This is a genomic window from Prevotella herbatica (genome assembly GCF_017347605.1).
GTDB classification, from domain to species: domain Bacteria; phylum Bacteroidota; class Bacteroidia; order Bacteroidales; family Bacteroidaceae; genus Prevotella; species Prevotella herbatica.
The window spans coordinates 576,714-692,056 of sequence record NZ_AP024484.1; the positions used below are offsets into that span (position 1 = coordinate 576,714).

General features: G+C 37.6%; 75 protein-coding genes, 1 other RNA gene and 1 riboswitch (2 of these 77 cut by a window edge). Of the genes, 39 read left to right on the forward strand and 37 right to left on the reverse strand.

Annotated features, from left to right (window positions below; all coding sequences use genetic code 11):
• From prwr041_RS02265 to prwr041_RS02285, 5 genes are all read left to right on the forward strand, one after another.
• Window positions 1–2,110, forward strand: partial view of a TonB-dependent receptor gene (locus prwr041_RS02265; protein ID WP_207154710.1) — the 3' portion only. The gene continues 161 nt to the left of window position 1, outside the view; only the last 2,110 of its 2,271 coding nucleotides appear in the window; its start codon lies off the left edge, out of view; its stop codon occupies window positions 2,108–2,110.
• Window positions 2,111–2,189: 79 nt separating this feature from the next.
• Window positions 2,190–3,596, forward strand: a complete 1,407-nt coding sequence (locus prwr041_RS02270) for a sulfatase-like hydrolase/transferase (RefSeq protein WP_207154711.1) — start codon at window positions 2,190–2,192, stop codon at window positions 3,594–3,596.
• Window positions 3,597–3,635: 39 nt separating this feature from the next.
• Window positions 3,636–5,123 carry a sulfatase gene (locus prwr041_RS02275; RefSeq protein ID WP_207154712.1) on the forward strand — a complete coding sequence of 496 codons (1,488 nt, stop codon included), beginning with the start codon at window positions 3,636–3,638 and terminating at the stop codon, window positions 5,121–5,123.
• A gap of 7 nt (window positions 5,124–5,130) precedes the next feature.
• Entirely contained in the window at window positions 5,131–6,876 is a 1,746-nt protein-coding gene (locus prwr041_RS02280; protein WP_207154713.1) for a sulfatase family protein, read from the forward strand.
• A gap of 124 nt (window positions 6,877–7,000) precedes the next feature.
• Window positions 7,001–8,233, forward strand: a complete 1,233-nt coding sequence (locus tag prwr041_RS02285; RefSeq protein WP_207154714.1) for an anaerobic sulfatase-maturation protein — start codon at window positions 7,001–7,003, stop codon at window positions 8,231–8,233.
• Here prwr041_RS02285 and prwr041_RS02290 read toward each other — a convergent pair.
• On the reverse strand, window positions 8,221–9,894 hold the full coding sequence (locus tag prwr041_RS02290; protein WP_207154715.1) for a DUF6377 domain-containing protein: 1,674 nt from the start codon (window positions 9,892–9,894) through the stop codon (window positions 8,221–8,223). The genes prwr041_RS02285 and prwr041_RS02290 overlap by 13 nt on opposite strands.
• A gap of 615 nt (window positions 9,895–10,509) precedes the next feature.
• Between prwr041_RS02290 and hcp the strand changes: the two genes are divergently transcribed.
• The 3 genes from hcp (at window position 10,510) to prwr041_RS02305 (ending at window position 15,215) form a co-directional block, all read left to right on the forward strand.
• Entirely contained in the window at window positions 10,510–12,153 is a 1,644-nt protein-coding gene (hcp, locus tag prwr041_RS02295) for a hydroxylamine reductase (protein WP_207154716.1), read from the forward strand.
• A gap of 494 nt (window positions 12,154–12,647) precedes the next feature.
• Window positions 12,648–13,118, forward strand: coding sequence for a nucleoside deaminase (locus prwr041_RS02300; protein ID WP_207154717.1), 471 nt, complete (start codon window positions 12,648–12,650; stop codon window positions 13,116–13,118).
• A 120-nt stretch (window positions 13,119–13,238) separates the two neighbouring features.
• Window positions 13,239–15,215 (forward strand): alpha-amylase family glycosyl hydrolase, encoded by a 1,977-nt coding sequence (locus prwr041_RS02305; protein ID WP_207154718.1) that lies wholly within the window; start codon window positions 13,239–13,241, stop codon window positions 15,213–15,215.
• A 456-nt stretch (window positions 15,216–15,671) separates the two neighbouring features.
• Here the strand turns inward: prwr041_RS02305 and prwr041_RS02310 are convergent, their stop codons facing one another.
• From prwr041_RS02310 to prwr041_RS02350, 9 genes are all read right to left on the reverse strand, one after another.
• Window positions 15,672–17,399 carry an acyl-CoA dehydrogenase family protein gene (locus tag prwr041_RS02310; RefSeq protein ID WP_207154719.1) on the reverse strand — a complete coding sequence of 576 codons (1,728 nt, stop codon included), beginning with the start codon at window positions 17,397–17,399 and terminating at the stop codon, window positions 15,672–15,674.
• 4 nt (window positions 17,400–17,403) lie between these two features.
• On the reverse strand, window positions 17,404–18,426 hold the full coding sequence (locus tag prwr041_RS02315; RefSeq protein WP_207154720.1) for an electron transfer flavoprotein subunit alpha/FixB family protein: 1,023 nt from the start codon (window positions 18,424–18,426) through the stop codon (window positions 17,404–17,406).
• A gap of 13 nt (window positions 18,427–18,439) precedes the next feature.
• A complete protein-coding gene (locus tag prwr041_RS02320; protein WP_207154721.1) occupies window positions 18,440–19,309 on the reverse strand; it encodes an electron transfer flavoprotein subunit beta/FixA family protein in 870 nt (289 codons plus the stop codon).
• A 302-nt stretch (window positions 19,310–19,611) separates the two neighbouring features.
• Window positions 19,612–20,601: an arabinan endo-1,5-alpha-L-arabinosidase gene (locus prwr041_RS02325; RefSeq protein ID WP_237072289.1), complete on the reverse strand. Its 990-nt coding sequence runs from the start codon at window positions 20,599–20,601 to the stop codon at window positions 19,612–19,614.
• Between the two features lie 37 nt (window positions 20,602–20,638).
• Complete coding sequence (locus tag prwr041_RS02330; protein ID WP_207154722.1) at window positions 20,639–22,261, reverse strand: arabinan endo-1,5-alpha-L-arabinosidase; 1,623 nt, start codon at window positions 22,259–22,261, stop codon at window positions 20,639–20,641.
• A gap of 9 nt (window positions 22,262–22,270) precedes the next feature.
• The gene (locus tag prwr041_RS02335; protein ID WP_207154723.1) at window positions 22,271–24,085 is read right to left on the reverse strand and encodes a bacterial Ig-like domain-containing protein; all 1,815 of its coding nucleotides are present in this window, start codon (window positions 24,083–24,085) and stop codon (window positions 22,271–22,273) included.
• Between the two features lie 32 nt (window positions 24,086–24,117).
• On the reverse strand, window positions 24,118–25,869 hold the full coding sequence (locus prwr041_RS02340) for a RagB/SusD family nutrient uptake outer membrane protein (RefSeq protein ID WP_207154724.1): 1,752 nt from the start codon (window positions 25,867–25,869) through the stop codon (window positions 24,118–24,120).
• Between the two features lie 19 nt (window positions 25,870–25,888).
• Window positions 25,889–29,095: a SusC/RagA family TonB-linked outer membrane protein gene (locus tag prwr041_RS02345; protein WP_207154725.1), complete on the reverse strand. Its 3,207-nt coding sequence runs from the start codon at window positions 29,093–29,095 to the stop codon at window positions 25,889–25,891.
• A 405-nt stretch (window positions 29,096–29,500) separates the two neighbouring features.
• Window positions 29,501–29,662 carry a hypothetical protein gene (locus prwr041_RS02350; RefSeq protein WP_207154726.1) on the reverse strand — a complete coding sequence of 54 codons (162 nt, stop codon included), beginning with the start codon at window positions 29,660–29,662 and terminating at the stop codon, window positions 29,501–29,503.
• Window positions 29,663–30,784: 1,122 nt separating this feature from the next.
• On the opposite strand from prwr041_RS02350, the gene gpmA reads away from it, so the two are divergent.
• On the forward strand, window positions 30,785–31,531 hold the full coding sequence (gpmA, locus tag prwr041_RS02355) for a 2,3-diphosphoglycerate-dependent phosphoglycerate mutase (RefSeq protein WP_207154727.1): 747 nt from the start codon (window positions 30,785–30,787) through the stop codon (window positions 31,529–31,531).
• A gap of 78 nt (window positions 31,532–31,609) precedes the next feature.
• Window positions 31,610–32,497, forward strand: a complete 888-nt coding sequence (locus tag prwr041_RS02360) for a fructose bisphosphate aldolase (RefSeq protein ID WP_207154728.1) — start codon at window positions 31,610–31,612, stop codon at window positions 32,495–32,497.
• Between the two features lie 256 nt (window positions 32,498–32,753).
• Here prwr041_RS02360 and prwr041_RS02365 read toward each other — a convergent pair whose 3' ends face one another.
• The 8 genes from prwr041_RS02365 to prwr041_RS02400 form a co-directional block, all read right to left on the reverse strand.
• Window positions 32,754–35,714 (reverse strand): two-component regulator propeller domain-containing protein, encoded by a 2,961-nt coding sequence (locus prwr041_RS02365; RefSeq protein ID WP_207154729.1) that lies wholly within the window; start codon window positions 35,712–35,714, stop codon window positions 32,754–32,756.
• An 81-nt stretch (window positions 35,715–35,795) separates the two neighbouring features.
• Window positions 35,796–39,734 carry a hybrid sensor histidine kinase/response regulator transcription factor gene (locus prwr041_RS02370; RefSeq protein WP_207154730.1) on the reverse strand — a complete coding sequence of 1,313 codons (3,939 nt, stop codon included), beginning with the start codon at window positions 39,732–39,734 and terminating at the stop codon, window positions 35,796–35,798.
• 52 nt (window positions 39,735–39,786) lie between these two features.
• Window positions 39,787–41,001 (reverse strand): DUF6055 domain-containing protein, encoded by a 1,215-nt coding sequence (locus prwr041_RS02375; protein WP_207154731.1) that lies wholly within the window; start codon window positions 40,999–41,001, stop codon window positions 39,787–39,789.
• A 2-nt stretch (window positions 41,002–41,003) separates the two neighbouring features.
• A complete protein-coding gene (locus prwr041_RS02380) occupies window positions 41,004–43,334 on the reverse strand; it encodes a DUF6055 domain-containing protein (protein WP_207154732.1) in 2,331 nt (776 codons plus the stop codon).
• 11 nt (window positions 43,335–43,345) lie between these two features.
• Window positions 43,346–44,335 carry a DUF4859 domain-containing protein gene (locus prwr041_RS02385; RefSeq protein ID WP_207154733.1) on the reverse strand — a complete coding sequence of 330 codons (990 nt, stop codon included), beginning with the start codon at window positions 44,333–44,335 and terminating at the stop codon, window positions 43,346–43,348.
• A 40-nt stretch (window positions 44,336–44,375) separates the two neighbouring features.
• Complete coding sequence (locus prwr041_RS02390) at window positions 44,376–46,037, reverse strand: RagB/SusD family nutrient uptake outer membrane protein (protein WP_207154734.1); 1,662 nt, start codon at window positions 46,035–46,037, stop codon at window positions 44,376–44,378.
• An 18-nt stretch (window positions 46,038–46,055) separates the two neighbouring features.
• The gene (locus prwr041_RS02395) at window positions 46,056–49,076 is read right to left on the reverse strand and encodes a SusC/RagA family TonB-linked outer membrane protein (protein WP_207154735.1); all 3,021 of its coding nucleotides are present in this window, start codon (window positions 49,074–49,076) and stop codon (window positions 46,056–46,058) included.
• Window positions 49,077–49,109: 33 nt separating this feature from the next.
• On the reverse strand, window positions 49,110–51,551 hold the full coding sequence (locus prwr041_RS02400) for a glycoside hydrolase family 127 protein (protein WP_207154736.1): 2,442 nt from the start codon (window positions 51,549–51,551) through the stop codon (window positions 49,110–49,112).
• Window positions 51,552–51,757: 206 nt separating this feature from the next.
• Between prwr041_RS02400 and prwr041_RS02405 the strand changes: the two genes are divergently transcribed.
• Window positions 51,758–53,737 (forward strand): glycoside hydrolase family 97 protein, encoded by a 1,980-nt coding sequence (locus tag prwr041_RS02405; protein ID WP_207154737.1) that lies wholly within the window; start codon window positions 51,758–51,760, stop codon window positions 53,735–53,737.
• Window positions 53,738–53,761: 24 nt separating this feature from the next.
• The gene (locus prwr041_RS02410; RefSeq protein WP_207154738.1) at window positions 53,762–56,230 is read left to right on the forward strand and encodes a glycoside hydrolase family 127 protein; all 2,469 of its coding nucleotides are present in this window, start codon (window positions 53,762–53,764) and stop codon (window positions 56,228–56,230) included.
• Between the two features lie 130 nt (window positions 56,231–56,360).
• Here prwr041_RS02410 and prwr041_RS02415 read toward each other — a convergent pair whose 3' ends face one another.
• Both prwr041_RS02415 and prwr041_RS02420 read right to left on the reverse strand, forming a co-directional pair.
• Entirely contained in the window at window positions 56,361–57,548 is a 1,188-nt protein-coding gene (locus prwr041_RS02415) for an ATP-binding protein (RefSeq protein ID WP_207154739.1), read from the reverse strand.
• A gap of 479 nt (window positions 57,549–58,027) precedes the next feature.
• Window positions 58,028–58,825 carry a Cof-type HAD-IIB family hydrolase gene (locus prwr041_RS02420; protein ID WP_207154740.1) on the reverse strand — a complete coding sequence of 266 codons (798 nt, stop codon included), beginning with the start codon at window positions 58,823–58,825 and terminating at the stop codon, window positions 58,028–58,030.
• 598 nt (window positions 58,826–59,423) lie between these two features.
• Here prwr041_RS02420 and prwr041_RS02425 point away from each other — a divergent pair.
• The 4 genes from prwr041_RS02425 to prwr041_RS02440 all read left to right on the forward strand — a co-directional run bounded on the left by prwr041_RS02425 (window position 59,424) and on the right by prwr041_RS02440 (window position 67,005).
• On the forward strand, window positions 59,424–62,423 hold the full coding sequence (locus prwr041_RS02425; RefSeq protein ID WP_207154741.1) for a SusC/RagA family TonB-linked outer membrane protein: 3,000 nt from the start codon (window positions 59,424–59,426) through the stop codon (window positions 62,421–62,423).
• 33 nt (window positions 62,424–62,456) lie between these two features.
• The gene (locus prwr041_RS02430) at window positions 62,457–63,971 is read left to right on the forward strand and encodes a SusD/RagB family nutrient-binding outer membrane lipoprotein (protein ID WP_207154742.1); all 1,515 of its coding nucleotides are present in this window, start codon (window positions 62,457–62,459) and stop codon (window positions 63,969–63,971) included.
• Window positions 63,972–65,357: 1,386 nt separating this feature from the next.
• The gene (locus prwr041_RS02435; protein WP_207154743.1) at window positions 65,358–65,969 is read left to right on the forward strand and encodes a DUF6088 family protein; all 612 of its coding nucleotides are present in this window, start codon (window positions 65,358–65,360) and stop codon (window positions 65,967–65,969) included.
• Window positions 65,950–67,005, forward strand: coding sequence for a nucleotidyl transferase AbiEii/AbiGii toxin family protein (locus prwr041_RS02440; RefSeq protein WP_207154744.1), 1,056 nt, complete (start codon window positions 65,950–65,952; stop codon window positions 67,003–67,005). Before prwr041_RS02435 ends, prwr041_RS02440 begins: the two co-directional genes overlap by 20 nt.
• A 183-nt stretch (window positions 67,006–67,188) precedes the next feature.
• Here prwr041_RS02440 and prwr041_RS02445 read toward each other — a convergent pair whose 3' ends face one another.
• Window positions 67,189–67,755: a hypothetical protein gene (locus prwr041_RS02445; protein WP_207154745.1), complete on the reverse strand. Its 567-nt coding sequence runs from the start codon at window positions 67,753–67,755 to the stop codon at window positions 67,189–67,191.
• Window positions 67,756–68,146: 391 nt separating this feature from the next.
• Window positions 68,147–69,775: a beta-N-acetylhexosaminidase gene (locus prwr041_RS02450; RefSeq protein WP_207154746.1), complete on the reverse strand. Its 1,629-nt coding sequence runs from the start codon at window positions 69,773–69,775 to the stop codon at window positions 68,147–68,149.
• A 260-nt stretch (window positions 69,776–70,035) separates the two neighbouring features.
• Here prwr041_RS02450 and prwr041_RS02455 point away from each other — a divergent pair, with 260 nt between their 5' ends.
• Both prwr041_RS02455 and prwr041_RS02460 read left to right on the forward strand, forming a co-directional pair.
• Entirely contained in the window at window positions 70,036–71,151 is a 1,116-nt protein-coding gene (locus prwr041_RS02455) for a cation diffusion facilitator family transporter (RefSeq protein WP_207154747.1), read from the forward strand.
• Between the two features lie 30 nt (window positions 71,152–71,181).
• Window positions 71,182–72,849, forward strand: a complete 1,668-nt coding sequence (locus prwr041_RS02460; RefSeq protein WP_207154748.1) for a formate--tetrahydrofolate ligase — start codon at window positions 71,182–71,184, stop codon at window positions 72,847–72,849.
• Between the two features lie 63 nt (window positions 72,850–72,912).
• Here prwr041_RS02460 and serB read toward each other — a convergent pair whose 3' ends face one another.
• From serB to prwr041_RS02495, 7 genes are all read right to left on the reverse strand, one after another.
• Window positions 72,913–74,142 (reverse strand): phosphoserine phosphatase SerB, encoded by a 1,230-nt coding sequence (gene serB / locus prwr041_RS02465; RefSeq protein WP_154650095.1) that lies wholly within the window; start codon window positions 74,140–74,142, stop codon window positions 72,913–72,915.
• 56 nt (window positions 74,143–74,198) lie between these two features.
• Window positions 74,199–75,299: a tRNA 2-thiouridine(34) synthase MnmA gene (gene mnmA, locus prwr041_RS02470; RefSeq protein ID WP_207154749.1), complete on the reverse strand. Its 1,101-nt coding sequence runs from the start codon at window positions 75,297–75,299 to the stop codon at window positions 74,199–74,201.
• A gap of 20 nt (window positions 75,300–75,319) precedes the next feature.
• Window positions 75,320–76,216, reverse strand: a complete 897-nt coding sequence (locus tag prwr041_RS02475; protein WP_207154750.1) for a YitT family protein — start codon at window positions 76,214–76,216, stop codon at window positions 75,320–75,322.
• Window positions 76,217–76,322: 106 nt separating this feature from the next.
• Entirely contained in the window at window positions 76,323–78,029 is a 1,707-nt protein-coding gene (locus tag prwr041_RS02480) for a RagB/SusD family nutrient uptake outer membrane protein (protein WP_207154751.1), read from the reverse strand.
• Window positions 78,030–78,059: 30 nt separating this feature from the next.
• On the reverse strand, window positions 78,060–81,449 hold the full coding sequence (locus tag prwr041_RS02485; protein ID WP_207154752.1) for a SusC/RagA family TonB-linked outer membrane protein: 3,390 nt from the start codon (window positions 81,447–81,449) through the stop codon (window positions 78,060–78,062).
• Window positions 81,450–81,576: 127 nt separating this feature from the next.
• Complete coding sequence (locus prwr041_RS02490) at window positions 81,577–82,386, reverse strand: MBL fold metallo-hydrolase (protein ID WP_207154753.1); 810 nt, start codon at window positions 82,384–82,386, stop codon at window positions 81,577–81,579.
• Window positions 82,387–82,407: 21 nt separating this feature from the next.
• Window positions 82,408–82,557 (reverse strand): hypothetical protein, encoded by a 150-nt coding sequence (locus prwr041_RS02495; RefSeq protein ID WP_018462994.1) that lies wholly within the window; start codon window positions 82,555–82,557, stop codon window positions 82,408–82,410.
• 70 nt (window positions 82,558–82,627) lie between these two features.
• Here prwr041_RS02495 and prwr041_RS02500 point away from each other — a divergent pair, with 70 nt between their 5' ends.
• Complete coding sequence (locus tag prwr041_RS02500) at window positions 82,628–83,497, forward strand: aldose 1-epimerase family protein (protein ID WP_207154754.1); 870 nt, start codon at window positions 82,628–82,630, stop codon at window positions 83,495–83,497.
• Between the two features lie 77 nt (window positions 83,498–83,574).
• On the opposite strand, the gene rsgA is transcribed toward prwr041_RS02500, so the two are convergent.
• From rsgA to rsmA, 4 genes are read right to left on the reverse strand one after another with little or no spacing between them, the layout of a single operon-like run.
• The gene (gene rsgA, locus prwr041_RS02505; RefSeq protein WP_207154755.1) at window positions 83,575–84,507 is read right to left on the reverse strand and encodes a ribosome small subunit-dependent GTPase A; all 933 of its coding nucleotides are present in this window, start codon (window positions 84,505–84,507) and stop codon (window positions 83,575–83,577) included.
• Window positions 84,508–84,516: 9 nt separating this feature from the next.
• Window positions 84,517–85,077, reverse strand: coding sequence for a ribosome recycling factor (gene frr / locus prwr041_RS02510; protein ID WP_207154756.1), 561 nt, complete (start codon window positions 85,075–85,077; stop codon window positions 84,517–84,519).
• Window positions 85,078–85,126: 49 nt separating this feature from the next.
• Window positions 85,127–85,603, reverse strand: a complete 477-nt coding sequence (locus tag prwr041_RS02515; RefSeq protein WP_207154757.1) for a GAF domain-containing protein — start codon at window positions 85,601–85,603, stop codon at window positions 85,127–85,129.
• 4 nt (window positions 85,604–85,607) lie between these two features.
• Complete coding sequence (gene rsmA / locus prwr041_RS02520; protein WP_207154758.1) at window positions 85,608–86,402, reverse strand: 16S rRNA (adenine(1518)-N(6)/adenine(1519)-N(6))-dimethyltransferase RsmA; 795 nt, start codon at window positions 86,400–86,402, stop codon at window positions 85,608–85,610.
• Between the two features lie 1,022 nt (window positions 86,403–87,424).
• Between rsmA and prwr041_RS02525 the strand changes: the two genes are divergently transcribed.
• From prwr041_RS02525 to prwr041_RS02540, 4 genes are all read left to right on the forward strand, one after another.
• Window positions 87,425–87,913, forward strand: coding sequence for an RNA polymerase sigma-70 factor (locus prwr041_RS02525; protein WP_207154759.1), 489 nt, complete (start codon window positions 87,425–87,427; stop codon window positions 87,911–87,913).
• Window positions 87,914–87,996: 83 nt separating this feature from the next.
• A complete protein-coding gene (locus tag prwr041_RS02530) occupies window positions 87,997–90,651 on the forward strand; it encodes a TonB-dependent receptor (RefSeq protein ID WP_207154760.1) in 2,655 nt (884 codons plus the stop codon).
• A 5-nt stretch (window positions 90,652–90,656) separates the two neighbouring features.
• The gene (locus prwr041_RS02535) at window positions 90,657–91,712 is read left to right on the forward strand and encodes a DUF4249 domain-containing protein (protein WP_207154761.1); all 1,056 of its coding nucleotides are present in this window, start codon (window positions 90,657–90,659) and stop codon (window positions 91,710–91,712) included.
• Window positions 91,713–91,724: 12 nt separating this feature from the next.
• Window positions 91,725–92,525: a FecR family protein gene (locus prwr041_RS02540; protein WP_207154762.1), complete on the forward strand. Its 801-nt coding sequence runs from the start codon at window positions 91,725–91,727 to the stop codon at window positions 92,523–92,525.
• Between the two features lie 326 nt (window positions 92,526–92,851).
• On the opposite strand, the gene prwr041_RS02545 is transcribed toward prwr041_RS02540, so the two are convergent.
• On the reverse strand, window positions 92,852–94,201 hold the full coding sequence (locus tag prwr041_RS02545) for an MATE family efflux transporter (RefSeq protein ID WP_207154763.1): 1,350 nt from the start codon (window positions 94,199–94,201) through the stop codon (window positions 92,852–92,854).
• Window positions 94,202–94,214: 13 nt separating this feature from the next.
• A riboswitch (purine riboswitch) is annotated at window positions 94,215–94,311 on the reverse strand.
• Between the two features lie 318 nt (window positions 94,312–94,629).
• Here prwr041_RS02545 and prwr041_RS02550 point away from each other — a divergent pair.
• The 3 genes from prwr041_RS02550 to prwr041_RS02560 all read left to right on the forward strand — a co-directional run bounded on the left by prwr041_RS02550 (window position 94,630) and on the right by prwr041_RS02560 (window position 97,691).
• Window positions 94,630–95,634: a lysylphosphatidylglycerol synthase transmembrane domain-containing protein gene (locus prwr041_RS02550; protein ID WP_207155557.1), complete on the forward strand. Its 1,005-nt coding sequence runs from the start codon at window positions 94,630–94,632 to the stop codon at window positions 95,632–95,634.
• Between the two features lie 23 nt (window positions 95,635–95,657).
• A complete protein-coding gene (locus tag prwr041_RS02555; RefSeq protein ID WP_207154764.1) occupies window positions 95,658–97,118 on the forward strand; it encodes an aminoacyl-histidine dipeptidase in 1,461 nt (486 codons plus the stop codon).
• A gap of 303 nt (window positions 97,119–97,421) precedes the next feature.
• Window positions 97,422–97,691, forward strand: a complete 270-nt coding sequence (locus tag prwr041_RS02560; protein WP_207154765.1) for a hypothetical protein — start codon at window positions 97,422–97,424, stop codon at window positions 97,689–97,691.
• A gap of 323 nt (window positions 97,692–98,014) precedes the next feature.
• Here the strand turns inward: prwr041_RS02560 and ssrA are convergent.
• Window positions 98,015–98,412, reverse strand: a transfer-messenger RNA (tmRNA) gene (gene ssrA, locus prwr041_RS02565).
• 291 nt (window positions 98,413–98,703) lie between these two features.
• Here ssrA and prwr041_RS02570 point away from each other — a divergent pair.
• The 12 genes from prwr041_RS02570 (at window position 98,704) to prwr041_RS02625 (ending at window position 113,701) form a co-directional block, all read left to right on the forward strand.
• Complete coding sequence (locus prwr041_RS02570; RefSeq protein WP_207154766.1) at window positions 98,704–100,722, forward strand: glycoside hydrolase family 127 protein; 2,019 nt, start codon at window positions 98,704–98,706, stop codon at window positions 100,720–100,722.
• Between the two features lie 194 nt (window positions 100,723–100,916).
• Complete coding sequence (locus prwr041_RS02575; protein WP_207154767.1) at window positions 100,917–102,272, forward strand: alanine/glycine:cation symporter family protein; 1,356 nt, start codon at window positions 100,917–100,919, stop codon at window positions 102,270–102,272.
• A 1,210-nt stretch (window positions 102,273–103,482) separates the two neighbouring features.
• Window positions 103,483–104,244, forward strand: coding sequence for a polysaccharide biosynthesis/export family protein (locus prwr041_RS02580; RefSeq protein ID WP_207154768.1), 762 nt, complete (start codon window positions 103,483–103,485; stop codon window positions 104,242–104,244).
• 8 nt (window positions 104,245–104,252) lie between these two features.
• Window positions 104,253–105,827, forward strand: a complete 1,575-nt coding sequence (locus prwr041_RS02585) for a GumC family protein (protein ID WP_207154769.1) — start codon at window positions 104,253–104,255, stop codon at window positions 105,825–105,827.
• Between the two features lie 30 nt (window positions 105,828–105,857).
• Window positions 105,858–107,015 carry an EpsG family protein gene (locus tag prwr041_RS02590; RefSeq protein WP_207154770.1) on the forward strand — a complete coding sequence of 386 codons (1,158 nt, stop codon included), beginning with the start codon at window positions 105,858–105,860 and terminating at the stop codon, window positions 107,013–107,015.
• A gap of 1 nt (window position 107,016) precedes the next feature.
• A complete protein-coding gene (locus prwr041_RS02595) occupies window positions 107,017–107,793 on the forward strand; it encodes a family 6 glucosyltransferase (RefSeq protein WP_207154771.1) in 777 nt (258 codons plus the stop codon).
• Window positions 107,794–109,095 carry a lipopolysaccharide biosynthesis protein gene (locus prwr041_RS02600; protein ID WP_207154772.1) on the forward strand — a complete coding sequence of 434 codons (1,302 nt, stop codon included), beginning with the start codon at window positions 107,794–107,796 and terminating at the stop codon, window positions 109,093–109,095.
• Entirely contained in the window at window positions 109,082–109,954 is an 873-nt protein-coding gene (locus prwr041_RS02605; protein WP_207154773.1) for an alpha-1,2-fucosyltransferase, read from the forward strand. The genes prwr041_RS02600 and prwr041_RS02605 overlap by 14 nt, the downstream gene beginning before the upstream one ends.
• 68 nt (window positions 109,955–110,022) lie before the next feature.
• Window positions 110,023–110,835 (forward strand): glycosyltransferase, encoded by an 813-nt coding sequence (locus prwr041_RS02610; RefSeq protein ID WP_207154774.1) that lies wholly within the window; start codon window positions 110,023–110,025, stop codon window positions 110,833–110,835.
• Between the two features lie 54 nt (window positions 110,836–110,889).
• On the forward strand, window positions 110,890–111,519 hold the full coding sequence (locus prwr041_RS02615) for a sugar transferase (protein ID WP_207154775.1): 630 nt from the start codon (window positions 110,890–110,892) through the stop codon (window positions 111,517–111,519).
• A gap of 18 nt (window positions 111,520–111,537) precedes the next feature.
• Entirely contained in the window at window positions 111,538–112,596 is a 1,059-nt protein-coding gene (locus tag prwr041_RS02620; protein WP_207154776.1) for a glycerate kinase family protein, read from the forward strand.
• Between the two features lie 118 nt (window positions 112,597–112,714).
• Window positions 112,715–113,701 carry a hypothetical protein gene (locus tag prwr041_RS02625; protein WP_207154777.1) on the forward strand — a complete coding sequence of 329 codons (987 nt, stop codon included), beginning with the start codon at window positions 112,715–112,717 and terminating at the stop codon, window positions 113,699–113,701.
• A gap of 67 nt (window positions 113,702–113,768) precedes the next feature.
• On the opposite strand, the gene prwr041_RS02630 is transcribed toward prwr041_RS02625, so the two are convergent.
• Window positions 113,769–114,275 (reverse strand): histidine phosphatase family protein, encoded by a 507-nt coding sequence (locus tag prwr041_RS02630; RefSeq protein WP_207154778.1) that lies wholly within the window; start codon window positions 114,273–114,275, stop codon window positions 113,769–113,771.
• A 95-nt stretch (window positions 114,276–114,370) separates the two neighbouring features.
• Here prwr041_RS02630 and prwr041_RS02635 point away from each other — a divergent pair, with 95 nt between their 5' ends.
• Window positions 114,371–114,988 carry an HdeD family acid-resistance protein gene (locus prwr041_RS02635; RefSeq protein WP_207154779.1) on the forward strand — a complete coding sequence of 206 codons (618 nt, stop codon included), beginning with the start codon at window positions 114,371–114,373 and terminating at the stop codon, window positions 114,986–114,988.
• A 24-nt stretch (window positions 114,989–115,012) separates the two neighbouring features.
• Here prwr041_RS02635 and udk read toward each other — a convergent pair whose 3' ends face one another.
• A protein-coding gene (gene udk, locus prwr041_RS02640) for a uridine kinase (RefSeq protein ID WP_207154780.1) crosses the window boundary here: on the reverse strand, window positions 115,013–115,343 show its 3' portion. The gene runs 296 nt beyond the window's last position; 331 of the gene's 627 nt are visible here — the last part of the coding sequence; its start codon lies beyond the right edge, outside the window; it ends in the stop codon at window positions 115,013–115,015.

The following is a 115,343-nucleotide window of genomic DNA, read 5'->3' on the forward strand; positions in this document are numbered from 1 at the left end:
TGAGACCTCTCCACGTTTTATTAATGTAGGACTTCCAGAAGGAACTGGTGGTACTGTCGTTTCTGAAAATGGTATGCTTATCAGTCCAGATACTTACCTATTAATGCCTAATCAGGCTTGGCGTCAGGATGGAAGTTTTCAAAGACCTGATTCATGGAGCCTATCAAAAACAGCTATAAAATTAGGTGACGTGGGTGTTTCCATGGCTACCGCAACACGTAAAGGGACAAATAAGTTTGTAGGTCAACTTAATCTCCACACGAACTCTTTCGGCTTGATGGGGGGCAATCTTTCGTTATCCGGTCCTATAAAGAATAACTGGTTTTATCATTTCAACGCATTTGTGACCATGGATCCTGGATCTACACATCCATCATGGACAAACTACCTAGACAAGACTTTTCTTATCAAAGGTTTGCTGACTAAAAAATATAAGAATGGTGAGATTAGTTTCCAATACAAGTTTATGAATTCGCAGAAGATAAATGACAATGTCTGCCCTTACACTTTCCACAAAGATAAACAGGTTACAGCACTTGACAACTTTGAAATAGGAAAGAAAAGCTATGCTACTGGTGACATAAACCACATTTATAAAAATCCACTGAATGGTCAGATGGAGAGCATAAACCTGATGAAGGGTACAGGATCAACCGTACATTCTTTTGATATTCTAGGTAACAACATATTACATAAAAATCTTACAATCGATTATTCTTTACGTTATCAACGCTCCGAATCTGGAAAAACAAATTATTCTTTCAATGCCATCAAGAGCCAAGATGGTCTTCCTTCTACCCAACGTTATATTTATGCTGACAACAACAACAATCAGGTGTACACAGGACTAGTACAAAATATACAGATGGGTATTGCACCAAAGCGCCCAGCTAGTCTCTTGCAAGGTAGATTTGAATTGAACAAAAAAGGACACAACTTTAACTATAGCCTTGGCTACACAGGCTATGCTTGGCATGTAGACAAAGCTATTCAAGGCACCTATTCTTACCTGTCAGAGGTAGCTCCTAACCCTCGTCAGATTTCGCTTCAAGTTAAAGATAAAAATGGTGCATGGGTGAACAAACAGGCTGACGAGAATGGACAGTGGAATTATAATGGTGCTTTCTTTTACTATAACGGTAATGAATTTAAGAATGCCATCTACGCACTTAGTAACGTTAAGCCTATTAAAAACTTAAAGATTGATTTAGGTGCACGTTTCGAATGGCACAGACTTGTTGGCACTTGGTGTCCTAAAAGCGACCGCAGTTCTTCTAAAGATGCTACATGGGTATCTGGTGAGACCAGTCCTATCAATCGCAACTTCTGGAATAAGAGCTTCACAGCTACAGCTACTTATAATATTCTTCCAAACTTTGGTATAGTTGGTGATGCCTATTACATTGAAGTTTCTGATGGAATCAATGTTTATAAGGGTGCTAATGATCCAATGTCAAAAACCAATGTAATACCTTACTTTGCAGGAGGTGTCTTTTATAACTCACCACTAATAAGCATTGTATCTCGTATCAGCCATATCAGCCGTAGCAATCTTTATGCTTCAGGTAGTTTCTCTAACAAGGAAGGAGAGTCAACTAAGCTGTCATTCCTATATGACATCCAAACTTTAGGATGGACTACTGATGCAGTGTTAAAACCATTCAAAGGATTTTCACTTCACATGATGCTAACTCTACAAAACCCTGTATATAAGAACTTCTCTTTTGACGTATTCGGTGAGCATTATGATTATGACGGTATACCTGCACGTACCTGCTCTAAAACTCTTATTGAAATAGATCCAAGTTATAGCTTTGGCAAGTTCAGAATATGGGCAAGTGCACGTTACTTCAGTAAGGCGCCTTGTGCTTATCCTGGTACACTTTTCTTCCCTTCTCGTTGGGAAACTTTCGCAGGAGTAGACTATAAAGCTGCAAAGAATATTAGCTTTAGCCTGAATGTTGTAAATCTGCTTAATCAAGCTGGTGCCCAAGGGCGTATCGTAGGAACCAATACAGCAACGGATCCAGAACCATATTATGATCAGCCTGTTGCCGGTACATTTATTCGCCCATTCACAATAGATTTGAAAACAAAGATAACATTCTAAATACATTTTATGAGTGATTGTTATTTCATATAATACACTCAATACAAATTATTAATCAATTTACATAAACCTAAAAATAATGAATACGAATCTGTTAACAGGTATGATTAGTGCATTGACACTCGTACCAACATTTGGCTCTGCCAAGAACAAGAAGCAGAATGACCAACGTCCTAATATCCTTCTAATTCTTGCGGATGACATGGGAAAAGAATGTTTAGGTTGCTATGGTTCAACCTATAACACACCGAATCTAGATGCTTTTGCCGAGGAAGGTGTAAAATTTAACTATGCAACTTCGCAGCCACTGAGTACACCATCACGTGTAGAACTACTCACAGGTAAATACAATTATAAAAACTATTCAAAGTTTGCCTTCATGAATCAGGATCAAAAGACTTTTGCTAACCTTGCACAGGAAGCTGGCTACAAAACCTGTATAGCTGGCAAATGGCAATTGGGGGAAAATCCTGGACTGCCGAAACATTTTGGTTTTGACAATTATTGCTTGTACCATCTTTCTTTGAAAGGAAATAAATATGCAAAGCCTTTGTTTGAAGAGGATGGTGTGATGCACAAAGACTGCACCGAGAACGATTATGGACCAGACTATTTCTCGAACTATATATGTAACTTTATCGAGAAAAACTACAAACACCCATTTCTGGCTTATTACTCTATGACTTTAGTTCACGACCCATTCAATCCTACACCAGAGAGCGATGACTGGGATATAGACCCGAAGAAACGTTATGCAGAGGATAATAAATACTTTCCTGACATGGTACACTATACTGACAAGTTGTTTGCCAAGGTTATGAAAAAACTAAAGGACCTCGGTATTGAAGATAATACGATAGTGATTTTCATCGGTGACAATGGTACAGCCCGTTATATAACAACACCAATGAAAGACGGCACTATGTATAAAGGTGGCAAGGCTATGCCAATAGAAGCAGGAACAGCTGTTCCTATGATTGCTCGCTGGGGCAAGTACACACTACCTAAACATACAACTTCAGACATGGTAGACTTTACTGATTTCATGCCAACATTCGCTGACGCTATGAAAATAAATGTACCTTCTGAATGGGATTGCGACGGTCATTCTTTTTTACCTGTACTCGAAGGCAAAGAAAATCCAAACAAGCGAGACTATGTATTCGTTCACTATCAGCCTAATCACGTTCCTCAGGCAGGTCTAGAACATTATTCTTGCCGCTATGTTAAGGATCACAATTATAAACTATATTCTGATGGTAGCTTCTTCAACTATCAGACAGATCCAGAAGAACGTCGTGGAATCACACGTGCTGCCGCAACGCATGAAGAAAACGCAATACGTGATAAGTTCAGAGCTATACTTAATAAACTTCCAAAGTGGAAACTTGGTGACAAATGCGTAAAGCAAGTAATACTGCCTGAATATAAGCTGATAGAACAACCTAAAAAAGGTCCAAAAGCAAATGCTATCGTTCTAAAATAGTTTAATGAAGTTATAATGAATAAATCTATTTAACGCCGTATGAATAAAATTAAAAATTCAGCATTGTTGCTGACAACGCTTTTTGTGGGACAGCCTGTACTTGCGCAGGAGCAGAAACATCAGCCTGTTAACCAAGATCCTCAAAATAAAAAGATGAATGTAGTATTCATTGTTTGCGACGACTTGAATGCTGACCTAGGTAGTTTTGATGATTCTATTGTAAAAACGCCAAATTTGGATCGTATACGTGCTCATGCAATGCGCTTTAACAATGCTTATTGTCAATATCCGCTCTCAGGCCCTACACGTGCTTCTTTCCTAACTGGATATTCTCCTGAACGTACAAAGGTAATGGACCTGACAACAAGTTTTCGTAAGGCAATGCCTGATTGCGTTACCCTACCCCAACTATTTAAAAATAATGGTTATTACACTGTTCGTATTGGTAAGGTATATCACGCTAACGTTCCGATGGATATAGGTCACGATGGAGCTGATGATCCGAAATCTTGGACAAAGAAATGGAATCCAATTGGTATTGATAAGACTCTGGAAGACAAAGTTCATATACTGACTCCTTCTTTGGTTTCAGGAAAACGAATCGGTGGTTCAATGGCGTATTTAGAAGTTCCTGGTGAAGATGATAAGCACACAGATGCTATTGGTGCTAATATTGCCTGCATGGAGATTCACAACCACAAAGATAAACCATTCTTCCTTGCCATGGGCTTCTATCGTCCACATACACCCTACATCGCACCCTCTAAATATTACAAAATGTATCCTTGGCAGACAATGCCATTACCAAATGTTCCTGCTGATGATTGGGATAACAAGCCTGAATGCGCTAAGACATCCAATATTCTGAACTATGGTCTTCCAGCAGATACATTGCGTCGCGCGAAGGCCGCATATTATGCAGCAATTAGCTTTATGGATGCCCAAATTGGTAAGATTCTTAATCAGTTGGATCGTGACGGACTAGCAAATAACACTGCTATTGTGTTTGTGGGAGACAACGGTTACAATCTAGGACAGCATGGCCAGTGGCAGAAACAGTTGCTTTTCGAACATTCTGCCAGAGTGCCCCTTATTATCTCTGTTCCTGAAATAACAAACCATAAAGGCAGCTACAACAAACCCGTTGAATTGCTTGATATATATCCTACCATTGCTTCTGTCTGCAGCTTGCAGGCGCCTAACGATTTAGATGGTCGCGATGTAACTCCACTACTAAAGGATGCCAACACACCATGGGAAGAAAATGCTTATTCAGAACAGACACGTAAGCCAGGTGCTTTCAAAAGCACTGTAAAGGAATTCACAATGGGACGCAGCGTCCGCACAGAACGTTACCGCTACACCGAATGGAATGACGGTAAAGCTGGAGGTGAACTCTATGACTATTTGAAGGATCCAACTGAACACTATAACCTATATAATAACAAGAAGTATAAAAAGCTACAGAAACAATTGTCAGTAAATCTGCACAAGCATTATGCAGAAATCCAGGCAAAAATAAAATAATACTTCTATGCAAAATAAGTATAAAATATCTATAGCAATCTCTACCCTGTGTCTACAGGGTGGAGTTTTGCATTCACAAGAACATGCACAAAAAAATATTAAGCATCCAAACATAATATGGATAACATGTGAAGACATATCGCCATATATGAGCATTTATGGCGCTGATATTGTAAAAACACCAAACATAGACCAATTGGCTCATGAAGGAATGAAGTTTCAGAGTGTCTATACTACAGCTGGTGTCAGTGCTCCTTCACGCTCCTGCTTTATAACTGGCATGTATCCTACTTCTATTGGTACTCAGCACATGCGTACCAAAGTATTAAACAAGGCCATAGCAGCCAAACTTGATCATCCTTCTTATTCTGCAGTTATACCTTCTTTCGTGAAGTGCTTCACTGAGTATTTGCGTATGAATGGCTACTATACAACAAACTGTATGAAGGAAGACTATCAGTTTGACGCCCCTGTTACAGCATGGGATGAAAGCAGTGCAGCTGCATCCTATCGCAACCGTCCGGCAGGAAAGCCTTTTTTTGCTGTCTTTAATCATTTTATAACTCACGAGTCACAACTCTTCAAGAAGTCATACCTATTCGAAAACCATCCAGAGTTACTGATTAATGAGAGTCAGATCAAAAAATTACCGAGCTATTACAAAAATACCAAGGTAGCACGCGAGTGCATGGCATTGATGCTGAGCAATGTCCAAATGATGGACTATCAGGTTGGACAACTCATCAAACAGTTGAAGGCTGATGGTGTTTATGACAATTCCTATGTCATCTTTTTTAGCGACCATGGAGGCACTATGCCATGGATGAAACGTGAGATACTAGAACGTGGAACACATATTCCATTTATCGTTAAGTTTCCTAAAGGGGCTAATGCTGGTAAAATTAACAATGATCTGATTAGTTCTGTAGACTTTGCTCCTACTATGCTGTCATTAGCTGGAGTTAAAATTCCTAACTATATGCAGGGACAGGCTTTTCTTGGTTCTCAAACCAGTAAGGTGAAACGCCAGTATGTTTTTGCAGGGCGTGATCGCATGGACGAATGCACAGACCGAGTACGCAGTGTAAGAGACCATCGCTATCGCTATATTTATAATTTCATGCCTAACCAGCCTAAGTATCAGGCAATTTCATATCGAGAGAGATTACCTATGATGAAGGAAATACTTGAGTTGCACAAAGCTGGTGAACTTGATCAGTATCAGGATGATTGGTTTACACCTATTAAACCTCAAGAAGAGCTCTACGACGTTGAGAAGGATCCAGATGAGATTCACAACCTGGCTACAGACTTAGCTTACAAAGATAAACTAATAGAACTACGCAAAGCTTTTCGTAGCTGGCTCAATAAAGTTGGAGACCTCTCTTATATGCCTGAAAAAGATATGGTTGCCAACTGGTGGATGGGAGAAGACCATGAGCCACGTACAGCAGAGCCGATAATAAAAAAGGTATCTAATGGCATCAAACTTTATTGTTCTACGCAAGGTGCTTCTATTGGTTATAAAATTCTAAGAAATGGTGAGAATGATGAACCAATTGTACGTAAGAGCTGTGACCATGATATGTTACAAATAATTAAACAGAAACAAAATGGAACAGAGGTCAAAGTTTCTAGTCCTTGGAATGTCTATCAGTCTGGTCAGATAATTCATATCAAGAAAGGTTATCATTTACTAGTTAATGCAACACGTATAGGCTATACACCTGCAATTAAAGATTTTCATCTTTAAACAAAATAAATATACATTCAAAAGAAAAATACGGATTCATTATAAATGATGGTCCGTATATTTTCATTTTTATCGTTTAATACATATCTTTGCTATATCAATTAATAATTAATCCATTTTATTTATGGCTACAATCAATCCTTTTGCCCGTCCGATGTATATAATGCTGAAACCAACAGGTTCACTCTGCAACCTGCGTTGTAAGTATTGTTATTATCTTGAGAAAAATAAACTTTATAAAGAACAGAAAAATCATGTAATCAACGATGAACTACTAGAAAAGTTCATTAAGGAATATATCGAGGCCCAAACTATGTCTGAAGTATTATTTACATGGCATGGCGGAGAGACACTGATGCGCCCTATATCATTCTATAAGCGTGCACTTGAACTTGAACGGATCTATGCTCGTGGTCGTCAAATAGACAACTGTATACAAACTAATGGAACATTGATTACAGATGAGTGGTGCAAGTTTTTTAAAGAAAACAACTTTCTTGTAGGCGTATCAATTGATGGACCACAAGAGTTTCACGATGAATATAGGAAGACTGCGACTGGCCGTCCAACTTTTCACCAGGTAATGAAAGGTATTGACCTTCTAAATAAACATGGGGTTGAATGGAATGCTTTGGCGGTTGTCAATGACTTTAATGCAGACTATCCACTAGACTTCTATCATTTTTTCAAGGAAATAGGCTGCCATTATATTCAATTCACGCCGATAGTTGAACGCATTGTCACTCGCACTGATGGTCTGAAGCTAGCACCTGGTATGCAAGAGGGCGGTGAAATAACTGATTTTTCAATCACAAGTGAACAATGGGGAAATTTTCTTTGTACAATCTTTGATGAATGGGTACATCATGATGTAGGGGAATATTATATACAACTTTTTGATGCGACACTAGCCAACTGGGTAGGACAAGCACCAGGCATATGCACTATGGCAAAGGAGTGCGGACACGCTGGCATCATGGAATTTAACGGTGATGTATATTCATGTGATCATTTTGTCTATCCAGAACATAAACTTGGCAATCTTCATGATAAGACAATTTACGAGATAATGAATAGTCCTAAACAAAAAGAATTTTCGAAGATGAAACATACACTTCTACCACAGCAATGCAAAGAATGCAAATATCAGTTTGCTTGCCATGGAGAATGCCCAAAGAATAGATTTATTAAGGATCAATATGGTAACTCTGGTCTTAATTATCTATGCAGTGGTTATTATAAATTCTTTGAACATATAGCTCCTTACATGGACTTCATGAAAAACGAACTAGAAAATCATCGTGCTCCAGCCAATGTGATGAATCATATTTTCTCTGGACCACACTATTCAAAGTAAGTTTTCATCTTCACCTCATCATAGATATTAGTCACGGCATCGGCGAAATCTTTTTCGTCTATGCATGACTGATGACGCACACGAAGTCTGTAATTGTAAATTGTCTGTGGTGAATAATGCAGGAAGTCGGCAATATTCACACTGTTGTTTATACCCAAACTTATAAGCGCATAAATACGGAGTTCTGGTGTAAGTTCATTAGGGTTATCCAGATAAAACTGTCCTTCTGGACAAAGTAATCGGTTAAATCTTTCGACAAAGTCCACATGAGTAGAAAGAAAGGCTTCGTCAAATCGCTTATAAAAATTTTTCAGTTCTGCATCACTTATTTCTGTTGAAGAAGCCTTCTTCAATGCCTCCTTATATGAATTAGTCTTCAGAAGATTCACGATGGCTTTCTTGAAGTTCTGGTATGTTTTGATATAGTCTGAACATAGATAATAAGTAGCTATGAAGTTATGATCACGCAATTTAATCTCATCCATCAATTTGGAGTTGGTGTCTGCAACTTCGGTTGTCATCTGTTTAATCTGATCAATATTTTTTTTCTGTTCGCCATTAAGCATCTCCAAACGATGATAAAGTTGTTTCTGCCTGAGAGCTTTCTTTTTGAGTTGTAAGAACATAAACATTACGGTAGCACTAAGAAGCAACATAATGACAAAGCCAATTAAAAGTAACATTCGCTGACGACTCTGTAATGTCTGATATGATTTGATAATAATATCCTGAGCTGTAAGAATGCTTACACTTTGATTATAGTCTTTATAAGCTTTGGCTGACTCCTCACAAGTCATTGCATACTGGTATGCTCTGTTTACATTTTTCTGAACAAACGGTGATTCTATTAGCATAAGGAGCGACTGAGAACCTCTATTGACGCTTTTAACATCACAAATAGCTGATTTGATAAGATAATAGTAATATTTATGAAGTTGATTCTCATGTTGGGCATATTTAGCTAACACAAAATATATCTTAGACCTTTCCTTTAATTCGGTTGTTGGAATATTATGCAATAACTTCAATAGCATATTCACATCTTTATTATCGTAGCGCCCGATTATTGACATACCATTATAATACGGAAGAGTTCCTGGAATTAAATAACTTATCAATAGATTTTTATCTACGTGCAGTATTCTTCCATGTTGCGCCATAATATCAGGGCTTGCAGGGCGAGCTTCCATTTTTTTATTAAAGTTAAGTATGGCTATGGCTAAATTATGCCGTAACTCTTTAGGAAAACTATCTATTGGTCCACATTTTTCAAGCATTTCACGAGCCAAAAACAACACACCACGTGTAATCTGAACCTGAGCTATATTCATTTCAGATTCCTTTTGCCAATCTATTCGATGATTGTCCAAAGCGAGTCTATAATTTCTCTCCGCATATTTTATTGCTGAGTCACCATCGAATTTTTTATAAAGTTTATACAACTTTTTATTAAGCAAATATTGATCATTGATGAAAGTGGCATCTTTAAGGTTCTTCTTTTCTTGTTCTATCAAGCGTTGGTGCGCATTAACATAAACGGCACGATTTTTCACAACCTGATCCAATTCATTCAACGCTCCTTCTACATCATATTGCTGTGCAAATAAAGTCTGGTGAACAGACAATAGTAAAAACAAGGTCAACAATTTAGATAGCATCATATATTTATTAATTCAACAACTAAACTTTCGCTAGTGAATTAACATCTGCAAAAGTGTAGAAATAGATTGTTTATCAAGAGTACAAATATAGTGATAAATATCGATATATCAAACTGAATTAAACGTTTTTTATGAAGACTACAACAACACACTTTAAACGAACTTTTCACACTAATGTCTGGAGAAATTTAGAAAAACCATAATTGACCATCATCTTCCATTTCTAATTTAGATTTATCTATTCGATTAAATAATTCTGAAAGGTCAACCTTTTCAAAAAGAACCAATACAATGGCTTTAGAGAAAATGTAAAGTCATTAGTCAAAACTTATATACTGTACTTTTGTCGAAGTCTTCATATATGACAAGACGTACCAAATTAGAGTAATCAGTCTTGGTAAATTGTTCTGTCAACTTGATGGAGTAATCACTGATAACCAATCATATTCATAATGGTATGTGTAAAAAAATGTCTTTAACTTTTTTTATCATCGTCAAGTAACATATGTGACCACACATCTATTTTATAACAAATACATTTGCATCCGAAATAAAAAAAATACCGTAAGGAGATATATTGACTATATAACATTATTAATATAAAAGAATATGATTATGGATGATAAAATGTTTTGTTACCAGTGTCAGGAAACAGCTAATGGAACTGGATGCGTGTTGAAGGGTGTTTGCGGAAAACAACCACAGACTTCTGAATATATGGATTTGCTGCTAGCTGTGGTAAGAGGGGTTTCTGTTGTTGACAGCGAACTGCGCAAAGCGGGTAAGACCACCTGTGACTGCGTGAACGACTTTGTTATTGATGCCCTTTTCTGCACAATCACTAATGCTAACTTTGATGACGACAGTATTGCTGCCCGCATAGAGAAAGGTATTGAAATAAGAAACAAACTGATGGCAAAAGCTGACGGTATTGCATTGCCTGATTATGAAGAACTGAAATGGAACGGCGACAAGAGTCAATATGATAAAGCATATAAAAAGGTTGGCGTGCTGAGAACAGAAAACGAAGACATCCGTTCATTGAAAGAACTAACTGTTTATGGACTTAAAGGACTTGCTGCTTATTATGAACATGCAGCTAGACTGGGATTCACTGATAAGGAACTGATTAACTTTACATGTGACGCACTTGCAACAATAACAAATCCTAATGCCGGACAGGAAGAACTATTCAACCTTGTATTGGAAACTGGTAAAGCTGGCGTGAAAGCGATGGCGATGCTTGACGAAGCAAATACAAAGAGCTATGGTAATCCTGAAATAACAAAGGTGAACATCGGAGTTGGTAAAAACCCTGGTATACTGATCAGTGGTCACGATCTACACGATATTGAAGACTTGCTGAAACAGACTGAAGGTACAGGCATTGACGTGTACACTCACGGAGAAATGCTACCTGCACATTATTATCCACAACTGAAGAAATATAAGCATCTTGTAGGTAACTACGGAAACGCATGGTGGAAACAAAGAGAGGAATTCTCTAGTTTCAACGGTCCTGTTGTTTTCACAACAAACTGTATCGTTCCTCCTCTTGCAAACGCAAACTACAAGGAGCGCATGTTTACAATGAACAGTACTGGTTTCCCTGGATGCAAACACATAGAGACAGGAAGCGACGGACACAAGGACTTTACTGAAGTAATTGAAGCTGCTCGCCACAGCAACGCTCCTACAGAAATAGAACACGGAGAGATATTGGGCGGATTCGCACATAATCAGGTACTGGAACTTGCTGACAAAATAGTAGAAGCTGTAAAGAACGGAGACATCAAGAAGTTTGTTGTTATGGCTGGTTGTGACGGACGAATGAAGAGCAGAAACTATTACACAGACTTCGCTAAGGCTTTGCCTAAAGACGCAGTGATACTTACTGCTGGATGCGCAAAATACAAATACAACAAACTCGAACTCGGCGACATCAACGGCATTCCAAGAGTGCTCGACGCAGGACAATGCAACGACAGTTACTCACTTGCCGTAATAGCAATGAAACTGCAAGAGGTGTTTGGACTTGACGACATCAACAAGTTGCCTATAGCATACAACATTGCATGGTATGAGCAGAAGGCTGTAATTGTACTGCTGGCACTGCTCAGTCTGGGAGTGAAGAATATACATATAGGTCCATCTCTACCTGCATTCCTTTCTGCAAACGTTGCAAAAGTACTTGTTGAACAATTCGGTATTGCCGGAATAACAACAGTAGAAGATGATCTGAAAATATTTGGAATGTAATAGAGTTACGTTTTAGTTGACTCGTAAATAAAATAGTGTCCCCAAGTTGCACATCACTGTGAAGCTTGGGGACAAAGACTTTTTCTCAAAAAAAACTAATAACTAATCCTAATAATGTAAATGCTATCTCATAAAAAAAATTATAGTTCGTTTTATTATATCGCAAAGATACTTGTTTATGGAATACACAGAAAATTAATTCAGCAAACTGGCACTTTTGTTCAACGAACAGCTCATCACTATATCATAGCACATATAATGATTAAGCATTTCTTTTTTCCTCACATGATTATAATGCTTAAAACATAGATGACGACCATTGCTAATTCAACTTTACTCAATTGATATTTCTATGATGGTTTATATAAAAAATAAATTGGCATCACCACTAGTAACAAAAGACTCACAAAAGGTATAAAACAAAAAAGTTGGTGTTTTATTTTGTATTTTACTCAATTTGCAGTACCTTAGACGACCCTATTATATAAAATATTATGACGACAAAAGAATTAATGCGCGAAGCAATAAGCTTAGCAAACGAAAATGTAAGAAATGGCGGTGGACCTTTCGGTGCCGTAATTGCAGATAAAAACGGTAATATTATTTCTACCGGAGTAAACCGTGTTACAGCTAATCACGACCCAACAGCTCATGCTGAGGTAAGCGCAATAAGGTTGGCAGGACAGAAACTAGGAACATTCTCTTTGGAAGGATGCTCAATATATACATCGTGCGAGCCTTGTCCTATGTGTCTTGGTGCAATATACTGGGCACATCTTGACAAGATATATTACGCCAACACAAAAGAAGATGCAAAGAACATTGACTTTGACGACTCTTTCATTTATGACGAGATTGCGCTTTCGCCTGACAAGAGAAAGAAACCATCGGAACAAATGCTCAGAGAAGAGGCTATAAAGACTTTCGAAGACTGGGCGAAAAAAGACGATAAGATAGAATACTAAGGTATTTGCACGGCACAGTGCAATCGTTTGCATACAATTTTAATTAATTGATTAGCATTGTGGAAACGATTGCACTGAAATAAATTGTATATTCGCAACATAAACTATAATTATAATATTATGAAGCGAATATATGTTATCATATTTAATTGTATCCTAAGTATCTGCGCTTTTGCACAAGGTTGGCCAGCCAACTACGGAGGGGTAATGCTGCAAGGCTTTTACTGGGACTCTTACACTGACACAAAATGGACTAATCTCGAAAGTCAGGCTGATGAACTGTCACAATACTTTAGTTTGATTTGGGTTCCACAAAGCGGAAACTGCAATACAACTGGTAATGTAATGGGCTATATGCCTGTGTATTACTTTGATCAAAACAGCAGTTTCGGAACGCAAGCTGAACTGAAATCTATGATTAAAACTTTCAAGGATAAAGGACTGGGAACTATCGCTGACGTAGTAGTAAACCACAGAAACAATCTTGGAGTAAATAGTTCATGGGTTGATTATCCTTCAGAAACATACAACGGGGTGACCTATCAGATGTTGCCTACAGACATTGTTGCTAATGACGACGGAGGAGCAACTAAGTCGTGGGCAGACTTGCTAGGAATAAGCCTAAGCAGTAATAATGATGAAGGCGAAGACTGGATGGGATGCAGAGACCTTGACCATAAGAGCACAAACGTGCAGACAATTATCAAAGCATACGAGAATTTCCTTGTCAATGACCTTGGATATACTGGCTTCAGATATGATATGGTAAAGGGATTCAACGCCAGTCATGTAGCTGACTATAACGATGCAGCAAAAGTTAGTTATTCTGTAGGAGAATGTTGGGATTCAAACTCGACAATAGAAACATGGATTAACAACGCTAACAAGAAGAGTGCAGCATTTGATTTTCAATTCAGATATAATGTACGCGATGCCATAAACAACAACGACTGGTCTAGATTGAACAGCACTAATAATTTGGTACATGATGCAAACTATAGGCAATATGCTGTGACTTTCGTTGAAAACCATGATACACAATACCGCAGTGCTACAGAGACTCTTGACCCGATAAAGAAGGATACACTGGCAACAAATGCCTATCTATTGGCTATGCCTGGAACTCCATGCGTATTTCTGCCTCACTGGAAAGCATATAAGCAGGATATCAAGGCTATGATTGATGCACGAAAGGCAGCCGGAATTAAAAATACAAGTACATATACAAATATGGCAAACAGTCAACTCCACTATGCAAACAGAGTGGAAGGCGACCACAATATGATTGTTGTTGTAGGGTTCGACGTAAATACATATGCGCCAACAGGATATACAAACATTCTTTCTGGTTATCACTATAAATACTTTATGGAGAACAAAGCCGAACTTGCTTTCGCAGACAAGGCTTCGGGGACTTATTCTGCTGCCTTTGACGTGACTCTAACAGCAGCGTCGGAGAACGCAAACGCGAAACTTGTTTATACGCTTGACGGGACAAATCCAACAGCAAGCAGTGTACAACTAACTAGTGGCAATAAGATAAATATTTCATCAAGCGAGACATTGAAAGTGGGATTGCTAAAAGACGGCAATGTTTCAAGTATTATTACACGTGACTATGTAGTAAAGCCATTCACTGCTCACAAGGCTACAGTATATCTCAAAGACCCTTCATGGTCAACAGTCTACTTCTATGCTTGGGATAGCAAAGGTACACTTAACGGAGGTTGGCCTGGAAATACTATTACCGACAAGAAGATTGTCAACGGTAATACGTATTATTACAAGGCTTTTGACGTGAATTCTGCGGATTATACCTTCAACATCATATTTGATCAAGGCAGCGGAAATTTGCAGACTGTAGATTTAGGTCCAATAAATGAAGATACCTATTACGAGATTTCAAACTTGGTAAACGGCAAATATTTAGCAAATGATATCACTTCTGTTGTTACAGGAATAGATAATATAACAACAGACAACAACAGCGTATCTACAAATAATGCATGGTATAACCTTGAAGGTATGCGCCTTACAGCCAAACCTACACAAAAAGGAATTTACATACATCAAGGGAAGAAGTTGGTTGTGAAATAATCCAACCTCTACCCTATTATTCACACATACTTAGCGATATTGTTTATTTAATTATTATAAACAATATCGTGATTAGTATAAACGTTACTACGGCAGATATTGCCAACATTGCGTTCCATATTTTCAACACATTGTTCATCATCATAAATATTAATTGTTTATTTTGATGCTGTAAATTTACAAAGCATGTATTACAACGCAATTAAGAACGTATTAATATCATATTACAACATAATACGTATTACTATTATACTCGAAAAAATGTAATAAGAAATACAGGTTATCCTCGAAAAAGTGTGGAATTTACATCAAAGTATCCTCGAAAAAGTGTAGTAAAATACAATATGTATCCTCGAAAAAATGTAGTAATCATTGATTTCTATCATCTAAAAAGTGTATATAACAATAAAGGCGCATCTTATTAAGATGCGCCTTCATTTGTATTTATATTATAAATTATTCAGCTACAGGAGCCTCTTCCTCAGCAACAAAGTTCTTAAGGTCTTCTACAGTGAATGACTTAATATATGCAGCCTTACCAAGAACATCTTCCTCTGTCATGCGAACATATACGTTTGCACTCTTCTTGAAGAGTTCTGGAGCACGTGTAGCATCCTCAATGATAAGCAGTGACATGATTATCTCTGCTGTCATATCATAAAGACGACGAGCAAGGAAATCGTGCATATCCTGATTGTTTGCTTCCTTAACATAGTTAAGAGCATCTTCGTATAGCTCAACAAGTTTTGCTACACGTGTCTGCAATGGCTTAACGCAGTCGCAAACTTCAGCCTGAAGCATATCCTTAATGATTGAAAGATATGTGCCATTAGTGATGTAGCGAACAGCTGCAACAACCTGAAGTTGTGTTGTACCCTCATAGATAGAGAAGATACGAGCATCACGATACAAACGCTGACTCTTATACTCCATAATGAAACCAGAACCACCATGAATGCTAATAGCGTCATAAGAGTTTTGAGTTGCATATTCAGAGTTCATACCCTTAGCGATAGGTGTGAAAGCATCAGCAAGACGAGTATATGTCTTCATTTCAGCGCGCTCCTCTGGAGTTAGCTTGCGCTCGCGTGAAATATCTTCCAAAGCCTTGTAGATATCCACGTAGCGTGCTGTCTGATAAAGGAGTGAACGACCAGCGTCTAGTTTAGCCTTCATGCGAGACAACATATCATATACAGCTGGGAATTCGATAATCTTCTGCCCGAACTGTGCACGCTCCTTAGCATAAGCAAGACCCTCATTGTAAGCCTCCTGAACAACACCAACAGACTGAGCTGCGATACCAAGACGAGCACCATTCATAAGTGCCATTACATACTTGATAAGTCCAAGACGTGTGTTACCACAAAGCTCAGCTTTAGCATTCTTGTAAACAAGCTCACATGTTGGTGAACCGTGAATACCAAGCTTGTGCTCGATGTGACGAACGTCAACACCGCCATCACGCTTGTCATATATAAACATTGACAATCCACGACCGTCCTTAGTACCCTCCTCAGAGCGTGCAAGAACCAAGTGAATATCAGAGTCACCGTTTGTGATAAAACGCTTAACACCGTTCAAACGCCATGTACCATCTGCATCCTGTGTAGCCTTAAGCATTACGCGCTGAAGGTCAGAACCAGCATCAGGCTCAGTAAGGTCCATAGACATTGTCTCACCTGCTGCGATACGTGGAATATACTTCTGGCGCTGCTCCTCTGAAGCAAACTCATAAAGAGTGTCGATACAAGACTGGAGTGACCATACATTCTGGAAACCAGCATCAGCTGCAGAAATAATCTCACTTAACATAGAGAATGTGATGTTAGGCAAGTTAAGACCGCCATAACGTCTTGGCATAGAGATTCCCCAAAGACCAGCCTTACGGGTAGCGTCAAGGTTCTCGAATGTCTTGCTGGCATAAATCATTCTGCCATTCTCAAGATGTGGACCTTCAAGGTCTACACTTTCAGAGTTAGGCTCAACGATATTTGCAGCTACATCTCCTGTAATATCAAGAATACGCTTATAGTTCTCTATAGCGTCTTCGTAGTTGACAGGGGCATCATCGAAATTCTCTTTGTCTGCATAGTTGCGCTCTTTGAGTTCAACGATGCGCTTCATCAGAGGATGATTCAAGTGGAATCCAATCTCTGGATGATCTGTATAATAGTTTGCCATTTTATTATTTACTATTCTGTTTGTAATACTTTATTAGCTTTGGAACAACCTCTTCAACAGTACCGTTGATGATGTAATCAGCAATCTTGTTGATTGGAGCATCAGGATCATTGTTGATAGAGATGATGATACCAGAATCCTGCATACCAGAGATATGCTGTATCTGTCCTGAGATACCGCAAGCGATATAAACCTTAGGATGAACTGTCAAACCAGTCTGTCCAATCTGGCGATCATGATCTGCCCAACCAGCATCAACAGCTGCACGGCTAGCTCCAACCTCTCCATGAAGTTCCTTAGCTAGCAAAGCCAACTGGTCGAAACCAGCTTTACTTCCTACGCCGTAACCACCAGCTACAACGATAGGAGCACCTTTTAGATTATGCTTTGCAGCCTCAACATGGCGGTCAAGAACCTTTACAACGAAATCTGTTGTAGGTACATATTTTGCAACGTCGGCATAAACAACATCGTTCTTTGCCTTACCGTCATAAATAGCCTGTTCCATAACACCTGAACGTACAGTCGCCATCTGTGGACGATGATCAGGGTTTACAATTGTAGCAACGATATTACCACCGAAAGCAGGACGAATCTGATACAACAGACCATTATAAATCTTGCCTGTCTTCTTATCTTCATAGCTACCAATCTCAAGTTGTGTACAATCGGCTGTAAGACCTGAAGTAAGTGAAGAACTTACACGAGGACCAAGGTCACGACCAATAACGGTTGCACCCATAAGGCATATCTGTGGTTTCTCTTCCTTAAACAAGTTAACCAATATATCAGTATGAGGAGCTGATGTGTAAGGGAACAATCCCTCTGCATCAAAAACAAATAATTTATCAACACCATAAGGTAAAATCTGACTTTCTACCTTATCTTTGATGCCTGTACCGACAACAACGGCGTCAAGTTCTACACCAAGTTCATTAGCTAGCTTGCGACCCTTGGTGAGTAATTCCTGAGATACTTCGGCAACAGTAGTGCCTTCGATCTCGCAATATACAAATACGTTATTCATAAGTCTACTACTATTAACCGATAATCTTTTCGTCCAACAATTCTGTGATAAGTCCCTCTACATCTACATCGCTGCCTGTAAGGCTCTTGCTCTCTTTAGCCTGGAACACGATGTTCTTCACAGCTTTCACCTTTGTTGGTGAACCGCTAAGACCACACTGTGCTGCATCGCCATCAACATCGGCAACTGACCACTGATTAAGAGTAAGATAAGGACGCTCAGCATAAAGGTTTGTCCAAGGCTCATCACCCTTACGTTCCATAGGACAAGTAGCATATTTGTATTTCATTACAAGTTTTGCGTTGCATGGACGACAAGGAGCTGCGCTTCCGTTTACGGTAATTACAACTGGTAAAGGAGTCTCAACAGTCTCTACACCACCGTCAATATGACGACGAATTGTAGCCTTGCCATCTTCAACCTTAATTATTTCCTCAGCATAAGTAACCTGATTAAGTCCAAGTTTCTGTGCAACCTGTGGACCAACCTGAGCTGTATCACCATCGATAGCCTGACGGCCACCTATTACTATATCTACATGACCAATTTTCTGTATACCAGTTGCCAAAGCATAAGAAGTTGCCAATGTATCTGCACCGGCGAATAGACGGTCTGTAAGCAACCAACCTGTATCAGTTCCACGATAAAGTCCCTGACGAATGATTTCGCCTGCACGTGGAGGGCCCATGGTGAGAATTCCAACTGTTGAACCTGGATTCTGGTCCTTCAAACGAAGAGCCTGCTCCAAGGCATTTAAATCTTCAGGATTGAAGATAGCTGGAAGAGCAGCACGATTTACGGTGCCTTCTGCTGTCATTGCATCCTTTCCCACATTTCGTGTGTCAGGTACTTGCTTAGCAAGTACAACGATTTTCAATTTCATAAATTATTATATATAATTGTGTATTTTGCTTCAAAGCTGGTCGCAAAATTACTTATTTTTTATAAGCGCACCAAATAAAATGCACAAAATCAACCCCTTTGTGCACAGAATAAGCTTTTTGTGCAATTTTAAAAAGAAGGTAAAAAGCATGATTTATGGCATACGATTTATACCATTATATTGCTCTTTGAGGGAGGGACATGAACATGAAAAAGGGATGGTTGACTTCGCAGTCCATCATCCCAATACTCAAGTCAAAAATGCGATTAATCGATATTTCTACACTTTCTATTCAAACATCTTCAAGGAGTTACTACAGGCCATCCTTCATCATTCCATTTTAATTCTTTCTTCACAAGATGCGGCATTCCATTGTCATGTATTTCATAACCATGAGCAAAAAGATATGTATGTCCGGAGAAATCATAAACAGAACAGTGACCAACTGCAGAATAAATCTTATGATCACCCTCCAAAAGAATACTACCTCCTCCTCGCAACATATCCTTACCATCTCTGTCAAGATAAGGACCCTTTACATTTTTAGAACGACCTATTGCTATTTTATAGTTACTTTTCAATCCTCTGCAACAATAATCAAAAGATACAAAAAGATAGTAATATCCACCACGATGATAAATAAACGGAGCTTCGACTGCATCATCCCCTGGTAAACTGTCTGGTAGAATATCATTCATTCTCTTACACAGAGAATACCATTCTTCTGGCTTCGCCACAGAATTCATATCAGCAGTAAGTTTGACTAATTTAATACCGTTCCAAAACGAACCAAATGTCATCCAAGGAGTACCATCTCCATCTACGATTATATTCGGATCTATGGCATTCCATTCATTTCTGCCAGGAACAGAATTAACGATACATCCTTTGTCTTCCCATTTATAGCGTGGATCAGACGGATTCAGAGTTACATTCTCTGCATAACCTATTGCTGAACGATTTTTACCAAATGTAGAACAACTGTAAAACAGATGGTATTTACCCTGATAGTAGATAATATCTGGCGCCCAGGTATGTCCATTATACCCTGGGACCATATTCATTGCCCATTGTGGTGGGGAATCAAATACAGAAGGCTCATCACGCCATGTGTTTAAATCAGCAGAGGAATACACCTGTATTCCCTGACCTGTACAATATATATAATAGCGGCTACCATCATAAGCGAGCACAGGATCGTGCACAAATGGTGATGTAATACCGTCGGTTGCTTTCACTGTCATAAAACAAGAAAGCAAAACAGTACATGTAATCAATAATTTTAGTTTCATACTTCTGTATTCTAAATTAAGTATCTCTGACTTGATCTTAGTTTACTTTCTTACCCCAATATGTCTTTTTACCATTATAACCTGCATAGACGATAGTAGCTTTGCGAGGAGATGCCTCCCAATCTACTTCACGCTGTAAATAGAGTTTAACACCATTGACTGTAAGTACTTTAGTTGTGGCATCATAACTCCATGTAGCACCAGTCCATGTTCCTGCAGTAACCGTATGATTAGCCGCCAGAGTCATTGTCGTTGCGACATCTTGTTTAGCATAATTATAACTTAGATCGATATGTTCCCAATTACCAACAAGTTCGCTCTCTGTAATAGCAGCTTGCGGGACTGCACCGTAACGTTCAGGCATCACAACTGGCCAACCATCTTCTGTCCAGCGTATGCTACGTACCTGTCCCATCATAATAGCATTGCTATAAGCGTTTCCACCCACATTAGCAGGGAATCTGCCTTGTGAAGAGAAAAACCAGTTACCATTGCCGTCATCGAATACAGCACAATGCGATATACCTACCCATCCATAACCTTTTGAAAATTTATAAGGATGCGTAACTATTGGATATGCGTCACCTCCGTTATTGGTAACATCAGTACCATCTATACCCACGTAAGGCCCATCTATATTTTTGGAACGTACAACACGTGTATTATATGCCACAGACAATTCGTCGTAAGCCATAAACATATAATAATAACCATCATGATACACAACCTCTGGAGCCTCGGAAGCTTGCCAACGGTTACCCATCTGACGAGTGTTAATCAATTTTCCATAAGCAGAAATATCTGTACCCCATGGATTACCCAGTGCATTTAGCGGTAAACCGGTAGAAGAGTTAAGCTGAACTGCAGCGAAACCAGAATGCCAAGAACCATAAACCAACCAATGTTCACCACTTTGCGTGATGATATATGAAGGATCTATGGCATTATACTTGAAATAGCAATTAGCCCAATCATTAGACTTTACATTAAAATTAAGTCCTTTATCTGATGCGTTTGTTATCACATATCCTTTATCCACCCAACTACTTATATTTGACGGTGTAGCAGTTTCCATCATACCTATGAAAGCACGTTCCGACCAAGTATTATCGCCATTGATTGTGCCAGGAACTGTGATAACATAATACATGCGATACAGATTCGCGCTGACACGACGTGCACAAGGTGCCCAAAAACCGAACTGTGTTTCATCATTGAAATTAACAGTGCTGGCAGATAGCCCCATATTAGAACGAATCTCATTCAGTTTGGTCTTAACCCATGAGGGAAGGCTTGACATCGTGGCTCCCATAAACTCCCAGTCTACAAGATTCTTGGAACGACGACAAAAGAAATGCCCATGTCCGATATGCGCATTACCATACGAAGCATCAGTCTGATACATATAGTAATAACCATCATCTGCTTTCATCACAGAAGGATCGTGAACATTAGCAAGATTCCATTTGCTACGATTATCCCAACTTGCAATAGATGTATAATCATCATTATATGTTGGTGCGACATAATTTGCTAATTGTTCATCAACTCCAGTTGGCGTTGTCGGTGTTGGCTTAACCCCTTCAGAAGTGTCGCCACCTGAGCAGCCTATAGCACATAGGCTGCTCAATGACAACAATATTATATTCAGATATTTCATTTTATATCATCATTTACGATAAGAAGATCTCTTGCTTGCAGCAAGACTTGAATTGAATATCAGATGACAACTGTCTATGGTAAATGCAAAGCACAAATCATTTACGTCAACTGTATTCACGCCAAGGTAGTACTGAATGTAAGTCTTGCCATCAGTACCTTTCATAACAGCTTGCACATCTGCAGTTCCGTTGTTACAGTTAGTAACATAAAGGTTGACATTAGCTCCGTTCATAGCAGCTAGCCATGAAGGCCAATTTGCCTGTCCACCACTGTTTCTTGATGCAGCGTATCCATTACCCCAACCATAATTATCAGAACGTACTACCGCATATTCCGAATTTGCAGAATTACGGAGTATTGTCACAAAATTATTCCAGTTGCCAGCCATACTACTGTAATTGGTAAACGATACAGCATAAGTTTTACCGGCGGGAACTTTAATGTTATCTGTAAATACAGACCACCATGCACCTGTATTATCTGCAGCTCCGAGAGTAGTAGGATTTGGAGTTACAAATGTGGATGCTGATTCCGAAACTGTTACCGACACATTATCCGTCTTTCCATTTGCTGTACTAACAGTAACGTTATATGTACCAGCAGAGGCAGGAACTGAAGAGAACTTTAGTTTTGCATTATCAATTATAGCTGAACTTCCGTCTGCATAGGTTGCAGTGACTTCCATACCTGTAGGATCAAAAGCCAATGTTCGGTCAGTCATACCACTTGTTGCTGCTGAGTTGAAGAAATAATAATTACTTCTGCTCGGTGCTTTTGTAATCTTTATAGATGAAATGCTGTTCACAACATTGAACTTTGCATACGCAACAATCGGCTTAGTTGCATTACTGCCTTTGAAAGTCTTATTGTATATCACAACGAGATTCTTCTCTCCTGGTACATCCATATCAGGAATAGCAGAAATATAAAGTTCCGAAGCAGGGATTACTTTCTTCACACCTTCCTCATAAGTAACCTCAGCAGAGATGTTCGACATTGCCTTGTCAAGTGTAGTGCCTCTCGTAACCTCATCAGGAACATTCTGGAGCACCATAGATACAGGGGCTTTGTCCTGAGCAGAAGTAAGTCCACCTATTGGAACAATATTTGTCTGAAGGAAATCAATGTAAGAACCCTCTGGCACTAGGAAGCAACGAATATTCGTATCAGAAGCATCAGCATTGAGATTAGACAGCTTAAATGGCTGATCATAAGTCTTTGTTACTGTACCATTCGTAATCTTTATTTTAAAAGTATTGCTACTAGTACGATCTACGGTTATCGTTACTTTTCCACCTAACTTCTGCACATTTGCGTCTTTGTTATTAGCATCGGGAGCGAGCAACTGCGTGCTGTTGGTATACTTGAAATATAGATGATTTCCCCACTGTGAATTATACTTGGCAGAATCGCCAGTAGCATCAAAACGGAATGCACCATATTCCTGATATCCAGTACCACCACGGTCAACATCATTTGTAAAGACAATCGCGAAGTTCTTATAATAAGTATCATCACTAGAGTTAAGGTTTAGATTTAACACAGCATTCCACTTCTGTCCGTCAGGAACAACATAATATTTAGAGAAGCTAGTCCACCATCCTGAAGAATAGTCACTATTGCCAATCGTGTACACATCTTCCTGCATACCAACTAAAACCTCTTCGTTTGATTTCTTTGAATTCTCTATAGAGTCTATTTTATGGGAAATCCAGTCTGGAGCATTCACATTATACACGTCGCCGCCCTCGCAACTGGCAAGAGCCAGCAGTCCAAATGCAGCACCACAAAAAATGGATGCTATTTTATTTAGATGTTTCATAATCTTTTATAGATAAATGTAATGTGTTATTTCTATTTGCTTAGACTTACCACTGGATGTATTGTCCAACCCTTCTGACTAAAGTAGGTAGAGTTATCAGTTCCGTCATTAGCAGAATTACCTTTAAGGTTAGGATTATTGTTAAGCAAACCTTGATAAATAGGCAGGAACTCATGTCCCTGAACATAAGAATCATAAGAGCTCTTTAGTTCTGGATCAGTTGCTATGTTAGAATAGCTAACAGGGTCCTTCACATGGTGTATAGAACGGCGGAATGTACCGTGTTCCTTCAACTGCTGCAAACGGTCGGCACTGTAGAAGAAGCCCCAACGCAGGAGGTCGAATCCACGACCAAACTCACAACCAAATTCCTTTGGACGCTCTACATTGGCAATCTGCTCAAACAGCATATTCGCATTTGGAAAATCAGCAAGTTTCAAGTCTGCAAGATTTGCGCGTTCACGAACCTGATTAATCCAATCAATAGCCTGTTGTGTAGGACCATTAACTTCATTCTCACATTCTGCTGCACGAAGTAACACATCAGAGTAGCGCATCATACGCAGATTTATACCATCATGCAAACCAGTTACCACCTTATTATATAGACCGGTACGCAGGTTTGTAAACTTAGCAATTGGCAGACCACCGTTATTATTGTTTGTAACCACCGTATCTTTAGCGGTTAGTTTAGATGTATAACATGTATTACCATATTCAAAACCTTCCCAGTCAGACTCATAAGTACCAATAGTCCAATATAAACGTGGATCAAGTTTGCCAGCTGTTGTACGTTCCCCTTTGAAAAGTTGATACAACCATGGTGAAGCAGATATATCGGCCCAACCACCATAAGCACCAGGACCAAAGTTACTTTCAATAGCAGAACCCTGTGTAGCATAAGCACTAGTATTTACTGGAGTCCACTCATCGTCTGTGCCCTGTGAACCATAATCAAGGTATTGAACCTCGAACAGACTCTCTGCATTATTCTCATATTGAGAACCTTCACGGAAATTATCACCATAGTTTGCCATTAACTTGTATGTTCCGTACTTCTTGCCAATGATATCCTTTAATACCGCAAGAGCCTCGCTATACTTATGGCGCTGCATAAGAGCACGGGCATAGTATCCCGCTGCTGAGCCACATGTGGCACGACCACCAGCCCATACACCACCCTCATCACGTGAAGGAAGTAGAGTCATAGCCTCCTGAAAATCTTTTTCTACTTGATCAAGTACATCATCGAAAGTACTGTTACCGCCATATAGACCATCTAGTGTAGAATAAGCCTTATAGTCTGTTATAAGTGGTGGATTCTGATAATATCCAGCAAGGTTATAATATGACAAACCACGAAGGAATAATATCTGTCCCTTGATGCGGCGCATATCTTCAGAGAGTTGAGCATCATCATTATTGCAACGTGAAAGAACAAAGTTACATACATTGATTGTGTAATACCATTCACGCCAAGACCATGAACTTATTTCATCGGTAATTGGCTCATTAAGATCATCGAAAGGCAGATACCATACCTGTGACGAGTTCCATGCTTCATCACCACGGCATACATCAATGGTGTAGCCTACACGAGCATAAGAACCTTCCATACGAATATGGTTATAAGCAGCTATAACGCTTTCCTGCAAGTCATCGGCATTAAAGCCAAATGTACCTGTTGTTTGCTGGTTTGGATTCATCAGTTCCAGCTTATCATTGCACGATGTGAATGTGCTAAGACCCAGCAAAAGGGCCAGTGAAATTTTATATAGTTTCATATTGAAAATACATATTATGTTAGAATGTGAATTGAACACCGCACATATATGTATGTGGTGTCGGGAAAGAACAGAAGTTATTACCTGGAGTAAATGTTCCACCAGCATAGTCAACGTTGTAACCGTGATAACCAGTAAATGTGTAAACATTCTGTGCTGAGATATAAGCACGTGCGCCAGATATGATGCCTTTAAACCATTTATTAGGTAAGTTGTAACCCAATTCAATGTTGGCAATCTTCCAATAAGCAGCATTCTGAATCTTGCGAGAGCTGAAAAGATCATTCCATGCCAAAGAAGCGTTGTTTGTTACATAAGTGCGTGGAACACTTGAGATGTATGTCTGACCATCAGTAGAATATTGATTGGCATTTAAGATTGATACATCTTTATTTCCCCATCCATAACATGAATTAAGACTGTTATAAATATCGTCTGATACATGATAGTTTAGTGCTCCATAAGTAGAAATAGTCAAATCGAAGTTCTTATATTCAAGACGTGCACTCAAACCAAAGTTTATCTTTGGCAAACCACTACCAAGAACTACTTGATCATAAGCATCAATCTTTCCATCTGGAGTACCATTTGGACCACTAACATCCTTATACAGACAGTCACCTACGTTGGCACCCTGCTGTGTAGCATGATTATCCAAATCTGATTGTGTACGGGCAATACCTTCGTAAACCCAACCATAGAATTGACCGACTTCATGACCTACGTAAGTAGCATAAGAACCTGTAATATATGAATTAGTTCCGAAACCTAAAGAAGTAACCTTATTCTTCAATGTACTCAGGTTAGCACTGATATCATACTTCAATGGGCTATCATGGTTACGATATGTGGCAGAGAACTCAAAGCCACTGTTGTCCATAGAAGCGGCATTCATTGTAACACTTGTGTTTGAAACACCTGCTTGTGCAGGAACAGGAACTCCATATAGCAAATCCTCTGAACGGTTTTTGTACCACTCTGCTGTAAACTCAAGGCGATTATTAAACATCGCAAGGTCAATACCTATATTGGTAGTCTTTTTCTTCTCCCATGCGATATTATCATTTACGTATGTAGATATAGCAGAACCGGTAACAGGAGTGTTATTGAAACTATAGGTCATGTTGTTACGATTCATTGTAGCCATATATTGGTACTCACCAATATTTTCATTACCGAGAACACCATAACTGGCGCGAACCTTAAACATATTGACGATATCGTGACTGATTGGGAAGAATTTTTCCTTATCAAAACGCCAACCTACAGATACAGAAGGGAATGTTCCCCAACGGATATTTTTAGAAAGACGTGAACTACCATCACGACGGATGATTGCAGATATCAGGTATTTCTCATCATAGTTGTAGTTAAGACGAGCAATATAAGAAGCTAAAGCATGCTTATATTCATAAGATGAAGAATATGTTTTGGCTGCATTCTGAAGCTGCAAGAAGTAAGGCTCTGAGAAGTTTACGCCCCAACCTGTTAGCATATTTGAATTTTCCTCTTCGTATGTCTGACCTAACACTAGGTTGATGTTGTGTAGTCCTAGCGTACCATCATAAGTAAGAGTATTCTCAATCAACGCATCATTGTATGTACGCTCACCTTTTGTAAGACGCTCATTACTCTTGTCTAGATAAACGCGGTTACTCTGAATCCATGCAGATATCCAAGTGTTGTCCTTAGCGTGTGTATTGCTGTATGAAAGATTAATCTTATAATTTAAATGGTGGTTTTTATTGCCCAAACCAATCATCTTTAATAAGTCTACATCAGCAGAAGCTGTACCAACAAAGCGATCAACGACTGTATTACGCTTTAGCAGATTGTTTACCAACAGAGGATTAGATGCAGATATATCACCATGAATATTATCATAATATACGCCATAACCGTATGCATCATAATTATAGTTGCTGGCAGAACCGACCTTATCGTCAAGCACCCATGTAGTTGGGTCATAAGCCTTAATAGTTGGTTGCATCAACAATGTTCCACGCAGTACGTTAGTGACATCACCATACAATCCCTGAACATACTCTGAAGCATTAGAAAGTCCCATATTGTCTTGGCTTGAATGTGAGTAAACCATACTAGTACGGAACTTAATAAACTTAGTTTCAAAAGTATTGTTGGCACGTGCATTGTAACGCTTATAGTTTGGTCCAGCACCTTCAAGCGTACCCTTCTGCTCGAAGTAATCAAGGGCAACATTATAAGTACTGCTAGCACTACCACCACTGAAGTTTACGTTATGATTCTGTCGGATTCCAGTTTTAAATACCTCATTGAACCAATCAGTGTTAGTATTATCCATAAAACGGTATTGACCAGTATTTGCATCAAGGCTGTAACCTCCAGGTAGAGCCGTGTTAGAGTTTGCGCATGCCTTACCAAGATAATTACTATACTGATCTGAATTCATCACATCATAAACACCACCTGAGATCTTATCAACACCAAAGTAGCCAGAGTAACCCACCTTCAATGGTTGGTCTTTTTGACCATTCTTTGTAGTAATGATAATCACACCGTTAGCTGCACGCGAACCATAAATAGCACCAGCAGAGGCATCCTTCAGCACTTGGATTGAGGCGATGTCATTAGGAGAGAAGTCACGGATAGAAGTACCCATAGGCACACCATCTATTACATATAGAGGTGCTGTACTTCCAAATGAACCGATACCACGTACTCTTACTGTAGGATCGGCACCAGGCTGACCATCTGTTGTAATCTGAACACCAGGAACCTTACCTTCAAGCATTGTAGAGATGTTAGAGTTAGACACCTTCTTCATCTCTTCTGCATTTACGATAGAAACAGAACCTGTAAGGTCTGCTTTCTTCTGTGTTCCGTAGCCGACAACAACAACTTGATTAAGCGTCAAGTCATTAGAAGTGAGTTGAATTTGGTCAATGATAGCACGACCACGAACAGCGATCTCGCGATCTTTATAACCAATATAGCTCACTGACAAAATAGCATTGGCAGGAACCTTTAATTGGAAAGCACCTTCTAGATCCGTCACAGTTCCTTCATTGGAACCTTTAACTTTGACGGTTGCACCAATAAGAGGTTGTCCATCTTGGTCTACAACACGACTTTTGATCTGAATGATCTCTGTCTGTGTTACTGAAGCGACCATGGGTAAAGGACTTACTATAAGACCTCCCATAAAATTCAGAACAAGCATCACTGAGAATAAATGTTTTCTCATTTTAATTGTTTTTAGTTATTAATGTTAATAGATTTAATGATAATTAATGTCGCAAATATAGATAAAGAGTAAAAATACATGGTGGACAAATCAATCTATTAGGTGGACAAACATGTATTTGGGCGTATTTACTAAATTTATCCAACATTACTAAATGGCTTTGTTTACTAGTATTTCTCCTTAATATACAAGAAGTTATTTCATAAAAGCTGTGCATTCACACAACATTATATCATTAAAATTAATTTTTCTCTCTCAGCATGACAACTATCTTCCAAGAGTATTCCAACGAAAGCAAATAATTAAAAAACTTTTTTAATATAATGATATTATATATTAATTAGAAAGCTTTATCTTTGCACATAATATTAAAATAAGGAACTGTTTATACAAGACACTGACTTACTAAACTTTTTTAGCTAAAGACAAAGAACTGTTGGCAGCATCTGAGGTACTGAGGATGTATACATAGATGCAGTAAACGAGAACAGAATTTTCAAGCTTGTTTAAATGTTCTGCCGAATCACGCTGAATTCTTGGCAAAGATACTGCAAGATTTTTGTCCATGCAATAGAATTTTGGTTAGACTGTTAGCCAAAGTTTTAATTACTGTGGCGCTACACATCGTAATACACGTGCGTGCGCATGCGCACACTCTGGGTTTTTGAGAAGAATAAGTGTCGAAGTGTCTATTAATTGAGCATCAATTTATTAGAACTTCTTTCGGGTAGAATAAAGTGATGGTTATTCGTCGGTAAAATGTGGGGGAAAATTTTCATCATATTGCATTGCGCTTTACAAAGTAATTTGATGCGTTTTGCGATGTTTTGCAGTGCGTTTTGCGTTATATTGCATTGCGTTTTGCGAAGCAATAGGAGGCAAAACATCGTAGAAACGTTTCCGTTTCTATATGGAATCAGCTGCGTTTCTATATAGAAACGCATGCAAAACTTGAAATTTGACCTTCTGATCACCGTCACTTTATTTACTCAAATTCGTCGATAAAATATTGATATTCATTATGTTGCCTCTTCGACACTTACATTTTTCAAAATCCTAGGTGTGCGCGTGCCTGCACGTACATTATATATACAGAAATAGATAACGTAGCTAAAACGTAGCTCACGAAGCTAAATGGATCTAGCTACGTATCGTCGGTCTCTTTGTTTATAGGCTTTGCGAGAGATGCCGTAGCTGCGTAGCTAAAAAAACGCAAAAAACAGGTGTACTCTAGGGCTTAATGCCACTTTTGCCCCGATAATGTCACTTAATGTCACTAGCTCATCCCTTATAAATAAAGGGTTTGTGACAAAGTGACATTAGTGGCATTAAAAAAACTTTTTCTGGTAGAGTTCAAGTATATATATGGAGGATATCAACCTCTAAATAGACAGAGAACCAATAATATATGTATAATTCATTTTATCCTTTGCAAGAACAAAATAACGACATCATTCATTCAATCACATTTTATAAAGAATCAAATAACACCCCTTTCCTTTTGTACGTAACTTTTTTATTATCATCAAATAGTTAAAAACAACCAAAAATTAGCTCAATATTAAATTTATTATTATCTTTACCAACAGGTCAGAGATAACTTCATACTTTGGCTACAACTACCAAGAATAAAACAGAAGAATTTTCTTCGGCCTGTTTAAGTATAATTCTATTTAATTCGCAAAAGATATGAAAAAAATAGTATTGATTAGACATGGGCAAAGCCAGTGGAACAAAGAAAACCGATTTACAGGTTGGACAAATGTAGACTTGTCTCTTCAAGGTATTGAAGAGGCTGAAAATGCAGGAACTCTTTTAAAAAAGGAAGGATATTCTTTCGATGTTGCTTACACCTCATATTTAAAGAGAGCTGTAAAAACACTCAACTGTGTTCTAGACAAAATGGATGAAGACTGGATCCCAGTCCTTAAATCATGGAGACTGAACGAAAAGCATTACGGTTTTCTTCAAGGGATGAATAAGAGCGAAACAGCTGAAAAGTATGGGAACGAACAGGTTCATATATGGCGCAGAAGTTTTGAAATCGCTCCCCAGCCTCTGTCAAAAGACGATTTGGATAATCCGCGACACGACCCACGTTATGCGTCTATTCCTCCTGAATATATTCCAGACACGGAATCCCTGAAAGACACGATAGAAAGAGTTATGCCTTACTGGGAATGCGAAATTTTTCCTCAATTAATGAAGGTTGACAATATACTGGTCGTTGCCCATGGTAATAGTCTGCGTGGCATCGTGAAGCATCTAAAAGGTATTTCTGATGAAGCGATCAGTGACATGAATATTCCGACAGCAGTTCCTTATGTCTTTGAGTTTGATGACAACCTAAAACTTGTCCGAGACTTCTACTTGGGTAATGCAGAAGAAATCAAGCGCAAACAGGAAGCTGTTGCCAAACAAGGGCTGGCGAAATAAACAGAGATGCCAGACCTGTAAACAAACAAATAACAAAAAGCTCTGTGTTTAAAAATAACAAGATTAAAATATAAAATTATGAATGCAATTCAATTAAAACAAATGACATCCGCTAAAGGATTCATTGCCGCACTTGATCAGAGTGGTGGCAGTACGCCAAAAGCCTTGAAGCAATATGGCGTTAATGAAGATGCGTGGACTACTGAAGAAGAAATGTTCCAGCTTGTCCATCAGATGCGTACTAGGGTCATCAAAGCACCTGCTTTCAAAGGTGACAGAATCATCGCATCCATTCTGTTTGAGAACACGATGAATCGTAAGATTGACGATAAATATACCGCTGATTACCTTTGGGAAGAAAAGCAAGTAGTTCCTATCCTGAAAATAGACAAGGGACTAGCTGATTTGGAAAACGGTGTACAGGTGATGAAACCAATGCCAGAATTGGATGACCTACTGAAACAGGCACAGAAGAGACATATTTTTGGTACAAAGATGCGTTCAGTGATCAAGGAGGCAAATGAAGAAGGAATTAAAAAAATTGTTGACCAACAGTTTGAAATTGCCAAAAGAATCATTGCCTATGATCTTGTTCCAATCATTGAACCAGAAGTAGACATTCATGCTCCTGAAAAGACCAAATGTGAAGAACTCCTTAAAAAATATATCAAAGAGGATTTGAAAGCATTAGGTAAGGATCAGAAAGTAATGTTCAAGTTAACCATTCCGAACATAGACAACTTCTATGCTGACTTGATGGGTGACACACATGTTGTACGTGTCGTTGCGTTGTCTGGTGGATATTCACAAGATGAAGCCTGCGAAAAGCTAACACATAATCATGGAATGATTGCCAGCTTCTCTAGAGCCCTGCTACAAGATTTAAGTAGCAGCCAGTCTGATGCAGACTTTAATAAGATGCTGAAAGACTCCATTGAGAAAATATATCAGGCATCAATAAAGTAAGAACTTGCAAAGATTATTTTCCTAATCATTTAGGAAAAAATAGTTGCTACTATAAGATTTCCCCGAAAGTTTTTTTTACTTTCGGGGAAATTCATATACAGATTATTAGGAGCTGACTTGCCATGAATGATTATGGCTTTGCTCTTAACCTATTTGTATAATCCCAAAATAAAGGAGAATCTGTCTTTAATTGTTACAATGGCATCAATGATTTCAATATAACATGCTCCCCCCCTATTATTACTTGCGCAATATGTTATTCACTCTTATAGGTAGTTGGAGACGAACCATACTGACGAGTGAAACAGCGAGTGAAATACTTAGGATCATTAAAACCTACCTTATATGCTATTTCGGTGATGTTTCTGTTGCCAGGATTCTTTATTAATATATCTTTGGCTATTCCTAGACGATAATTACGAATAAACTGACTCGTAGGAAGTCCGGTATCAGCACTCAGTTTGCGACTAAGTACAGCCCTACTCATGCCTATTTCATCAGCGAGTTCTCCTACACCAAATTCAGAATTCATATAGTTCTTTTCCAAAATAGCAATCACATCATCAATAAACGGTTTATTGTTCAGTTTCAATTCTTCCTTGTCTGCCTCAAAACTCTTGATCTTACTTTCATGGAACTTGCGCTGATTGTTAAGAATATCCTCTATACGCGACTGCAACTTATTCGGTTCGTCACTCTCTCTTATGGCTTCCTCTATCGGACGCATCAGCTTTTCTGCCTCACGTCGACGCAACTCTGTGATGCGCCACTCATAAAGATACTTGCCAAGCACAGTCAACACCAAAAGTAATATAGAAACAAACCACCAGCTCTTCCAAAAATAAGGAGCCACATTCACATCTATTGAAATAACATCTCCCGTTCCATTGCTAACAGCTGACGAATATTTCACTTCAAACTGATAACTTCCTGAATGAAGACTTGTATATCTGACGCTATGTTCTCCTGGTTTCAAAGGAATCCAATCATCTTCAAATCCCTTCATGCGGTAATAGTAACCTCCACGATTCTCATTACCATAGTTGAGCGAAGAAAAATCAATTGACAAAGACTTATCACCCTCTCTGATATTTATTTCATGAGCAATGGATATATCTTCATCCAAGAACCGACTTTCTGCATATATCTCCTCATTGTCAACCATGAGTCTGGTAAACCTTAAATGCCCCTTATAAAGAGCATCAGAATTGTCACCCTTCAATATCGTTAGTCCTTTGTCACTACCAAGATAAATGATTCCATCAGCCGATTTCACAGCAGAATTCCAATAAAACTGTGAAGACAATAATCCGTCATTGGCAGAATAGTTTGTAAACGTTTCTGTTTTAGGATTAAACTGCGAAAGACCGTTTTCCGTTGTTATCCATAACATGCCATTATTATCTTCAACAATACCCTTAACAGAATTGTTTGCCAATCCATCCCTTAGCGTATATGCCTTGAAAGTTTCATGTCCGCTCTTGTCTATTATGCGCTTGTATAGTCCGTATCCATTACTGCCTAACCATAACGTGCCGTTTCGAGTCTGACAAAAAGCACATAGCTTATCTATTATTCCACTCTTTGGATCATCAAGTTTATTCGTGATATGAACATAGTTAAATCTATGGCTACGCCTTCCAGATGACTTCAAATTGATTTTAACAACACCAGTAACACATCCTATCCACAGATAGCCATATCTGTCAACGATAGAGCCTATAGCCCCTCGTATATCACGGTTACCATTAAAAGGATCAAACACAGTATTCGTGTTAAGGTCATAAGCGAATATACCATCATTACTGCCTATCCACATGATGTTATTGTACTTATCGTAAGCCAAAGCCCCGATAAAGTTAAGCAGTGATTTATATTTCTGCGGAACGTTAAGACGTGAAACAGTACGATGAGTTTTTAGATCAACGAGATTAAGACCACCAGCCCAAGTACCAACCCATAGTCTACGTTTTCCGTCAACAGCAAGAGTTGACACACTGTTGTGAGATAATGCAGAATTAGAAGTTGTGAAATGCGTAAAAGAGCTTTTACCTCTTTCCATTCTGTTCAAACCACCTTCAACAGTTCCAGCCCAGAGTGTACCATTTGGCTCAACATACATTGCGTTTAAAGCATTTGGAGAAATACTCGTTGGATCATCAGAATGCATAAAGTTTTCCAGTCTTAACTGCCTTGGAGCAAGTTGCGCTATGCCACCAGTCTCTGTTCCGACCCATAAGAACCCATTTAGTGAATAAATACAATTGATAAAATTGCTGCTCAATGGATTTATCTTGCTTGACATGTTCCAATGAGAGAAATCATCAGTATCAGGATTATACATGTCTACACCACAAAGTGTTCCAATAACCAAATGATTATCTGGCGACAAAGCCAATGCTGATATATAAGAATGAGAAAGAGAAGTATTGGCTATCGTGTTTTTATAGATCTTAACTTGTCTGTTGAGCGAGTTATATCTCATCAGCCCAACATTTGTGCCTATCCATATACTACCTTGATAATTTAAAATAGACGTGACATATACTCCCGGAAGATCTTTAAATGTCGGCGATATATCCATACGCACAATCTCATGATTAGATACCAGAAGTTTATATAATCCTCCGTCAATGGCAGCCCATACAGAACCATCATTATTTATATCGGCTATCGCAATATCAGGAGTATTGTTGGTATATGCGAATTTAATAATATCTTTTACATCTCCGGATTCATCAAATTCAACCCTGCATATATCATTTCTTTCTACAATCCAAATATATCCTTTACTGTCACAATACACTTTTACTGACATTTGGGCCATAATGCGCTTGAGTTCATCATTTTTACTCTTAGGCATAACAGAATGCATTGTTTTAAGGTCTAGCACTTCTGTGCATTCTTCGAAACTTATCCAAAGACGATGGAACCTGTCTTCAACAACATTATGACAAGTGTTACTCTTCAATGACATTCCATCACTGCCAACTCCAAAATAACGATATGAGAATCCATCATATCTTACGAGCCCACCACCATGAGTGGAAATCCATATAAAGCCGAAACTATCGCTGTATATATCATCGACGAAATTACTTGGAAGTCCGCTCAGCATATTTAGATAAGACATATTGCATTTATCAACGAAAGCAGGCTGTGCAAACGTAGAGATAAAAGCAGACATAGAAATAAGAAAAATAAACAAGCGTTTCATTGGTATAATTTTATTGACCCATGCAAAGATAAGATTTTATTTTTAAATAAAACAATAAGCGTTTTATATTTCTTATCTCATCTATGCCAAATGTTCTCCCGGCTTTGTCCCGAATTGCTTTTGAAAACACTTTGTAAAATAGCTTGGACTGTTGAATCCCACCATGTAACACACTTCATTTATACGATACTTGTTTTGCTGCAAAAGCACAGCTGCACGGCGGAGTCTTATCACCTGTATCATTTCATTCGGCGTAACATCAGCCAAAGCCTTTATCTTTGCAAACAGTCCGCTTCGGCTTATTCCGAGTTCAGAAGCAAGAAAAGCCACGTTGAGTTCTGTATTAGATATATTGTCCTCAATAATAGCATTCATATGCGTAAGAAATTCGTCGTCAACCGTTGTATTTGCTATTCTAGAAATTGGTTCAGATGGCAGACTTGAGAACTTCTGCATAAGCAAATGACGCATTTCTATCATGTTACGAATACAGGCTTCTAAATATTTCATTGAGAAAGGCTTTTCAATATATGCATCTGCACCACAATCCATACTTTCTGCTTTGGAATCGTTATCCGTCTTGGCTGTAAGCATGATAAAAGGAATATGACTTATTGTATAATCTTTACGTATTCTGCGGCACAATTCAGCACCATCCATTTCTGGCATCATCCAGTCACTGACAATCAATGAAACTGTCTTCTTATGTAATATTTCTAAAGCCTCAACTCCATTCTGTGCTGTAAACAATGTATATGACTTGGCAAAATTAGATGATATGAATGTCAGCATATCAGGATCATCATCAACGATGAGCATCGTTGGAACAGACTCGCTTATATTTGACTGCGTATTATTGTCTAATTCATCACTTTGATAACTATCTGCATTCGTGTTTTCTTGTGAGATGCTTTCACTAGCTACTGCTTGTTTATCAGTCTTTTCATTTATCGCATCCGACAAAGTAATGATAAACTTTGCCCCTTTTCCTTTTTCAGATACAACATTCACCGTTCCATGATGCTGTTCTACTATCTGCTTAACAATACTCAATCCAATACCTGTTCCTGGCTTATTGTCGCTAGCCTGAAAGAATGGATTGAAGATGCGTTTCAAGTCAGTCTTACTTATTCCGTCGCCATTATCTTCAACCACAATAGTAAACGTATTGTCGATAGGATTTACACTGCAATCAAGTTTTACAAGTGAACGAGAATATTTAAGAGCGTTTGACATCAAATTGCTTACAACCTTAGTTATTCCCTCACGGTCTATTACAGCTACAAAATCTTTAGGGGGATATGTTGCATAAAAAGAAATGCCCTTTTGATGAAAAGACGGAGCAAACCTCTCTGCGACAGAACTCAACAGTTCGGCTATATTACACGAATCATAATTAACAAGCAGACCTTGTTGCTGAACCTTACTGAAATCCAACAATTGATTTACAAGTTCTAGCAAACGGTGTGCATTACGATCAATAATAGATAATTGCGAACTAAAAGCAGAGTGCTTCTCGCATAATTCATTTTTGATGCTCTCTAGCGGTCCGATAATAAGAGTCACAGGAGTGCGAATCTCATGTGCTATCATCGTAAAGAAGTTAAGCCTTGCCTTACGTGTATCCTCTTCCTGTTTAATATTTAACTTGCGTATTTCCTCCTTATGCTTGTTTTCTGCACCTTTCAGTTTATACTGCATGCTGAAATATATTGCCGCTAATATCAATATAATGTATATAAGCTTTGCGGGCAGAGTCCACCAGAATGGTGGATGAATAACAATAAGAAGCGTTGCCTCTTTTGAACTCCACAATCCGTCATTATTGGTAGCCTTAACCCTGAAAGTATATGTTCCGGCAGGTATATTTGTATATGTTGCTTTATGCTGATTGCCAACATAGTTCCATTCCTTGTCAAATCCATCAAGCATATAGGCATATTGATTTTTTTCAGGGCTGCAATAGCTTAGACTCGCAAAAGATATGCTGAACATGTGGTCCTTATACGACAAGTTTAATTTCTTTATACTGTTAAGCGACTCCGGCAACCTGTCATCACCTACATTAACAGGCTTGTTAAAGAGTTCTAATCCCGTGATATATACAGCTGGCGGAATATTGTTTGCCTTTATCTGGTATGGATAGAAACCAATAAAGCCACTTGTTGTTCCAAAATAGATGCATCCGTCTGATGTCTTTATACCCGCATTAGGTTGAAAAATTTCTGAATAAAGACCATCATAGCGATTAAACAACTGCAGACTCTCTCCTTTGGCATATCTGATGATACCATGGATGGTTGATATCCAAAGAATTCCCTGATCTTCAATAATACTTCCAACATCGGCTATATCGGCATCAAGAAGAATAGGTTTGAACGTGTCGGAATGTTGTTCATATTTGCAGATACCATTAGATGTAGCGATAAGAATCTGAGCGTTTTCGCCTATATGAATGCAGTTAATCTGATCTGAAGATATAGAGCCTTGCTTCTTGCTATGACGATATGTCTTAAATCTTTTTGTGACGACGTTGTATTTTATAAGTCCTCCACCTTGAGTGGCAAACCACATAAAGCCATTTTTGTCCTCTTTAATATCTATTGTTAGTCCTTCTGTGAGACATATTTTACGAAACGAATCAGTAGATGAATCATAGCAATTTATGCCTTCCATCGTGGCAGCCCATATATTTCCATTATGGTCTTTATAAATGGCGTAACTACTGCTGCCATAAAGTCCCTGTTGCTGTGTGTATTTCTTCATAGCACCAGTAGACTTATCCAAACGAATGACTCCATTTGTATATGTTCCTATCCATAAATATTTACCGTCATTGCACAACGCATGAACATTATACTTAGAAAGTGTGGCACTTCCCGGATAGGATATAAATTTATGACTAGAAACAGACATGCGATTAAGTCCGCCATCATCGCTGGCAATCCAAAGACTGCCGTTACTATCTTCACAAAAACGAGATATTACGTTTCCGCAGAAGCCGTTTACTTTGTCGTGACATGTATAATTAGAGAAACGTTCTCCAACAGGCGACAAATAATTTGCTCCACCATAAAATGTGCCAAACCATAATCCTCCTTCATTGTCACACATGATTGAATAAATAAACTTCTCACTTAGCGAGACTCTTCCTTCGGCATGTTCATTCACAACATGCCACTGCCCTGTCTGCGGATTAAAAGAAATCAAGCCATCATCGCAACCAATAAGCACCGTTTGGGATGACTGGGCGAAAAGCGTATGGATATGGTGTGCTGTTCCTGATAGTGAAGGACTCAATAATGTTTCAATACTTCCATCATCATTTATTCTGCAGAGCCCATTTTCCCATGTTCCCAACAGAATACTACCATCATAAGCTTTGGTTATTGCCAAAGATCCGTAATTACCACCATGGGTATTCAAAGGAATAAAACAGTTGGTGGCTTTGTTTAGTTTATAAATTGAATACTTACCCCAATTTGTTATGGCAAAAATTTGATTACGACTATCAACAAACACCTGTGATATATTGTCTTTATTCGCCGCAAAATGATATAAACGAGAATACCCTGTTTTAGGATTATATCTAACAACGCCTTGTCCCATTGTAGCCATCCATATATTACCATCTGCATCAGGAGAAAAATGATTTATCTGCTTTCGTATTACTCTTGCAAATGGTATAAACGTCTCCGACTTATAATCAAACAGATATGCGCCATGAGCTGTACCGACTAACAGACCTTTATCGGTATTTTGCAATGCAGATATAAATTGATCAGTTCCCTGCTGTAAGATCGTATAGTAATGAACGTTTATTCCATCATATCGACACAGTCCATTATCAGTGCCAAGCCAAATGAAACCAAATTTATCCTGGACAAGATTCCTGACTGCATTTGAACGCAGCCCATCTTGCATAGAGATATTGTGGTATCTAATGTCTTGTTGCTGAGTGCTTCCAAAAGAAAGCAATGATATGAGCAGAGCAAAAATAAACGACATTATTCTTTTCATTGGTATCTGTGTATGTATTTGTACTTACATGCAAAGATACTTTTTATTTATTTTATTTCAAAATATTAGTACCTTTAACTGTTATTTGATATTCAATAACAGCAGGTTTTGCATTTAAATTATTATCATATTCATCGAGACGCTGCAACATCACGTGTTTGCGTGGTGCATTCATCACAAGCAGATAATAACATTCAGGTTCTTCGACCAGTGAATATATCAAGTCGCAACCATTATCCTTTGACAATCTTTTTACCTTCACTTTAATTTTGTTTTTCTTTAGCGGTTTTGAAAGTTTTATTGCATTGAATCCATATTCCTCTGGAGCTATGTTATCCGGAACACGATAAGTGTTTATGTTGACAGAATCCATCGGCGTGGAAAAGGTACATGCATAAGGACGAGTCTCTTTATAGGCATGCTTAAAATCAAAGTTCAACAAATGTTTATAACAATCAAACATTTCGTTATTAAACTGTTTTTGATTTAACTTGCAAATGCGCATATATGTCAAGGTAGGATCTTCTCCTGTTTTTCCATCACGATATAGTTTGGCGATGAAATCCAAACCATGTTTTTCTGTCCAGTATTGCAACACATAAGGAGAATGATAGATATTGTCTATTGAGAGGAAAGCCTTGTGAGTGAGTTTGCGGAAAGCTTGGAAATGATAATTCTCATCAGTTACCCAATTAGGATTTACCTGCCACAGCATCCACTGGCTGGTCATCTCCAAAAATCCGTTTCCACCCCATATATCACTGATGCTATCTGCGGGTATCTGAAGTTGGAAAGAATGCCCCAGTTCATGTGCCAGACAATTCAACTTTTTATCTTGTATTCTATTGGGAGCCACCCATAGGGCACCTATGAAATTATCATAAGTGCCACCATAGGCAGTTCCGTCTAGCGAATAGTTTATCATGACCATCATCTTGTATTTGTCGGCCTTACTTCCAGGTGAAGAAAAGCGCAATGAATCACGAAAGAATTGATAGAAACATTCTACTCGATTCTTAAGGTTCTCCATATCCACTTTCATTGGATGTCCATCAAGGTCTGGTGGACAAAGAGGATTGTCTCCGAATCCTTTTTCCCAGAAAAACACTAGATTGTCTGTCTGCACAGAATGCTTCCAGCACCATCTTTCATTTGGATTATCCAGATTGTATGCTTTCAGAGAATCTGGTATATATACAAGTTTTTGTGCTTGTATGCCAATACATGCCATGGTGAGAACGACAAAACAGATGATGATTCTTTTCATTATCAGAAATTCATTTGTAAATCTACGACTGCCTTATACAGTTTTCCGTCTTTCATATATACCATTGTAGGACGTATTGTATAAGACTTACCCTTTATTGATGCTCCAGGCTTGTGACCATAAGCAAGACTATATCCTGTGGAATTATATTCAAAATAGACAGGACTATCGCCCCATTTACCAGCTGTTCCGTCTGCCATTATCCAGAATCCAGTACCATTGGCAGAATAAGCATAACTTATTGAGCCATCAGGATTGGTATTGGCAATTGCAATCTTACCTTCTGTTGGTCCATCAGCTGTAACCTTTGCTGCAGAAAGAGTTGCTGCAGCTATTTCTGCTGGCTGAAGTTTGAATGCTTTTGCAATCTTACCCATATCACCATTGTTCAGAAGATTTATTGTACCCAAAACATAATCGGGTGATGAAGAATCAAGACTTGCAGAATGAGACAATGTGATGCTTTCTGGTGCACCAGTTGGTATGGTAACGTTGCCTAACAAGTCTGTATTGCTAAAGCTTACTTCATAAGGCCATTGTTCATCATTCGTTTCGTCATCGTCCCAGCCCTCTCTGTTATAAGTTGAAGGAGCACCAAGTACAACAAGATACAGTTTTTTGGTTCCAGAAGGTATACTGAAAGTAGCATCACCAGAAGTAGCGCTGAACATTTTTCCGTAATGGCTATTGTCGCTACCGTCTATTGCCACAAAACCATAACGATATCCAGCATTTGTGTTAGACTGCTTATTATAGGTAGTTACATTTCCTTTAGACTTTCCGTCAGCATCAACAATCTCTCCAGCATCACCCGCAGCAACTGCCGATCCAACAGCAAGAGCATTGAAATGAGCTGTTACTTCTGTTCCTGCATCAGGAATATTCAAAGAAACTAGATTGAAACCAGTTGTACCAGGACAGTTATCATAAGAAACCTGATAATATCCCTTACTGTTCTTATATAATTTCGTTCCATAGTTAAGAGCAGCGTCTGTAACATATTGATGTACTGCATCGAAATCATAGTTTGCACAATGAGCAGCATAGTCATACATATCACTATAAAGAGTGTTCAGATTTCCACCACAATACAATCTGGTATATGTCTCGATAGGATCTTCTGGATATTTACTTTCTTTCCATATACGTGAGTATGCCTGTATACCATGTTTCTGAGTGTAATAATATTGGAACCAGTAGCTTGCATAGCGTTGCCACTCATGATTGAAACGACGATTATGATTCTTCAACCACACTTGTACATTTGCATCCTGAGTGAAAGCCTCCTGCGGATAATCCTGGAAAGACTGCCATTGGGCGCATTGCTCCCAGAAAGCACATCCACCAGAACCGTCTTGTCCGAATCCATAACGGAATCCAACAGGAACAATTCCATTACTCATGGCTTGAGCCTCACCAGTGAAGAGTTTGTCGGCTGAAACCTGAAATTGGAAACTGTGTCCAATCTCATGACCTATTGTAGAACCTACAGGTTTGCATGTTGACGGATTTACCCACAACGCACCTATTGTATTATCATATCCAGATCCAGTAGCAAGCCATTCTGTCTGATAAAGCAGATAGATTTCCATTTTGTATTTATCAAGCACAGATTTACCTTGACCTGTTGTTGCCATACCAAGCTTCTCTACATTTGTTTTATAGAAGTTCTCAGCCTTAGCCAACAAGTCGTCTACGTCTACACGCAGAGCTTCTGGTACGGTTTCAGCGTTAGGATTGTCACCAAATCCTGGAGCCCAGAATACAAAGAAATGTTCACTAGATTTATGTCGCCACCACGACCACTTAGCATCAGAACGCAACATACCTTCAGGTCCTTTTTCAAAGCCTTCGTTCCATGTTCCCGGACAATAGTATTTGGCGTAATCAGGAATCTTTGATACATCCATAACATGCACTGCATCAGGATTGGCATTCTGATGAATAGTTATCTGTGAAAGTTTATCACCACACTTTACTGTTATAGTAGCTTCACGATATGTATCATTATCATTCTTTGTTAAGAGTATAGGCATTTTATTGTCTCCTGCACTACCAGAAGGACAAGTCAGTTTTATCCAACTTATCTGAGTATGTGCAGCCCTGCTTGTAACATCATCAACAGTTGCTGTCCAACTGCTGTTGGCATTGAAAGAAACAGTAGACTCCACTTCATCCCAATCAACGGTCTTTGGCATTTCGTTGTCACTTATTGCTATATTTCCAATAACAACATCGTTACTATCCGTACATGCCGATATGAATCCCGTAATCAAGAGCAGGAGAACCCTTAGGGTACTCCTGCTTATTATAGAATAATTATTATTATCCATTGTAAATAGGATTATTCAAGAGTAACGTTACAAACAAATTCTATAAATTTGCTATTATCTGTCTTACTTGCATAGACAAAATGTAACTTAATCTTTGTTCCTGCTGCAACACCTGGTGCTCTACCTATTCCTACAGAACCATCATGGGTCTCTACGAAATAACTAAATCCTGTCTTACCCCATGTTGTTACCTTTCCTGATCCATCAAGCCAATACCCAAGTCCATTTGCAGTATAGGTAGATGTAGTATCCCATTTGCCTTCATCGTCAGCCATATACATTGCTATGTCACCTTTTGAATCTTGCACAACAGAATTAAAGTCAGATGCAGTCATACCAAGACATTTTTGAATCGCATCTGAATAATCGGCAAACTTAACTTCATAAGAACTATAATCACCAGTAGGAATAGTTATTGTAGGCATAATAAGTCCAGGGTCTGTAACAGATATCAGAACGCTCAGCCTCACATACTGGTCATAGTCTTTGCCATTGTTTATAGCAAAACCTACATTGTCAGAAAAAGACACACCTGCAGAAGAGTTTTCTGGCACTCCAACTATTATAGACTTTGATGCTTTATCAAGTTCTATATATCCGGCTGCGTCAGATTCTTTACTCACAATCTGTCCCGACTTGTTATAGTACCAACCAGTTGTACCTTTAGTGGTAGCCGTCTTATCCCATATTCCACGAGAAGTATTGATATTGTAGAATACAACTTTGCCGGTTTCAAGTCCTGCAATCATATCGTCTACAGTCATCCCTAACTTTGTCTGGATAGTTTCGGCATAATCTTTAAGATTTATTGTTTTAAGAGCTACATGCCCCTTGCGAAATTCAGCGGTAGTGCTGATATTGGCACTTGCATCAGTTCGCAGATAAGGAGCCTCATTCTCTGTATATACATGCTTTTCTACAGCATCTTCAGGGTCTGTGCTACAAGCGCTTAATCCTAACGCCATGCAAACCGCCGCTATATATAATATATTCTTTTTCATAAGAAATTATAAGTTTAAAGGTTTTATATATTCTACCTATTTATTTACCTGTAGTAGTTCCATAACCAGGATTCTGCTTTAGTTTTGGATTTCCATCCATAGCACTCTTTGGTATTGGGAACAGGTCACCATTTCTATCTGTTACAGCATCTTTACAGAACCATGATTTGCCATTGTAGACATTCATGTTAGTACCCTTAATATTAAATCGAATAAGTTCATCACGACGGTGAGCTTCACAAACAAATTCTTTTCCATATTCATCAAGCAGTCCGCCAAATTCAATATCTGCACCACCTTCATTCGTTATAATCCATTTATCCTCACCACCAAGAGTACCTTGATTCTCTCTGTGACCGTAGTTGTAGTTACTGCCACCTTTGAGTTGTGCCACTGTTATTGTAGCTTTGCTTGGATCAGATTTGAAGTTACGTGCGCGAACCTTTGTAACAAGGTCGGCTGCTGTTTGTTCATCTTGACCAAGACGTAACAAGCATTCAGCTTTCATCATGTAAGCATCTGCCAAGCGGAAATATGGCACGTCATCATAACTCGTTCCGAAATCACCACTCTTAATTTCATACTTAATAAGTCTGTAGCTTTCAAAAGGATAACATCCCGGATTGTCAATACTATGAAGTTCCTTTGTATATATCAATGGTTCACCATCAGCCGTTATAGCTGTTCCGTCCATTGCATATTGCTGACCACCAGTCCAAGTATTGTCCATACGGGTATCTCCCGTCTCATAAGTATCAAGGAACTGTGGGAATACGATACCACCACCAGTAGCCCAACCAGAGAAGTTCCAACGTGCTCTACCAGCATTATGTATCCATAAGTTTGCCATGTAGTTACCACCAGCATATTTGTTTTCCAATGGAATACCAAATATTATTTCAGGAGAAGTAGAAATGTCTTCTTTGAAATTATCGCTATAGTTTGGTGCCAATGAGAATGGACCTGCAATAACCTTATTTACTTCATCAAGAGATTTACTATACCATGTTTTATCTGTATCATCTTTAAACCATGCATTATGGTTAAGATAGAGTTTGGCTAGCAACATGTGAGCTGCATACTTATTGATTTTACCCATTTCGATCTTACTTGGGCATTTCTCTGCAACAGCATTCAATTCACTTGCTATCCAATCATATACAACTTTTGGATCAGCCTGTTCTGGAGTCCATCCAGCTTCGTGAACATAGGTTGTATCAAGCGGAATGTTTCTATAAAGATCTAACAGGTTGTAATAGTATAACGCACGATATGCGCGAACCTGTGCTACAATATCTTCATTTGAAGCGATAGCTTTATTTGCTAGAATTTTATTACATGCATTCACTCCAGCATAGTTATTCTCCCAGTTTACCTGGAAAAAGCCTATCTTAGAATTAAGCTGATGCTTATGCATTGAAACATAAAGGTCGCCCCATCCTATACCAATACGTGAAGGAACTCCCCAAACGTCAGAACTCATATCCATGATATCCGACATACCAAACCATCCCCAATAAACACTTCTAAGACTGCTGTAAACAGGGGCAATAGTATGTTCAAGTTCTGTTTCTGAAAATTCATGCTGTTCAGACGAAATAGTATCATATAATGTTTCGTCTAGATCTGTACATCCAACCATTGATAGCCCACAAGCTGCAATCATGGCAGACATAAATATCTTATTTATTTGTTTATTCATGACTTTATGCTTTAAATATTAGAATGTGAATTTTGCGCCCAAAGTGAACGTACGTATTGATGGATATTTATCACGCCAGTCAATACCTGAACTCAAAGGATCGGTATTAGACAATTCTGGGTCGAGTCCCTTATAACCTGTTATTGTAAACAAATTGCTACCTGACAAATATACATAGATATTCTTTGCATACTTATCTGACTTCAAAGGAACAGTATATCCGAGCGTAAGATTAGAAAGTTTTACATAGTTTCCGTTTTCAAGATAATAGCTCACAAAAGTCTGCTTCTGTGCTCTTGACAAAACATAATCTCCATATTGCTTATCAGCTGCTGATTTAAGATGATTGTAGACAACGGCATTGTTCTCATAATAAGCACGTGCCTCATTAAATATTTTAAATCCAAACTGACCAGTAAACTGCATATTCAAGTCAAATCCTTTATAACTGAACGAGTTGTTCCATCCTAGATTAACCTTAGGAATCGCATTACCTAGGTATTGATGATACTTGTCATCCGTAAGCATATTATCATTAAACTCTTCGGCTTTTCCTGTTTCCTTGTTTTCAATCATCCAGAGTCCATTTTCAGAAACTCCTACGCTCTTCATACCATACCACTGTCCTAATGGTTTACCAACTTCAAGACGTTGTGTTGTCAAAGATATAGGCTCGCCAATAACAGCCATATCATGCTGATTTGCAGTCTGATAAAGAGCGTTTGAGAGACTTAATAGTTTTGTTGCATTATATGCAGCCGTTACAGTTGTTCTCCATTCAAAGTCTTTCATGCGCACTGGTACAGCATTTACAGCAATTTCAATACCCATATTACGCATCTTTCCTACATTTGCTAAAGTAGTATTATAGAGGTTTGGAGGACATGGAACATCATACGACCACAACATATCAGAAGTCTTCTTATGATACATATCAATCGTTCCAGACAAACGGTCATTCAACACACTCCAGTCGATACCAACATTAAACTCGGTACTCTTTTCCCATTTCAAATTTGGATTAGGATTAGAAGTGACATTCAGTCCCTGATACCATGTACCATTATCATAGTAGTATGGATCGCCTAGTGACCATTGTGTTAATGATTGGTAAGAGCCACTTGGAATCACACCGGTCACACCAAATCCTGCACGAAGTTTCAAATTGTTAATCCATGTAAGTGATTTCATGAAACTCTCGTTACTGATGGTCCAACCAAGTGATGCAGATGGGAATGTACCCCATTTGTTATTGGCTCCGAATTTTGAAGAACCCTCACGGCGAACACTTACAAGAACATTGTATTTATCAGCATATCCATAGCTTATACGTCCAAAGAAACCTACAAGAGTATCATCATACTTGTAACTTCCCATTCCTGCCTTACCTTCTTTAAGGAAACCACCAACTCCAATATTATTATCCTGGTAGAAGTCGCTCATAAAGTTCGTATTATTGGCATTGAATCCTTCGTATTCGTTATATTGATAGCTGTATCCAGCAAGAGCCTCTATGCGGTGATTGCCAAACTGATGCTTGTATGTAGAGGTCAATTCCAGATTATCACTCTTTCCATACGAGTAGCTATGATAGGCATAACCTGTGTGATAATTTATCACCTGATCATAATACTTTGAAGTGTAATATCCCTTATCATGGCTATTGTCACGATCTGTAGAAAGCATTAGGTTGGTTTGCCATCCCTTTATTGGTTCAAAGGTAAGGTTACCTACCATTCGTGTGTTTTCAGTCTTATACTCACCCTTATGCTCATTTAGCAATTCAACAGGATTCATATAGTAGTTGACAGCCATATTCTCATAATAGCTTCCATCCTGATTATAGATTGGCTCGGTAGGATTACGCATGATAGCTTGACGGTATATCTGTGTTGCAGCAGCATCAACTGGTCCATTCTCATGCCAACGCTTCATGATATTGAAAGAAATTTTCATCATATCATTCATGAACCAGTGAGATAAACCTCCATTGAAGCGCATATCATTAGAATATGTCTTTATAATCACACCCTGCTGATCACGATAAGTGAAGTCTGCATTATACGTTGTACTCTTGTCGCCACCGCTAATCATGATATTATGATTATGTGTAAATGCAGTGCGTGTCACAGCATCAAGCCAATCTGTGTCATATCCCTTATCATTAAATTGTGTAAGACCGTTACGAACATCAGTTCCGTCCATCATATCAAGCTTTTTGCCGAACGAAGATAAAGACATATAACCACTGTAATTAACAGTAGTGGCTGCATCACGTCTGCCACTCTTTGTTGTGATGATAATCACACCAGCAGCACCACGTGTTCCGTATATAGCAGCCGCTGATGCGTCTTTCAACACATCAACACTCGCAATGTCTTCAGGTGCAACAGTACTAAGACTGCCCTCTATTCCATCAACGAGAACCAATGGAGTGTTACCTCCACTAAGAGAGATGATACCACGAAGACGAATACTTGATGCTACGCTTGGGTCACCACTACCATTGGCAATGGTAAGACCAGCAACTTTACCTTTAATCAAGTCTCCAGCATCTTTTATATTTCCCTTAGAAAAATCTTCTGATTTAATGCTTGTTATTGCTGATGTTATGTCACCTTTCTTTTGAGTACCATAACCGATGACAACAACTTCGCTGATAGATTTGAGGTCTTCTTTAAGAGTTATCTTGCCACCTTTTGTCGTTTCCTGAGTTATATAACCCACATAAGAGATAATAACAACACTACCTCTCTTTATATTGAGAGTGTAGTCTCCGTTAATGTCGGTAACAGTGCCGTTGGAACTGCTGCCTTTTTCAACAACGCTAGCGCCGATGATAGGTTCACCATTAGCGTCCAATACTGAACCTTTGATAACTGTCGTGTTTTGTTGGACAATAGTCGGAGAAGGATTTCCTGATGACTCTGGAGATGCCATTACAGGAATTGCTGTTCCCGTAGACAAAAGTAAACACGCAGAGGCTTTTATAAATGCATTACTATGCATGAAGCCATTTGAAAATAGTGTTTTCTTCATGATTGACTCTTTTTGTTTTGAGGTTTGATATTATTAGTTATTAACTTTCCATTCTATAATTCCACCGCTTGCGCCCTTTTGCAAGTTAGCTATTATCTTCAATCCAGTAGTGGTTATTGGAGCAAAATCCACGCTGTTATATTTGTCTTTATCAACACCATAACTGCTGTGATTTTCTACTTCCTTCCAATTGCCATCACTGTCCTTATAATATAGTTTCCAACTTTCCGGAGTTCTGAAGTTTCCGTCATAATGATCGAAGTCCAACCAATAGACTTCTACATTACTTACTGTATATGGTTTATCAAATTCATAAGCGATGCTTTCCGGCGTTCCATTCTTTAGCCACCAATAATGATAAGGCTTGCTTATATCGCTGCTTCGTTTGGGTTCCCATTGATCATTTACTCCCCAAGCTTCTCCCATTACAGCTGCTGTTTCGGGAGCATCTTTCTGTATTGCACTCTGATAAAACAAAGTTCTAGCTTTGCTTGCGATAGTTGGTTGTGGTTTTACATGTGCATAGATTGGAGAATATGGTATCCATACTTCCATCTGGTCGGCTCCACGATTATTCCAAGTACTGTATGGTATTGCTTTAAAAGTAGTTTCCTTCACTGTTCCGTCAGCTTCAACTTCACTTGCTTTACCTGTTAGTTCTACAATTCCGTTTAATTTATTCGTTTTAAGTTCTGCATCAATCTGTGTTTTGCTAGTTATCACTTTGTTGAACACCATAGAGTCTGGCTGATCTTTCCCTTCCAAACAATATACGATAGGTCCACGCTCAAGTGCATATTTACCACGATCATCTTCTGCATTGTCGTTTGCACTTATTCGTCTCACATCCATTGGGAATGATAATTCTATCACATCACCCTTCTTCCATTTTTTGTTCACTACGGCATATCCGTCAACTGTATATGCTTGTGTCTTTGTTCCATTTACCTTTACAACATATTGCTTTGCAGAATCGACAAAGTTATAAAGATTTGTAGCGACAGGTCTATTCTTTACCCATGAAGGAATGCGAAGGCGGATATTGAATTTAGCGTTGTTTTTAGGATTTACGGTTATCTTTACGTTTCCATTCCATGGATAATCTGTATGTTGTAGTAACTCTGTACCATTCACGTTTCCTTTTCCTTGAATATATAGATTCACAAAGATGTCACTGCCTTGGGATGCATATTGATATTGCGGAACACTTGCCATGAAACGTGTCACATTGCCAGGACAGCAAGCGCAACCAAACCATTTCTGACGTTCATGCTGTCCCATGCTCTCCAATGGATTATCATAGAAGAATTTGTCTCCGCTCAAACTTACTCCGCTCAACACACCATTATATAGTGCACGTTCATATATATCAACATACTTACTGTCACCTGTGGCTAGGAACATACGATAGTTCCAATATACATTGGCAATAGACGCACATGTCTCACAATATGCAGTCATATTATTAAGTTCATAATTAGGACCGAATCCTTCTCCTTCGGCACGACTGCCCATACCACCTGTAATATATAGCTTCTTACCTGCCATGTTTTCCCATATACGTTCAAGCGCATGGAAATAGGCAGTATCGTTAGTCAGTGAAGCTACATCAGCAACACCACTGAACAGATATCCGGCCCTTACGGCATGTCCCACGATTTCGTCTTGTTGTAATATAGGCTTATGATCCTGACTGTATTCACTTAGGGCATGTCCGTCTGTTCCACGTCCAGTTTCCTCAACAAAGTATTTAGCCATATCAAGATATTGTCTTGTTCCTGTCACCTTATATAATTTACAGAGTGCCATCTCTACGATAGGATGTCCTGATGGTCTATGAATCTGTCCCTCATTAGGTCCGAAAGTCTTACAGATGAGATTAGCATTTTTTATTGCCACATTAAGAAAAGTTCTTTTTCCTGTAGCTTTATAATGTGCTATTGCCGACTCAATCATGTGTCCGCTGTTATAAAGTTCGTGACTGTTAATCTTTTCCCATTTGTGAGTACCCCACCATCCAGACAGTCGATAACATTTATTTGTTACGCATGTTGTCAGATAACCATCTGGTTCTTGTGCGGCAGCGATTATTGCTATTACGCTGTCTAGATAATGATCTAGTTTCTTGTCGTAATGTACTGCGAGACTATAGCTTGCACCTTCTATTACTTTATAAGGATCGGTATCATCAAAAGAAAAATCTCCTCGATGCTCACCTTGCTTTATACCTGCAGCAATGGCAAAATTATCGAAGCGACCATTCTTTTCACATTCATGAAATGCTGAAGGTATTGATACGGTGCGGTTGATTTCTATTCGTGGGCTCCAAAACGTATCATTGAAATGCACTTTAGTAAATGGCACTTCAGTGATTGAAGCTTTGGCGCGAAGCAAATACTTCGGAAGTTGATTCGAAGCATTTGCCCCAAAACCAAATAAAATACAACCTATAATTAATTTTGATTTCTTGTTCATGGTCTTTTTTTGTTGCGGTTTTATAATCGCAAAGTAACCTTAAATTTATTAAACTTGATAAAAATATCGTCTAGCAAAGTAGCAAAATCGTCCAAAAGGCTTAACAAAGTTTATTTTTGGACTATATTTTCATCCAGATTGGACTCTTTTGTCATCACTTGTTTTATAAAATTCATATCTTTGCACACGTATTTTAAAATTTCACCATGAAAAGAATTCAGCTTATACTTATCGCCTTATTATTACTAGGTGGAAAAGCTTTCGCTAATACATATAATGTGAAGTCACCCGACAGCCGCATTAAACTTTATGTAAATACAGACGATAGTATTTCCTTCTATGTAAATCTAGGTAATCATGAGATTATACATAAATCTGGTATCGGACTTATTCTTGATAAAGGTTACAGAATAGGTAACCAAGTGAAGGTTGTTGATGTAAAAACTTCGAATATAAACGAAATAATACATGCTCCTTTTTATCGTCAAGACCATTTTCAAAATCATTATCATGAATTGAAGTTGACGTTTAAAAATGGATTTGGCGTAACTTTTAGAGTATTTAATGAAGGCTTTGCTTATCGCTTTTTCTATACAAAGAAAAAACAGATTATTATAAATAATGAGATTGCCGATTATAATTTTGGTAAGGATAAAGAAGCATGGCTACCCTACACCACCAACGACAAGGCTCCATTTGCAATGGCTTTCCAGAATATTTATGACCATACAGCTATTGGTAAGGCTGAAAACAAGATTGCCTTTCTACCAGCAACGGTTAACTGTGGAAATGCAAAAGTAACTATTCTTGAGAGTGATTTGGTTTCATATCCAGGAATGTTTATTATTGCGGATGGTGATTATCTAAAAGGTGTATTCGCTAAATATCCAAAGAAGATGGAGTACTATCCTTGGAGACACATGAATCATGTTGCAGAAACGAATAACTATATAGCTGCTTCAACAGGTGCATCGAATTATCCATGGAGAGTTTTCGCCATTACAGAAGCTGATACACAGATGCCTGTAAATAATATGGTATATGCGTTAGCACGTCCAAACAAGATTGGCAATACTGATTGGATACACCCCGGAAAGGTATCATGGGACTGGTGGAATGACTGGAATCTTAAAGGCGTTGACTTCAAGGCTGGGATAAACCAACAGACTTATAAATACTATATAGATTTCGCATCGAAAAACCACATCGAATATATTGTTCTTGACGAAGGTTGGTATGATTCTAAAAGTGGTGACATTATGCACCCTATAAAGGACTTGAACCTAGAGGAACTTATAGAATATGGCAAAAAGCGTAATGTTGGAATTGTATTGTGGTCGGTATTTAATGTAATGGATGAAAATCTAGAAAATATATGCCGACATTATGCTGATATGGGAATAAAGGGATTTAAGGTTGACTTTATGGACCGAGATGACCAAACTGCTGTTGAAATGGTTGAACGCTTGGCTGCTTGCACGGCTAAACATCACCTTATCCTTGATTTGCATGGCATATACAAACCTGTAGGACTGAACAGAACATACCCCAACATCATTAACTATGAAAGTGTTTTTGGTATGGAAGAATCAAGGTGGACAACCATCGACCACGATATGCCTTTATATGATGTCACTTTCCCTTACATAAGAATGATGGCAGGGCAAGTTGACTTCACTCCCGGAGCAATGAGAAATGGAACAAAGAGCGATTGGAAGGCAAACTATACCAAACCTATGTCTATGGGCACACGATGTCATCAGGCTGCATGCTATGTAGTTCAAGACAGTCCTTTTACAATGCTTGCAGATTCCCCTACAAACTATGAAGCTGACACCACATATACGAAATATATTTCTACTATTCCTGTAGTATATAATGAGACGACTATTCCACAAGGAGAAATAGGTAAGTATATTGTTACAGCCAGACGTGCTGGTAACAAATGGTATATAGCAGGACAGACAAACTGGGATTCTCGTGATATCACACTGCAATTTCCTTTTCTGAAATCAGGAGTTGAATACAGCGCTAGAATATTGAAAGACGGCATTAACGCAGATCATGACGCAGAAGACTATCGCATAGATAACTTCACTGTTAATGCAAATTCTTCTATCAAAGTGCATCTTGCTTCTGGCGGAGGCTTTGTGATCGCAATCACGCCGAAAGCTGTTTCTGAATAAAATAAAACATATAAAATAATAACGATGAAAAAACGATTCTTCATTATCGCAATGGCTATAACGGCGTTAATGCCGGCTGTTGCACAGAGAGAAAAGCATGTAGGAGGATATCCTATAACTCCAGTACCGTTTACGTCGGTTAAAGTATGGAATAATACTTTCTGGGGACAAAGACTTGAGACCTCACGTAAAGTAACGATTCCTTTGGCATTCAGCAAATGTGAAACTGAGGGCCGCTACAAGAATTTTGAAAGGGCTGCGCATCCATCACCTAGCTATAACGTAGGCGAACTGATGCCTTATAGCTTTGATGATACCGATCCATACAAGACGATTGAGGGTGCAAGCTATATCTTGCAGACTTATCCCGATAACAAATTGAAAGCTTATATTGATAGCGTTCTCAATATTATTGGGGCTGCTCAGGAACCTGACGGATATCTTTATACAGCACGTACACAGAATCCGCAGAATCCTCATCCATGGGCTGGCAGCAAAAGATGGAGCAAGGAAGAAGATTTAAGTCACGAGCTATATAATCTTGGGCACATGATTGAAGGTGCTGTTGCTCATTGGCAAGCTACAGGAAGCAGAAAGTTTCTTGATATTGCAATAAGATATGCAGACTGTGTTGTCAAAGAAGTTGGACCTAACCCAGGTCAGGCTTGTGTTGTTCCGGGGCATCAGATAGCAGAGATGGCTCTTTGCAAACTGTATCTTGCTACAGGAAACAAGAAGTATCTTGACGAGGCTAAATTCTTTCTTGACTATCGTGGAAAGACAGAAATAAGACAGGAATACTCACAAAGTCACAAACCTGTTATCGAACAAGACGAGGCTGTTGGACATGCTGTGCGTGCAGCATATATGTATTCAGGTATGGCTGACGTGGCTGCTCTTACCGGAGACACTGCCTACATAAAAGCTGTTGATAGAATATGGAACAACATAGTTGATAAAAAACTGTATATCACAGGTGGTATCGGAGCCACAAACAATGGTGAGGCTTTCGGTCCGAATTACTATCTACCTAATATGAGTGCCTATTGTGAGACATGTGCTGCAATAGGAAATGTATATGTAAACTATCGCCTCTTTCTTTTGCACGGAGATAGTAAATACTATGATGTTCTTGAACGTACTCTTTACAACGGACTTATAAGTGGTGTAAGCATGGATGGCGGTGGCTTCTTCTACCCTAACCCACTTGAAAGTATGGGACAGCATCAACGTCAGGCTTGGTTTGGTTGTGCTTGCTGCCCAAGTAACATTTGTAGATTCCTTCCTTCATTGCCAGGTTATATCTATGCTGTGAAGGATAGAAACGTTTACGTGAATTTGTTCCTCAGTAATAGTTCTAAGGTAAGTATAGGCGGAAAGGCTGTTTCACTAAGTCAAGAAACTAACTATCCTTGGAATGGAGATGTTAAGATTAAAGTAGACAACAGCAAAGCAGGTAAGTTTGGTATGAAGATTCGTATTCCGGGTTGGGTAAAGGGGCAGCCTGTTCCTTCTGATCTTTATTCATACACAGACGCATCACGTCCTACTTATAAGATTACAGTAAACGGTCGTTCTGTTCCTGCATCGCTTACAGAAGATGGATATTATACAATTTATCGCAATTGGAAAAAGAATGATGTTGTAAACGTGCACTTCGATATGGACGTACGTACTGTTCGTGCGGATAACAAGGTAGAGGCTGATCGTGGAATGGTGAGCGTAGAGCGTGGTCCATTGGTCTATTGTGCAGAATGGCGTGACAATGCTTTCGATATCATGAGCGTATTATTGAATCGTGAACCAAAGTTCAGCGAAGGAAAACTTTCATATTCGTCATTCATTGCAGATAGTTTGAAAACAAAACTGCAACAATATCGCGACCAGAATATCACTACTCTTGCTACTGATGCACAGACTTTGGCATACGACAACAGCGGTAAACTGACTACACAAAATGTGAAACTCGAACTGATTCCTTATTTTGCATGGTGTCATCGTGGAAGTGGTAACATGAAAGTTTGGTTGCCACAGGATGTAAAAGCTACACGCCCATCTGTTCCTGCAACACTGGCTTCACAAGCAAAAATAGCTTCTTCTACTCCAAGCAGTTCAATGCGCAGTATTGCTGACGGACTTGTTCCAGCAGATGAAAACGATCGTTCTGTTCCTTATTTCCATTGGTGGCCAAAACAGAATACCACTGAATGGATAACATACACGTTCCCTGAAGCAAAACAAATTCAAAGCACTACCGTTTATTGGTTTGATGATCAGCCTTGGGGCGGATGCAAGATTCCAGACTCATGGACTATACAATATAAGGATGCAAACGGTAATTGGCAGAACGTAGAGAATGTAGATTCTTATCCTATAAAGAAAGGAACTGCATGTACTGCAAACTTCAAACCAGTTAAGACATCAGAAGTAAAGATCTCAGTAAAGCAGCCTGCTAAATTCTCTTGCGGACTCTTTGAATGGAGTGTTAGATAACTCCGTATTTTATTAATGCATTCATAATGCCGTCTTCGCCAACGCTCGTTGTTGTGAAGTCGGCATTTTTCAAACCATGATAATTTCGTAAGATTGTGAGAATATCTGATTAATAAGAATAATCAGAGTTCTACGGAAATAGTTTTTCAGGAGGCAAGAGAAGAAATTCCTCAACAGGCACATTGTCAGAACCGACAACAAAGGCTGAATTCGGATGGAAACTATCTCGGAAAATAGGCAATCCCTTGTTTGTCGTTCTTTTTCCACTCTTTACTTCTATTGCTATCAATTTGTCTTCTTTCTGAAGGATGAAATCTACCTCCATTGATTTATCACGCCAATAATATACCTTATAATTATATTCCTCAGCATGACAAAGCAAGTGTGCCCCAATGGCTGTCTCCACCCAGCGTCCCCACCTTTGAGGCGCCATCAACTCATTATCAAATCCTTTGCCAGATTGTATGGTAAACAACGCTGGATTATAGGTCATCAACTTTGGAATAGAGTTATATTTGCGTGCTGGATCGTTTGCATATTTTTGCATACCACACAACAGTTCAGCCTCAGAAAGAGTTCCTAGATAACTGGCAAGTGTAGTTATATTCCCTGCATCTTGCAACTGTCCTATCATCTTATTCAGCGATAATTCCTCGCCAGAATAGCTACACCCCAGTTCGAAAAGCTGTTTGATGAGAGCTGGCTTATAAATTATTTTTGTCAGCAATACATCTTTTTCAATGGAAGGGCTCACAATAGAATCTTTGACATATCTGCACCATCTTGTCTCATTCTTAATCAGTGGGGCACTACCTGGATAGCCACCGAAATAGATGTATTGTTCCAGTGACCAGCCAAAAGCATCACGCATCTCCTGATAGTTCCAATGGGTCATTCGGATAAGCTCAAATCTGCCAGCCAGCGACTCGTTAAGACCAGACTTGAGAAGAAGCCTAGAGGAACCAAGCACAACTACTTTCAAGTTAATATCATGAAAGCTATCTGCATCCCATTCTCTCTTCACTTGATTGCTCCAGTCATCAATCTTATGTATCTCGTCAATAACCAACAGATACTCCTTAAGATCTCCCATGCGCATTCTAGTTCTAGCCGACTCCCATAAGTTAGCTATCCATCCCGCATCATTAGGTGCAACAGCATCCGCCGATTTAAACGTATGGGGAATATCAAGGTCTTCAAGAACCTGTTTGACCATAGTAGATTTACCAATTTGTCGAGGCCCTATAATAGCCTGAATAAACCTTCTTGGTTCCTGTAAACGCTCTTTGAGCAAGTTGAATTGATGCCTTTTATACATTTCTTTGTATTTTGTAGCAAAGCTATATAAAAATTCTCAAATTTCCAAATAAAATTCTCAAATCTATGCGATAAAATTCTCAAATCTACCTTGCAAAATTCTCAAATCTATGTGATAAAATTCTCAAATCTGCCTTGCAAAATTCTCAAATCTAGGCTACAAAATTCTCAAATCTACCTTGCAAAATTCTCAAATCTATGTGATAAAATTCTCAAATCTGCCTTGCAAAATTCTCAAATCTAGGCTACAAAATTCTCAAATCTACCTTGCAAAATTCTCAAATATATGCTATAAAATTCTCAAATCTATTAGTTAAAATAGCCTATAACAGGAAGATAGACACGTCAAACCTTCATACAACTGGCTCTATTATTTTCTAATCAGCAGTGCGTAAGATGTGGCATAACAAACTTTCTATCTAGTAATAAAATCAATAACTGATATATTGAAAAAGTTAATTATACACTAATTGGATATTGTCAACTGATAACTCCGTATTTTATTAATGCATTCATAATGCCGTCTTCGTCAACACTCGTTGTTGTGAAGTCGGCATTTTTCTTTACTTCATCACCAGCATTCCCCATGGCAACACCTATTCCTGCTTGTTTGATGATTGAGATGTCATTGCCCCCATCACCAAAAGCCATGGTATCGGCTATATTGAAACCCTCATGTTCAGCCATGGCAAGCAATCCTTTGCCCTTATCAGCAGCTTTGCATGTAATGTCGGTAAAGTCAAGACACCAACGACCTGACGTACAATCTTTAAGATTCGCCATAATCAATGCCTCTTGTTCCTCTGATATGAAAGGAGTCATCTGCAATATCGGCTGAACCAATACATCCTCAATAGGTTTATCATAGTCAAGATTGGTCACTCCTAATCCCTTATGGAAAACATCATCAACAATTTCCTTATAATTATAGATTGCAATATCCTGTTGCCCTACAAATATAACTGGTCTGTCCCATTGTGAGGCAGCATTTAACATCATCTGAATATCCTCTGTTGGAATATCATTGCAGCAGATAGTATGCCTACCAGATTCATCATCAACAAAACAGTAAGCACCATTTGTAGTGATATATCCATCTATGAGATGTTCTATCTGTCCAAGGTTTGTTATGAGTGAGATTGGTCTTCCAGTAGATATGTATATTTTCACTCCATTTTTCTTTGCTTGAGCAATTGCGTCAACAGTAGTTTGTGGAATTTTATGCGTCGTGAAAGATACCAAAGTTCCGTCTATATCAAAAAATAAAGCTTTTACCATATCCTGAATTATTTAATTTGATGCGAAGGTATGGAAAAAAAATGATACTGCCAAACAATACTCTTCATTAGTTTTTCAACCAATATCAGGTTCAAGTTTTCAACAATTGTCTACACGAAAAGTTATAGGGCCTACCTAATATTAGGCATATTTAAGGAATCATCTCAAGTACAGACAAACACAAAATCAAGACTAACACACTTACAATCAACGCATTAAAGCAAAAATAGGCTATTCTAAAAATACATAATTTTTAGGTATTGATAATAATCATTAAAACCTTTACCTTTGCCGCCTGAATGATTCAGGACATTATGATTAAATTATATTAATAATAATGAAATCAAAAATCACTTATATATGGTGATTGCCACATTAGCTATAACAGTATACAATGACGTTGATCCCAGCACAGAAGTTAACAGGGATCTATACAGGTTATGATTTTTTCGCTATAGGATGATAAACTTAAATGTGTAAACCCAAATTAATTATAAACAAAGTATTAAAAATGTTGAGAAAGATTGTTTTATTTATGCCTCTTATGTTCATATCTTTTTTAAGTATATATGGACAACAAGAGAGACCTAACAGAAATTTGGTAGTTGGGCAAGTAGTAGAAGAAGAAAACGAAGATCCAATCCCTTATGCAACGATTTTCATTAAGGGTGCTAACAAACAAGTTCTAACAGATGATAAAGGTCAGTTTGCTATACAAGCAAACAAGAATAATATTTTAATTGTTTCTTATATTGGTTTTGAATCCAAAGAGGTTCAGGTAACATCTCACAATATTAAGATCTATCTGAAAAAAGCAGCGTATGACCTTGATGAAGTTCAGGTTGTGGGTACGGCTCTCGGCTTAAAGCGCCCTGCTAAAGAATTAGGATATTCAGCAACTATAATTAATAATGCTAAGTTGACGGAAGGAGCTCCAACAAATACGCTTACCGGTCTGAGTTCTAAAGTAGCAGGACTAAGAATTAATATGTATGACAGCAAGGTTGACCCTGATTTTAAAGTTGTATTGAGAGGATACAGATCTCTAACCGGAAACAACGAACCAATATACGTAGTAGATGGTATGCCGATACCGGACATTAATAGATTGAATCCTAACGATATCGAAAGTATTACGGTATTAAAAGGTGCAAATGCTGCGGCTCTATATGGTTCAGAAGGCGTTAACGGAGCCTTAATTATTACGACCAAAAGTGGCGAAAAGGGAAAAGGAAAGGTTGAATACCGAAACTCGACCATGTTTTCGAGCGTTTTCTTGTTACCTAAAGCTCAAACGTCATTCGGACAAGGCATAGATGGTGTTTACAGTCCTACAACATCTCAATCTTGGGGACCAGCTTTTGACGGAACAATGAAGGACTTTGGAACAACATTGCCTAATGGAGAGCAACCACAAGTATTGTATGCCGCTCCTAGTCATGACGTACGTAAGGACCTTTTCCAAACAGGTGTAAACGTTCAACATGATATATCTTTTTCAAAGGCAACAAATCGTGCTTCGTATTTTACCTCTTTGCAAGCAATGCAGATTGATGGAATCATACCTCAGGATAAAAGCACGAGATATAGCGGTAGATTTAATACAACTCAGAATTTCGAAAATTTGACCTTGTCAACAAGTATTAATTGCTCCACTACAAACAGTAATACAGCGCCCGATGGTCCTTGGCCTTCACTGTATGTGTTGCCGGCTAACTACCCGCTAGCAGAGATGAAGAACTGGAAAGATGAAAACTCTTTGGGTAATCCAAATAACTATTTTGTGAGTGGAGTTTCTGGTCTTCAATTAAACAGTCCTTATTATTACATAGATACACATCGCGACAAAAGCCGTCAACAGATACTAAATGGAAAGATTGAAGCTGAATATACTTTCTTTCCTTGGTTAAAAGCCATGGCTCGTATTGGATTATATAATTCAGATACACAAACGCATAGTTCTATAACAAAATACGATACTTATGTGTCTGGGCGAAACCAAAGCGGTAGTGTTAGCGATGGTTCTGCGTTTATAAGGCGCGTTAATGGTGATTTTATTATCAAAGCAAATCAGAAATGGGGAAGATTCGCTGTGAATGGAATCGTGGGAGAAAACATCAGAGATGATTATGCAAAATCGGTGAATATATCAGCATCTAATTTATTATTTTCGAATATCGAAAACCCGGATAGCCGTAGCGGAGATTTGACAGGATCGACAAATATCAGCCGTCAGCGTCAAGTTGCTCTGTATGGTGAAGTTACCGGTGGCTATAATGATTATCTATTCTTGACTGTTACCGGACGAAATGACTGGGTGTCTGTGCTCAGTAAGGAAAACAGGTCATTCTTTTATCCTGGAATAAGTAGTTCTTTTGTATTTTCAAATGCTTTCGATTTTCTAAAAGAATCTAAAGTGTTTTCTTTTGGTAAAATTTATGCTGCTTACAATAAAACAGGTAATGTTTCAGGAATCAGCCCATACGCACTGAACTTATCTTATAGTCAGGCAACCAACTTCCCTTATAATAATTTAGTTGGATATGTACCAGCATCTCAGAAACCTAATAAAAATATAAAGCCTGAGTTTGTGCGCTCTTTCGAAATAGGAACACAACTAAGCTTTTTCGATCGCCGATTAAATGCAGAGATTGCTTATTCATACTCTAATTCAAAAGGACAGATATTCCAAGCATCTACATCTGCCGCAACTGGATATACTTCTACCCTTATCAACATGGGAGAGTTATCTAATAATGTATTAGAGGTGTCTTTGAGCGGAGATATTCTCCGTAACAAAAATTGGAGATGGAACTTAGCTCTCAATTACAGTTATATCAAGAATAAAGTTATTGACCTGTACGGAACTGATGACACCGAAGAATACAGTATCTTTAAAGTTTTGTATGCCGTCAAAGGAGAGTCCTTCCCTAGTGTGAAAGTTACAGACTACAATCGCGATCCTCAAGGGCGTATTATTGTGGATGCAAAAACAGGTCTTCCGTCAAAAGCCGTAAATCTTACGACAAAGGGTTCGTCTGTTCCTCCTCATTTGTTTGGACTTCAATCAAGCATCAGCTATAAGAGTTTCTCTTTATACTTTGATTTCGACTGTCGTCTTGGTGGATGGAATAATTCTGAATTTATTAATTCGATGATAAAAGCCGGCACACACCCTATGACTACTCAATACAACAGAAAGGAATACATTATTCCTAATTCTGTTATACAACAAACCAATGCTGACGGAACAAAGACTTATGTAGAAAACACATCAGTCTATGCTAAGGGTAGTGATAAAGCAAGTTATTGGTCAAGTTATGTGGCTGGCTATACAATCAATTATACAGCAAAATCAGATTATCTGAAATTAAAAACATTAAGTCTATCCTATAATGTTCCTCATTCTATATTGAAAAGACTAGCCATAATCAGTGATGCTACTATCAGTGTACAAGCTACAAACTTATTCATAATCAGACATAAAGGATACGATGCAGGAGATCCGGAAAACCTTTATTATAATGAAGGCTTCAACGGCTGGAGACAACAACCTCCTTATCGCACATACGGTTTCACTTTAGATGTTACTTTTTAAAGACAGACTATTATAAAATAAAATATTGATGAGATGAAAAAATTTAATATAGCACTATACATATTCTTTATATCCTTTGTAGGTAGTTGCTTTCAATCTTGCGACTCTTTCCTAGATGTAAACGAGAATCCTAATAAGCCAATGGATAAAGACATGACTTTGGCTTATAGACTGCCATCAGCATTATACAATACCGCTTATCAAGAATCGGTACAACTCAATCAGTTAGGCTGTTTCTGGGGTGGATATTGGGGATTAAATGCTGAAAGCAAAACCCAATATGCCAATATCCAACAGTATAACGGAGCCGATATAATGTCTGAACGTAATGGTATTCCTATCTGGGAGAATGGATATACATACGCCAACAACTATTATCTTATCCTCAATCAGGCAACAGAAGAAGGTTCAAAAGTATATGGAGGTATTGCCCGTATTATGCTTGCTTGGCATTTTATGCGTTTAGCAGATATATATGGCGACATTCCGCTAGATCAAGCCTTCAACATGGATACATATCCACATCCTGAATACGAAGATGGTATTGAAGTGTATAAGAAAACGATTGATTTATTGACTGAAGCTATAAACATGCTGAAAGCTAAAAGAAGTGTGGCTGAAGCTAAACCATCTTCTGATGATATTGTCTTTAACGGAGATGTGACCAAATGGATTCAATTTGCAAATACCATAAAGCTTAGGGCTTTAATTCGTCAGAGTGAAGTCGCTGGGCAAGAATCATACATCGCATCCGAAATTGATAAAATCAAAGTCGAAGGCAGTGGTTTTCTCACCGAATCTGCTTTAGCCAATCCTGGATTTACAACAAGCAAGCCCAATCCATATTGGAGTAATTATTATCGCTCAACAGATGATAAAGAAACCTCTGCTCATACCTATATTCGTCCTACAGAATATGTAATAGCGCAATATGAGGCATTGAATGATCCTCGTTTGGCACATTTGTATACTAAAACATCAGCAGGCAAGTATCAAGGGGTAATTTTTGGATATACAGGCAACGATGATCAATATAAAATGGCAAATACCTCTGTATTGAAGGGACCGAAAGAAAACAAATCTGAAGCTGGAGCAATATTCAAATCGGCTACTCAATCGTTGGTTTTGCTAAGTGATTTCGAAAGTTACTTCCTTCAAGCTGAAGCAGCTCAGAGAGGCTGGATCAGCGACAATGCTGCAAGCTTGTATCAAAAAGGTATTGAGGCTTCTTGCACCTATATGGGAGTCTCTCCATCCGAAATATCATCTTACTTGGCTCAGCCGTCAATTGCTTACGATGGCACCATCAAACAAATTATTCTACAAAAATGGCTAGCTCACAATTCTATCAATGGAATTGAAGCATGGAATGATTTTCGCAGATTAGGTTTACCTCAATTCCCGAATTCGGCTGATGAGACAGATTCATCGGTTCGTCCTAAACGATTACTGTATCCCGAAACTGAAACACAGACAAATGTATCTCAGGTGAAGAAACGTAATATCACTGATATAACAAAAGATCGTGTTTGGTGGGATGTGCACTAAATAAAAATACGTAATCCTTTATTTACTATATTATAAAGGTATCGCAATCTATCAGTACTACATGTAACTAGGTAATTTCTTAGGTTAAATCAGAGATTACCACTCTACCAGAAAGGTTCTTTATGAATATATTCATGAAGAACCTTTTTTTTGTTTATTAAGATGGTCTGAGGCTAATCACATAATAGCGTAACGAGAAAGCAAATTGCATTCATTTCGGGTGCCTTCCCTATGGTTTTTCATGTTTTTAGCTACGTGAGCTACGGATTCTCTCGTAAAGCCTATAAACAGAGGGATTTGAGATACGTAGCTAAGACAATTTAGCTACGATGGCTACGTTCTAGCTACGTTATCTAAATCTCTCTATATATATGTACGTGCACGCGCGCACTTAGGACTTTTTGAAAATACTAGTGTCGAAGTGGCAACATAATGAATATCAATGTTTTATCTATCATTTTTAATAATATATGGTGACGATGATATGACGAAGAAACCTCAAACTTCATCATGCGTTTTACGAAGAAACGCATTGCGATTTACGTTGTTTTGGGGAGTGATATGGGCCTAATCACTCGGTAAAGTATCATGAAACGCAACCTAGTTTGCTTGCAAAATTGCATTAGAAGATTATGAAAAATCCTCAACTAGATTTCTACTTGACACATTTCCGTCACTTGATTTTGTTCGAAAAGAAATCTAACAAGTTGATATTCAAAGGATAGACATTTCGACACTGGTATTTCTGAAAAGTTTAAAGTGTGCGTACGCATGTGTATTATTATGTGTAGCACCTATAATTAAAACTTTGGCTAACAGCTCACTATTAATTTCATTGCATAAATATAAATCTTGTAGTATCTTTGCCGAGAATTCAGCGGAGTTCGGCAGAAAATTTAAACAAGCTTGAAAATTCTGTTCTCGTTACTGAATCTATGTCCCCACCCTCACTTCCTCAGATACAGTCAACGTCTCTTTGAAAAATTTACTTATAAGACACATGTTATCCTCAAAATGATACAAATTGCCGTAGCTAAAACGTAGCTCACCGTAGCCAAATTGACCAAGCTACGTATCGCCATACCCTCTGTTTATAGGCGTTACGAAAAAATCCGTAGCTCACGTAGCTAAAAAAACGAAAAAACATAGGGAAGCATACTAGAAGTCGTATTCTCCTTTTGTAGCCGTGATGATTTTTCCATAACTTTGCATAAGTTACCGACTAAAATTTGTTAAATAAAAAGATCTGATACGATACTATTTCTATCACAATTTCCTCATTATAGCCACTAGTTTTCATTTTTTTCTAAAATTATTGGTTATATTGTTGATAAGAACAATATTTTTCCATAACTTTGCAAAAGTTACCGACTAAAATTTGTTAATATGACAATTCAAGAACAAATAAAACAACGGATAGACAAAGCTAAGCCAGGAACGCTTTTCTTTGTTAATGACTTTGCTGAGTTCGATAATGAATATGTCAGCAAGTTATTATCAACGATGAATGACTTCAATGTTCTTGAACGTCTTGCAAAAGGCATATATTATAAACCTATAGTAACAAAATATGGCAATGTATATCCTTCAGCTGAAAAAATAGTAAAATCAATCGCAGAGCACGAGAATGCAAAAATTCTTCCAACGGGAGAATATGCCTTGAATGCGCTTGGTCTGTCAACACAGGTTCCAATGAATGCTGTTTATCTGACAACAGGATCTCCAAGAACAATAACTATTGGGAACAAGAAAATTAGGCTAAAACACAGAGCTCCCAGTGCCTATTCGTATAAAAGCCAATTGATGCCATTACTCGTATTGGCACTAAGGGCAAAGGGTAAAGATAATATAACCTCCTCAGATACGAATAGAATAGAGAAAATCATCTCAGATTCAACGGAAAAACAACTGATAAAAACAGATTTGATGATTGCACCAGTTTGGATTCGCAAATATATAAAACCAATAATAGAAAAACATGAGCATTTGGCAAGATAAGACTGTAGAAGAGCGTATCGCTATTATACAGAAGACAGGAGAAAATACAAAAGTTGACGACTTGGCTATAGAAAAGGACTGGTGGGTAACTATTACCCTCAAGGCTCTTTTTTCAACATCCTTCTCACAGTACCTGCTTTTCAAAGGAGGAACAAGTTTGTCGAAAGGAAAATGGGAAAACATCAATTTGCAAAGATTCAGTGAAGATATAGACATTTCTTTAAGCAGAAATTGGTTTACAGAAATTGATAAAAAACAAGAGCTATATCCCTTTGCCAAATGTGAAACTAACAATCAATTAAAAAGTTTGCGTAAAGCATCAAGGAAGATTATCATAGAACAACTATCCCCTGAATTAAGTATTCAATTAATGAACTTGGGAGTAAAAGATTTCAAGGTTGAAAATGTAACGAGCGCCATACAAAATGGTGTTGAAAAATCAATAGAGTCAGACCGTGACCCAGTGGTCCTTAACGTTGTTTATACGAGTATCTTAGACGAAAAAAATGAGTATCTTCAGCCTAAAGTTAAGATTGAAATTAGCTGTATGTCTATGGACGAACCATTTGAAGATAGAGCTTTAACTTCGCTTATTTATGATTCTTTCAACGAAGTAGATGATGCAACTCAATGCATAATTCCTACTGTTCAACCTATAAGAACCTTTCTTGAAAAGGCATTTTTACTAAATGAAGAATATCAGAAGAAAGCTCCTAGAAGTGAAAGAATGAGTCGTCATCTATATGACCTAGAGAGACTAATGGATACTTACTCTGATGCTGCCATAAAGGATGCGAAACTTTATCAAAGCATCATTGAACATCGCAAGAAATTCTATCATATCAGCTCAGTAGATTACAATACCGACAAGAGAGGGCAAATTATAATCTGGCCTAAAGAAAAGATGGAGAACTTATTTCGTGATGATTACAAAGCGATGACCGAGTCTTTCATTTATAACGAGAACCCACTGACTTTTGAACAACTAAAGGAAAGAATTCAGGCGTTAGAAGCCAAATTTCGAAATAGCAAGTAGGTGTCTTACAAGATTTTTATAGTTTTATCGGACAGCAATAAAAAAAATGAAGTCCCGACTGGAACTTCATTATTCTTTTTCAATAGCATTGCCACTCTTACTAAGCAACATTTTAAACTAGGTTTCATACCCTATTTATGTTAATCTTAGGAATGAGAGCAAATCTTTATATAGTTGTAAAAACTATTTGATAGTATAACAGTAAACTGTCATATTCTTCTCTGTTAAACTATTTGGATTAGTAACCATTACACCATATTCACCAGGAGTAGATGGTATGTTTAGTATATAAGCTGTTTCACCATACTTCTTTGCCTGAAAAGAAACTAAATCATCAGCACCTGACTGAGCACCGCCGAATGTATTAGATTTGGCAATTACACAACGTCTTTTATCTCCTTTAGACTCAAACTTCATTATCTGAATGAATGAATTAGGATCTTGCTTGTTGTCAGCTGCTTTTACTACCAAACGATAAGCCTTTGCATCCGAGCCAATACAGCTAGATGTAGCACCGTCTACTTGGATACGAGACTTTATAGAGCCAATACCCGTAAGGAAGACCGAAGCTCCAGCTTTAGCTTTTACAACGCCTATTTGCTTTTCTGCGGCAATACTTGCTGTATCCTTGTCATTAATACAAAGAAGATTAGTCTCTCCTATAAACTCTGGTTCATAACTAGCTCTAGTTTGAGCCGTTGCTGCTGTCACAGATATAATGGCAAACAGTGTAAGTAATGTTTTTCTCATAAATCACCTTATTTAGTTACTATTTTTTCTGATATAGAACAAGCCTTCGAGCTTTTATACATGCCGAAAGCTCACTTATTATTATAATATGAAACTTTTACAATAAACAATTTTAATATTTTGACAAAAGTAGTAATTAAAAATTTAATATATATATTTCAAAACTACATAATCAATATTATTAAAATATTTTAACCTTTCAAGAATTAAACAATTGACGAATATTTGTCTTTGCCATCCATTCTTTTGTACTAAGCCTATAACTATTTAAAACTGCTTGACTTTTAATTATGTCGAATTCGGCACAATTAAAAGTTGGATTATTTAATTCCGCCTAAATACTCAGCTGTATTTATAAGTAGAATGACAACATCTTTCAAAGCCAATTGATCTATTTTTCAACAAAGTACTTATATCCATAAAGTTTATATACCTGCAATAGTCTTTCAAGTCGCTTTCTGAAATCAGCATAATTCTTCTTATCATATTGCATCCACTGCACTTCTGACAATGCTGCCATTCGTGGCAACACCTGATATTCTGCAAGGGATGGACACACGATGTATTCAGTCCAAAGATTTCCCTGAACGCCTATAATATGTTTCTTTTCGGCAGCAGTCAAAGAATCAGGAACAGGTTGATAACTATACGTCTTCTCTATATTCAGATTTCCACCAATAAGCAATGGCTCATTCCATGTTTTATCAGTCTGATAATAATCAAAGTAACAATATGAAACAGGAGTCATAATGGCATCATGACCAAGACGCGAAGCCTTTATTCCACCCTCTACTCCACGCCATGACATAATCGTGGCACTCTTCTGAACATCGCCTTCAAGAATTTCATCCCAACCAATAATCTTACGACCTTTCTGATTTAGATATTTCTCTATTCGTGACACAAGATATCCTTGCAATCTGTTTTCGGCAGTGCATTCCTTATCACCTTTTATCCCTAGGCTTTTTATCAAACCTTGACATTTTTCACAAGTAGTCCATCTTGTTTTAGGAGCCTCATCACCACCAAGATGTATGTATTTAGATGGGAATATATCCATGAGTTCATCCATTACATCCTGTATAAATTGATAGGTCTTCTCGTTTCCAGCACAAAGGATATCATCAAATACGCCCCAGTTTCCACTCACCTGATAAGGGCCACCAGTACATCCAAGTTCAGGATAAGCAGCAAGTGCACCTAGCATGTGTCCCGGCATATCAATCTCTGGGATAACAGTGATGTATCTTTCTTTGGCATACTCAACAATTTCACGAGCCTGCTGCTGGGTGTAGAAGCCACCATAAGGAGTTTCATCATCGAGTGAAGAGTTACGCCCTAAAGTAGTATGTTTACGAATTGAACCGATTTTTGTAAGCAAAGGATATTTCTTTATCTCTATTCTCCACCCCTGATCATCCGTAAGGTGCCAGTGGAAAGTATTCATGTTGTGCAATGCTAGCAAATCAATGTATTCCTTAACGAAATCAACTGGAAAGAAATGCCGTGCCACATCAAGCATCATACCACGATAAGCAAAGCGTGGTGAGTCTGTTATCACAGCTGCCGGCATGATAACATTTTCAGCATGCTGAATGATAGGCAACGACTTGCGTAAAGTCTGAATTCCATAAAACACACCATTAGCGGTCTTTCCTGATACAATAATGTTATGTTGATTAATCTCTATCTTGTAAGCTTCGTCACCTATTATCTTTCTGTCAATGCGTAAGAATATGTTTCTATCTGAATTTGCAGAATGAGATTTAACTACAAGAGAAAGTCCAACTGACTTCTTTACATATTCGGCAAGGAAGGTAGCGTTTCTTTGTAGAAGGCTATCACCATTAGCATACACAATATTTGCAGAAGCATCGAGGATAAATGGTTTGTTGCCCAATATCTTAATATTTTCAGGCAATGGCACTACACGATAGTCAGCCTTAACATCATCTGCATAAGCAGAAGAAACACAGATAGATACTATCATAGCACAAAAGAATGATAAAATTCGTTTCATTACGTTTTTAATTATTATCAGTATTATATTTAACAATACCAACGGTTTGAAACTGAAGCCGAAGACATTAATTAATTCACAAATGTAATCAAAATCGAAACAACAACAAAATAAAACAGCAAGTTTTTAATTTTAACGAAGTATATGTCAAAAAAACGAATTTGATATATTACAGAAATATTAAGTAAAAACTATTGGACTGTAAATGAATAATTAGCGAATTATTTGTATCTTTGCATGCGTTATCACAAAGAAAGATTATGATTAAAGAATCTTCACGCGAACACAAAATAGTGAAAACTAGTTATGTTGGTATCGGAACCAACATATTGCTTGCACTGTTTAAAGCTATAGTGGGACTGGTTGCTAACTCGATAGCCATAGTGCTTGACGCATTAAACAACTTGACTGACGTGCTGTCTAGCTTGATAACTATCATCGGAGCAAAACTTGCCAATAGACCTGCTGACAAAGGACACCCATACGGACATGGAAGAATAGAATATTTCAGCGCAATAATTATTGCCTTTATCGTTCTTGCTGCTGGAATAACATCGCTTATTGAATCTGCAAAGAAAATTATAAATCCAGAACCTTCTCAATATACTTATATTTCTGTATCAATAATTGCCATTGCTGTGGTAGTTAAAATCGTGCTTGGAAAATATGTGACGAAGGTTGGCAAAGCTGTAAACTCTCAAGCATTAACGGCTTCAGGTGCAGATGCGTCATTCGATGCAGTGATCTCAGTTGCTACTCTAATATCGGCACTAATTATGATGATATGGGGTATATCGGTGGATGCATGGTTAGGTGGGCTGATATCAATTGTTATCATTAAAGCAGGTATAAAAATGGTGATGTCGCCGATAAATGAACTTATTGGCAGACGAATAGATGCTAAACTAACGAAAAGCATAAAAATGGATGTGGCTGCAATTCAAGGAGTAAACGGTGCATACGATTTACTGCTACACAACTATGGACCAGAAAAAATGGTGGGATCGGTACATATCGAAATCGTAGACACTTTGAGCGCAAGTGAGATTTATACGATAACTAAGAATGTACAACGAAAGATAAGAGAGAAATACAATATCTTTCTAACGGTTGGAATATATGCTATAAACTCTAAAGATAAGACAGCTCTTGATATGCAAGAACAAATTAAGACTGTAATTGCAAAATATAAAAACATCATGCAGATGCACGGACTGTATATAGACAGAACGCTCAAAATTATACAGTTTGATATATTGGTGAGCTTTATGGAAAAAGACGTCGTAACGCTGAGGCAGAATGTTATCAACGGCATCAACGAGATATTTACTGACTATGACATAGAAATAAACATTGACAGGGATATCACTGACTGAGAATACACAACATTACTATACGAGAAATAAATGAAAACGGAACTTGAAATTGCACGCGAATGCAAATTGGAACGCATTGAAAAAATTGCGGACAAGATTGGGGTACCAAGCGAGGAGCTTGAAAACTACGGCAAATATATTGCCAAAGTGCCACTGAAACTTATTGACGCTGACAAAGTTGCCAAAAGTAATCTTATTCTTGTTACTGCTATAAGCCCTACAAAGGCAGGTATCGGAAAAACCACTGTAAGCATTGGCTTATCTATGGCGATGAACAGACTGGGAAAGAAATCTGTGCTAGCGCTTCGTGAGCCGAGTCTTGGTCCTTGCTTCGGCATGAAGGGCGGTGCTACTGGTGGAGGTTATTCACAGGTGTTGCCAATGGATAGAATTAATCTGCATTTCACAGGTGATTTCCATGCAATTACTTCTGCTCACAACATGATTGCAGCATTGCTTGATAATTATATTTATCAACACCGAGAGGAAGGTTTTGCCCTGAAAGAAGTTCTGTGGAAACGAATTTTGGATGTCAATGACCGTAATTTGAGATGTATCACAACAGGTATTGGCCCAAAGACTAACGGCATTATTGCTGAAAGCGGATTTGACATTACTCCTGCAAGTGAAATCATGGCTATACTCTGCTTGGCAAAAGACGAAGAAGACCTGAGACTTAGAATTGAGAATATTCTACTTGGAGTGACACTCGACAACAAACCTTTCAAAGTAAGAGATCTTGGTGTTGGTGGAGCTATCACTGTTTTACTGAGAGACGCTTTATCACCAAACCTTGTACAGACAATAGAAGGAACAGCAGCATTCATTCACGGTGGTCCTTTTGCTAACATCGCTCATGGATGCAACAGTATCCTAGCAACAAAAATGGCAATGACATTTGGTGACTATGTTGTAACAGAAGCTGGATTCGGTGCAGATCTTGGTGCAGAGAAGTTCCTTGATATTAAATGCAGAAAAGCAGGAATACAGCCTAAGCTTACCATTATTGTGGCTACGATTATGGGACTAAAGATGCACGGAGGTATGCAGGTTGGAGATCCTAACAACGGAAATATCGACAACATAAAAGCTGGACTTGAAAATCTGGATAAGCACATCAGTAACATGCGCAATATGGGACAAAGCGTAGTTGTTACCTTAAACAGATTCAGCAACGATAAGGAAGAAGAAATAGAACTCGTCAGCCAGCACTGCCAAGAATGTGGAGTAGGATTTGCTATGAATGAGGCTTACATGAAAGGCGGTGAAGGTTGTCTTGAACTTGCACAGCTAGCAATAGACAGTATATCTAACAATCCTTCTGGAGATATTAAATTCACTTACAGCGAAACAGACAGCATAAAGGACAAGATTACAAGTGTTGCTAAAAATGTGTATGGTGCAAGCAACGTAGTATTCAAAAAGTCTGCTGTTAAAGCTCTCGAACGCATTGACGAATGGGGACTGGGGAATTATCCCGTATGTATCGCAAAGACACAATATTCACTAAGCGATGATGCTAAGAGACATGGTGTACCAAAGGACTTCACATTCACTATTCGTGACCTAGTGATAAACACAGGTGCCGAAATGATTGTGGCTGTAGCTGGAGACATCATGCGCATGCCTGGATTGCCAAAGCATCCACAGGCAGAAAGAATTGATATTGAAAACGGTCTACTTGTTGGACTGGAATAACATAAACGAAATAAGGCAGAAAATGATTATTATTTTCTGCCTTATTTTTTTATATTAAATGCTTTACAATTTACCTTGTTCACCAAGATAACTATCCTTAAAACCTAGGAAATAAAGCACACCGTCAAGTCCTATATTACTTATGGATTGCTGCGCTGTAGCCTTAACACGTGGCTTTGCATGGAAAGCAATGCCAAGTCCTGCTTCTGAAATCATCGGTAAGTCATTGGCTCCATCACCTACAGCTATTGTCTGGGCAAGATTCACTTGCTCTACCTGTGCTATTAGTTTAAGAAGTTCAGCCTTACGCTTACCATCAACAACATCTCCAATGTATTTACCAGTAAGCTTTCCATCTTCGCCAATTTCCAACTCATTTGCATATACATAATCAATACCATAACGTCTGCGCAGATATTCTCCAAAATAGGTGAAACCACCACTTAGTATAGCAATCTTATAACCGCATCGTTTCAATACTGACATAAGACGATCGGCACCCTCGGTGATAGGCATGTTTTCGGCAATCTCATGCATTACTTCAGCATCAAGTCCCTTGAGAAGTGCAACACGTTCGGTGAAACTTTCCTTAAAATCTATTTCTCCACGCATAGCCCTCTCAGTAATAGCCTTCACCTGAGCCCCTACTCCAGCACGAGCAGCTAACTCATCAATACATTCTGTCTGTATAAGCGTGGAATCCATATCAAAGCAAATGAGACGTCGCATGCGGCGATACATATCATCACGTTGGAAAGAGAAGTCAATTTCCTGTTCTGAAGCCATCTGCATCAGTGATGCCTGAATTTGTTCCCTATCAGCAGGTGTACCTCTTAGAGAAAACTCAATGCATGCACGTACGTTACGTTCAGGCTTCTTGATACTCATTCTACCTGTAAGTCTCAATATAGAGTCGATATTCAACCCCTGATCAGCAATAATCTTTGTAGCAGCTGCAATTTGCTTGGCAGAAAGAGTACGACCGATAACAGTAAGAATAAATCTATTCTTGCCCTGACGGTTAACCCATGATTCATATTCATCATCAGAAATAGGTGTGAAACCAATGTTTACATTAAGTTCATCAGCCTTGAAAAGTAATTCTTTCATTACTTGACCAGAATGCGTATAATCTATGCGGATAAGAATACCTAGCGAAAGAGTGCTATGAATATCAGCCTGACCGATATCAAGAATATGTGCATCGTAGAGCGCAAGTATTTCCATTATCGAAGCAGTAAGACCTGGACGATCCTGACCTGTTATACGAATTAAAATCTGTTCTTCTTTCATAATGAAATAATATATATATTACTCCGCTTTATAATAACAAGCGGTTGAGTTTATTACTATAAAGTTATCTCTCCTGAACCGAAACAACGATGATGTTGATTATCATATATTACACAGAATTGCCCTGGAGCAACACCATGAACCTTTTTAGCGGCATGAATGGTATATGTGCCGTCAACATTGTTCTCCAATGTTGCTGGTAAATATTCTGGAGTGTGTCTTATCTTGAACGTGATGTTATCAGGTAACTGTATTTCAGTACTTCCTTCAGGACAATATGTTGTGAAATGAAAATCATGAATCTTAAAATCCTGCTTATAGGCTGTCTCTGGATCATAACCATGACTAACATAAAGAATATTAAGTTCAACATCTTTCTTTACAACAAACCAAGGTCCGCCACCAAATCCAAGTCCCTTACGCTGACCGATAGTATGAAACCACAATCCCTTATGCTGACCGATAACATTACCTGTTTCAAGTTCAATGACATCGCCTGTCTTTTCACCAAGGTAACGCTTTAGGTATTCATTATAATCAATATTACCAAGGAAACATATTCCCTGACTGTCACGACGTTTGGCATTGACAAGATGTTCACGTTCGGCAATTTCCCTAACTTCATTCTTTTCAAAATGACCTATTGGAAATATAGCCTTATGCAATTGCCAATCATAAATTTGGGCAAGAAAATCTGTCTGATCCTTAACAGGATCAGGACTTGTTGTGAGCCATTTGTATCCGTCATGCCATTCAGTCTGTGCATAATGTCCGGTTGCTATCAAATCATAGTCATAACCCATTTTTTCATCAAATGCACCAAACTTAATCAGACGATTACACATAACATCAGGATTAGGCGTGAAACCAGCCTTGACTTTGTCCATTGTATATTTTGTTACCTGACTCCAATATTCCTTATGACAGTCGATAACATTTAGCTTGCAATCATACCTTGCAGCAACGGCAGTAGCCATTTCTAAGTCTTCCTCGCTACTACAATCCCATTCCTCTTTTTCTTCTGGACCAATCTTTATATAGAAACAGTCTGGTTTTGCGCCATGACTAACCATTTCATAAAGAACGACACTGCTGTCGACACCACCCGAAAGAAGGAGTGCTATCTTTTTACCCTTTATATCCTCGTAATCAATCATATTTTGCAAAAGTAACAAAATTATTTGTTATTCACTCGTTTAGTACCAACTTTCATTCTATCAAAGCCCAAACCATAGACTCCAGTAACGGCACTTTGACTAACAAAAGCACTAGGATCAACATCATCAATAATGCTGAATATGTTGTGACTTTCGTTTTGCTTTGCTATCACAAACAGCATACCCATCTTTTTACCACTGTAAAAGCCATGGGCATCTATCACTGTGCAGCCACGTGCAGCCTCATCATTTATAAGTCTACCTATTTCCTGATACTTCTCAGAAATGACAAAGAACTGTACCGAACGACGAAAACCATTTATCACATGATCTATGGTATATGACATGACGAAAAGCACGATATATCCATATATAACTTTTTCCCAACTGTTCAGTACAAGGTAGCTGGATGTTATCACACAAAGGTCGCATACCAGAATAATGTGTCCAAGCGACACATCATGATATTTATGCACAATAGAGGCTATGACATCAGAGCCACCAGTGCTGCCATTGCGCAAAAGACTGAAACCAGTTCCTATACCTAAAAGCAAACCACCGACAACACATGCTAGAAAAGGCTGGTCGTGAAACATAACAGTGTTTCCTACGATATGTTGCCAAAAAGTAGTGAATGTTGTAAAAAACATGACCGCATATATTGTCTTTACACAGAACTTGAATCCAAGTACTCTCAGTGCCGCTGCTAAAAGCAATACATTTATTGCCAGATATGTGTACTGAACCGGAATGCCCATACCCCAATAAACGATTGAGGAAACACCAGGAAGACCACCTATCGTAATTTTGTTTGGCAACAGAAAAGCCACCCATCCGAGACTTCCAATTACCATTCCAATGGCTATTATAAGGTAATCATATATACCTCTTATAATTTTTCTTTCTTCTCTTCTCATTACATAATATCTAATAATGGATGCAAAATTACAAAATAAAAACAAAAAAACTCCGCAATTGCGGAGTTTTTAATCATTTGATAATGTTGCACTTACATACAAATTATCACCAACCAAGGTTTTGTCCTGTTTCAGGACTTAGAGTAATTTGTCCGGTAGGTATAGGATAAAGGTAATACTTGCTATCGTATGTGCGAGTTTTTGTATTACCAATCATATATTTATCTGTTGTTACATTAACACCTACATTACTGATATTGCTTAAATTTGCTCCAAGCATAATATCAGGATTCTTGCTTGTATCAAGTTTATCTAACTGATGCCAACGCACCAAGTCCCAATATCTATACCAATTGTCTGTCATAAGCTCACAACGTCTGCATCGTCTAATCTCCCACAATAGATTACTTACTCCCATATTGTTTGCTGGGTCGGCATCAGGTAGCAATGTCATCGGCTTTAATCCTACGCGACTCTGCAAAAGATTAATAGTCTTGTCAAGATCTGATTGCGTAATAGTTCCCAACTCAGCCTTAGCTTCTGCCTCATTCAATAATATCACGGCATACCAATAAAGCGGAGCATCTGTATATCCAGTACCAATATTAATGCGATAATATGAATCAAGGCTCATATTATCATACTTTCTTACTGTATATCCTGTAGAAGATGTCATCTGAGGAGAAGCAGAAACGCCCATATTGTTGACACGCGCCCATCCATGACCAGCAAAACTTATAATAGAGTCTACAAGTAAACTTAAACGTTTATCTCTTTGAGAAAGCATTCTGCTAACAGAATAGTTGCCACCAGAATTGATTACAGCCTTATCGTCTGTATTTAGAGTGGTATTCGCTTTAGGCTTGCCATCAAGAAACAGAAATGCATCAAAGGCATCCTTAGAGATTCCAAACTGCTCTGTAGAATTACAGGTATAGTCCACTAACGAATGCATAACCATATCCTTTTCGTAATTACGATAGAATATTATCTCCTTATTACTACCAAGAGAAAGTGAATTATATATGTCTCCGTAATTGGTACTCAAAGCAAACTTACCAGAGTTCATGATTGCCTCGGAAGCTGTAACTGACTCGTTAAGGTATTTCTGTGCACGTGACAAATCAGGTGCCTTTCCATTATCAGCAGTTGTACGATACTTGCAGAATGTACCCTCATAAAGGCATACATCACTCTTCATCGCCAATGCCATCTGTTTGCTCCATGCCGTCTTATCACTTACATCATCAAGATTAGCTACGGCATAGTTTAAATCACTAAGCACTGAATCTATGACAACATCACGGTCTGTACGTGAACCATAAATTCTATTGTCATCAGGATCTGTGATTACATCTTGCATCCACTGCATATTACCAAACTTTCTTACCATTTGATAATATTCCCATGCACGATTTAAACGTCCAATCGCCATAAAGCGTGCTTTCTCTCCATTTGTAAGTGATGAAGAAGACAATCCCTGAATGAGATAGTTTACACGACGTATCTCTTTGGAACCATCAGTCCAGTCGCTTGAGGTACTAGGAATCGTTTTATAAGTCCAGTCATCAAACGTTGGGTTTACCTGATCATCAGAAAAGCTTTTGAAATAGAACCATCCCAAATCACCCTTTGAATTATACCCAATATAGTTATCATAGAATTTGTTACTGTAGCTCTCAACCGCATTGGCATTACTCCAGAAAGTGGTATTATTTGTAAATGTGTCACGAGGAGACTTATCCAGCATATCATTGCAGCCAGAGAACATCAAAGTGATTGCTACAAAGGCATATATTATAATCTTTTTCATATATCGAAATTATTATATAAGTTATATAAATCAGAAAGTAACTTCAATACCGACAGACCAAGAACGTGTGATTGGATATGTACGTCCCCATGTGCCATAGGTAAGAGTACCTTGTCCATCGTTCATTTCTGGGTCAACAGGAAGATTTCCACATCCATTATGAAGAAGACAGAGATTGTTAACGCTGCCGTATACACGTATCTTCTGAATATAGATGTGTCTCAGGATTGACTGAGGAACTGTATAGCCAATTGTTATATTTTTCAATCTAAGATATGACATATTAACAAGATATCTTGTCTGAGGGTAGTAATTATGTTCACCACCTATTGGGGCGAGTGCGGCAACATTACCAGGGGCTTCATTTCCAGCATATAGACAAGGAAAATCATTACTCTGATTGATATTTACTATATTGTTTGCTGGGTCATAAACATTATATCTTGTCTGATTTGAATATATTGCAAGATCTGGAGCACGCATTTCTGGAAACGCCAAAGAAGACAATGTCCACATGTCACGTTTACCAACTCCTTGGAAAAATAAATCAATATCAAATCCACAATATGTTCCACCCAAATGGAAGCTATATTCATAGCGAGGAAGTGTATTTCCTATAACTTTAAGATCTCCATGATCCTCGGCTGTACCCTTGCCACCATCAATTTTTCCGTCACCATTTAAATCTTTGAACTTTATATCACCAGGACCATATACGAAATTATCAGTCTGTATGCCAGTCTGATTTGCTACAGCCGACTTATATTTCCAAGAACCATCAGCATTCTTTCCATTAAAATCTTCCTCCGTGAAATAACGATCTGTTTCAAATCCCCATATATCGCCCCAATTTTCACCTTGGTAAGCATACATCTTGGCATTTGCATCAGTAACGATACCACCTGTATATCCGATAAGTTTAGAAGTATTGTTCCATTTAGTAACCTTAACCTTAGAATCGCCAATACTGAAATTAGCATAAAGACCCAAATTCTTATTAATCTGCTTACGCCAATTAAGAGTTACTTCCCAACCTCTTGAACGAAGTTGACCAGCATTTGAATATGGTGCAGTTGCTCCAACGCTTGCAGGCAGAGCTGTTCCTGGAGCTAACATATCTTTCGTGACACGCTGAAACCAATCTGCAGTAACAGTGAGTTCATCATTAAGGAAACCCAAATCAAGACCTAAATTGAAAGACTGTATTCGTTCCCATGTAAGAGTTGGTGACACCCAATCCGGCATATCAAATTGATTAACTTTTGTATTACTTCCATTGAGCCATGTTATGTCTGATGGAGAAATAGCCGATACTCTTGAAATAAACATCCAATCGCCTACTGCCTCATTTCCTATCTCACCATAGGACATACGTAACTTACCGCTAGAGACATACTTATTTAGATTTTTCCAATAAGGTTCTTCAGTAAAGCGATATCCTAAAGACCCAGAAGGGAAAAACGCCCACTTGTCACCTTCTGGAAATCTTGAAGAACCATCATATCTACCGTTAAGTTCCAATAGATATATACCTTTATAATCATAGTTTATACGTCCAAAATAGCCAGCTGAAGCACGATCACCAGTAGAAGACTTAATGGTAGCCTTTGTCATATCTCCATAAGCAAGAGATAGTTCTGGGTATTCTTCATCATAAAGTTGAGTGCGATTGGCATAGAAATAATCAGAAGAATAATTTTCTCCATTAACACCAACCATTACATTTAGATTATGCACATCGTTCCATGAATGATTGTAGTTCATATATGCATTCGCTGTCCAACGATTTGCCTTGGTATTGTCACGTGTGGCATTTGTTGTTGATGTTCCTACAATATATGCTGGAGCAACACCCGACCAGTTCATTCCATACACACTATGGTTGCTTGATTTTAAATTACTATTGTCAATCTCGTAAGTGTAATCAGCATTAAGCGTGAGGTCTTTTGTTATATTAGCCTTTGCAAATGCATTCATACGGAATACATCATGAACATTATATAATCGCGATGCCTGCTTCTGCATGGCTATCATGCGATAATCATATTGTGAGCCGTCTGATGCCTGCATTATACCAGAAGGAATAAAGAATGAGCCCCATCTCCAAAGATACTGATATATGTTGTTATAAGAATTTGCCTTACCTATATGACGACGAGTGAAATTAACTCTCGCTCCTACAGAAAGCCAATCGGTAACATCAGTCTTTAAATTCAAAGTGGCATTATATCTTTCACGCTGTGCTGGATTAAATTTCATCAGGTCCTGCTTCTTGTCATATCCAACAGACATATAAAACACAGTTTTACCGCTTGAACCACTAATTGAAAGATCATGACTCAACGAAGGTGCAGCATTATCATACCATATTTTCTTTATGTCATAATCTGCATAATACATGGGCTGACCATTCATGAAATAATAATCACCAACATCGCTGTCACTCTGATAAGGACGCATCAAACTATATCCCTTTTTTCCACTATTCTGTTGCTGCCATTTCTCTGCATAAGGCAATAATTTGTCGAAATACATACCAAAGAGTTCAACTGAACCACCATCGGTACGCGCCTTAGCCATCATAGCAGATTTAAGCTGGGTTGGAACATCAGGATAATCAGGAAGATAAGTTGCATTATCCCAAGCCAGATGCCCATCATATTTTATTGAAATCTTATCACCTTTATTCGCCTGTTTGGTTGTGATAAGGATTACTCCAAACGCGGCACGACTACCATATATTGAAGAAGATGCAGCATCTTTCAAAACTGAGATTGAAGCTATATCGTTGCCATTTATCATAGAAAGGTCGTCAACAGGAACTCCATCTACGACAATCAAAGGAGAAGAAGACTGACCATTTGACAATGTACCCAATCCACGAATAGAAATAGTTGGATTACTATCAATATTTCCACTGCTGTTTATAATTGAAAGACCAGGAACGGCTCCTTGCAAAGCCCTTGCAACATCCTGTTCTGGTCTACCTGTAAGAGTCTTTGCAAGATCAACATTTGAGACAGCACCAGTTAGATTCACTTTTTTCTGCTGACCATAACCTACCACAACCACTTCGTCTAGCAAGGCATTGTCACTTTCTAGCTGTACCCTCATACCATCTTTAGCATTTTTGGTAACAGTTTTATAGCCTAAAAAGGAAATACGGATCTTACTTCCGTTTCCAACATTAATCGAAAAATTTCCATTAACGTCTGTCACCGAGCCTCGCGTAGTTCCAGGTTCTGTTACACTGGCACCAATTACAGGTTCACCATTTTCGTCGACAACAATTCCTTTAATCGTAACTGTAGCTTTCGCTCCTACCACCAACTGATTAATAAGAGGTGAAGCCTTTAGGATATTCGATGTTGAATTGCAACAAAGAAATAAAGCTCCCAATAGCACGGATAGTTTTTTCATAGAAAATATGTTTATGTCATTATGTTGCAAATATAAATAAACATTTAACCATTTGCAAATATTTGCAAATATTTATTTTAAATTGTTACAGATAAGTTTGCAACTGACAATATTTTCTATAAAAACATCACAACTTTATTTCGTCTAAATCATCTGGGACAAATATATTACCAGTGAATTTAGTCTGAGCCTCTACTGTATAATCTCTCTTACGAGTGGCTATAGTCTTTTCTTCGGTATGATAAAGCACTAAATTCTTGACATTTAATTGTTGCGCTATCATCGCAGCATCCATTGCTGTACTGTGGTGTTTTTCATAAGGATGAAAAGCATCTCTATCGGCATATTTGCAAAAAGCCTCACACATCATCCAATCTGCGTTTTCAACAAGTTCCTTGTTTTGTGGATTATAAGGCTCATCTCCAAGACACACTAACTTTTCATCATTGGGCATTCTGCATACAAAGCCAAATTGTTTTTCTTTAGTTGAAAGTATATCAAAAGCTGTTAAATGAAATTCTCCTACATTAAATTCATCACGATTTTTAAGAGTATGAAACACGATGCACTTTACCATTTGCTTGAGGTGTTTTGGGGCAAGAGTGTTATCACTTATATACTTTAGCATTTCTATCACCTTTTCATGACCCCAAACATTTAAAATACCATTGCAATCACCGCTTATAGACCTTTGAATAAACATCCGTATTACCCAGACAACACCAAGCATGTGGTCAGTATGAGCATGCGTAACAAACACATCATGTATTCTAGACAAAGATATTCCAGCCCTATCCATCTGGGACAAGATGCCATTGCCACCACCCGCATCAACAAGTAATGAAGTATTTTCTGTACTCACAACAAAGCACGTATTATAAATATGACTCACAACAGCATTGCCTGTGCCCAACATTGTCAGTTTTGCATTTTCCATATCCTGAATACAATTCTTTTACTATTCCTCAATTAATCCTTTGGTTAGCATGTCATAATATAAAGCCTCCAATTCTCCCTGAGTAAGTTTCTGTACAGCGTGCTCTATATTACGTATAAGGTCGTCGCGGCGATATTCGCTGGTCGAATTAAAATGTGCAAAGTCTACCATATTTTTTTAATTTTATGCAAAGATACTGTTTTTTTTGTTACCTTTGCAATAATGTTTAAAAGAACATATCATGGAACAAATCAAAAATGACAAACTCACTGTAACAGTGTCTAAACACGGTGCTGAACTTCAAAGCATCAAGGATGCCAATGGTAAGGAATATCTTTGGCAGGCTGACCCTAAATTTTGGGATCGCCATTCACCTATTCTATTCCCTATTGTTTGCGGACTTTGGGAAGACAAATATCGTGTAAACGGAAAAGAATACAAACTTGGACGCCACGGTTTCGCACGTGACACAGACTTCAAGCTCATAGCACAAGGAGATAATCAACTTGTTTATTGCCTCAATGAAAGTACTGAGACTTTGAAGGACTACCCATATCATTTTAATCTAGCTGTAAGCTATAAGATTACAGAAAATAAGATTAAAGTAGTATGGCATGTTGAAAATACCGACAATAAGGAAATATATTTCCAGATTGGAGGTCACCCAGCATTCAACGTTCCTGACTTGAAACAAGGAGAACCATTAGCGGGTACTCTCAAGTTTGACGAGAAAGAACCTAGCAGACTTTATGGTAATGTAGGTGGATGTATCACTCCAGGATATCATAAGGTGAAGACAGAAGATGGACTTTATAAGTTCACACAAAATGACTTTAAGGATGACGCAGTTATCTTCGATCACAGTCAACTTAAAAAGATTAGCATTCTCAATAAAGAAGGCAAACCAGAGGTTACTCTTGACATAAAGACTCCTGCCGTTGGTATATGGAGCCCGTATGGTAAAGACGCACATTTCGTATGTATCGAACCTTGGTATGGCATTCATGACTGGGCTGAATACGACGGAGAATTCAAGGATAAGTATCTTATGAACAAACTTCTCCCAGGATGTAGCTTCATGAGCGAATATACTATAACAATAGGAGAATAATATATAACACATAAAAGTGGCTGAAAGAACAATCTTTCAGCCACTTTTTTATTTGTTTATAAGATATTCGTTAAATATCAGAAAGCCTCACGATATTTGTTTTCATCCTGATCACTCAACATACTCAAATAACTTTGGTATCTGCTTGCTGCAATATAATGATCTTCCAAAGCCTTCAACACAGCACAACCAGGTTCATGAGTATGCTTACAGTTGCTGAATTTGCAATTTTTCGAATAGTGGAAAATATCACGAAAATAACTTGTAAGTTCTTCAGGAGCCATATCAAAAGTGCCAAATCCTTTTATTCCAGGAGTATCAATAATATATCCACCCTCAGGCAATTCTAACATTTCACTGAATGTAGTGGTATGCATACCTGTATTATGGGCATCACTTATTTCAGATGTACGCAGATTAGCTTCAGGTAAAATTCTGTTTATCAACGTACTCTTTCCTACTCCACTATTTCCGCTCAACAGTGTTATCTTGCCTTTCAGCATTGGACGCAACACATCCATCCCATCACCGTTTACGGCGGAAGTTTCGACACATTCATATCCAATTGTGGAATATAGCTTCAGCATCATCTGTTGATAATGCTTTTCTTCCTCTGAAAGAATGTCCATTTTGTTGAACACCAATATTACAGGTACCCTGTAAGCTTCTGCAGAAGCAAGAAAACGATCTATAAAAGTAGTACTTGTCTGCGGATAATTCACCGTGACTATAAGGAAAGCCTGATCTACGTTAGCAGCTATAATATGACTTTGCTTACTAAGATTCTGAGACTTACGTATAATGTAGTTACGACGGTCTTCAATCTTAGTAATAAAAGCTGTACCTTCCTGATTAGTGATAATCTCAACAAGATCACCAACTGCAACAGGATTTGTACTACGGATTCCTTTCAATCGGAAATTACCCTTTATCTTGCTTTCGATAACCTTTCCTTCATCAGTCTTAACTGAATACCAGCTACCGGTGTTCTTTATAACTAGTCCTTTCATTCAGACTAATTATACGGTCATGATTTCCTTCTGCTTATCAGTCAGCAGGTCTTCAATCCTCTTAATGTACTTATCGTGAACTTTCTGTAGATCAGCCTCAGCATCTTTCTCAATATCTTCAGACAATCCGTCTTTAATGGCCTTCTTAAGTTTTTCCTTAACCTCACCACGGACATTACGTACTTCAATCTTGGTCTTCTCACCAATTTTGTTGCACTGCTTAACAAGGTCCTTACGGCGTTCCTCAGTTGGCTGTGGTATACCAAGACGGATAACCTCACCATTATTTTCTGGAGTAATACCAACATCACTGTCCATAATAGCCTTTTCGATATCTTTAATTGCTTTTTTATCCCATGGACGTATGGCAATAGATCTTGCATCTGGTGTAGTTACGGTTGCGACTTGATTAAGAGGGACCTTACTTCCATAAGATTCAACTTTCACGCCATCAAGAATGGCTGTATTAGCACGACCGGCACGAATGTGTGTCAATTCGTCGGCAAGATACATTGCAGCCATCTCCATGCGCTCTTCGGCGTCGCTTAATGTTGCTTTAACGTCTAACATAATTATATGATTATTTAATTTTCTATTCTACAAAATTAGATATTAATTTTCAAAACTGCAACTCTTTAGATAAAATATTTGCAATCTTTTCAATATACAGTCTGTCTGTCGCATCAAATGCAGAAAGTTCAGTGCTATCGATATCAATAACTCCATACACATCACCATTTGAACGGTGAATAGGAACCACTATTTCAGAACGCGACAATGAAGAACACGCTATATGATCAGGAAAAGCCTCAACATCATCAACTATCAATGTTGAGTTTTCTTCCCAAGACTTGCCACAAACTCCGCGACCTCTCTTTATGCGATAGCATGCTACGCTTCCCTGGAAAGGTCCTAGTATCAATTCTTCTCCACTAACAAGATAAAATCCTACCCAGAAATAGCTTTCAGGAAATGTTTCGTGCATAATGGATGAGACATTAGACAATACGCCTACAACATTTTGTTCTCCTTCTACTAGACTTTTTATCTGTGCACAAAGTGTGTCATATTTATCTTTCTTATCAATCATTGCCATATATTTATTGCAATACTTTTTCTACGACATTTGTTAATTCGACAAACTGCTTAACAGACAACTGTTCAGGGCGTTTAGTCATTATGTCCATTGTAAAGAAATCAGGACTTGGCATGTGGTCCTTTGAGAACATCTGCTTTATACTTCCTCTCAACATCTTTCTACGCTGATTGAATACTGTTTTTACAAGACGCTTGAAAAGTTTTTCATCACAACCAAGTTCTGTTACACTGTTACGAGTCATTCTTATTACGGCACTCTTAACCTTTGGTGGTGGGTTGAAGACATTCTCGTCTACAGTAAACAGATATTCAACATCATACCATGCTTGTATCAGTACAGACAAAATTCCATAGGCCTTGCATCCTGGCGCTGATGCAATTCGAAGCGCAACTTCACGCTGAATCATACCAGTACAGCATGGGATGAGTTCCTTGTAATCAAGCATCTTGAAGAATATCTGGGAAGAAATATCATAAGGATAGTTTCCTGTAAGCACAAATTGCTTACCTGCAAAGATCTCATTTAGATCCATACGAAGAAAATCATCGCCTATTATATTATCGCACAACTTAGGATAGTTCTCATACAAGAATGCCACTGATTCTGAATCAATTTCTACAGCTTTAACATCTCTGTTTTTTGTAACCAGATATTGAGTTAAGACTCCCATTCCTGGTCCTATTTCAAGTACAGGAATATCTGGATAGGCATCAACAGTATCGGCTATTCTGCGAGCTATTCCTAAATCAGTGAGAAAATGCTGACCTAAATTTTTCTTTGGTTTTACTAACTTCATTATATATGTTTATATGTGAAAGGCATTGATTGGAAAAACTTATTTATATTACAACAATCAATATCACGCTACAAATTTAATTAATCTTATAGGAACAACAAAATAAAAACATAAAAAAATGGCATGTCAGACTTTTTGCCTTGACATGCCATTCAGTATATTTAATTTAATAATTTGTCTTTCTTTAAAAAGCGGACTCAGCTTTTTAGCTAAGTTTGCCGTTTAAGTTAATTGCCTGTGCAATCATTACTGCAACTACTGCAAATACCATTAATGTTACCATAATCATTTTTCCTTTCTTAATTTTGTTATCCTTATATCTTTATCTTTTTACTGCTGCAAAGGTACTGATTTTTAGTGCGTTGTCCTAATATATATGCTATAAAACATATTTTTGGGCACTTTTATTGATTTGCATCAAACATTCGTTACAATATAGTGTTGTTTTTAAATAGAACAGGTAAACTATATCTAAAACTGCAAAACAAAATGGGCACACAATCCAAATTACAACGACCAACATAGAAACCAAAATAATCGTGAGACAAACCATCTTGAGTACTTATTATAAATCTATGAATAAAAGTCATGAAGGCATAAGAAATTGTTATTTTTTATTTATCAATGTAATGATATATATAAAAAAGTCCAAAAAAGCCACTAACACATTCATTATTAGCAATTATTCCTTTACATTTGCACAAAACTTGGATTATTATGAATTTTAAACTATTCGCATATTTGGTTGCAGTAATAGAATTTGTCTATAAACACTGTGATAAAGAATGCGATAAAACTATTTTTAGGCTTGTATTAGAAGATTGGAATGCCCCAATCACACAGCTGCTTACTAATGATAAAAGTAACCATGTAAATATATCACAAGCATATTGCCGAAGAAATCGTTAACATTGATGAATGTAAATGTATATTGTGCTTTATAACCATGCATATATATACGTCACTACGAGAAGATGAGAATAAATAATACCGATCATTTCCTGTTCAATTAATAATATAACATGAATATCGAAACCATATTTAAAAAATTATATAAACCACTATGCCTTTATGCTTTGCACTATTTAGGCAATGACCTGAATAGCGCAGAAGACATTGTGGAAGACTGTTTTGTGAAATTGTGGGAACACGAACCCAGAAACCAAGAAGCGTATCTTTATACTGCCGTGCGCAACGCATGTATTGACTTTTTACGTAAATCGACTTTTGTTACAGACATAGAACCATCTGATTTAGAAAACATAATCAGTGATGATGAAGCTAAATTACGATCAGAAAAAGAAGCAAGGTTGTGGACTGCAATAGATAACTTGCCAGATAAATGCAGAAAGATTTTTCTTATGAGCAAACGTGACGGCATGAAATACCGTGAGATTGCCGAAGAGTTATGTATCTCAGAAAAGACTGTAGAGCACCAGATAAGCAAGGCGCTGAAACGTCTTCATGGCAGTCGTGATGAAATATTATTTGTTATGTTTACTATATTCTAAAAATAATTAGTTATTGCGATGGGGGATAATCCATGTTTTTGCGTCATACCAATAGATAAATAAAAAAAAAGATTAAAAGAAAAATGAAATTACGTAAATGCGTGTTGCTATTCTTCTTGCTTTTTGTGTCTTTGGTAATAACAGCTAAGGCAAAGACCATGAGGCAGCAGATAGAATGGTTGAGAAATGAAAGAAAAATGAATTTTGTGTATGATTCTTCCCTTCCTTTGGATAGACCGTATAAAGGAAAATCATTACAAAACATGACTATTCAGCAAGCCCTTCAATCACTTTTTGCAAACAGCGAAATAGACTTTTCTATTATTGGGGACTACATAATGCTAAAGCAAAAGACTGAAGCTAAGCCTTCCGTTCACACACCACATCACAAAGAACAAAACGACATAAAACACAATTATACTCTTAGCGGATTTGCAGAAGATGTGAATGGCGAGAGACTTATCAATGCTACGATTCAGGATATGAATACCGGACTAGCGACTATGACAAATTCATCTGGTTTTTTTTCCATAACCCTGCAAGAAGGCACACATAATATAAGATGCGGATACATTGGATTTGATGACAAGCAGGAAAAAGTGAATTTAAAATCAAACGTACATCTGAATTTCATACTTAAAGAGAATGCAAACATTAAGGAGATTGTAATCACTGCCGATTTAAACTCTCCCCTAATGACGACACAAACCGGCAAACATTCTTTCGGCAGACAAGATATCAAGACTGGTTATGCACTTCTCAGCAGTCCTGATATTATAAAGACATTACAGCGATCAAGTGGTGTAGCTTCTGGAGTGGAACTTACTAGCGGGCTATATGTTCATGGAGGTAATAATGATGAGAACTTATTCCTTATTGATGGTTCACCACTCTACCAAGTAAATCATGCACTGGGACTATTCTCTGCTTTTAATTCCGATGTTGTAAAGAATATAGACTTTTATAAAGGCGGTTTTCCTGCCAGATATGGAGGAAGGCTCTCTTCCGTTGTTGACGTAAGGACAGACGATGGAGATTTAAACCATTATCACGGTAGTTACAGACTAGGTCTTCTTGACGGCAGTTTGCAGTTTGAAGGTCCAATACGCAAAGGTAAGACTTCTTTCAACTTTGGACTGCGACGCAGTTGGATTGATCTTCTATCACGTCCAGCCTTTGCTTTATACAATAAGTCGAGCAGTTCTGAAGATAAACTCAATCTTTGTTATTTTTTTCATGACTTAAATGCCAAGATAACAAACATCTTTGACAATCGTAATCGCATGTCATTAAGTGTTTATTCGGGTGAAGATAAAATGAGCACAAAAGATGAATACAATGATAGTTACAGTACATCTAATAATGACAAAGACTTGACGAAGAATGAATTCAACTGGGGCAACTTTAACATGGCTCTTCTTTTTGAACATCAGTTCTCACCAAAATTATTTGCCAATTTCAATGCTGTATACACTTATAATATATCCAGATACAAATCGCAAGAAGATAATTCGTATAACAATGGATCAAACGTTATAAACGAAAGTCATTATGAACATGAATACAAGTCATCGATACGTGACTATGGGTATAGAATGTCGTTTGACTATCGACCATCTCCACATCATCACATTCGTTTAGGAAACGACTTCACATGGCATTTTTTCAAACCACAGACAAGAAACTTAATAAACAGTTATGATAATTCGACTGGCAAAGATACAACATCCATGTCTAGCAAAAATAATTATCCAGCCCGTGAATGTAGTATATATGCCGAAGATGAAATGATTATCAATAATCATTGGAGCATAAACACTGGTATAAACGCATCATTATTTTCTATTCATGGTAAAACTTTCACCAACTTAAATCCACGTTTTGCGATGAAGTATCAACCTTATAACAATTTATCTTTCAAGGCTTCTTATACTTCTATGACACAGTATGTGCATAAGATATCAAACTCCTTTTTGGAACTTCCTACAGACTACTGGGTTCCAACAACAGAGATTTTACATCCAATGAATTCTTGGCAGTTGACGGCTGGAGCATACTTTCAACCAGATACACGCTGGTTAATTTCACTTGAAGCCTATTACAAACATAGCAACCATTTGCTTCAATATGCTAGTTGGTCAGGGATAGAACCTCCAGCAGCCAAATGGGACAAAATGATGATGGACGGCAAAGGCAGATTCTACGGTATGGAACTTGATGCATCATATAAAAGCGGCAATCTTCAACTTAGAGGCTCCTATACTCTTTCATGGAATCAACGGAAATATGCTGATTTCTATCCAGAATGGTATTTCGACAAGTTCGACAACCGCCATAAGATTGATGTATCAGCACACTGGCAAATCACCCACTCTATATCTGCATTTGCCGACTGGACTTTCCATTCAGGTAATCACATTACAATTCCAACACAGTATGTTCCGATGCCGAATGTACCAGAAGGAAAACCTTTAGAAAATTCGACATCAGATTTCATCTATGAGAAGCCTAACAACTTTAAGTTGCCAAACTATCACAGATTAGATATTGGATTTGACTTCCACCATGTAACAAAACATAATCACGAACGCATATTCAACATCAGTTTTTATAATGCTTATTGTCATCTCAACTCTATGTTTGCAGAAGTGAAACAAAAGCAAGATGGACATTTTTATATTAAGAATCATGCCTATATACCAGTGATACCATCATTCAGTTATACAATTAAATTTTAGAGACAATGGAAAAAATAATATACTTCATAATACTGCTATTCACACTTGTTTCATGCAAAGATGAAATTAGTCTTGATTCTATCAACAATAGTGACAAGATTGTGGTTTATTGTTTTCCTACGGAATCAGACACTACATATATGCAGATAGCAAGGAGTGTTCCTATAAAAAGCTATTCTAACATCATTGACAAAACAGCCATCGATAATGCAGAAATCAATTACACTGTTAACGGTAAAACAAGCAGGATTGAATCTATAGGAAAAGGCTTCTACAAGATAACAGGATTACAAAAAAAAGGAGACGACATTGCATTTTATGTGAAAACTGATGGATTACCTCCTGTTTCTGCAATAACAACTATTCCGGAATCCGTAAACATCTGTAAGCCTACAGAAAAAGGTATTACTTTGTATGACCAAGATTCAGAGTCCACACAGAAATTCGATCAAGTAACAGCAACATTTACAGATAATTCTAACACTCACGACTACTATGCAGTGAGAGTAATGGTAAAAAACTATACTGGGTACGTTAAGGTATCTAATAAAAATGAAATATACTATCTTCCAAATCTTGCCACTTATAAACAATACGACCACACAGATCAGTCAGACACGGTATCATTAGTATATAATGATTCTGTATATAGTGTAGCTGAGATAAATACAAGCAGTGAGGAACTTCTTTCGCCGACATCTGAAATGGATGATGGTTTCGGATTCTCTAATAATTTTTATCAAAATATGTATATTTTCGATGATTCATCCATAAATGGCAAAACATACACACTGCATCTTAATATTCCAAGTAATGCATCATACGGAGTCTCAACGAGTACAGGATATAAATATTATGATTTTGACAAAGCATATCAGGTACAGCTAATGCACTTGACCCCGCAATACTATCATTTTCTGAAATCACTGAATGAGATCCGAAACAACGATATGGCTCAATACGGATTGTCACAGATTAGTCCAACAGTATCAAATGTATCATCTGGACTTGGATTGTTTGGTGCATGGATTACTACTCAAACAACTTGGGTTAAAAAATAAAAGATAAAATTTATGAAAAAACAAGAAGATAAAAGTCTGGAATTTGTTATTAAACATTATAAGTATAGCAAACTAGACTGCAATGCAGCTTATCATCGACTAGCGATGCGTATCGGCATACAGAAACACAGTCATAAACTGTGGTGGGCAGCGGCGGCCTCATTCTTGCTTTTGTTGTCATTTGCAGGCATATACAATTATCTAAATCAAACAACAACTCTTTATGCCACTGTTTCGACAACAACTTACACCCTTGCTGACGGCACAAAAGTGACACTCTCTCCTCAATCATCATTATCATATAAAGATAGAAATTGCAGAGATATTGAGATTACAGGAAGAGTGTATCTTGATATATTTCATAACTCAAACAAACCATTTACCATCAGTGATGACTCATACAGGATAAACGATATAGGTACAAGACTTGAGGTTGACGAAACAGCTAACTCGACTACAGTGTATGTAGAACAAGGTGCTGTAAGTTTTGCATCAACATCAGACATAAGTCACGCTCTCCTTTTAAATCAAGGTTGCAAAGCTATATTGAAAAAGTGTGCAATACGTCCAGAAAGAATTGCAACAGAATCAGCAAACAGTACTTCATGGGCAACACATAAGTTCCAGTTCAGAGACACTCCACTGCGTGAAGTTCTTGCCGATCTCTCTGATTATTACAAGGTGTCTTTCGTTAGTGATAAGTATAATGTCAATCTTACAGCTGATTTCAGAGCCGACAATCTAAACACGATTATCAATATAATTCAGAAATCTCTTGATGTAAAGATAAAATATAAATCTAATTCTAAATAAATTTTCCAAATTATTAATCACTAGAATGCAAAAATGGCATGTCAGACTATTGTCTTGACATGCCATTCTGTATATCTAATTTAATAAATCCTCTTTCTTAAAAAGCGGACTCAGCTTTTTTAGCTAAGTTTGCCGCTTAAGTTGATTGCCTGTGCGATCATTACTGCAACTACTGCAAATACCATTAATGTTACCATAATCATTTTTCCTTTCTTAATTTTGTTATCCTTATATCTTTATCTTTTTATCACTGCAAAGATAGCAATATTTCGGTGTGTGCGCAAACAATTATGCTATAAAACATATTATAAGGCGTTTTTATTGATTTATATCAAACTTGCTTCCCGTTTTAGAGTCCTTTTAAAGTATACCCGATAAAGTATTCCTGCTATAGTGAGCCCAAATGGGAATGCGCTCCATATCCCAATGATTCCTCCTTTAAGATATATACCCAATAAATAACCTAATGGCAAGGTGATTACAAAGTAAGAAAGAAAAGCAACAAACATCAATGGCTTCACATTGGATAGTCCACGAAGAGCATTTGCGAAGTTTGACTGCATACCATCACCAAACTGATAAATTACAAATGGAATTATTGTGAGAGAAACCATCTGTACTACTTGCTGTGAATCTGTGAATAATAATCCTATTGAATTTTTCAATAGCAATATAGGAACACTTACCACAACAGCCATCATTGATATAAGTTGGAAACCAGCATTGGCGGTATTGTTTGCTTCTTCATAATTCTTCTGCCCATGGTAGTTACTTACTCGTATTGCAACAGCGGCAGCCATTCCATAATAAAGCATATATCCTAACTGACTGATTGTAAGCATAACCTGATGTGCAGCCAAAGCTGTTGTGCCTATCCAACCAACCATAACACTTGAAAGACTGAAAGCTGCAGTCTCCATACCCATCTGCAAAGCCAGAGGCCATCCTTGCTTATTCTGATACTTAAAATCTTTCATGTTTACTTTCCCACAAAAAAAGCCTTTGTGATATTCTGCAAATTTCTTTCGAGTAAAGAATATTAATACCAATATCACACACATCATAAATCGCGCAAACATAGTAGAAATACCAGCACCTAACAATCCACATTCTGGCATTCCAAACTTACCATAAATAAGAATATAATTACCAATGATGTTCTGTATGTTTCCAAATATCATCACAAACATTGGTGTCTTTACATCTGATGTTCCATCAAAGAATTGTTTGAAAGTATTAAATCCGATAACAAACGGTATCGATACCAAATTCACCAGAAAAAAAGGTCGCATTATTGGCAACAGTTCTTCTGGCTGTCCTAGATTTGACAGATTAAGATATAGTAATCCCATCAGCAATATAAGGAATATTGTCAGTACGCAACCAGAAGCAAGTCCATTTTTAAGAGCTTTACCTATGCTGAACTTCTGCTCCTGACCATGCAGTTTTCCTATAATCGGAGTCAGCCCATAAGAAAAGCCTAGTCCAAAAAGCAATGCAAGTGTAAACATATTGGTGACAAAACTTGCTGCCGCCAATTCCTGAATAGAGTGATGCCCTATCATCAATGTGTCTGAAAATCCCAATACTATCGTCCCTAACTGTCCAATAATTATTGGCACACCAAGTTTCACCAATAGCGGATATTGCACTGTATACTTTTTATAAGAATTCATTTTTTTGTTATTTGTTTCTACTATCAAATGCCATAGACGTCTATTTGCGGTAGCCGGTAGAAACGCCTGACCAATTTCAGACCTATATAGCAAACAGACAGCAAAATTAATGTAATTTATTGAAAGCAACGAATAATATAACATAATAAAGTGAGAGAACAATATAAATAGGCTCGTTCTACATTTCGAGTGATGGTATATCACTATAAAGCATTTTAATTATAAAAGTAGCTGCACTCGGGAAAACAAAATTAAAACAAGTTTTATTTTGCTTTTCCACTCGTTTGCATGACTCTACCTACGGTGAAGGTAAGCTGCACTCGGGAAAACAAAATTAAAACAAGTTTTATTTTGCTTTTCCACTCGTTTGCATTATCTTTGCAAGATAAAAGATACAGACCAACTTTGGTGTGATACATCTTAAAATACTGAAAGTGAAAAAATTAATAGGCAAAATATTCAAGATTATCCTACCTCTCATCTTGGGCGGAGCAATATTGTATTGGATGTATCGAGACTTTGATTTCCATAGCGTCAGCAAAATTCTATTTAAAGAAATGAACTGGACGTGGATGCTATTGTCGTTCCCTTTTGGAATACTGGCACAGGCTTTTCGTGGATGGCGTTGGAAGCAGACACTACAGCCTGTAGGGGAGAATCCACGTGCTTCAACAGCTGTGCATTCTATATTTCTGTCTTATGCCGTTAGCCTTGTTATACCACGTATAGGCGAATTCGCCCGTTGCGGAGTATTAAAACACTACGACAACGTTTCTTTTCCTAAAGCGATAGGAACGGTAGTTTCAGAACGCGCCATAGACTCTGTTCTAGTATTGCTCATTGCTCTGTTTACATTTCTTTATCAATTCAGAGTATTCAATCGCTTTTTTGATGAGACAGGAACTAGCATTCATTCTATACTTCGCAGTTTCTCATTCACAGGATGGGTTGTTACTGCTATCTGCGGTATAGCAGTAATCATACTACTATACTATCTATTCAAGAGGCTTAGCATTATAGATAAAGTGCGAGGAACCTTGCATGGTATATGGCAAGGCGTCATATCATTAAAGGATGTACGAAATGTTCCACTATTTATATTCTACACACTAGCTATATGGGGAAGCTACTTTCTGCATTACTACCTCACTTTCTTTTGTTTCACGTCAACATCAAATCTTGGAATGTCGTGTGCACTTGTAACTTTTATAGTTGGAAGCATCGCCGTTATCGTACCGACTCCAAACGGAGCTGGTCCATGGCACTTTGCTGTTAAGACTATGCTTATATTATATGGGGTGGCAGAAACAGATGCACTATATTTCGTACTTATCGTACACAGTGTGCAGACTCTTTTAGTGGTATTGCTCGGACTATATGCATGGCTTGCCCTGGCATTTACAAAAAGAAGAAAAATAATAGCAAAAGATTAATAACCATTTAAGATATTAACATTATGAGTGAAATCGCAAAATTAAAGCCTGAGTGCATTTGGCGCAACTTCCATGCACTTACTCAAATTCCACGTCCATCAGGACATTTGGAAAAAGTTCAGAAATTCTTACTCGACTTTGCACAGAGTGTAGGCGTTGAGGCATTTAAGGATAAGGGAAACAACATCATAATGCGCAAGCCTGCCACAGAAGGTATGGAAAATCGCAAAACGATTTTGCTTCAGGCTCACATGGATATGGTTCCACAGAAAGCTCCAGAAAGCAAACATAACTTTGAAACTGATCCTATCGAAGCCTATGTTGACGAAGAGGGTTGGGTACGTGCTAAGGGTACTACTCTTGGTGCTGACGATGGTATGGGCGTTGCTGCTATCATGGCTATAATGGAGGCTAAAGATCTTCAGCACGGATCTGTTGAGGGCCTTATCACAGCCGATGAAGAGACTGGTATGTATGGCGCAAACGATCTACCAGAAGGTGAACTCAAAGCCGATATCCTTATGAATCTTGACTCTGAAACTTGGGGCAAATTTGTTATAGGTAGCGCTGGTGGTATTGACGTTACTGCTACATTAAAATATAAGGAAGTAGAGACCGACAAGGAAGACTCTGCATTGAAGGTAACACTAAAAGGGCTAAAAGGTGGACACTCTGGTCTTGAAATTCATGAAGGACGCGCAAACGCAAACAAACTAATGGTTCGCTTTGTACGTGAAGCCATTGAGGAATGTGATGCACGCCTTGCTTCATGGAATGGTGGAAACATGCGCAATGCTATTCCATTCCAGGCTGAGGTTGTTCTCACAATGCCAAAGGAGAATATCGATGCTGTAAAAGATCTAGTTGCTGAGTGGAAAGAAGACTTCAATGACGAGTTTAAGACTATTGAGAATAATATAGAATTCTTTGCCGAGGAAGTAAAGGCTCCTGCAACAGAAGTACCTATTGAAATTCAGGATAACCTTATTGATGCCATTTATGCATGCCATAATGGCGTAATGCGCATGATACCAGTTTACCCTGACGTTGTTGAAACATCAAGTAACCTCGCTATCATCAACATTGGTAACGGAGAAGCTGATATAAAGATTCTTGCACGTTCTTCTCGTGAAGACATGAAAGATTATATCACAAAGACTCTTGAAAGCTGTTTCAACATGGCAGGTATGAAAGTCGAAACAGGCGGAAGCTATGGTGGTTGGGATCCAAATCCAAACAGTGAAATTCTTAATCTTCTTAAGAAGATATATAAGGAACAAATTGGTGAAGATTCTATTGTACAAGTAGATCATGCAGGTCTTGAGTGTTCAGTAATTCTTGGAAAGTATCCTAATATGGATGTAGTGAGCATGGGTCCAACTCTTCGCAGTCCCCACACAACAAGTGAGCGTTGCCAAGTTTCTACTATCGCTCCATTCTGGAACCTACTTAAACAGGCTTTGCTTGAAGTTCCTGTAAAATAAGTATATTGATTATAATAGATAAAAATTAAGGGATGGCCTCACGGTCACCCCTTTTTTAAGCCAAAATAATAACTAATCGCTATCTTGACAAGTAAAATAATGTTCTTGTCAGATGCTTTATGTATAGACTCATGATATGACAAAAGGTTTAATTTAAAAAGAATTACTTTTCGTCAAAATATCTTTCTGTTTTTACATGAATGTGAAGGTAAGACAATATTCTGCAAATATTAGGCATACATTTTGTATATCAATAGCGAATCGCTATATTTGCATTCAAAGTCTAACAAAATATAGAAACCTATGAAGAAGAGAATTGAGGATATTAAATCCTACATCAACGAGGTCACCGACCTTATAAAAAGATATATCAACAACTATGACCAATATCCTAAGGGCGCACGCCTATTGGTTGAACCTGTTCTGTGTGAAACAGTTATTGATAATCCAAGAGGATGCAAAGGCGTAGAGCAATACAACATAAATAAATTTGTGAAAATTGACAATTATGGTATACCCATGCCAAATCTGCATGCCATAATGGAATTAGCTAAGAAATATTACATCGTGTAATTATTTAAAATACATTGGCTCTATAACACCTAATCCGCTGGATAATACGGCATACAATCTGTAATTTTTATCCTGAATAAGATTACCTTCAAACTTTAATGTCAGGCGAACTTATGTTGTAGAGCCATCAGTAAAATAAAAAGTAGTCCATTTCTCCGCATATATATTCGAATGATTATATCTATTAAGAAATGGAACGCTTTCATAAAACACTAGATTAAATTGACATCTTAATATAATGTGACAAAAACAAAACACCCGACTATACATAATTATATGTAAAGTCGGGTGTAATGTTTTTGCTTGATCTTATCAAGCATTACCCGTGGAGCTGGTGGGATTCGAACCCACGTCCGCACAAGGAAACCATACGCTTTCTACACGTTTATTCCAGCCTTTAATTTTCGTGCAACAGCAAGACCTGGACCACCAACTGAAGCCTTATCCTCTAAATTTTCATCAAAGCAACGAGGCTTACTATGACTATTCCCGATTTTCCTGCACCGCTTTACCCTCAGATTCGGAACAACATCCTTGGAGCAGTGTCTCGTTCCATCATCTAATGACGGAATTATGCTAAATCTACTATAATTCGATTAAGCTGCGAGAGCGTAATTGTTTTCGCCAATTAAATTTGTGATAACTCGGATTTAGGAGCAAGCCATCAAGGCTCCGCGTGCTTACGTACCATCTCATCTCGCCGTCAAATCCAGTCAACCCCGAGATTTCAATTGTATGTACAATATCTGGTGCAAAGATAATGCCAATTAGCCGAACTTCCAAACTATTTCCTGTTTTATTTTAATATGGCACAAATACATAAGATAAAACGCAGTATTTGGAGCTGTCTGGCAAATATTGTTTGATTGATTATGAATCCCTTCATCGTATAAATTCCATTGATTAACAACGAAATTTAAATAGTGTTGAAATTACACCAGAATATTGTTGCAAACAAAAGAAATTATTTATATCTTCGCAGAATAATTTATCAGTAAATCACAATACCTAAATGAAAAAGAAGCTAATTCTATTAATTATTACATGCGCAATGTATGCAAGTTCGCATGCACAACCTGCTGTAACGGGATATCCTTATCAGCAAGTACCATTCACTGAAGTTAAACTATCTGCCGGCTCTTTCTGGGGCAACAGACTGAAGGCTGCCAAAGATGTAACTATCCCTTTGGCTTTCAGTAAATGCCAGACAGAACATAGATATGACAATTTCGTAAAAGCCGCTCACCCTAGTGATGACTATGTTGTGAACAAATTCATGATATTCCCATTTGACGACACTGATGTGTACAAAACTATAGAGGGAGCAAGCTACATTCTCCAATCCTATCCAGACAAAAAACTTAAAAACTATATCGACAGTGTACTGAATATTGTAGCTGCCGCACAAGAACCTGACGGATATCTATATACTGCTCGTACCATGAATCCAAAACATCCTCACCCTTGGTCAGGAAACAAAAGATGGGTTCAGGAAGAAGTGCTAAGCCACGAGCTTTATAATCTTGGTCACATGCTTGATGCTGCCGTAGCTCATTATCAAGCAACAGGATCTAAAAAGTTTTTAGACATCGCTAGAAAATATGCCGACTGCGTTGTAAGAGAAGTAGGACCGAAACCCGGTCAGGCATGTGTAGTACCTGGACATCAGATAGCAGAAATGGGACTTGCAAAACTATATCTCGTAACAGGTGACCACAAGTATCTTGACGAAGCTAAATTCTTTCTTGATTATCGTGGAAAAACAAGTATAAAGAATATCTATTCACAGAGTGATAAACCTGTAACCGAACAGACTGAAGCTTGGGGACATGCGGTAAGAGCTGGATACATGTATGCCGGTATGGCTGACATTGCCGCACTGACAGGTGACACAGCATACGTAAAAGCTATTGACAAGATTTGGGAAAACATAGTTTCAAAAAAATACTATCTCACTGGTGGTGTTGGAGCAAGACATGAAGGAGAGGCTTTTGGTGCTGATTACGAACTACCAAACATGACAGCCTACAACGAGACTTGCGCTGCAATAGCACAGTGTTATCTCAATCTGCGTCTTTTTATGCTACATGGAGAGTCTAAATATATAGACTGTCTCGAGCGTACATTATATAATGGAGTGATAAGCGGGATGAGTGTTGATGGAGGAAAGTTCTTCTACCCTAACCCATTATCTTCAGACGGTGTATATAAGTTCAACTCTGACGGCACTACTACTCGTCAACCTTGGTTTGGATGTGCATGCTGTCCAAGTAACTTAAGCAGATTTATCCCTTCAATTCCTGGATACGTTTATGCTGTTAAGAACAATAACGTTTACGTTAACCTTTTCATGGCGAGCGATGCGAAATTGAAAGTTGAAGGAAAAGATATAGAACTCCATACAACTACCGCATATCCTTGGAACGGAAATATAAACATCAAGGTTGTTAACAATAAAAATAGCAAAGCCAATATGATGATTCGTATTCCAGGATGGATACGCAATGAGGTTGTGCCAAGTGATTTGTACAAGTTTACCGACAATAGTAACGCATCTTGGATGATTACCCGCAACGGAAAGAAAGTAGAGGCTACAATAAATCCACAAGGATACGTATGTCTTAAAAACATAAAGAAAGGCGATAATATCGCCATATCATTCGATATGCAGCCAAGAACGGTTGTTGCTAACAGTCATGTAAAAGATGACAAAGGTTTGGTTGCCGTTGAGCGTGGTCCACTAGTTTATTGCGCAGAATGGGCAGACAACAATGGTGTAAGCATTCAAAATACATTTCTACGCAACAACCCAACTTTCAAACTTATAAACGATTATTCTATCGTTAATACAGAAGCTGACGGAAAACCATTTAAAGTTGACGCAATAACTACTGATGCACAGGTATTGGAACGCAACGCTAATGGAGATTTGCAACTCAAAAACGTAGATCTTACTTTGATACCATACTATGCGTGGAATCATCGTGGAGCAGGCCACATGTATGTCTGGCTACAAAACAAACTTAAATAAACATATAACAAATTCAAGGTGTACTCAACATGAAGAGTACACCTTTTTATTTTTCACAATAAAACATAAGTTAAGCAGCCATTTTTCAATCAATATGGCAACATTTATAGCATAAAACTTATTTTTTTGACTTGTTTATTTGTATTATAATGACATTTTGCATAACTTTGCAGCTCATTATATTTACAATTTAAATGGAAGTAATAAACCGTTTTTTCGATACACTTAGTTCATTGCTATGGGGTTGGCCAATGATTATTCTATTATTGGGCACACATATATTCCTAACTATAAGATTACGTTTTCCGCAACGCAAGATATTTCTTGCCATCAAACTATCGGTAAGTAAAGATAAGAATGCAACGGGAGACGTATCGCAATTCGGAGCATTGTCTACCGCCTTAGCTGCCACTATAGGTACAGGAAACATTATAGGTGTAGCTACAGCAATAGCACTTGGAGGTCCAGGGGCTGTATTATGGTGCTGGCTAACGGGAGTATTTGGCATTTCAACTAAATACGCTGAAGGATTACTTTCAATAAAATACAGAGAGAAAACTTCTAAAGGCAAAATGCTGGGAGGTCCGATGTATGCCCTCGAAAAGGGATTGGGATGGAAATGGCTTGGAGTGCTTTTCGCCATATTCACGGCAATAGCCGCATTCGGAATAGGAAATACTGTTCAAGCAAATGCAATAGCTACCCTAGCACAAAATACGTATCATATATCACCAGTTATCAGTGGTTGCATTATATGTGGACTCACTGCTGCGGTATTGCTTGGAGGTGTGAAAAGTATCGCCAAAGTATGCGGTATACTTGTTCCATTAATGGCTATACTATATGTTCTTGGATGTATATACATATTGTTTGTAAACGGACATTATGTATGGCCTGCTATAAAAATAATATACAGTTCGGCATTCACCACAAAATCTATTGTAGGCGGAACAGCAGGTACAACAGTTATGATGGCAGCAAGATACGGAATCGCAAGAGGACTGTTTTCTAACGAGTCAGGACTTGGTTCAGCACCTATTGTTGCAGCGGCAGCACAGACTCGCAATCCAGTACGTCAGGCATTAGTTTCATCAACAGGAACATTCTGGGACACTGTGGTTATATGTGCATTAACAGGACTGGTAGTAGTGAGCAGCATCCTAGCCTACCCAGACATAGACTATACAAATGGAGCAACACTGACAAATCAGGCATTCTGCAAGATACCATATATTGGTGCTCCATTGCTTACATTCGGTTTGCTTACGTTCGCTTTCAGCACTATACTCGGTTGGAGCTACTACGGAGAGCGTGCAATAGAATATCTTAGCGGAAAGAAGTTGATGTATGCATACAGAATTGTCTACATTGGAGCCGTGTTCATAGGAAGCATAGCCAACCTTGCTGTTGTCTGGAATATAGCCGACAGCATGAATGCGCTTATGGCAATACCAAACTTAATCTCACTTTTATTGCTGAATGGAGTTATAGTGCATGAGACAAGAAAATATCTGTGGCGCAACAATCTTGATAAAGATATGGAAGAATAAGCAAGCCATATAATAAAAATAATGCTCAATCACAAATTCATTTGATGCTTTCATGACATCGCAAAAATAAGATAATCAAGAGTCCCATCCTGTGCGATTTCATTTTTATAGCTACGAAGCTACGTCATGGCTTGAATAGCCTTTAAACAAAGGAAACTGTGGAAGTTGAACAGACCATTTAGCTACGACAAGCTACGTTCTAGCTACGTCAACTTGAGTTGTTTTTAGAATGAAATTATTCCATGAGTGATTTTGTCAAAGAACCGTTGGCTGTATCTGAAGAACTGAGGATGCGTAATTTGATTCAGCAAACGAAAACAGAATTTTCAAGCTTGTCTAAATGTTCTGCCGAATTCCGCTGAATTCTTGGCAAAGATACTGCATTTTTTTTGTCCATGCAATGGGATTTAGGTTAGACTGTTAGCCAAAGTTTGGTGCTATACATTATAATATACGTGCGTACGTGCGCGCACTCTGACTTTTTCGTAAAAACAAGTGTCGAAGTGTCTATACATTGAGCATCAGTTTATTAGAGCTCTTTTCGTATCGAATAAAGTGACGGTTGTTCGTCGGTAAAATATGGAGGAAAAAAATTCTCATATTGCATTGTACTTTATGAAGAAATTTGATGCGCTTTTCGATGTTTTGCATTGCGTTTTACGTTATATTACATTGCGTTTTACGAAGAAATAGGAGGTAAAACATCGTAGAAACGTTTGCAGTTCTATATGGAACTAGTTGCGTTTCTATATAGAAACGCATGCAAAAATTGAAATTTGACCGTCAATTCGCCGTCGCTTTATGTAGTCAAATTCATCGATAAAATATTGATATTCATTATGTTAACATTTCGACACTTATATTTTTTAAAACCCTAGGTGCGCGCGTGAATGCGCGTACATTATATAGGCAGAAATAGATGACGTAGCTAAAACGTAGCTCATCGAAGCTAAATGGTCTGTTTAACTTCCACAGTTTCCTTTGTTTAAAGGCTATTCAAGCCATGACGTAGCTGCGTAGCTAAAAAACAAAAGTTCTTAGGGGAGAACAAGCTTTTTTCTCCTTGATGTCAGAAGAAGTTGTCGTATTAATATAGCGATATTCTATAATATTAAATTATGCCCATGTTTTTTGTAATCTATAAATAATAAACAGGTGAAAAAAGAGTTATTATTTATATAATAAATAAGTATTCATAACATTAAGTCTGATGACAAGAACTATAAAATCTATATTTTTTATTGCTATAATAATATTGTTTGCATCGTGTAAGACTGTAGATAAAGTTAATTACATGCAGGATATAAAAGCCAACGATATAATTAATGCAACCCCAAAGGAAATAAGGCTCCTTCCCGGAGACAAGATTTCTATATTCGTAAAAAGTAAAGATGAAGTTCTGACAGAACATTTTAATATCTCTTTGCCAAATATGCAGAAGACTTTATCGTATACCATTGATCCAAATGGCGAGGTTGACTTCCCAATGATTGGTAAGATAAAGTTGAGTGGCAAAAGCCGTTCCGAAGCTGCTGAAACTATAAAAAGCAAACTGGTTGAAGAGTATGGAGTGAAAGACGCCATCGTGACATTGGATTTCGCCAATCTCAGAGTTTCCGTACTAGGAGAAGTAAACAAACCAGGAAGCATCAATATTGATAAAGACAACATCAATATACTCGAAGCGCTTAGTATGGCTGGTGATATGACAATATACGGCAAAAGAAACGACATTATGGTGGTGAGAGACAACGGAAATCAAAAAGAGACATATATCGTAAATCTCACATCAGCAAAAGAAACGATGTCTTCTCCAGCATATTATCTTAAGCAGAATGATATAGTTTACGTTCCTGCCAACAAGACAAGACAAAGACAGACTACAATAAACGGTAACAATGTACTGTCAACATCTTTCTGGGTTTCAGTAGCCTCATTGATTACAACGATTGCAGTTGTGATTTTTAAATAACACGAATAATGCAAGAAACAAAATACGAACAATCAAAAGGTATAACTTTCAAAGAGTACCTGAATTATTGCAAAGCCAAACGTTTGTGGTTTATCATTTCCATCGCAATATGTTTGTTGCTGACAACAGGATACCTGATATTTAAAAACCCTGTATATGAACGGTCTGCACAGATAATGATTAAGAATGACTCAAATCCAAGTTCCAAACTTACTGCCGGATTGAGTATGATTCAAGGTTTCGGTGGATTATTTGGTGCTTCTTCAAATGTAAGCAACGAACTCATATCAATGAAGACACCTGCAAACATACTTGAAGCGGTGAAAAGACTTAATCTTGACTATTCATATTCCACACGTCCATTCCTTAGAAAGATACCATTGTATGGTGACAGTCTGCCTGTGAAAATTAATATCAGCGGAATGAAAGACTGTGATGATGCAAGCATGAAGATTGAACTGCAAAAAGGTAAAGTAAGAATTTACAATCTAAAGAAAAATAAAAATAAATTTGATGCTGAATACAACGGAACTGTAAACAGCGTTTACCACTCTCCTATCGGCTTAATTGCTATCACAGCAACGAAAGCCTATAATGGGAAAGAGAATATGACGATAAACGTAAAAAAAAACGCTCCTATTAAGACCGTGAAAGACATAGAAGAAAAACTCGATGCTGGAATAACAGAAGAAATGGGATCAGTAATCGACTTGTCGTATGAAGATGCGGTTCCACAACGTGCAGAAGATATTCTAAATATGTTGATAAGGGTGTATAATGAGAAATGGATGGATGACGAAAATCAACTTAACTCAAGAACAACACAATTCATCGACAACAGAATATCAGAAATCACATCTGATTTGGGTAAGGCTGAGAATACAATAACAACATATAAATCCAAAAACAATCTGCCTGATGTTATAGAAACCACCAAACTGGCGATGGAAACATCAACAGAAGTAAGTGGAGAGATTGCTACTTTAAGAGGTCAGAGAGAATCGGCAAAATTCATTCTTAATTTCGTTGACAACCATTCAAACTCCAACCAGACATTACCAGTAAACTTACTAAGTAATGACAAAATTCTATCTGCCCAAATTGAGGAATACAACAAACTGCAATTAGAGCACAACCGCATTGCTGAGAACAGCAATAAGACGAATACTATTGTTCAAAACATAGAAAAGCAACTGAGCAATATGAGAAAGTCTATAAAGGCTGCACTTGCAAATACTGTAAAGCAAGCCGACATTCAAATGGCTAGCTACAACGAACTGAAAGGCACAAATGACTCGCAAATTAAGTCAAGTCCGAAACAAGCTAAGTTCCTTTTATCGGCAGAACGTCAACAAAAGATACAGGAACAACTGTATATCTTTATGTTGCAAAAAAGAGAAGAAAATGTATTGTCACAAGCATTCACTCCATACAAAACGAGGATATTGTCTGCTCCTATGGGTGACACAGAGCCTGTAGCACCAAAGGCATTTGTACTTATACTCATTTCACTTGCGATAGGAATTATTTTGCCGGCATTTGGCACTTTCCTAAACATGAATTTCAAGAAATTAATGGAATAACGTTTCCACAGGATTGATGCATTCATCACTATGTTATTAATATTAGTATATTTTTCTCTGTTTATCTTTGTTTACATTACCTCCAAACTATTTGTTAGTCGTAATGTAAAAAGGATGTACCAGATGGTGATGTGTTTTACCTTACTATTCATATTCTTTGGATTCAGAAACATAACCGTACTAAATGACACGCCACATTATTATGGTGCATATTATCATCTATCTCAATATAAGAGTTATATCAACTCATCTATATTCAGCTATGATATTGCACTGAAATTCGAATGGGGCTATCAGGTACTAATGCATTTTTTAATAAAATACGTTTCAAAAGAACCATATACAATCATCATGCTTTCATCATTAATATTTGCATGTGGAAATATATGGTTCATATCAAAATTCACTGACGAAATTGCATTGGCATCATTTATAATGATTATTTCGGGCGTTTGGTTCGACCAGTTTTGTCTTATTCGCCAAACAATAGCGTTAATGCTGTTTTACAAAGCATATATTTTTCTTAAACAAGATAAGACGCTATATTATTGCGTAATGGTAATTATAGGATCATTATTCCATCTTTCGGCATTAACACTACTGATTATTCCTATCTTAAGAAAACTAAGAATAAATGCAAAGAATGTAATAATTGTTTTTTCCATAGCAATAGCTTTAGCTATTTTCATTTATCAGTTACTAGGATTGTTAGGATTTGCCGGACACGTATACCTTAAAATAAGTATGCAAAGAGAAACTCCTCCAATAGCAGCAATCTTAGACGGGATATTGATGTTAATAATCATAGCAACATGCTATTACAGTCACAAGCATTTAAGCGACAAAGAATTGGATAATACTGATTTTTGGATATGCATCTTTGCTTTATGCATCAGTGTAATGACACCTGCATTTTTGCCGATATTCAGAATCAACGTTTACACATGGCCTATTATCTACATCATATTCTTTAAATATATAATAAACCACGATAATACGATTATATTAACAGATAAGACTATTGCCCTAAGAAATATCATTCTGATATTGTTTATTGCAGTTATGCTTATAAGAATTATAATTATTCTATCGTTTAAATCTGAATGGAACCATATAATTCCATATTCTTTTTATGACTTTAGTAACGATTATCATTATTATAATCTATATTTGCAGAAAGATCATTAATATGAGAATAGCCGTATTATATATTTGCACTGGAAACTACAATCAATTCTTTGCCGACTTCTATAAATCAGCAAAGAAATATTTTCTAAATGGAATAGCAGATATCGAGTATTTTGTTTTCACTGACAAGGAACAACTATGCTCAAATTCAGATACGCATATAATCAAAAAAGAATACAAAGGATTCCCACTGGATTCACTATTGAGATTTGATGATTTTCTATCCATAAAAGAACAATTAATAGGCTTTGACTATACATTTTTCTTTAACGCCAACATGAAGTTTGTTGCACCAATAGGATTAGAATTTATACCCATAAAGGAAAAACTGTCAGCCGTAATTCACCCAGGATATCTCAACAAACCAGCATTTCTTTATCCATATGAAAGAAATAAAAAATCAACAGCATATATTAAACCATACGAAAAAGATTATCACTACTTCATGGGCTGCCTAAATGGTGGTAAAACTGAAGATTACATTAAACTGGTAGAAGCATGCCGTGAGAACATTCATATAGATATGGGAAATGACATCATGGCAAGATTTCATGATGAGTCGCATTTAAATAAATATCTTAGGGGGAAGATTTGCCTTATGTACCCACCATCGTATGCATATCCTGAAGGAAAGCGTATACCTTTTGACAAAAAGATAATAATAATAGATAAGGTAAAAATAGATAAATGCTTTAACAAAGGACGTAGTAAATCTATTATTAGGATAATCAAAAAAACTATTAGCTATCTTTATAAAAGTATAAGTTGGTATCTTTAAATGAAGACAAATAAAACAATATCAGGAACAATATGGAGCATTGTAGAAAGATTCTCTAAAATGGGGATACAAATACTTTGCACATTCATTATTGCCCAATTTCTGCCACCTTCAGAATTTGGATTAGTAAGCATGATGTCTATCTTCTTAGCATTTTCTACCATTCTGGTTGATAGTGGATTTGGTCAAGCTCTGATACGTGAACAAATAGTCAGCGAAAAAGATAAGTCTTCTTTATTTTGGTTTAATATCCTACTTGGTATAATTGTGTATGCAATGTTTTTTGTTATTGCACCTTATATTGCAGCATTCTATAATGAGCCAAAACTATGTATACTTATAAGGATTGCATTTCTTGCCATTATATTTCAATCATTAATTGTAATTCAGCAAGCACTGTTTTTCAAATCAATAAAGTTCAAAATAGTTTCAAAGATATCTCTATTATCAGTAATTTTATCTGGAATAATAGGCATAGTCGTAAGTATATTAAGAAAGGACGTATGGGGATTAATAATTCAAAACCTATCGTTTTCTATATTTCAATGCGTTTTATTCTGGATATATAGTTCTTGGAGACCTACTTTCGTATGCTCATGGCTGGCAATAAAGAAATATCTTCATTTTTCACTAAATCTTTTAGGGAGCAATATATTAGCCGCTATTACTGATAACCTCGCGAACCTTGTTGTTGGAAAGAACTACAATGCTACTACTTTGGGACAATATACTATGGCAAACAAAATACCATATCTTACATCAGGGACTATATCATATTCTATCCATAGAGTGAGTTATTCATTAATGTCAAAATTTCAAGACGACAATAAAAAATTGCAGATATATAGCCAACGAGTTGTTGGTACAGCATTCTGGATTATCGGTCCTATAATGCTCATCCTCTTTATCTTTGCAAATCAATTTATCAACATATTATTTCCTAAAGAATGGATTACCACTGCTGTATATCTACGATATTTTTGCATAATAGGTTTCGTATACTGTTTCTATGACATTAATCAAGATATATTATTAATAAAAGGAAGAACTGATATTCTATTTAAACTTGACATTATCAGAAGATCTATATTGGTAGTAATAATGCTTATAGGCGTGAGATATAATATTATTATATTCTTGAGATTACTTACTATATATTATATCTTAAATGCATTTACAGTAAGTTATATATCGGGCAAATTAATTAATTACAGTATTCCGAAACAACTATTCATCGTAATGACAACTCCAATATACTATTTTAAGAAATATATAATAGAAAAGCAACATGAAAATTGTTAAGATTATAGGAGGATTGGGTAACCAGATGTTTCAATATGCACTAGCAATAGCTTTGAAGAAGAATTTCACTAAGGAAGAAGTGAAACTTGATATTCATTGCTTTAACGGCTATACAAAACATGAAGGATTTGAAATAGACAATGTGTTTGGGAATCAATTAGAATTAGCTTCATATAGTGACATTACAAAAGTTGCCTATCCTTATTTTAATTTCCAATTATGGAGAATCGGCAGCAGAATACTTCCTGATAGGCGACACATGATTTCAGAAGACACGTCATTCAAAATTATGCCAGAAGTTATTGCCAGTCCTAATTATAAATATTATGACGGATATTGGCAACATGAAGAATACTTCTATGATATTCATGACGATATATTGGCAACCTTTAAATTCAAAGAGTTCAAAGACAAAAGAAATAAAGACCTAGCCGATAGACTAACAGACATTAATAGCATTTCTATACATATAAGAAGAGGCGACTACATTAACGACAAACTTTTCAAAGGAACTTGCGGTATAGAATATTATAAAAATGCTATTGACGAAATAAATAAAAGAACTGTCCCTACGCTATTCTGTATATTCTCAAATGACATAATTTGGTGCAAAAAAAACATAGGACCACTACTTAATGGTAAAGAAGCAATATACGTAGACTGGAATACTGGCAGTGATTATTTCAGAGATATGCAACTGATGGCAAAATGCAAACATTGCATTATTGCTAATTCGTCTTTTTCATGGTGGGGAGCATGGCTCAACAATAATAATGACAAGATTGTTATCGCTCCAAGAACATGGTATAACACTAATGAGAAAGTATCACCAGCAACAAATGACTGGTTAAAACTTTAAATCATTATATTTGCCAGATTGAAGAAAAAGAGTAACTTTGCCAAACAAATAATACGATTATATAGATAATGAATTTTTCTGTTCTCATATCCGTTTACTACAAGGAAAAACCGGAATACCTTAAAGATGCGATAAACAGCATTTTTAACCAAACCCTTCTTCCTAATGAAGTTATTCTGGTTGAAGACGGAAAACTGACCGACGAACTATATAATACAATTAAAAGTCTCCAAGAGAAATATGATGGGATAAAGACAATATGTCTGAAAGAGAATCAAGGGCTTGGACCTGCACTTAATGAAGGACTGAAATATTGTTCATACGATATAGTTGCAAGAATGGACTCTGACGATATATGTATGCCAGACAGATTCAAAATACAAACAGATTTTCTGGAAAAGCATCCTGATATAGACATCATTAGCGGGTGGATAGATGAGTTTACTGGTTATAAAGAAAATATTATCTCAACACGCAAAACGCCTGAAACACATAATAAAATTGTTAAATTCGGCAAATCGCGCAATCCTATCAATCACCCAGCTGCCATGTTTAGAAAGAATGTTATTTGTAGCATTGGCGGTTACAAGGCGATACCTCTTCTCGAAGACTACGATTTGTGGGTAAGAGCAATTTTAAACGGTGCACATTTATATAATATACAACAAAGCCTTCTTTGGTTTCGACTTTCCGACAATGCCTTTTTAAGGCGTGGAGGAATAGACTACGCAAAAAACGAGATTGCATTTCAATATAATTTACATAAGATTGGATATATAGGGGTCATAAATATGTATAGTAATATTTTTATAAGACTTATAATAAGATTATTACCAAATATGATAAGGAAATATATTTATGTTTTCAAACTTAGGAAATAATATTATTAGTTTTCTTGCGTTTTTATATTAACTAGTTACTACAAGATAAAATTCATGACAATATTAAATTATGGCTACATCGCTGATGGTATGAATGAAATTGAGCGCGACTCTAAACGCTTAATTGACTTTCTTGTCGCCATAATCTGTATCATACTATTTTCTCCCCTATTCATCATTTGTTATTTTGCAATAAAGAGAGAAGATCATGGTCCTGCTATTTTCAAGCAGGAAAGAATAGGACGATTTGGACGTCCATTTTACATTTACAAGTTCAGAAGCATGAAAGTGAATGCAGAAAAAAATGGTCCACAGCTTACGAAGCATAAGGATGACAGCAGAATGACCAAAATAGGAAAGTTCCTTCGGCACCACCATCTAGACGAACTACCACAACTTTGGAACGTAATTAAAGGCGATATGTCTTTCGTTGGTCCACGTCCTGAAAGAAAATACTATATCGACAAGATTATGGAAAAGGACTCCAGATATTTATATCTTTATCAAATACGTCCAGGAGTAACATCCTACGCCACACTTGCTAATGGGTACACAGACACGATTGAAAAGATGCTTAAACGACTGGAACTTGACCTTTATTATCTTGAACACAGAAGTTGGATACTAGACATAAAAATATTAGGAATGACTTTCCTTAAGATTGTGTTTGGAAGGAAATTTTAATAAGAATGATTTAATAATATGAAATATATTATTGCCATAGATTCATTTAAGGGTTGCCTGACATCAGAAGAGGCTGCCGAAGCTGTATATCAGAACATAGTTTCACATCATCCCAAAGCGGAGATAACAACAATACCTGTTTCTGACGGTGGAGAAGGAATGCTCAATGCATTTTGCAAGGCACTAGGAGCAACGAAAGAGACTGTTAGCGTAAGAGATGCCATGATGAGGCGCATCACTGCTGAATATGGCATAACGGATAACGGTACTGCTATTATAGAAGTAGCAAAGTCATGTGGACTGACGTTGATAGAGCCCGAACTTAGAAATCCACTTATTGCGACATCATACGGAGTTGGTCAGCTCATAGCCTCAGCTATTAAGAATGGATGCAGAAAATTTATTATAGGACTTGGAGGAAGTGCAACAAGTGACTGTGGTATAGGAATGCTGAAAGCACTTATTGAATCATTCAACGCCAAAGGTAATTTTGATGATATAAGAGATATTATCCAGAAATGCGAATTCATTATAGCATCAGATGTAACTAACACTCTATGTGGATCAAACGGAGCTGCGCATGTTTTTGCTCGTCAAAAGGGAGCAACAGAAAGTATGATTGACGTTCTTGAAAAACGTGCTATAAAATTTGCCGAAGTATCAGCTATGCATATTGGGTATGACTGCAGCAACAAGCCTGGTGCGGGAGCAGCAGGAGGACTTGGATATGCATTCATGCAATACATGAATGCCGAAATGAAATCAGGTGCCGATTTACTGCTGGACTTGATTAACTTTGAAAATATAGCCAAAGATGCAGACTTCGTTATTACAGGAGAAGGCTCAAGCGACAAACAGACACTTATGGGCAAACTTCCGTATGTGATAATGCGTAGAGCTAAAAACATTGGTATACCAACACTATTGATTACAGGTAAGATAAATGACAAGGATAAGCTCATTAATGCAGGATTTAAGGATATTGTCTGCATCAATCCAAAAGGCATTAGCATTGAAAACGCAATGAGAAAAGATGTGGCTATCTCAAACATTAGGGATTTTCCTCTCTCTATTTAGGGAAAATCCTTTTAAATACCATATATTTTATAATATCTTTGCACCATGAAGATAAGACGAATTAAGTCTTTCTGATTTAAGAAGTAACAAGGTAATAACAATTTTAAAAAATACGATTATGAAAAAGTTTATATTAGCCCTGATAGCACTGTTTACAATAACAGTTTCAGCTAGTGCAATGAGTTACGATCAGGCTCGTCAACAGGCACTTTTTCTAACAGATAAGATGGCCTATGAGTTGAATCTTACAGATGAACAGTATGAGGCAGCTTATGAGGTAAACCTAGACTATCTTATGAGTATTAACAATTACGATGATATATATGGTTCTTACTGGACACAGCGTAATATGGATTTGAGCTATATACTATTAGACTGGCAATATCGCACTTACTGCAGCGTAAACTATTTCTACAATCCTATTTATTATGATGGTGGCTACTGGCATTTCAGAATATATGCACGCTATCCACATCGTGATTACTACTATTTCGGTCGTCCAGATTTCTATGCTGTATATCGTGGTGGACATAGCTGGAGAGTAAACGGCGGAAGAAGTTGGTACAACGGACGCTCTTACAGCATGCGAGGAGGCAAGAGATATGTAGGCATGCGTGATTCTTTTAATAACGGTTCTTTTAATAACAACCGCACGTTTGGAGGTAACAACAATAATCGCATATTCGGTGGTAGCAGAAATGACCGCGCTTATAATGGCAATAACGGAAATAATGACAATAATACATTCGGAAACAACAACGATAATAGACCAAACAGAGTTTTTGGCAACCGCCCAAGTAGTACAAGAACAACAGCACCTAATGGTAGCAGTATATTCGGAGGCTCTAGAAGTGGAAACAATTTAGCTACTCCAAACCGCACTTTCGAGCGTTCTAATAACAACAGTAACCGTTCCACAGGCAGTGAAAACGTTCCTAGTCGCTCATTTGGTAGTGGAAACTCAAACCATTCATTCGGTGGAAGTAATACTCCAAGTCGTTCATTCGGTGGAGGCAATAGCACTCCAAGTCGCAGTTTCGGAGGTGGCAATTCATCTAACACCAAAAGTGAAAGTCACGGAGGTGTATTCGGAGGCCACAGATAAAAATAGATAATAACAAAAAATGGCGTAGCTTGCAATGCAAACTACGCCATTCTTTTATTATATAATGTTATAACATCAGTATTCTAACTTCAGCATTTCCCATTTTTGTTATTTCGCTCATAGGTTTATTGAAATATACACTCTGTATAGCCTTATTAATAATGCCATGTCCAACAGCAAGCACTTTTTTATCAGGATACGTAACTTTAAGATATGTGAGGAAATTGCGTGCACGGCTCTTCATCTTTTCTAGCGTTTCAACATTATCAGGCCATTCTGCATCCTGCATATCAGGAATAAACTTACCTGTGAAATCGCCCCAGTCACGCTCACGGATAAGCGAAGTTGATTCTACTTCCTTATTATGTGGAGCAGCAATTATCTTGCATGTATCATAAGAGCGTTTCAAATCACTAGATATAAACGCATCTATATCACAATTCTTCATCTTCTCACAAACCTCTTTAGCCTGTTCTATACCTTTTTCATTAAGTTGCCCCTGACACTGTCCTTGAAGGATTTGGGCAGCATTATCAACAGTTTCGCCATGACGAACTAAATATAATGTAGTCATATATTAAATATTTTGAATGCAAAAATACAAAAAAGAAGACATTTTCAGCATTGGAATTAAGAGTTTTTTGTAACTTTGCAGAAAACTAATATGTTATGAAAATATTCCAAAGCTCTTTTTTTCGTGCTATATGTGCTATTATAATAGGCATATTACTAATTCAATATCGTGAACAGACATTGACTTGGATAACTATTGCAATAGGAATATTGTTTTTCATATCTGGCATCTTGTCTATTGCCGAATATGTGTCAACAAAGAAACTATCAGATAAACCAGAAGTTTATGATGCTGAGGGTAAATTAATATCAGGAGGTCCAAAACCACATTTCCCTATTTTAGGAGTAGCTAGTCTGTTACTTGGAGTTATATTGGCATTAATGACAAATATGTTCATCACCAGTCTGACATACATTATATCAGGAGTACTCATAATCGGTGCTATAGGCCAATTCATATTTCTTGCCAATACATCAAAGTATGCATCTGTAGGTTTCTACTACTGGATAATGCCTTCTGTGATATTAATTGTAGGTATCATAGCAATAGTTTATCCAACAGCCATTGCGACAGCTCCTCTTTTCGTTATAGGATGGTGTATGTTGCTATACGGAGTGGTTGAATGCATAAATGCACTTAAAGCTATAAACTGCAGAAAGCAATTCTACAGAAAAGAAAATTCTGAATTAAAAAATAATAAAGCAGAAGACTGATTACATTCTTCTGCTTTATTAATATCATTCATGAGGAACAAGTCCCTCGATGTATTTACATAATATTGCTATACCTTTTATATTCTCTCCTCCTTGCGGAATAATAAGATCGGCATAACGTTTTGTCGGCTCAATAAATTGTTCGTGCATCGGCTTCAACACCTTCAAATATCTTTCAACAACCATTGAAACTGTACGTCCACGATCAATGGTATCACGCTGGATATTTCTTATAAGTCGCTCATCTGGATCACAGTCCACAAATATTCTGAGATCCATAAGATCACGCAATTTCTTGTTTATCAAGGTCATAATACCCTCGATAATTATCACAGGCTTTGGCTCTACATGCACT

Coding starts and splice junctions, on each gene's coding strand:
- prwr041_RS02270 (WP_207154711.1), top strand. CDS start 2,190: ATGAATACGAATCTGTTAACAGGTATGATTAGTGCATTGACACTCGTA.
- prwr041_RS02275 (WP_207154712.1), top strand. CDS start 3,636: ATGAATAAAATTAAAAATTCAGCATTGTTGCTGACAACGCTTTTTGTG.
- prwr041_RS02280 (WP_207154713.1), top strand. CDS start 5,131: ATGCAAAATAAGTATAAAATATCTATAGCAATCTCTACCCTGTGTCTA.
- prwr041_RS02285 (WP_207154714.1), top strand. CDS start 7,001: ATGGCTACAATCAATCCTTTTGCCCGTCCGATGTATATAATGCTGAAA.
- prwr041_RS02290 (WP_207154715.1), bottom strand. CDS start 9,894: ATGATGCTATCTAAATTGTTGACCTTGTTTTTACTATTGTCTGTTCAC.
- hcp (WP_207154716.1), top strand. CDS start 10,510: ATGGATGATAAAATGTTTTGTTACCAGTGTCAGGAAACAGCTAATGGA.
- prwr041_RS02300 (WP_207154717.1), top strand. CDS start 12,648: ATGACGACAAAAGAATTAATGCGCGAAGCAATAAGCTTAGCAAACGAA.
- prwr041_RS02305 (WP_207154718.1), top strand. CDS start 13,239: ATGAAGCGAATATATGTTATCATATTTAATTGTATCCTAAGTATCTGC.
- prwr041_RS02310 (WP_207154719.1), bottom strand. CDS start 17,399: ATGGCAAACTATTATACAGATCATCCAGAGATTGGATTCCACTTGAAT.
- prwr041_RS02315 (WP_207154720.1), bottom strand. CDS start 18,426: ATGAATAACGTATTTGTATATTGCGAGATCGAAGGCACTACTGTTGCC.
- prwr041_RS02320 (WP_207154721.1), bottom strand. CDS start 19,309: ATGAAATTGAAAATCGTTGTACTTGCTAAGCAAGTACCTGACACACGA.
- prwr041_RS02325 (WP_237072289.1), bottom strand. CDS start 20,601: ATGAAACTAAAATTATTGATTACATGTACTGTTTTGCTTTCTTGTTTT.
- prwr041_RS02330 (WP_207154722.1), bottom strand. CDS start 22,261: ATGAAATATCTGAATATAATATTGTTGTCATTGAGCAGCCTATGTGCT.
- prwr041_RS02335 (WP_207154723.1), bottom strand. CDS start 24,085: ATGAAACATCTAAATAAAATAGCATCCATTTTTTGTGGTGCTGCATTT.
- prwr041_RS02340 (WP_207154724.1), bottom strand. CDS start 25,869: ATGAAACTATATAAAATTTCACTGGCCCTTTTGCTGGGTCTTAGCACA.
- prwr041_RS02345 (WP_207154725.1), bottom strand. CDS start 29,095: ATGAGAAAACATTTATTCTCAGTGATGCTTGTTCTGAATTTTATGGGA.
- prwr041_RS02350 (WP_207154726.1), bottom strand. CDS start 29,662: ATGGACAAAAATCTTGCAGTATCTTTGCCAAGAATTCAGCGTGATTCG.
- gpmA (WP_207154727.1), top strand. CDS start 30,785: ATGAAAAAAATAGTATTGATTAGACATGGGCAAAGCCAGTGGAACAAA.
- prwr041_RS02360 (WP_207154728.1), top strand. CDS start 31,610: ATGAATGCAATTCAATTAAAACAAATGACATCCGCTAAAGGATTCATT.
- prwr041_RS02365 (WP_207154729.1), bottom strand. CDS start 35,714: ATGAAACGCTTGTTTATTTTTCTTATTTCTATGTCTGCTTTTATCTCT.
- prwr041_RS02370 (WP_207154730.1), bottom strand. CDS start 39,734: ATGAAAAGAATAATGTCGTTTATTTTTGCTCTGCTCATATCATTGCTT.
- prwr041_RS02375 (WP_207154731.1), bottom strand. CDS start 41,001: ATGAAAAGAATCATCATCTGTTTTGTCGTTCTCACCATGGCATGTATT.
- prwr041_RS02380 (WP_207154732.1), bottom strand. CDS start 43,334: ATGGATAATAATAATTATTCTATAATAAGCAGGAGTACCCTAAGGGTT.
- prwr041_RS02385 (WP_207154733.1), bottom strand. CDS start 44,335: ATGAAAAAGAATATATTATATATAGCGGCGGTTTGCATGGCGTTAGGA.
- prwr041_RS02390 (WP_207154734.1), bottom strand. CDS start 46,037: ATGAATAAACAAATAAATAAGATATTTATGTCTGCCATGATTGCAGCT.
- prwr041_RS02395 (WP_207154735.1), bottom strand. CDS start 49,076: ATGAAGAAAACACTATTTTCAAATGGCTTCATGCATAGTAATGCATTT.
- prwr041_RS02400 (WP_207154736.1), bottom strand. CDS start 51,551: ATGAACAAGAAATCAAAATTAATTATAGGTTGTATTTTATTTGGTTTT.
- prwr041_RS02405 (WP_207154737.1), top strand. CDS start 51,758: ATGAAAAGAATTCAGCTTATACTTATCGCCTTATTATTACTAGGTGGA.
- prwr041_RS02410 (WP_207154738.1), top strand. CDS start 53,762: ATGAAAAAACGATTCTTCATTATCGCAATGGCTATAACGGCGTTAATG.
- prwr041_RS02415 (WP_207154739.1), bottom strand. CDS start 57,548: ATGTATAAAAGGCATCAATTCAACTTGCTCAAAGAGCGTTTACAGGAA.
- prwr041_RS02420 (WP_207154740.1), bottom strand. CDS start 58,825: ATGGTAAAAGCTTTATTTTTTGATATAGACGGAACTTTGGTATCTTTC.
- prwr041_RS02430 (WP_207154742.1), top strand. CDS start 62,457: ATGAAAAAATTTAATATAGCACTATACATATTCTTTATATCCTTTGTA.
- prwr041_RS02435 (WP_207154743.1), top strand. CDS start 65,358: ATGACAATTCAAGAACAAATAAAACAACGGATAGACAAAGCTAAGCCA.
- prwr041_RS02440 (WP_207154744.1), top strand. CDS start 65,950: ATGAGCATTTGGCAAGATAAGACTGTAGAAGAGCGTATCGCTATTATA.
- prwr041_RS02445 (WP_207154745.1), bottom strand. CDS start 67,755: ATGAGAAAAACATTACTTACACTGTTTGCCATTATATCTGTGACAGCA.
- prwr041_RS02450 (WP_207154746.1), bottom strand. CDS start 69,775: ATGAAACGAATTTTATCATTCTTTTGTGCTATGATAGTATCTATCTGT.
- prwr041_RS02455 (WP_207154747.1), top strand. CDS start 70,036: ATGATTAAAGAATCTTCACGCGAACACAAAATAGTGAAAACTAGTTAT.
- prwr041_RS02460 (WP_207154748.1), top strand. CDS start 71,182: ATGAAAACGGAACTTGAAATTGCACGCGAATGCAAATTGGAACGCATT.
- serB (WP_154650095.1), bottom strand. CDS start 74,142: ATGAAAGAAGAACAGATTTTAATTCGTATAACAGGTCAGGATCGTCCA.
- mnmA (WP_207154749.1), bottom strand. CDS start 75,299: ATGATTGATTACGAGGATATAAAGGGTAAAAAGATAGCACTCCTTCTT.
- prwr041_RS02475 (WP_207154750.1), bottom strand. CDS start 76,216: ATGAGAAGAGAAGAAAGAAAAATTATAAGAGGTATATATGATTACCTT.
- prwr041_RS02480 (WP_207154751.1), bottom strand. CDS start 78,029: ATGAAAAAGATTATAATATATGCCTTTGTAGCAATCACTTTGATGTTC.
- prwr041_RS02485 (WP_207154752.1), bottom strand. CDS start 81,449: ATGAAAAAACTATCCGTGCTATTGGGAGCTTTATTTCTTTGTTGCAAT.
- prwr041_RS02490 (WP_207154753.1), bottom strand. CDS start 82,386: ATGGAAAATGCAAAACTGACAATGTTGGGCACAGGCAATGCTGTTGTG.
- prwr041_RS02495 (WP_018462994.1), bottom strand. CDS start 82,557: ATGGTAGACTTTGCACATTTTAATTCGACCAGCGAATATCGCCGCGAC.
- prwr041_RS02500 (WP_207154754.1), top strand. CDS start 82,628: ATGGAACAAATCAAAAATGACAAACTCACTGTAACAGTGTCTAAACAC.
- rsgA (WP_207154755.1), bottom strand. CDS start 84,507: ATGAAAGGACTAGTTATAAAGAACACCGGTAGCTGGTATTCAGTTAAG.
- frr (WP_207154756.1), bottom strand. CDS start 85,077: ATGTTAGACGTTAAAGCAACATTAAGCGACGCCGAAGAGCGCATGGAG.
- prwr041_RS02515 (WP_207154757.1), bottom strand. CDS start 85,603: ATGGCAATGATTGATAAGAAAGATAAATATGACACACTTTGTGCACAG.
- rsmA (WP_207154758.1), bottom strand. CDS start 86,402: ATGAAGTTAGTAAAACCAAAGAAAAATTTAGGTCAGCATTTTCTCACT.
- prwr041_RS02525 (WP_207154759.1), top strand. CDS start 87,425: ATGAATATCGAAACCATATTTAAAAAATTATATAAACCACTATGCCTT.
- prwr041_RS02530 (WP_207154760.1), top strand. CDS start 87,997: ATGAAATTACGTAAATGCGTGTTGCTATTCTTCTTGCTTTTTGTGTCT.
- prwr041_RS02535 (WP_207154761.1), top strand. CDS start 90,657: ATGGAAAAAATAATATACTTCATAATACTGCTATTCACACTTGTTTCA.
- prwr041_RS02540 (WP_207154762.1), top strand. CDS start 91,725: ATGAAAAAACAAGAAGATAAAAGTCTGGAATTTGTTATTAAACATTAT.
- prwr041_RS02545 (WP_207154763.1), bottom strand. CDS start 94,201: ATGAATTCTTATAAAAAGTATACAGTGCAATATCCGCTATTGGTGAAA.
- prwr041_RS02555 (WP_207154764.1), top strand. CDS start 95,658: ATGAGTGAAATCGCAAAATTAAAGCCTGAGTGCATTTGGCGCAACTTC.
- prwr041_RS02560 (WP_207154765.1), top strand. CDS start 97,422: ATGAAGAAGAGAATTGAGGATATTAAATCCTACATCAACGAGGTCACC.
- prwr041_RS02570 (WP_207154766.1), top strand. CDS start 98,704: ATGAAAAAGAAGCTAATTCTATTAATTATTACATGCGCAATGTATGCA.
- prwr041_RS02575 (WP_207154767.1), top strand. CDS start 100,917: ATGGAAGTAATAAACCGTTTTTTCGATACACTTAGTTCATTGCTATGG.
- prwr041_RS02580 (WP_207154768.1), top strand. CDS start 103,483: ATGACAAGAACTATAAAATCTATATTTTTTATTGCTATAATAATATTG.
- prwr041_RS02585 (WP_207154769.1), top strand. CDS start 104,253: ATGCAAGAAACAAAATACGAACAATCAAAAGGTATAACTTTCAAAGAG.
- prwr041_RS02590 (WP_207154770.1), top strand. CDS start 105,858: ATGTTATTAATATTAGTATATTTTTCTCTGTTTATCTTTGTTTACATT.
- prwr041_RS02595 (WP_207154771.1), top strand. CDS start 107,017: ATGAGAATAGCCGTATTATATATTTGCACTGGAAACTACAATCAATTC.
- prwr041_RS02600 (WP_207154772.1), top strand. CDS start 107,794: ATGAAGACAAATAAAACAATATCAGGAACAATATGGAGCATTGTAGAA.
- prwr041_RS02605 (WP_207154773.1), top strand. CDS start 109,082: ATGAAAATTGTTAAGATTATAGGAGGATTGGGTAACCAGATGTTTCAA.
- prwr041_RS02610 (WP_207154774.1), top strand. CDS start 110,023: ATGAATTTTTCTGTTCTCATATCCGTTTACTACAAGGAAAAACCGGAA.
- prwr041_RS02615 (WP_207154775.1), top strand. CDS start 110,890: ATGACAATATTAAATTATGGCTACATCGCTGATGGTATGAATGAAATT.
- prwr041_RS02620 (WP_207154776.1), top strand. CDS start 111,538: ATGAAATATATTATTGCCATAGATTCATTTAAGGGTTGCCTGACATCA.
- prwr041_RS02625 (WP_207154777.1), top strand. CDS start 112,715: ATGAAAAAGTTTATATTAGCCCTGATAGCACTGTTTACAATAACAGTT.
- prwr041_RS02630 (WP_207154778.1), bottom strand. CDS start 114,275: ATGACTACATTATATTTAGTTCGTCATGGCGAAACTGTTGATAATGCT.
- prwr041_RS02635 (WP_207154779.1), top strand. CDS start 114,371: ATGAAAATATTCCAAAGCTCTTTTTTTCGTGCTATATGTGCTATTATA.